General features: G+C 31.9%; 108 protein-coding genes (2 of these 108 running past the window's edge). 5 read left to right on the top strand and 103 right to left on the bottom strand.

Translation table 11 applies throughout. The features are described from left to right. The 35 genes from ribF to ylqF form a co-directional block, all read right to left on the bottom strand. Positions 1–164, bottom strand: the start of a protein-coding gene (gene ribF, locus LQ608_RS03360) for a riboflavin biosynthesis protein RibF (RefSeq protein ID WP_239749580.1). Its footprint begins 790 nt before the window's first position; only the first 164 of its 954 coding nucleotides appear in the window; its start codon is at positions 162–164; its stop codon lies off the left edge, out of view. Between the two features lie 12 nt (positions 165–176). Continuing rightward, positions 177–1,115, bottom strand: coding sequence for a tRNA pseudouridine(55) synthase TruB (gene truB / locus LQ608_RS03355; protein ID WP_239749577.1), 939 nt, complete (start codon positions 1,113–1,115; stop codon positions 177–179). Positions 1,116–1,253: 138 nt separating this feature from the next. Beyond that, positions 1,254–1,598 carry a 30S ribosome-binding factor RbfA gene (gene rbfA, locus LQ608_RS03350; protein ID WP_078356164.1) on the bottom strand — a complete coding sequence of 115 codons (345 nt, stop codon included), beginning with the start codon at positions 1,596–1,598 and terminating at the stop codon, positions 1,254–1,256. A gap of 138 nt (positions 1,599–1,736) precedes the next feature. Further along, positions 1,737–2,726 carry an alpha/beta hydrolase fold domain-containing protein gene (locus tag LQ608_RS03345; protein WP_239749575.1) on the bottom strand — a complete coding sequence of 330 codons (990 nt, stop codon included), beginning with the start codon at positions 2,724–2,726 and terminating at the stop codon, positions 1,737–1,739. Between the two features lie 77 nt (positions 2,727–2,803). After that, positions 2,804–3,370 carry a dihydrofolate reductase family protein gene (locus LQ608_RS03340; RefSeq protein ID WP_239749573.1) on the bottom strand — a complete coding sequence of 189 codons (567 nt, stop codon included), beginning with the start codon at positions 3,368–3,370 and terminating at the stop codon, positions 2,804–2,806. Positions 3,371–3,456: 86 nt separating this feature from the next. Continuing rightward, the gene (arsC, locus tag LQ608_RS03335; RefSeq protein ID WP_239749571.1) at positions 3,457–3,864 is read right to left on the bottom strand and encodes an arsenate reductase (thioredoxin); all 408 of its coding nucleotides are present in this window, start codon (positions 3,862–3,864) and stop codon (positions 3,457–3,459) included. 20 nt (positions 3,865–3,884) lie between these two features. After that, complete coding sequence (gene arsB / locus LQ608_RS03330) at positions 3,885–5,174, bottom strand: arsenite efflux transporter membrane subunit ArsB (protein WP_239749569.1); 1,290 nt, start codon at positions 5,172–5,174, stop codon at positions 3,885–3,887. Beyond that, positions 5,171–5,491 carry an ArsR/SmtB family transcription factor gene (locus LQ608_RS03325; protein WP_239719577.1) on the bottom strand — a complete coding sequence of 107 codons (321 nt, stop codon included), beginning with the start codon at positions 5,489–5,491 and terminating at the stop codon, positions 5,171–5,173. Before LQ608_RS03325 ends, arsB begins: the two co-directional genes overlap by 4 nt. A gap of 340 nt (positions 5,492–5,831) precedes the next feature. Next, positions 5,832–7,931: a translation initiation factor IF-2 gene (infB, locus tag LQ608_RS03320; RefSeq protein ID WP_078356158.1), complete on the bottom strand. Its 2,100-nt coding sequence runs from the start codon at positions 7,929–7,931 to the stop codon at positions 5,832–5,834. 4 nt (positions 7,932–7,935) lie between these two features. Continuing rightward, a complete protein-coding gene (locus LQ608_RS03315) occupies positions 7,936–8,262 on the bottom strand; it encodes a ribosomal L7Ae/L30e/S12e/Gadd45 family protein (RefSeq protein WP_078356157.1) in 327 nt (108 codons plus the stop codon). Continuing rightward, positions 8,259–8,543, bottom strand: coding sequence for an RNase P modulator RnpM (gene rnpM, locus LQ608_RS03310; RefSeq protein ID WP_078356156.1), 285 nt, complete (start codon positions 8,541–8,543; stop codon positions 8,259–8,261). Before rnpM ends, LQ608_RS03315 begins: the two co-directional genes overlap by 4 nt. A 16-nt stretch (positions 8,544–8,559) precedes the next feature. Beyond that, entirely contained in the window at positions 8,560–9,627 is a 1,068-nt protein-coding gene (gene nusA / locus LQ608_RS03305) for a transcription termination factor NusA (protein WP_078356155.1), read from the bottom strand. Positions 9,628–9,645: 18 nt separating this feature from the next. Beyond that, positions 9,646–10,113 (bottom strand): ribosome maturation factor RimP, encoded by a 468-nt coding sequence (rimP, locus tag LQ608_RS03300; protein WP_078356154.1) that lies wholly within the window; start codon positions 10,111–10,113, stop codon positions 9,646–9,648. Positions 10,114–10,234: 121 nt separating this feature from the next. Then, complete coding sequence (locus tag LQ608_RS03295) at positions 10,235–14,554, bottom strand: PolC-type DNA polymerase III (protein ID WP_481817124.1); 4,320 nt, start codon at positions 14,552–14,554, stop codon at positions 10,235–10,237. A 97-nt stretch (positions 14,555–14,651) separates the two neighbouring features. Continuing rightward, positions 14,652–16,355: a proline--tRNA ligase gene (locus tag LQ608_RS03290; protein WP_239749567.1), complete on the bottom strand. Its 1,704-nt coding sequence runs from the start codon at positions 16,353–16,355 to the stop codon at positions 14,652–14,654. A gap of 17 nt (positions 16,356–16,372) precedes the next feature. Continuing rightward, on the bottom strand, positions 16,373–17,659 hold the full coding sequence (gene rseP / locus LQ608_RS03285) for an RIP metalloprotease RseP (RefSeq protein WP_239749565.1): 1,287 nt from the start codon (positions 17,657–17,659) through the stop codon (positions 16,373–16,375). A gap of 2 nt (positions 17,660–17,661) precedes the next feature. Beyond that, positions 17,662–18,792, bottom strand: a complete 1,131-nt coding sequence (gene dxr, locus LQ608_RS03280) for a 1-deoxy-D-xylulose-5-phosphate reductoisomerase (protein WP_239749564.1) — start codon at positions 18,790–18,792, stop codon at positions 17,662–17,664. A 15-nt stretch (positions 18,793–18,807) separates the two neighbouring features. Continuing rightward, entirely contained in the window at positions 18,808–19,590 is a 783-nt protein-coding gene (locus LQ608_RS03275; RefSeq protein WP_078356149.1) for a phosphatidate cytidylyltransferase, read from the bottom strand. An 11-nt stretch (positions 19,591–19,601) separates the two neighbouring features. After that, a complete protein-coding gene (locus LQ608_RS03270; RefSeq protein ID WP_239749562.1) occupies positions 19,602–20,354 on the bottom strand; it encodes an isoprenyl transferase in 753 nt (250 codons plus the stop codon). Between the two features lie 140 nt (positions 20,355–20,494). Next, positions 20,495–21,049 (bottom strand): ribosome recycling factor, encoded by a 555-nt coding sequence (gene frr / locus LQ608_RS03265; protein WP_239749561.1) that lies wholly within the window; start codon positions 21,047–21,049, stop codon positions 20,495–20,497. 17 nt (positions 21,050–21,066) lie between these two features. Then, positions 21,067–21,789: a UMP kinase gene (gene pyrH / locus LQ608_RS03260; RefSeq protein ID WP_078356146.1), complete on the bottom strand. Its 723-nt coding sequence runs from the start codon at positions 21,787–21,789 to the stop codon at positions 21,067–21,069. A gap of 84 nt (positions 21,790–21,873) precedes the next feature. After that, positions 21,874–22,761, bottom strand: a complete 888-nt coding sequence (gene tsf / locus LQ608_RS03255; protein WP_174221880.1) for a translation elongation factor Ts — start codon at positions 22,759–22,761, stop codon at positions 21,874–21,876. 93 nt (positions 22,762–22,854) lie between these two features. After that, positions 22,855–23,631 carry a 30S ribosomal protein S2 gene (gene rpsB, locus LQ608_RS03250; RefSeq protein WP_078356144.1) on the bottom strand — a complete coding sequence of 259 codons (777 nt, stop codon included), beginning with the start codon at positions 23,629–23,631 and terminating at the stop codon, positions 22,855–22,857. A gap of 156 nt (positions 23,632–23,787) precedes the next feature. Continuing rightward, complete coding sequence (codY, locus tag LQ608_RS03245) at positions 23,788–24,561, bottom strand: GTP-sensing pleiotropic transcriptional regulator CodY (protein ID WP_078356143.1); 774 nt, start codon at positions 24,559–24,561, stop codon at positions 23,788–23,790. An 18-nt stretch (positions 24,562–24,579) separates the two neighbouring features. After that, the gene (gene hslU / locus LQ608_RS03240) at positions 24,580–25,998 is read right to left on the bottom strand and encodes an ATP-dependent protease ATPase subunit HslU (RefSeq protein WP_174221867.1); all 1,419 of its coding nucleotides are present in this window, start codon (positions 25,996–25,998) and stop codon (positions 24,580–24,582) included. Then, the gene (hslV, locus tag LQ608_RS03235) at positions 25,999–26,541 is read right to left on the bottom strand and encodes an ATP-dependent protease subunit HslV (RefSeq protein WP_037560086.1); all 543 of its coding nucleotides are present in this window, start codon (positions 26,539–26,541) and stop codon (positions 25,999–26,001) included. A gap of 13 nt (positions 26,542–26,554) precedes the next feature. Continuing rightward, the gene (gene xerC, locus LQ608_RS03230) at positions 26,555–27,433 is read right to left on the bottom strand and encodes a tyrosine recombinase XerC (RefSeq protein WP_107509531.1); all 879 of its coding nucleotides are present in this window, start codon (positions 27,431–27,433) and stop codon (positions 26,555–26,557) included. Positions 27,434–27,497: 64 nt separating this feature from the next. Next, positions 27,498–28,799, bottom strand: a complete 1,302-nt coding sequence (gene trmFO / locus LQ608_RS03225) for an FADH(2)-oxidizing methylenetetrahydrofolate--tRNA-(uracil(54)-C(5))-methyltransferase TrmFO (protein ID WP_239749558.1) — start codon at positions 28,797–28,799, stop codon at positions 27,498–27,500. A 184-nt stretch (positions 28,800–28,983) separates the two neighbouring features. Then, the gene (gene topA, locus LQ608_RS03220) at positions 28,984–31,056 is read right to left on the bottom strand and encodes a type I DNA topoisomerase (RefSeq protein ID WP_239749556.1); all 2,073 of its coding nucleotides are present in this window, start codon (positions 31,054–31,056) and stop codon (positions 28,984–28,986) included. Positions 31,057–31,135: 79 nt separating this feature from the next. Then, a complete protein-coding gene (gene dprA / locus LQ608_RS03215) occupies positions 31,136–32,035 on the bottom strand; it encodes a DNA-processing protein DprA (protein ID WP_239749553.1) in 900 nt (299 codons plus the stop codon). 695 nt (positions 32,036–32,730) lie between these two features. Beyond that, on the bottom strand, positions 32,731–32,949 hold the full coding sequence (locus LQ608_RS12535; protein ID WP_481817126.1) for a nuclease-related domain-containing protein: 219 nt from the start codon (positions 32,947–32,949) through the stop codon (positions 32,731–32,733). Between the two features lie 265 nt (positions 32,950–33,214). After that, the gene (gene sucD, locus LQ608_RS03210; protein ID WP_078356137.1) at positions 33,215–34,123 is read right to left on the bottom strand and encodes a succinate--CoA ligase subunit alpha; all 909 of its coding nucleotides are present in this window, start codon (positions 34,121–34,123) and stop codon (positions 33,215–33,217) included. A 17-nt stretch (positions 34,124–34,140) separates the two neighbouring features. Then, positions 34,141–35,307, bottom strand: coding sequence for an ADP-forming succinate--CoA ligase subunit beta (gene sucC / locus LQ608_RS03205; RefSeq protein WP_078356136.1), 1,167 nt, complete (start codon positions 35,305–35,307; stop codon positions 34,141–34,143). A 103-nt stretch (positions 35,308–35,410) separates the two neighbouring features. After that, positions 35,411–36,187 (bottom strand): ribonuclease HII, encoded by a 777-nt coding sequence (locus tag LQ608_RS03200; RefSeq protein ID WP_239749551.1) that lies wholly within the window; start codon positions 36,185–36,187, stop codon positions 35,411–35,413. Beyond that, the gene (gene ylqF / locus LQ608_RS03195) at positions 36,168–37,052 is read right to left on the bottom strand and encodes a ribosome biogenesis GTPase YlqF (RefSeq protein ID WP_078356134.1); all 885 of its coding nucleotides are present in this window, start codon (positions 37,050–37,052) and stop codon (positions 36,168–36,170) included. Before ylqF ends, LQ608_RS03200 begins: the two co-directional genes overlap by 20 nt. A gap of 72 nt (positions 37,053–37,124) precedes the next feature. Here ylqF and LQ608_RS03190 point away from each other — a divergent pair, with 72 nt between their 5' ends. The 3 genes from LQ608_RS03190 (at position 37,125) to LQ608_RS03180 (ending at position 43,396) form a co-directional block, all read left to right on the top strand. Continuing rightward, entirely contained in the window at positions 37,125–38,054 is a 930-nt protein-coding gene (locus LQ608_RS03190; RefSeq protein ID WP_239749548.1) for a glycosyltransferase family 2 protein, read from the top strand. A 25-nt stretch (positions 38,055–38,079) separates the two neighbouring features. Next, positions 38,080–40,674, top strand: a complete 2,595-nt coding sequence (locus tag LQ608_RS03185) for a YfhO family protein (RefSeq protein ID WP_239749544.1) — start codon at positions 38,080–38,082, stop codon at positions 40,672–40,674. A 154-nt stretch (positions 40,675–40,828) separates the two neighbouring features. Then, entirely contained in the window at positions 40,829–43,396 is a 2,568-nt protein-coding gene (locus LQ608_RS03180; RefSeq protein ID WP_239749542.1) for a YfhO family protein, read from the top strand. A gap of 660 nt (positions 43,397–44,056) precedes the next feature. Here the strand turns inward: LQ608_RS03180 and rplS are convergent. The 23 genes from rplS to LQ608_RS03065 form a co-directional block, all read right to left on the bottom strand. Next, entirely contained in the window at positions 44,057–44,407 is a 351-nt protein-coding gene (gene rplS, locus LQ608_RS03175) for a 50S ribosomal protein L19 (protein ID WP_078356130.1), read from the bottom strand. Between the two features lie 128 nt (positions 44,408–44,535). Then, positions 44,536–45,258, bottom strand: coding sequence for a tRNA (guanosine(37)-N1)-methyltransferase TrmD (gene trmD, locus LQ608_RS03170; protein WP_078356129.1), 723 nt, complete (start codon positions 45,256–45,258; stop codon positions 44,536–44,538). Beyond that, positions 45,258–45,758, bottom strand: coding sequence for a ribosome maturation factor RimM (gene rimM / locus LQ608_RS03165; protein ID WP_239749540.1), 501 nt, complete (start codon positions 45,756–45,758; stop codon positions 45,258–45,260). The genes trmD and rimM overlap by 1 nt, the downstream gene beginning before the upstream one ends. A gap of 62 nt (positions 45,759–45,820) precedes the next feature. Then, complete coding sequence (locus LQ608_RS03160) at positions 45,821–46,048, bottom strand: KH domain-containing protein (protein ID WP_016910740.1); 228 nt, start codon at positions 46,046–46,048, stop codon at positions 45,821–45,823. A 13-nt stretch (positions 46,049–46,061) separates the two neighbouring features. Then, positions 46,062–46,337, bottom strand: a complete 276-nt coding sequence (gene rpsP, locus LQ608_RS03155) for a 30S ribosomal protein S16 (RefSeq protein ID WP_078356127.1) — start codon at positions 46,335–46,337, stop codon at positions 46,062–46,064. A 170-nt stretch (positions 46,338–46,507) separates the two neighbouring features. Beyond that, positions 46,508–47,872 (bottom strand): signal recognition particle protein, encoded by a 1,365-nt coding sequence (gene ffh, locus LQ608_RS03150; protein WP_078356126.1) that lies wholly within the window; start codon positions 47,870–47,872, stop codon positions 46,508–46,510. 12 nt (positions 47,873–47,884) lie between these two features. Next, on the bottom strand, positions 47,885–48,220 hold the full coding sequence (locus LQ608_RS03145) for a putative DNA-binding protein (protein ID WP_078356125.1): 336 nt from the start codon (positions 48,218–48,220) through the stop codon (positions 47,885–47,887). Further along, positions 48,207–49,379 (bottom strand): signal recognition particle-docking protein FtsY, encoded by a 1,173-nt coding sequence (gene ftsY / locus LQ608_RS03140; RefSeq protein WP_115337543.1) that lies wholly within the window; start codon positions 49,377–49,379, stop codon positions 48,207–48,209. The genes LQ608_RS03145 and ftsY overlap by 14 nt, the downstream gene beginning before the upstream one ends. Beyond that, the gene (gene smc, locus LQ608_RS03135; protein ID WP_239749538.1) at positions 49,376–52,942 is read right to left on the bottom strand and encodes a chromosome segregation protein SMC; all 3,567 of its coding nucleotides are present in this window, start codon (positions 52,940–52,942) and stop codon (positions 49,376–49,378) included. The genes ftsY and smc overlap by 4 nt, the downstream gene beginning before the upstream one ends. Positions 52,943–52,955: 13 nt before the next feature. Next, positions 52,956–53,672: a ribonuclease III gene (rnc, locus tag LQ608_RS03130; RefSeq protein WP_238418524.1), complete on the bottom strand. Its 717-nt coding sequence runs from the start codon at positions 53,670–53,672 to the stop codon at positions 52,956–52,958. Between the two features lie 214 nt (positions 53,673–53,886). Further along, positions 53,887–54,510 carry a CHAP domain-containing protein gene (locus LQ608_RS03125; RefSeq protein ID WP_239749536.1) on the bottom strand — a complete coding sequence of 208 codons (624 nt, stop codon included), beginning with the start codon at positions 54,508–54,510 and terminating at the stop codon, positions 53,887–53,889. Between the two features lie 198 nt (positions 54,511–54,708). Further along, positions 54,709–54,906 (bottom strand): DUF6007 family protein, encoded by a 198-nt coding sequence (locus tag LQ608_RS03120; RefSeq protein ID WP_142242917.1) that lies wholly within the window; start codon positions 54,904–54,906, stop codon positions 54,709–54,711. Positions 54,907–55,263: 357 nt separating this feature from the next. Continuing rightward, on the bottom strand, positions 55,264–55,497 hold the full coding sequence (locus LQ608_RS03115; RefSeq protein WP_078356120.1) for an acyl carrier protein: 234 nt from the start codon (positions 55,495–55,497) through the stop codon (positions 55,264–55,266). An 87-nt stretch (positions 55,498–55,584) separates the two neighbouring features. Next, entirely contained in the window at positions 55,585–56,322 is a 738-nt protein-coding gene (fabG, locus tag LQ608_RS03110; RefSeq protein WP_239749534.1) for a 3-oxoacyl-[acyl-carrier-protein] reductase, read from the bottom strand. Then, the gene (gene fabD, locus LQ608_RS03105; protein ID WP_239749532.1) at positions 56,322–57,242 is read right to left on the bottom strand and encodes an ACP S-malonyltransferase; all 921 of its coding nucleotides are present in this window, start codon (positions 57,240–57,242) and stop codon (positions 56,322–56,324) included. The genes fabG and fabD overlap by 1 nt, the downstream gene beginning before the upstream one ends. After that, positions 57,235–58,221, bottom strand: a complete 987-nt coding sequence (plsX, locus tag LQ608_RS03100; RefSeq protein WP_107509151.1) for a phosphate acyltransferase PlsX — start codon at positions 58,219–58,221, stop codon at positions 57,235–57,237. Before plsX ends, fabD begins: the two co-directional genes overlap by 8 nt. Then, a complete protein-coding gene (gene fapR / locus LQ608_RS03095; RefSeq protein ID WP_078356372.1) occupies positions 58,214–58,783 on the bottom strand; it encodes a transcription factor FapR in 570 nt (189 codons plus the stop codon). Before fapR ends, plsX begins: the two co-directional genes overlap by 8 nt. A 154-nt stretch (positions 58,784–58,937) precedes the next feature. Further along, positions 58,938–59,558, bottom strand: coding sequence for a class A sortase (locus LQ608_RS03090; RefSeq protein WP_239749530.1), 621 nt, complete (start codon positions 59,556–59,558; stop codon positions 58,938–58,940). A gap of 58 nt (positions 59,559–59,616) precedes the next feature. Then, positions 59,617–61,656, bottom strand: coding sequence for an ATP-dependent DNA helicase RecG (recG, locus tag LQ608_RS03085; protein WP_239749528.1), 2,040 nt, complete (start codon positions 61,654–61,656; stop codon positions 59,617–59,619). A gap of 163 nt (positions 61,657–61,819) precedes the next feature. Then, positions 61,820–62,689 (bottom strand): L-serine ammonia-lyase, iron-sulfur-dependent, subunit alpha, encoded by an 870-nt coding sequence (gene sdaAA, locus LQ608_RS03080; protein ID WP_239749526.1) that lies wholly within the window; start codon positions 62,687–62,689, stop codon positions 61,820–61,822. Between the two features lie 16 nt (positions 62,690–62,705). Continuing rightward, entirely contained in the window at positions 62,706–63,368 is a 663-nt protein-coding gene (gene sdaAB / locus LQ608_RS03075) for an L-serine ammonia-lyase, iron-sulfur-dependent subunit beta (RefSeq protein WP_078356113.1), read from the bottom strand. Between the two features lie 130 nt (positions 63,369–63,498). Then, complete coding sequence (fakA, locus tag LQ608_RS03070) at positions 63,499–65,151, bottom strand: fatty acid kinase catalytic subunit FakA (protein ID WP_078356112.1); 1,653 nt, start codon at positions 65,149–65,151, stop codon at positions 63,499–63,501. 15 nt (positions 65,152–65,166) lie between these two features. Further along, positions 65,167–65,541 (bottom strand): Asp23/Gls24 family envelope stress response protein, encoded by a 375-nt coding sequence (locus tag LQ608_RS03065; RefSeq protein ID WP_016911554.1) that lies wholly within the window; start codon positions 65,539–65,541, stop codon positions 65,167–65,169. A 311-nt stretch (positions 65,542–65,852) separates the two neighbouring features. Here LQ608_RS03065 and rpmB point away from each other — a divergent pair, with 311 nt between their 5' ends. After that, a complete protein-coding gene (gene rpmB, locus LQ608_RS03060; protein WP_078356111.1) occupies positions 65,853–66,041 on the top strand; it encodes a 50S ribosomal protein L28 in 189 nt (62 codons plus the stop codon). A gap of 54 nt (positions 66,042–66,095) precedes the next feature. Here the strand turns inward: rpmB and LQ608_RS03055 are convergent, their stop codons facing one another. The 17 genes from LQ608_RS03055 to gmk all read right to left on the bottom strand — a co-directional run bounded on the left by LQ608_RS03055 (position 66,096) and on the right by gmk (position 84,596). Next, positions 66,096–66,731 (bottom strand): thiamine diphosphokinase, encoded by a 636-nt coding sequence (locus LQ608_RS03055; RefSeq protein WP_345773098.1) that lies wholly within the window; start codon positions 66,729–66,731, stop codon positions 66,096–66,098. 8 nt (positions 66,732–66,739) lie between these two features. Beyond that, the gene (gene rpe, locus LQ608_RS03050) at positions 66,740–67,387 is read right to left on the bottom strand and encodes a ribulose-phosphate 3-epimerase (protein ID WP_239749521.1); all 648 of its coding nucleotides are present in this window, start codon (positions 67,385–67,387) and stop codon (positions 66,740–66,742) included. After that, the gene (gene rsgA, locus LQ608_RS03045; RefSeq protein ID WP_239749519.1) at positions 67,387–68,262 is read right to left on the bottom strand and encodes a ribosome small subunit-dependent GTPase A; all 876 of its coding nucleotides are present in this window, start codon (positions 68,260–68,262) and stop codon (positions 67,387–67,389) included. Before rsgA ends, rpe begins: the two co-directional genes overlap by 1 nt. A 57-nt stretch (positions 68,263–68,319) precedes the next feature. Beyond that, on the bottom strand, positions 68,320–69,705 hold the full coding sequence (locus LQ608_RS03040) for a sensor histidine kinase (protein ID WP_239749517.1): 1,386 nt from the start codon (positions 69,703–69,705) through the stop codon (positions 68,320–68,322). Continuing rightward, positions 69,695–70,375, bottom strand: a complete 681-nt coding sequence (locus tag LQ608_RS03035) for a response regulator transcription factor (protein WP_239749515.1) — start codon at positions 70,373–70,375, stop codon at positions 69,695–69,697. Before LQ608_RS03035 ends, LQ608_RS03040 begins: the two co-directional genes overlap by 11 nt. Positions 70,376–70,530: 155 nt before the next feature. After that, a complete protein-coding gene (locus LQ608_RS03030) occupies positions 70,531–71,820 on the bottom strand; it encodes a cytochrome P450 (RefSeq protein WP_078356105.1) in 1,290 nt (429 codons plus the stop codon). A 76-nt stretch (positions 71,821–71,896) separates the two neighbouring features. Beyond that, the gene (locus LQ608_RS03025; RefSeq protein ID WP_239749514.1) at positions 71,897–73,093 is read right to left on the bottom strand and encodes a hypothetical protein; all 1,197 of its coding nucleotides are present in this window, start codon (positions 73,091–73,093) and stop codon (positions 71,897–71,899) included. A gap of 158 nt (positions 73,094–73,251) precedes the next feature. Next, complete coding sequence (gene pknB / locus LQ608_RS03020) at positions 73,252–75,237, bottom strand: Stk1 family PASTA domain-containing Ser/Thr kinase (RefSeq protein ID WP_239749513.1); 1,986 nt, start codon at positions 75,235–75,237, stop codon at positions 73,252–73,254. Beyond that, the gene (locus LQ608_RS03015) at positions 75,234–75,980 is read right to left on the bottom strand and encodes a Stp1/IreP family PP2C-type Ser/Thr phosphatase (RefSeq protein WP_239749924.1); all 747 of its coding nucleotides are present in this window, start codon (positions 75,978–75,980) and stop codon (positions 75,234–75,236) included. Before LQ608_RS03015 ends, pknB begins: the two co-directional genes overlap by 4 nt. Positions 75,981–75,983: 3 nt before the next feature. Further along, positions 75,984–77,075 (bottom strand): dual-specificity RNA methyltransferase RlmN, encoded by a 1,092-nt coding sequence (gene rlmN / locus LQ608_RS03010; protein ID WP_078356101.1) that lies wholly within the window; start codon positions 77,073–77,075, stop codon positions 75,984–75,986. A 1-nt stretch (position 77,076) separates the two neighbouring features. Next, positions 77,077–78,387 (bottom strand): 16S rRNA (cytosine(967)-C(5))-methyltransferase RsmB, encoded by a 1,311-nt coding sequence (rsmB, locus tag LQ608_RS03005; RefSeq protein WP_239749511.1) that lies wholly within the window; start codon positions 78,385–78,387, stop codon positions 77,077–77,079. Next, positions 78,384–79,316: a methionyl-tRNA formyltransferase gene (gene fmt, locus LQ608_RS03000; protein ID WP_208143949.1), complete on the bottom strand. Its 933-nt coding sequence runs from the start codon at positions 79,314–79,316 to the stop codon at positions 78,384–78,386. The genes rsmB and fmt overlap by 4 nt, the downstream gene beginning before the upstream one ends. Then, positions 79,309–79,797: a peptide deformylase gene (gene def / locus LQ608_RS02995; RefSeq protein WP_078356098.1), complete on the bottom strand. Its 489-nt coding sequence runs from the start codon at positions 79,795–79,797 to the stop codon at positions 79,309–79,311. Before def ends, fmt begins: the two co-directional genes overlap by 8 nt. 201 nt (positions 79,798–79,998) lie before the next feature. Then, complete coding sequence (gene priA, locus LQ608_RS02990) at positions 79,999–82,407, bottom strand: primosomal protein N' (protein WP_239749509.1); 2,409 nt, start codon at positions 82,405–82,407, stop codon at positions 79,999–80,001. Beyond that, on the bottom strand, positions 82,404–83,606 hold the full coding sequence (gene coaBC, locus LQ608_RS02985; protein ID WP_239749507.1) for a bifunctional phosphopantothenoylcysteine decarboxylase/phosphopantothenate--cysteine ligase CoaBC: 1,203 nt from the start codon (positions 83,604–83,606) through the stop codon (positions 82,404–82,406). Before coaBC ends, priA begins: the two co-directional genes overlap by 4 nt. Before the next feature lie 166 nt (positions 83,607–83,772). Beyond that, positions 83,773–83,973 carry a DNA-directed RNA polymerase subunit omega gene (gene rpoZ, locus LQ608_RS02980; RefSeq protein ID WP_016911048.1) on the bottom strand — a complete coding sequence of 67 codons (201 nt, stop codon included), beginning with the start codon at positions 83,971–83,973 and terminating at the stop codon, positions 83,773–83,775. Then, positions 83,973–84,596, bottom strand: coding sequence for a guanylate kinase (gene gmk, locus LQ608_RS02975; RefSeq protein WP_078356093.1), 624 nt, complete (start codon positions 84,594–84,596; stop codon positions 83,973–83,975). The genes rpoZ and gmk overlap by 1 nt, the downstream gene beginning before the upstream one ends. A 172-nt stretch (positions 84,597–84,768) precedes the next feature. On the opposite strand from gmk, the gene LQ608_RS02970 reads away from it, so the two are divergent. Next, a complete protein-coding gene (locus tag LQ608_RS02970; protein WP_239749504.1) occupies positions 84,769–86,460 on the top strand; it encodes an Rqc2 family fibronectin-binding protein in 1,692 nt (563 codons plus the stop codon). 60 nt (positions 86,461–86,520) lie between these two features. On the opposite strand, the gene LQ608_RS02965 is transcribed toward LQ608_RS02970, so the two are convergent. The 28 genes from LQ608_RS02965 to murD all read right to left on the bottom strand — a co-directional run. Further along, entirely contained in the window at positions 86,521–86,928 is a 408-nt protein-coding gene (locus tag LQ608_RS02965) for a VOC family protein (RefSeq protein WP_078356091.1), read from the bottom strand. Between the two features lie 677 nt (positions 86,929–87,605). Beyond that, positions 87,606–89,138, bottom strand: coding sequence for an SLC13 family permease (locus tag LQ608_RS02960; RefSeq protein ID WP_239749923.1), 1,533 nt, complete (start codon positions 89,136–89,138; stop codon positions 87,606–87,608). Positions 89,139–89,388: 250 nt separating this feature from the next. Further along, positions 89,389–89,667, bottom strand: a complete 279-nt coding sequence (locus LQ608_RS02955) for a hypothetical protein (protein ID WP_239749501.1) — start codon at positions 89,665–89,667, stop codon at positions 89,389–89,391. A 25-nt stretch (positions 89,668–89,692) separates the two neighbouring features. Continuing rightward, entirely contained in the window at positions 89,693–90,301 is a 609-nt protein-coding gene (gene pyrE, locus LQ608_RS02950; protein ID WP_078356089.1) for an orotate phosphoribosyltransferase, read from the bottom strand. Between the two features lie 5 nt (positions 90,302–90,306). Continuing rightward, positions 90,307–90,999 carry an orotidine-5'-phosphate decarboxylase gene (gene pyrF, locus LQ608_RS02945; RefSeq protein ID WP_239749498.1) on the bottom strand — a complete coding sequence of 231 codons (693 nt, stop codon included), beginning with the start codon at positions 90,997–90,999 and terminating at the stop codon, positions 90,307–90,309. Then, a complete protein-coding gene (locus LQ608_RS02940; protein WP_239749496.1) occupies positions 91,000–91,926 on the bottom strand; it encodes a dihydroorotate dehydrogenase in 927 nt (308 codons plus the stop codon). Next, complete coding sequence (locus LQ608_RS02935) at positions 91,923–92,681, bottom strand: dihydroorotate dehydrogenase electron transfer subunit (RefSeq protein ID WP_239749494.1); 759 nt, start codon at positions 92,679–92,681, stop codon at positions 91,923–91,925. Before LQ608_RS02935 ends, LQ608_RS02940 begins: the two co-directional genes overlap by 4 nt. A gap of 12 nt (positions 92,682–92,693) precedes the next feature. Then, entirely contained in the window at positions 92,694–95,867 is a 3,174-nt protein-coding gene (gene carB / locus LQ608_RS02930) for a carbamoyl-phosphate synthase large subunit (RefSeq protein WP_239749492.1), read from the bottom strand. Continuing rightward, positions 95,860–96,960: a carbamoyl phosphate synthase small subunit gene (locus LQ608_RS02925; RefSeq protein ID WP_239749489.1), complete on the bottom strand. Its 1,101-nt coding sequence runs from the start codon at positions 96,958–96,960 to the stop codon at positions 95,860–95,862. Before LQ608_RS02925 ends, carB begins: the two co-directional genes overlap by 8 nt. A gap of 1 nt (position 96,961) precedes the next feature. Beyond that, the gene (locus LQ608_RS02920) at positions 96,962–98,236 is read right to left on the bottom strand and encodes a dihydroorotase (RefSeq protein WP_239749488.1); all 1,275 of its coding nucleotides are present in this window, start codon (positions 98,234–98,236) and stop codon (positions 96,962–96,964) included. Then, positions 98,224–99,126, bottom strand: a complete 903-nt coding sequence (locus LQ608_RS02915) for an aspartate carbamoyltransferase catalytic subunit (RefSeq protein ID WP_078358600.1) — start codon at positions 99,124–99,126, stop codon at positions 98,224–98,226. Before LQ608_RS02915 ends, LQ608_RS02920 begins: the two co-directional genes overlap by 13 nt. 19 nt (positions 99,127–99,145) lie before the next feature. Next, positions 99,146–100,447 carry a solute carrier family 23 protein gene (locus tag LQ608_RS02910; RefSeq protein ID WP_107509135.1) on the bottom strand — a complete coding sequence of 434 codons (1,302 nt, stop codon included), beginning with the start codon at positions 100,445–100,447 and terminating at the stop codon, positions 99,146–99,148. Between the two features lie 142 nt (positions 100,448–100,589). Beyond that, the gene (gene pyrR, locus LQ608_RS02905; protein ID WP_078356883.1) at positions 100,590–101,117 is read right to left on the bottom strand and encodes a bifunctional pyr operon transcriptional regulator/uracil phosphoribosyltransferase PyrR; all 528 of its coding nucleotides are present in this window, start codon (positions 101,115–101,117) and stop codon (positions 100,590–100,592) included. A 213-nt stretch (positions 101,118–101,330) separates the two neighbouring features. Next, entirely contained in the window at positions 101,331–102,254 is a 924-nt protein-coding gene (locus LQ608_RS02900; protein ID WP_239749486.1) for an RluA family pseudouridine synthase, read from the bottom strand. Then, positions 102,251–102,730, bottom strand: coding sequence for a signal peptidase II (gene lspA / locus LQ608_RS02895; protein ID WP_115337568.1), 480 nt, complete (start codon positions 102,728–102,730; stop codon positions 102,251–102,253). The genes LQ608_RS02900 and lspA overlap by 4 nt, the downstream gene beginning before the upstream one ends. A 158-nt stretch (positions 102,731–102,888) precedes the next feature. Beyond that, positions 102,889–103,830 (bottom strand): LPXTG cell wall anchor domain-containing protein, encoded by a 942-nt coding sequence (locus LQ608_RS02890; RefSeq protein ID WP_078356880.1) that lies wholly within the window; start codon positions 103,828–103,830, stop codon positions 102,889–102,891. Between the two features lie 27 nt (positions 103,831–103,857). Then, positions 103,858–104,070: a hypothetical protein gene (locus LQ608_RS02885; RefSeq protein WP_239749484.1), complete on the bottom strand. Its 213-nt coding sequence runs from the start codon at positions 104,068–104,070 to the stop codon at positions 103,858–103,860. Positions 104,071–104,401: 331 nt separating this feature from the next. Continuing rightward, a complete protein-coding gene (ileS, locus tag LQ608_RS02880) occupies positions 104,402–107,152 on the bottom strand; it encodes an isoleucine--tRNA ligase (protein WP_078356876.1) in 2,751 nt (916 codons plus the stop codon). A gap of 199 nt (positions 107,153–107,351) precedes the next feature. Continuing rightward, positions 107,352–107,936 carry a DivIVA domain-containing protein gene (locus tag LQ608_RS02875; protein WP_239749482.1) on the bottom strand — a complete coding sequence of 195 codons (585 nt, stop codon included), beginning with the start codon at positions 107,934–107,936 and terminating at the stop codon, positions 107,352–107,354. 18 nt (positions 107,937–107,954) lie between these two features. After that, positions 107,955–108,728: a YlmH family RNA-binding protein gene (locus LQ608_RS02870; RefSeq protein WP_239749480.1), complete on the bottom strand. Its 774-nt coding sequence runs from the start codon at positions 108,726–108,728 to the stop codon at positions 107,955–107,957. 70 nt (positions 108,729–108,798) lie between these two features. Then, positions 108,799–109,095 carry a YggT family protein gene (locus LQ608_RS02865; RefSeq protein ID WP_239710914.1) on the bottom strand — a complete coding sequence of 99 codons (297 nt, stop codon included), beginning with the start codon at positions 109,093–109,095 and terminating at the stop codon, positions 108,799–108,801. 12 nt (positions 109,096–109,107) lie between these two features. Then, positions 109,108–109,686 (bottom strand): cell division protein SepF, encoded by a 579-nt coding sequence (locus LQ608_RS02860; RefSeq protein ID WP_078356872.1) that lies wholly within the window; start codon positions 109,684–109,686, stop codon positions 109,108–109,110. 11 nt (positions 109,687–109,697) lie between these two features. Then, positions 109,698–110,369 (bottom strand): YggS family pyridoxal phosphate-dependent enzyme, encoded by a 672-nt coding sequence (locus tag LQ608_RS02855; RefSeq protein WP_078356871.1) that lies wholly within the window; start codon positions 110,367–110,369, stop codon positions 109,698–109,700. Between the two features lie 8 nt (positions 110,370–110,377). Further along, the gene (gene pgeF / locus LQ608_RS02850; protein ID WP_239749478.1) at positions 110,378–111,169 is read right to left on the bottom strand and encodes a peptidoglycan editing factor PgeF; all 792 of its coding nucleotides are present in this window, start codon (positions 111,167–111,169) and stop codon (positions 110,378–110,380) included. 59 nt (positions 111,170–111,228) lie between these two features. Beyond that, positions 111,229–112,386 (bottom strand): cell division protein FtsZ, encoded by a 1,158-nt coding sequence (gene ftsZ, locus LQ608_RS02845; RefSeq protein ID WP_078356869.1) that lies wholly within the window; start codon positions 112,384–112,386, stop codon positions 111,229–111,231. 28 nt (positions 112,387–112,414) lie between these two features. Then, entirely contained in the window at positions 112,415–113,794 is a 1,380-nt protein-coding gene (gene ftsA, locus LQ608_RS02840) for a cell division protein FtsA (protein ID WP_078356868.1), read from the bottom strand. A gap of 109 nt (positions 113,795–113,903) precedes the next feature. Continuing rightward, positions 113,904–114,848 carry a cell division protein FtsQ/DivIB gene (locus LQ608_RS02835; RefSeq protein WP_239749475.1) on the bottom strand — a complete coding sequence of 315 codons (945 nt, stop codon included), beginning with the start codon at positions 114,846–114,848 and terminating at the stop codon, positions 113,904–113,906. Between the two features lie 26 nt (positions 114,849–114,874). Then, positions 114,875–115,343: the 3' portion of a UDP-N-acetylmuramoyl-L-alanine--D-glutamate ligase gene (gene murD / locus LQ608_RS02830; protein ID WP_239749473.1), read on the bottom strand. Its footprint extends 881 nt past the window's final position; 469 of the gene's 1,350 nt are visible here — the last part of the coding sequence; its start codon lies beyond the right edge, outside the window; the stop codon is at positions 114,875–114,877.

Here is a 115,343-nt window from a genome sequence, read left to right as displayed (position 1 = left end):
ATAACTGCTTTCTTTAAATGTTGATCTTTAGCTACTTTAATCATTTTTTGAAGTACTTTTTGATGCCCTAAATGTATGCCATCAAAAAATCCAATTGCTAAAGCAATATTTTCATTTACAAATTGTGTTGATTTTATTGGGTGTGTAATTTCTATAACTTCCATCAAAATACTCCTTTAAAGAAAAACTTTTTTCGGCTTATATAATGCACTGTTTTTTTCGTATGTATCCATTATTGCTATGGCTTTTTCTTCATACCAAACAACGAATATACCATCATGTTTATGTTCGTCTATTAAATGTTTTTCTATTTTTTGTCCGTTTTGAATTCTTTTAACGATGTCTTCATCATTTATCGTTATTTTTTCTAAACCATTCAATCCATATTCTAATGGAAGAAGCACATTTTGTAACTTATCTTGCTCAACTATTTCTCTTAAATCATCCAATTTAACAGCTTGATCGAGTGAAAATCCACCACTTTTTAATCTGATCAAATGAGACATATGTGCTGGAAAGCCTAATAACTCACCCACTTGGGTTGCTAAAGTTCTAATATAAGTCCCTTTACCACATTCTACTTCGATTTCAAATTTGCAGATTTGGTCAACATATGAAATTTCTGAAGTTAATTCTATGCTATTAATAACGACTTTACGAACAGGTCTTTCAACTTCAATATTTTGTCGTGCGTATTCATATAATTTTTTGCCGTTTACTTTTACAGCAGAGTACATAGGTGGTATTTGTTCAATCTCACCAACTAATTTATTCAATGTAAATCTTATATCTTCGGTACTCCATGTATGCTCATTTACAATTTTCTGTTCTACTAATTCACCTGTTTGATCTTCAGTAGTCGTACTAAAACCAATCGTAACTTCTGCTTTATATTTTTTGCCACTTTCCATAACATAGTCACTTACACGTGTTGCTTTACCAATACAGATAGGTAATACACCACTCACTTCCGGATCCAATGTTCCCGTATGACCAACTTTTTTTGTCTTTAATATTTTACGAAGTTTAAACACAACATCATGGCTTGTCATGCCTACTTCTTTATGAATTGCTAATATGCCATCCAACTTTACGACCTCCAAAACATGCTTCATTTCAATATAAGTTTACATGAAAATGCAATTAAAAAGAAGAAATAACTGATAAACTGTAAAAAACCTAATAAAGACACCTGATAAATTCACTTTTCCGTGAAAGTACCAGGTGCTTAAATTCAATCAATTATTCAAACTTTAGTCATTACGATTTAAATCTTGAATCATACGTTCAATCTTATTACCATAATCGATTGATTCATCATATTTAAAATGTAATTCAGGTAGAATACGTAATTTCATACGACTTCCAATCTCAGATTTAATGAAACCTTTACCTTTTTCTAAACCTTTAAATGTATCTTCTTTTTCTTTATCTGTTCCTAATACTGTTAAATAAACAGTAGCATGAGATAAATCACCAGGAAGTTCTACATCTGTAATCGTTAAAAATCCAACTCTTGGATCTTTAAGTTTATTGTTTATAATATCCATTAATTCTTTTTTCATTTGTTCGCCAACGCGTTCAGAACGAATACTCATTTCTTTCACCTCTTAATATTCAAATCTCTATTTATACATTATTAAATTATAACACATGCTTGTTGGCTTAAAAAGACAATCATATCGAAGTTTAGGTAGTTTAAATATTATGATAAATGTGACATTATTTAAACATCATTAATCTTTCTTATCTTTATAAGCATTGATCGTATTATAAATAATACTTCTTGCTTCTTTAGCTTCTGGTATAGGCTCTAATGTAAATACATGATTTTGATTTATATACTCATGATATGCCACGTTATTATTAAATGCTTGTAACTTGTCATTAAACAATTGAATATCCGGTAATAAAATTTCTCTAGAACCTACGAATAATGTAATTGGTGGTAAGTCATGCAAGTCTCCATAAGTTGGTGATAATAAATGATGCTTTTTATCAGTATGACCACTCCATAATTCACCGACAAATTTTAATGATTCAACTGTTAACATTGGATCACTTTCTTGAAGGAATTCAGTAATATTTTCATTATCCATATTAATATCAATCCATGGAGAAATTAAAAAGACATGAAGCGGTTGTTTAATCTCTTGTTCTTTCAATAACTGAACTAAACCTGTCGCTAATCCACCTCCAGCAGAATCACCAATTATCACTATGTAATCGTAAGTTTCAATCATTCTACGATACAAATCAATAATAAGTTCATAAGACCTTAAAAACATTTCATTTGGAGCTTTAGGATATATTGGCAACTCAACAGTAGCATCTACTTTCGTCGCTAATTCTTCTATAAAATAATGATGAAAAATAGACGGTTGATGAATATATGCACCACCATGTAGGTATAATATACCAATATTTGATTTTGCTTTCACATTATAATTAATTACTTTCATTTCATCAATAAAATAATCATCCATATCAGTCTTTGGCTTATACATTTTAGGAAGTTGATATTCTTCCTTATTAACTTTATACAACGCATTAACAAAATCACATTTAGAATCATAATCGTCATAACTAGGACGTTGCGTTTTTGAAGCAATAATCCATTCAGCAATTTGACTTCTCATACTTCTTTTAGAAAGTTTCTTGATTACAACTTGGCTAAGTGCTAAAGTACCTCCGACAGTAGCTACACCTTTAAATAATGTTTTCATATCTATCTACCCCATATTTCTTAATACAAATATATTCCCGTTTTTTGGTAGAAGTACACATAAGAAATTACATTTTGTTATTCATCATTTCTATAAATCAACTGTATTACACCTGATTGAAATGTTCTAGTATTGATGAGTTTTAGTTCTTGTCTATCTTCAATATCTATAAATAGCGGTTTTCCTTTTCCGAGAACGATGGGATGTACTGATAATCTAAATTCATCAACTAAGCCGTAGTTTACAAATGATGTAATTAAGCTTGATCCGCCGTACAACCAAATATCTTTTCCAGGTTCTTTTTTTATTTCATTTACCCTTTTAACAATATCATCTTTAATAATATTTACATGATAATCATCAAAATTAAACTTTTTGGAAAAGACATATTTTTCTTTAGAATGTACCTTACTCCACATCGCTTTATCATCTTCAGAATCCGTTAAACTTGGTTGAAAATCTCCCCACATTTCATAACTTTTTCTACCATAGAAAATAGTATCTATTTGATCTAGAAAATCATCGAAATTCATTTCAGGATCCATAATACACCAATCAATTTCACCATTTTCACCTTCTATAAATCCATCAAGCGTAACAGCTAAATCTAGAATAATTTTTCTACTATTGTCTTTTTCTATCATAGTCTAACCTCCCAAATGGTCTTTCTCTCATCATACAGGATAAAATAAAACCTTCATATATATCCACTTATATGAAGGTTTTATGTTTATTTATTTGTCGTTTCTTCTTTAAATATTTTGATTTTCAATCCTATTTCATCTCTAACTCGTTGAAATTCAGACCATTCTTTTCCTGCTGGATCGTCAAAACCCCAATGTTCTTTTTGTACATGTGCTGGAATTGTTGGGCAGTTTTGATCTGCATGACTGCATAAAGTCACAACTAAATCAGCTTGGTTAAGTATATTTGTATGAATTAAATCAGAAGTTTGGTCAGTAATATCAATGTTAACTTCTTTCATTGCATCTATTGCTTTTGGATTTACGCCATGTGTTTCTATACCAGCTGAATATACACTCCATTCGTCACCTAGTAATTGCTTACCCCATCCTTCAGCAATTTGACTTCTACATGAATTACCAGTGCATATAAAGTAAATTATTTTTTTATTCATATATAAATGCCTCTTTTTCTTTAAAATATTATCAACGTTATATATAAGCCTAATAATGTAATAAATAGTACTGGGATTGTAATGATTATACCTGTTTTAAAATATGTTCCCCATGGTATTTTTACGCCTTTTTGAGAAAGTACGTGTAACCATAGCAAAGTAGCTAATGAACCTATAGGTGTTATTTTAGGTCCTAAATCTGAACCTATAACATTTGCATATATCATGCCTTCTTTTAATGTCCCAATTACATTTGATTGGTTTATTGCTAATGCATCAATTAGAACGGTGGGCATGTTATTCATAATAGACGATAGAAATGCTGCGATAAATCCCATCCCCATAATACTTGCAAACAGGCCATGTTGAGAAATTGATGTAAGGATATCTCCTAGGATTGTTGTAATACCTACGTTTTTAAGTCCAAACACTACGAGGTACATTCCTATTGAGAATATTACAATATTCCATGGCGCACCTTTAATTACTGCTTTTGTATTTACAGCTTTTGATTTTCGTGCAAGTAATATAAATATTATTGCTATTATACCAGCAATAATCGATACAGGTATATGAACAAATTCGCTAATTAAATATCCTATTAATAATATCGCTAACACTACCCAAGATATATAAAAGAGTCTTTCATCTTTAATTGCAGTTCTAGGATTTTTAATATGACTTGCATCAAAAGTTCTTGGAATTGATGATTTGAAAAACAACCATAATACAAGAATACTTGCAGCTAAAGAAAATATGTTAGGAATAATCATACGCGTGAAGTATTCTACAAAGCCAATATTAAAATAATCGGCTGAAACGATATTAACTAAATTACTTACGATTAATGGTAGTGAAGTCGTATCTGCTATAAATCCACTCGCAATGATAAACGGGAATATAATCTTTTTATTAAACCCTAAATTACGGACCATTGCTAATACAATCGGTGTTAATATAAGTGCAGCCCCATCGTTAGCGAAAAATGCTGCAACAACAGAACCTAATAACATAATATATATAAACATTTTCAATCCATTACCATTAGATGCTTTTACCATATGTATAGCTGACCATTCAAAGAAGCCAATTTCATCTAGAATAAGAGATATTAGAATAACTGCCACAAATGTTAATGTTGCATTCCATACAATGCCAGTCACTTCTATTACATCAGAAAAACTAACCACTCCCGTTATAATGGAGATGATAGCTCCTATTAGTGCTGTAATACCAATATCCAAGCCTTTAGGTTGCCATATAACAAATATTAGAGTTATTACAAAAATCAATATCGCTAATATAGTCATGCTTTGCACACTCCTGGCTCCATTGAGTTACAAATACAAGATTCACTATTGTGATAAATGCTTTGAAGTTGATTGTTTAACTCATTAAATAATTCTGTATTTAAACGATACATTCTTTTATTACCTTCTTTTCTAGTAAAGATCAAATTACTATTAACAAGAGACTTCATATGATGGCTTAAAGTTGGTTGAGAAAACTGAAAATGTTCTAATAAGTCGCAAGCACAAAGTTCACCACATGATAGTAAATCTATAATTTCTAAACGATTTGAATCAGATATTGTCTTTAATAATGTTGATAGTGCTTTGTAATCCATAAATTCTCCCTCATTCCTCTTAATAGATTAGCATCTATATAGATGATTGTCTATATAGATTTTAGATTAAAATCAAGTAAAATCGCACGAAGACTTCAAAGATATCGTGCGATTCAGCTGATTTCCAGTCAAAACGCACGAAGACTTCAAGGATATCGTGCGATTCAGCTCAATTCCAGTCAAAAACGCACGAAGACTTCAGTGATATCGTGCGATTCAGCTCATATTCAGACAAAACGCACGAAGACTTCAAAGATATCGTGCGGTACAGCTCATATCCGATATAAAAAAATGAGGCTGGGACAAATTAATTGTCTCAGCCTCAACTTAATATTAAATATTATTTTCTTTCGATTTCAACCATTTTGAAAGCTTCAAATATGTCGCCTTCTTTAATATCGTTGAATTTCTCAATTGTGATACCACATTCGTATCCTGTTGCTACTTCTTTAGCGTCATCTTTGAAACGTTTTAATGTATCTAGTTCACCTTCAAAGATAACGATACCGTCACGTATTATACGGACACTTGAATCTCTCGTAATTTTACCTTCAGTTACGTAACTACCTGCAATTGTACCTACTTTAGATACTTTGAAAGTTTGACGCACTTCTGCTTGTCCAATTACTTGTTCTTCATATTCAGGATCTAACAATCCTTTCATTGCTGATTCAATTTCTTCGATTACTTTATATATAATACGGTGTAATCTCATATCTACGTTTTCTTCTTCAGCGGCACGTTTTGCACCTGCATCAGGTCTTACGTTAAATCCAATTATTATACCGTTTGATGCTGCTGCAAGGGTAACGTCTGATGCATTGATAGCACCAACTGCTGTATGAATAATACGTACGTTAACACCTTCTACATCAATTTTCATTAATGATGCTGCTAAAGCTTCTACTGAACCTTGTACATCACCTTTAATGATAATATTTAAGTCTTTCATTTCACCTTGTTTCATTTGTTCAAACAAGTTATCTAAAGAAACACTCTTACTATCTTGACGTTGTTTTAGGATGTTTTCTTGTTGACGTCTTTCACCGATTTGACGAGCTTCTTTTTCGTTTTTAAATACTACAAAACGATCTCCAGCTTGAGGTACATCATGTAAACCAGTAATTTCAACAGGCGTAGATGGGCCAGCTGTTTTAATACGTTTACCTAAATCACTTACCATAGCACGTACACGACCATATGTGTTACCTACTACTAATGAATCTCCAACTTCTAAAGTACCATTTTGTACTAATAGAGATGCTGCAGGTCCACGTGATTTATCTAACTCTGCTTCAATAACTGTACCAACTGCTGCACGGTCAGTTTTGGCTTTTAATTCTTCGACTTCAGAAACAAGTCCGATCATTTCTAGTAAATCGTCGATTCCATCACCTTGAATTGCAGATAGTTGAACAAAGATTGTATCGCCACCCCAATCTTCAGGGTATAAACCATACTCTCCTAATTCTTGCATAACACGATCAGGATTTGCTGTTGGTTTGTCAACTTTGTTTACAGCTACAATAATAGGTACTTCAGCAGCTTTTGCATGGTTAATCGCTTCAATTGTTTGAGGCATAACACCATCATCAGCAGCTACTACAAGTACTGTAATATCAGTTACTTGAGCTCCACGTGCTCTCATTGTTGTAAATGCAGCATGTCCTGGAGTATCTAAGAAAGTAATTTTTTTGTTATTATTTTCTATTTGATAAGCACCAATATGTTGAGTAATACCGCCAGCTTCTCCAGCTGTTACACGTGTATGACGAATTGAGTCTAATAGCGTTGTTTTACCGTGGTCAACGTGCCCCATGATTGTAACAACTGCTGGTCTTTCGATTAAACTTTCATCATTTTCGTCTTCAGTTTCAAAGTAATTTTCTAAGTCAGTTTCATCAACATGAATTTCTAACTCTGCTTCGATTTCATAATCAGCACAGATCAATTCAACAGTTTCAGTATCTAAACCTTGGTTAATATTAGCTACTACACCAAGTAAGAATAATTTTTTAATAATTTCAGAAGCATCTTTATTAATTTTATCAGCTAATTCACCAACAGTGATACCTTCTTCATAAGTAATTAAAGATGGTGATTCTTGAACTACTTCTTTAGGTTGTTGTTGCTGCTGTTGTTGATTATTTTGCTTTTTGTTATTTTGCTTCTTATTTTTATTATTCTTTTGTTGATTATTATTTGGTTTGTTGTTGTTTGGTTTGTTATTTGTTTTGCTAGTATTTGCGTGAGTAGTTGGTTGTTCTTTTTTAGCTGTTTCTTGCTTTTTGAATGCTTTATCTAAAATTTTAATGTCGTTCTCCTCTAATGCTTGCATGTGATTTGATACTTCTATATTATTTTTCTTTAACTCATCAATTATATCTTTACTCTTTAAATTGATTTCTTTTGCATACTCATATATTCTTTTTTTACTCATATACTCACTCCTCATGAAAATCATGAATCATCGTTTTTAGCTTTTTGCTAAATCCAATGTCAGTTATGCCCAACACCACTCTGCTTTCTTTTCCAATTGCGTAGCCTAATTCAAAGCGTGTAGCAAAAGTTAAAAGTGTTACATGATAAGTTGCACATTTATTTTTTATTGTTTTTGTAACATTTGCTGCAGCATCTTCTGATAGTATGACAAGTTTTACGTTGCCTCTTCTCATTTCACTTATAACAATTTCTTCCCCTGTTTTAATCTTTCTAGCTCTTGTTGCTAGACCGAGAAGGTTCAAAATTTGGTCTTTCTTATCTATACTCATTTAGGTATACGCTCACGATATATTAAACGAATAATTTCTTTATATACAGGTTCGAGTGTTTCTTTATCACTGCCGAAATATCGTTCTAATTTACCTTGTTGCTGTGCAGTTTCAACAACGTCTAGATCTTTAGAAACATATGCGCCACGTCCTGGTGCTTTACCAGTTGCGTCAGCTTTAATTTCGTCAGCTTTATTTTTAACTACTCGAATCATATCATTTTTTGGTTTCATTTCATTTGAAAGTATACATTTACGCATTGGTATCTTTTTCTGTTTCATGATAAAAGCACCTACCTTATGATTCTTCAGTTGAAATAATGCCTGCTTCTTTTGCATCAGTTTCTGATTTGATGTCAATCTTCCAACCAGTTAATTTTGCTGCAAGACGAGCATTTTGACCACGTTTACCAATCGCTAATGACAATTGATAATCTGGTACAACTACAGTAGTTGATTGATTAGCTTCATCAACAATAACTTCTACAACTTGAGAAGGGCTCAATGCATTTCTTACAAATACTTTTGGATCTTCATCCCATTCGACAATATCGATTTTTTCTCCGCCTAGTTCATTAACTACAGCTTCAACACGAACGCCTTTAGCACCAACACAAGCACCAACTGCATCGATATCTCCGTTTTCAGAAGTAACACTTATTTTAGAACGGTCACCCGCTTCACGTGCTACTGATTTAACAATAACTGTACCATCATAAATTTCAGGTACTTCTTGCTCAAACAAACGTTTTAATAAGCCAGGATGTGTACGTGAAACAAAGATTTGAGGTCCTTTAGTAGTTTGCTCAACTTTATTTACATAAACTTTAATACGTTCATTTGGTAAGTATTGTTCATTTGGACTTCTTTCAGCTTCTGAAAGAACTGCTTCAGTACGACCTAAATTAACATATACATAACGATGATCGACTCTATCAATAACACCTGTTACGATATCATCTTCTTTATCAATAAATTCATCATAAAGAATGCCTCGTTCTGCGTCTCTTAAACGTTGCATTACTGCTTGTTTAGCAGCTTGTGCACCAACACGGCCAAAATCTTTAGGTGTAACATCTTCTTCAAAGACATCACCAATTTCATATGCTGGGTTCGTTAAAAGAGCTGTATCTAAAGCTACTTGGTCTCTGTAATCTTCAACATCTTCGACAACGTCTTTTCTAGAAATAACTCTATAAGTTCCTTCGTCAAGATTTAATTCTATTCTAACATTTTTAGCACTGTCATAATTTTTTTTATAAGCAGTAATCAATGCTGCTTCAATTGCATCTATTAATACCTCACGTGGTATTCTTTTTTCCTTCTCAAGGTATTCAATTGCAAGTAATAATTCATTACCTTTCACAATGTATCCTCCTTTATATTATAAAATTACTGATCGACGTGCTTTTGCTATTTTTTTGCGAGGCAACGTGACATTTTTAGTTCTTGTTTTTATTTTCACTTCAAGCAAAATCGATTCTTCAGTAACTTCTTTTAAAACACCTAACCATTCTTTATCCCCTTCAATAGGTTCATATAATGAGATAAATACAGGTTGATCAATTGCATTCAGATAGTCTTTTTCTTTTTTTAATGGACGTTCCGCTCCTGGAGATGATACATCCATGAAATACGGTTCTTTAATTGGATCTTCTTTGTCCATAACTTCACTAATCTTTTCAGAGGCAATTGTGCAGTCGTTTAAATCAACGCCACCGTCTTTATCAATTGCAATACGTAGATAATAGTCTGGTCCTTCTTTAACATATTCGACATCTACAAGTTCATAATTTAATTCTTCAAGTATTGGTTGAATGATTTCCTCAACGTTTGCTGCAACTTTACTCATAATGACCTCCCTCTTAATACAAACAGAAAAGAGCGGGAAATGTCCCACTCTTTCAACGTCAGAGTATTATTTTAAGCAATAACAGTATATCACATAATGGCGCTATGCTCAAGGATATACGTTACAAATCAAAAATAGAAAGCTGAGCTTTATCTGGCATATTTGGAAGTGAACCAAGTTCATCCAAATAATCTATGATTTTTTGCGAAACTCCAGCCTTTTTATTAAGATCTTCTTTAGCTAAAAATGGCCCTTCTTGTCTCGTTTCAACGATACGTTTAGCTACATTCTCACCCAGTCCTGGAACTGCGATAAATGGAGGGATTAAAGTGTCACCTTCAATTTTGAATTCAAATGCATCACTTTTTTCTAAACTTACCGGTAATAATTTAAATCCACGATGAGCCATTTCATTCGCAATTTCTAATACTGTTAATACATCTTTTTCTTTTTTAGCTAATTCATGGAATCTACTGTAATACTCTTTAATTGCAGATTTAATAGATTCTTTATCTTTAGTCATGACTTTTAAATCAAAGTCTGTTGCACGTACTGTAAAGTAACTTGCGTAATAATACAATGGATAGTGAACTTTGAAGTAAGCGATTCTTAAAGCCATTAATACGTATGCTGCAGCATGTGCTTTAGGGAACATGTATTTAATTTTCTTACATGAATCTAAATACCAATCCGGCACTTCATTTTCTTTCATTGCTTCTTCAAATTCATCAGTTAAACCTTTACCTTTACGTACCGCTTCCATGATTTTAAAGGCAAGTGAAGGTTCTAAACCGTTATACATTAAATAAACCATAATATCATCACGGCAACCAATAACACTTGATAAGTCACACGTACCAGTTTTAATTAATTCTTGTGCGTTTCCTAACCATACGTCCGTACCATGTGATAATCCTGATATTTGAACGAGTTCTGAAAACGTCGTTGGTTTAGTATCTTCAAGCATTTGTCTTACGAAACCAGTACCAAATTCTGGTACACCGAATGTTCCAGTCTTACATAAAATATCTTCTTCTGTAACACCTAATGATTCTGGTGTACTAAATATTTTCATAGTTTCTTTATCATCTACTGGAATAGTCTTCGGATCAATTCCTGATAAATCTTGAAGCATTCTGATCATAGTAGGATCATCATGTCCTAAAATATCAAGCTTCAGAATATTATCGTGAATTGAATGGAAATCAAAGTGAGTCGTTTTCCATGCTGATTTCTGATCATCTGCTGGAAATTGTATCGGTGTAAAATCGTATATATCCATGTAATCAGGTACAACAATAATACCACCTGGATGTTGTCCGGTTGTTCGTTTAACACCGGTACAGCCTTTCACCAATCTATCAACTTCAGCTGCACGCTTATGAATACCTTGATCATTCAAATATCCTTTCACATAACCGAATGCTGTTTTTTCAGCTACAGTACCAATTGTTCCTGCTCTAAATACTTTATCTTCACCGAAAAGTTCTTTCGTATAATTATGTGCAATAGGTTGATACTCACCACTAAAGTTCAAGTCAATATCTGGTACTTTATCACCTTTAAAGCCTAAGAATGTTTCGAAAGGAATATCTTGTCCTTCTTTTATCATATCTACATGACATTTTTCACATTGTTTATCAGGCAAGTCAAATCCAGAACCGACAGAACCATCATTAAAGAAGTGACTTTCTTTACAAGATGGACAGATGTAGTGTGGTGGCAATGGATTAACCTCTGTAATTTCGGTCATTGTAGCAACAAAACTAGAACCGACAGAACCACGTGATCCTACTAAATATCCATCATTAAGAGATTTCTTAACCAATCTTTGTGAAATTAAATAAATAACTGCAAATCCATTTCCAATAATACTTTCAAGTTCTTTTTCTAGTCTATCAATAACAATTTGAGGCAGTTCTTCACCGTATAAATTTTTAGCATTAACATAACTCATTTCACGAATTTCTTCGTTTGCACCTTCCATGTTAGGCGTATATAATTCATCTCTAATTGGAACGACTGTTTCTAGTCGGTCAGCAAGTTCGTTTGTATTTTTTACTACGATTTCATATGCTTTTTCTTCACCTAAAAAGTGGAATTCATCTAACATTTCATCTGTCGTTCTAAAGTGTGCTTTTGGTAACGTTTGTCTATTAAGTGGATTACCAGGTTGAGCTGCAATCAGTATTTTTCTAGCTACAGCATCATGCTCATTTAAATAATGTGCATTTCCTGTTGCGATAACTGGGATATCCAGTTTTTCACCAACGCTCAATATACGAGAATAAATTTCTTCCATTGTTTCATTGTCTTTAATAAGTTCTCTATCAATTAAATCTTGATATAAGCTCTTAGGTTGAACTTCTATATAATCATAATATTTGGCAACTTTTTCAACTTCATCTTGGTCTTTTTGCATGACAGTTGTAAATACTTCACCTTCATCACATGCGCTTCCAACTAGAATACCTTCACGGTGCTTATTTAACAATGAACGTGGTATACGCGGCGTACGATAGTAGTAATCAACTAATGATGCACTTACAATTTTAAATAGATTTTTTAATCCTACTTGATTTTGAACAATCAATGTAACATGAGACGGTCTTGCTCGTTTATAAGCTTCATCGTTAGATAAATGTTCATTAATTTGATTGTGATTATGTACACCTAATTCTTCTAATTGTTTCAGCATTTTGATGAATATATGAGCTGTAGTTTCAGCATCATATATCGCTCTATGGTGTTGAGTAAGTTCTACTCCATATTTTTTCGCTAAGAAATTCAAGCCATGCTTACCATATTCAGTATTAACTGTTCGAGATAATTCTAATGTATCGATTACAGCATTTGTAGTAGCACCAATACCTATTCTTTCAAAGCCAGTGTCTATAAAGCCCATATCGAATGAAGCATTATGTGCAATATATATTGCATCTCCAACCCACTCATGAAATTCACTTAATACTGTTTTAATATCCGGCTGTCCTTGTAACATTTCATCCGTGATACCTGTTAAGTTTTTAATTATTTCTGATAAACGTTCACCCGGATCAGAGAAGCGTTCGAAAGTATCAATGACTTCTCCATTCCTTACTTTTACAGCTGCTAATTCTATGATTTGGTCATATTGACTTGATAGTCCTGTTGTCTCCACGTCAAATACGATATATGTAGCTGTTTTAAGAGGTATATCCTGTGGTTTATATGCAATTGGAACACCATCATCCACTAACATACCTTCCATTCCATAAATCATTTTAATATCATTTTTCATAGCAGCAGCATGAGCATCAGGATACCCTTGTACACCGTTATGATCAGTTATCGCAATAGCTTTATGTCCCCACTTTGCAGCTTGTTCAACATACTTTCCAATATGACTAATACCATCCATTTGACTCATTGATGTATGCAGATGAAATTCTACCCTTTTATCTGGGGCTTTATCTAGTTTCGGTGATTTCTTAATTTCGTGAATATCAGTCATCATCATTACTAAATCACGAATAAATTGGTCTTGTTCAATTCTTCCTTGTGCTCTAACCCAAGTCCCAACTTTTAAAGCTTTAAAATGTTCTAAATCATCTTTACCTTTTCTAGTGAACATTTTAAGAATCAGTGAATCCGTATAGTCAGTAATTTTAAGTGTAACAATATGTCTACCACTTTTTAATTCTTTCATTTCAATATCAAAAATAACACCTTCTAGTGCTACTTTGTATTCTTCTTCTATAATTTCTTCAATTTTACGGATTGAATCAACTGGAATATCTTTACCAATTTGACATCGTGACACAGCATTTTCACTATCACCAGATTCAGCTTTTTCTTTTTTCATTTTTTCCATTTTCTCAGATGCAATTCGAGCTGCTTCTTCATCTTCTTGTTGTATATGAGCTTCGAATGACTCTAGCTCTCTCTTCATTTGTTCTTCATTATCCATTGTTTCAAAAATGACACGATTTATTTGAAAACCACATTTTTGCAATGCTTTAACTAATGAACCGTTAACCCTTTTATCAAAATAGTCACGCTCAATATCATTATTAACTTGAACTTTCACTACTTCTTCAGCAAAAATAATTGGTTTTTGTTTTAATTGATGTTTAACTTTATCACTTAAATCTGTACCATCGATACAATGTGGCATATATTTTAGAATATGCTCATCTATTTGTTCTTTATTAGCCACTTCAATTGTCCAATCAACTTCTGCAATACTTTGAAAAGCAGATTTTAGTTGATTCGTAAAAACAAGATACATTTCGCTTGATAAGTATTGCGGTAATTTGATATAGAAATGCCACAATCTTTTAGCTTGAGATACATCAATTCTTGTTAATTCACCTTGTTCAACAATACTATTATCAAGTTCATCTGTAATGTTCATCTGTGTGAGAAGCGTTTGGAATTTCTCTTTCCCTGTCATTGACACTTATACGACCACCTTCATCAAAATGAAAAAGAGGCTAATCTAAAAATAGCCTCTTTAAATATCTTATATTATATCAGAATTAATTGTTTTTAACAGTCTATTTCACTGCATTGTAAAATGATGATAATACATCATTTAACTCATCAATATGCACTTCTTGACTTTCTGAATTATCGCGACGTTTTACCTCAACGATTCCTTCAGCTGCTTTTTTACCAACCATAACACGTACTGGCAAGCCAATTAAATCTGCATCGTTAAATTTAACCCCAGCACTTTCTTTACGATCATCATATAACACGTCATATTGATTTTTCAATTGACTATAAAGTTGTTCTGCAAGTTCTTTTTGATCATCTTTTTTAGGATTAATTGCAATTAAATGCACTTCATAAGGTGAGATAGCTTTTGGCCAAATAATCCCTTTGTCATCATGATGTTGCTCTATAACAGCTGCTAGTGTTCTTGAAATACCAACACCATAGCAACCCATAATTAAAGGTTTCGCTTTTCCTTGTTCATCTAAGAATGTAGCATTCATACTTTCAGAATATTTCGTTCCAAGTTTAAATACTTGTCCAACTTCAATACCTTCAGCAAATTTAGCTTTCCCTAAATTGTCAGGTAATGCTTCACCTTCTAAAATAAATCTAAAATCACCATATGCTTCAATTTTAAAATCTCTGTCCACATTAGCATTTAAATAATGGAAGCCATTATCATTTGCTCCAACTGCTAAATTATTGATATCTTGAACAAAATTATCAGCATATATCTTAATTTGATCTACATTTACAGGTCCTAAACTACCAGGCTTTGCATTTAAAATATTTTCAATCTCATTATCATTAGCCATCTCGATATTTTCAGTTTTGAAATAAGATTTTAATTTAACATCATTTACTTCATGATGTCCTCTAATTAGTATCATGACATATTCATCTTCAACTTTGATGATCATAGATTTAATAATTTTATCAACTGTTACATTTAAGAAATCAGCTAAAGCTTGAGCTGTTGTAACATTTGGCGTTTCAATCTTTTCTAAATCTTTCAAAGAAGTATGTTCATGATTTGGAGTATATGCCACTTCTGCTTTTTCAATATTTGCAGCAAAATCACTCGTTTCACTATAAACTATTGTATCTTCACCAATTTCTGCTAGCGCCATAAATTCATGTGTATGGTCTCCACCAATAGCGCCTGAGTCTGCTAATACAGGTCTAAAGTTCAAACCAACTCTTGTGAAAATTTTATGATAAGCGTTATACATATCATGATAAGTGTCATCTAATGAAGATTCATCAGCATGGAAAGAATACGCATCTTTCATAATAAATTCACGGCCACGTAATAGTCCGAATCTTGGACGCTGCTCGTCTCTAAATTTAGTTTGTATTTGGAATAATGTTATTGGTAATCGTTTGTATGATTTTAATTCATCTCGTACAAGTGAAGTCACAACTTCTTCATGAGTAGGACCAAGACTAAAATCACGTTTGTTACGATCTTGTAGTCTCATTAATTCAGGACCATAAGCATCCCATCTACCTGATTCTTTCCATAATTCTGCTTGTTGTAATACAGGCATTAATACTTCAACACCATCAATGACTTCCATTTCTTCACGAACGATTTGTTCAATTTTATTAAGTACACGCTTAGCTGTTGGTAAATAACTATAAATACCACGCGCATTTTGTTTAATCATACCTGACTTTAATAAAAGTTTATGACTAATAGATTCCGCTTCTGCAGGAACTTCTCTTAATGTTGGTATAAATATTTTAGACTGTTTCATAAGTTTCCTCCTATAAATTACATGAAGTAACGTTGAATATCATTCCATGTAACCATAATCATTACAAATATTAAAAATACAGCACCAATGGAAAGCATAACCATTTCTGCTTTTTTATTAATTGGTCTTCTAAATATCATTTCATAAATTACAAATAATAGTCTACCACCATCTAAAGCTGGAATTGGTAATAAATTCATAATACCTAAATTCACACTTAACAATGCAGTGAAGCCCATTAATGTTTCAAAACCTTGTTTCACCACTGTATCAACATTACTATATATACCAACTGGACCATTTAACATATCAAACGAGAAACCACCCGTAAAAATGCTTCCAATTAAACCTAGTACAGCTTGGAAGATTACTTGACCAGCTACGATAGTCTTTTCAATTCCAGCTAATAATGGTCCAAATACTGTATGTTCTGTCGGTTGTGCTACACCAATAATGTATCTTGTTTCATATTTACCTTTACTTACTTCTTGTGTATCTTTCTTAGCCGCAACTTTGAAAGTCTTTTCTTTTCCATCTCGATCCACTTTTATTTCGACGGGTTCTGTTTTCTTCTCTTTAAAAATAGTCTGTATATCAGTGAATTCATTTATTTTTTTACCATCAACTGTTTTAATTTCATCGCCTTTTTTAATACCTGCTGTTTGTGCTGGAGCACCATCTTGTAAATCTCCAAATACTGGATCATTTGTTGGTACGCCGTTCCAATAAGCTAGTCCTACGAATATTACAAGTGCAAGAATAAAGTTAAACAGAGGACCTGCAAATAAAGTAAGAAATCTTTGATAAGGCTTTTTAGACATTAATTGTCTATCCTTTGGTGCGATTTGAATTAAGTCTCCACCTTGAACAAAATAAGCCTCTCTCGCTAATTTGAAATGGTGTCTTTCATCATCACTGGCAGTAATACCTTCGATGTAGATTTCATCTTCAAAATCACTATCTTTAATTTCTAAATGCTCAATTTGTTGAAATTTATGTTGATCATCCATAATTACATGTGTTATTTCATTATGGTCATTCAATTTAATTGCAATATGCATACCAGGTGTTAAAGGGTTTTGTTCTAAACCATCGCCTGCCATTCTGACATATCCACCAACTGGCAGTAATCTAATTGTATAAAGTGTTTCATTTTTCTTATATGAGTAAATTTTCGGCCCCATACCTATAGCAAATTCCGGACACATAATACCAGCTCTTTTTGCAAAAAACATGTGTCCATACTCATGTACAGTAACTAAAAGACCAAAGACAAAGATAAATGCTAAAATTGTATAAATCACGCTTACACCCCGTAATCCTTAGATTTATAAGCTGCATCAATTTTTAGAATTGTTTCTAAATCTGGATGCTCTATAACTTCATGTTCTTTCATTGCTTCCTCAATCATATCTTCAATTTTTAAAAATGATATTTCATTATTCAAAAATTTGTGAACCGCCACTTCATTTACAGCATTTAATACAACAGGCATCGTGCCCCCTATTTTAATAGCTTCATAAGCAAAGTGTATACATTTAAATCGATTAAAATCCATTTCCTTAAAGTTCAATTGTCCTATTTGAGCTAAATTGAGTCTTTCAGCATCTCTAAATGCTCGTTTTGGGTATGTAAATGCATACTGTATTGGTGTTCTCATATCTGGAGTACCTAACTGTGCAATTACACTTGTATCGTTAAATTCAACCATAGAATGAATAATACTCTCTTTATGTAAAACCGTTTCAATTTGATCAATATTCAAATCAAATAACCATTTAGCTTCAATCACTTCTAATCCTTTATTCATCATAGTTGCAGAATCAATCGTAATTTTTTGACCCATTGACCAATTAGGGTGATTTAAAGCATCTTCAAGTGTTACATTTTTCAAATCTGCTCGTTTTAAGTCTCTAAATGAACCTCCACTAGCAGTGATAATTAACTTGTTTATATCTTTTTGGTGTTCACCATTTAAACATTGAAAAATTGCTGAGTGCTCAGAATCTACGGGCAATATCTTTACATTTTTTTCTTTAGCTTTTGCCATCACAAGCTCACCAGCGACTACTAATGTTTCTTTATTAGCTAAAGCAATATCTTTACCTGCATCAATTGCAGCCATAGTAGGTCGTAATCCAATACTTCCTAATATAGAATTCAATAGCAAATCAGAGTTAGAATATGTCGCAGCAGCTAATAATCCCTCTTCGCCATGTACGAGATCTACATCTAGATGTTTAAGTTTATCCATGTCTTCTTCATGTTGTACAGATACAAGCTCTGGATGAAATTCTTCTATTATATTTTGAGCATATGCAATATTTTTCCCTACTGATAATGCCACTAAATTAAACTGTGAGTTGTGTTCTCTTATAACATCTAATGCTTGTTGTCCCACTGACCCACTTGCTCCTAAAATAGCAATATTCTTCATAGATTTCACCCCAATTTACAATTGAAATAAGAAAAGATTTAACAATGGTAACACAAAGATAAAACTATCAAACCTGTCTAGTATACCACCGTGTCCTGGCATTATATTCCCTGAATCTTTAACACCAAAATGTCTTTTTAATCCTGATTCTACAAGGTCACCTAATTGACCAAACATACTTAATAGCATTGTTAAAGGAATTAATAACCATAATGATACATCCATATTAAATGATTGTCCAAAAATAACCGCCACTATTAAACTCGAGAAAATACCACCAATAAAACCTTCTATCGTCTTATTAGGACTAATTAATGGCCATAATTTATGCTTACCAAATAATCTACCAAATATATATGCACCAGTATCAGTCAACCACACTAATAGTAACGCAAATAAGATAAATTGTAAGCCATGTTCTCTCGTTTCATAAAAATACATAAAACCTATACCAATATATGTAACTGACATAACGCAAAAAGATGCATCCATGAAGTTAAATCTATTTTTAGACATGACTGTATAACTCAACATTAAGAAACTCATAATGATTAATAATTGTAACTGTATACGTATATCGTTATTAATCAGTTCTTGAGGTAATAAAATAATGCATAGTGAAATAACAGACAAAAAACCTGGTATAGAAACAATCGATAAATTATTCATATTTAAAATTTCTTTTAATGCAATTATCGCAAGTAGATACGCTAATGCGATGACCGGTAATCCCCCATATATTACGATTGGAAGAAATACAGCCATTGCAACGATTGCAGATATTGTTCTCGTCTTCATTTTTATCTCCTTTACAGCCCACCAAATCTACGTTGTCTCGACTGATAAATTTTCAAACAGTCTATTAAAGATTGTTCATCAAAATCTGGCCACAATGTTTTAGTAAAGATAAATTCACTATATGATGATTGCCAAATTAAGAAATTACTCAATCTTTCTTCTCCTGAAGTACGTATAAGCAATTCAGGATCTGGTATTTCAGAAGTAAATAAATGTTTTTTCAAATTATCTTCACATACTTCATCAATAGATAAATGACCCTGTTCGACTTCATGATAAAGTTCTTTAACTGCATTTAGAATTTCAGCTCTACCACCATAATTCAATGCAAATACAAGATTTAATCCTGTATTATCTTTAGTTTTTTCGATAGCTTCTTCAATAGCATTTTTAGTATGCTTCGGCAAAGCCTCTGTAAAACCAATTGTCGTAACTTTAACATTTTTCTCGATGAGTTCAGGCAAGAACGTTTTAAGGAAATCAACAGGTAGTTTCATTAAATATTTCACTTCATCTTTTGGTCTTGACCAATTTTCCGTAGAAAAAGCGTATAGAGTCAAATATTTCACACCTAAATCATTTGCTTTACGTGTGATTTTTTTTACTGTTTGCATACCCTCATAGTGCCCTTTAACTCGAGGCATTTTTCTATTCTTAGCCCATCTACCGTTACCATCCATAATTATTGCTATATGTTCAGGGACTGTTAATTCAATGTCTTGATTATTTATTTGTTGTTTTTGCTTTATAAACTTTTTTATCATAGCGTCCTCCATCAAACAAACGCGAATTTATATGTATAATTAATTAAACATATCGTAATACATTTTATCACAAAAAGAACGGTTCTGTGTACATAAAGAAAAAAACCGTACCAAAGTCTGATTTGGTACAGTTCTTATCTTTAAACTTCCAAAATGTCATTTTCTTTTTGTGCAGTTAAATCATCTATCTGTTTGATGAAATCGTTCGTAATATCTTGAACTTCATCTGTTTGACTTCTTAAGTCATCTTCAGTAATATCGCCATTCTTTTCTTGTTTCTTCAAATCTTCATTTGAGTCACGACGAACGTTACGAATTGCTACTTTAGCACTTTCTGCTTCTTTTTTAGCTTCTTTCACTAATTCTTTTCTACGTTCTTCTGTTAATGCTGGTACTGAAATTCTAATGATAGTACCATCACTTGTTGGATTAACACCAAGATTTGCTGCATTAATCGCTTTAAGAACATCTTCAACTGAAGATTTATCGTAAGGTTGCACGACAAGTAAACGCGCTTCTGGTACAGAAATACCAGCTAATTGTTGAATTGGTGTTGGTACACCATAATACTCAACATTAACTCTTTCTAAAAGATTCGCATTTGCATGACCAGTTCTTATTGAAGCTAAATCTCTACTAAAACTTTCAATTGTTTTTGTCATTTTTGACTTTATTTCTTGAATAACATCTGCCATGGAATTACACCTCATGTTTATTTTGTAATAATCGTACCGATTTCTTCACCTTGAACAGCACGTTTAATATTTCCTTCTTCCATAATTGAGAATACAACAAGTGGGATATCATTGTCCATACAGAACGATGAAGCTGTTGAATCCATTACTTGTAATCCTTCTTGTAACATTTGAATATATGTTAATCTTTCATATTTTTCTGCATTAGGATCTACTTTCGGGTCAGCAGAATAAACGCCATCTACGTTATTTTTACCCATTAAGATAACATCAGCTTCTACTTCAGCTGCTCTTAAAGCTGCAGTTGTATCTGTAGAGAAATATGGATTACCAATTCCTGCTGCAAATATAACCACTCTATTTTTCTCTAAGTGACGAATTGCGCGTCTTCTAATATATGGTTCTGCAACTTGTTTCATTTCAATTGAAGTTAATACACGAGTATCACATTCTAATTGTTCTAAACTATCTTGTAATGCTAAAGCATTCATTACTGTGGCTAACATGCCCATATAATCTGCAGTACCACGATCCATACCTAAATCGCTTCCTGTTTTACCTCTCCAAATGTTTCCGCCACCAACGATAACTGCAACTTCACAGTCCATTTGAGCAACTTCCGACACTTGTTGTGCTATACTTTTTATCACTACTGGGTTGATACCAAAGCCTGAATCACCGGCTAAAGCTTCTCCACTTAGTTTTAGAACGACGCGATTATATTTAGAATTCTTAGTCATCTTGATCCCTCTCTATGCTTATAATTAGGTCTTTATATATAACGAAAGAAGACACAAGACGTGTCTTCTTTCTAAAAAGCAAACTTAGTTGCCTTTCATTTGTCCTTTTACTTCATCAGCAAAGTTATCAGAACGTTTCTCGATACCTTCCCCAACTTCGTAACGAACGAAATCTACAAGCACGCCACCTTCTGTTTTTAAGAATTCAGCAACAGTTTGGTCTGGATTTTTAACGAATGCTTGGTCTACAGCACAGATTTCTTCTAAATATTTACGCATTCTACCTTCAACCATTTTTTCAACGATATTTTCAGGTTTACCTTCATTTAAAGCTTGTTGTTTAAGAATTTCTTTTTCGTGAGCTAATTCTTCTTCTGAAACTTGGTCACGAGAAACAAATTTAGGATTTAATGCAGCAATGTGCATAGCAACGTCTTTAGCTGCATCAGCATTAGTTGAACCTTCAACAACAGTTAACACACCGATACGTCCAGCCATGTGTAAGTACTCACCGAATGAATCGTTGTCAGTTTTAGTTTTTAAAGTGAATCTACGTAATGTTAATTTTTCACCAATTGTAGAAATTGCTTCGTTCATTCTTTCGTCAACAGTTTGTCCATTTGCTAATTTAGAAGCATTTAATTCTTCAACATCAGCTGGTTTAACTTCAAGAATATGATCTGCCATTTCTTTAACTAAGTTTTGGAAACCTTCGTTACGAGCAACGAAATCTGTTTCTGCGTTTAATTCAAGAATTACAGCATCGTTACCTTTAGAAGCAACATAAGTTGTACCTTCAGCAGCAATACGGTCTGCTTTTTTAGCAGCTTTAGCAATACCTTTTTCACGTAAGTAATCTACCGCTTTGTCGATGTCACCATCAGTTTCTGTTAAAGCTTTTTTACAGTCCATCATACCTGCGCCAGTTTTTTCACGTAGTTCTTTGACAAGTTTAGCTGAAATAGCCATAATCTAATTCCTCCATTTATATAAGTAATAAGTTGTTTATAGTAAATCTTTCTAAAAAAAGGTGATAAGTTATAGAACCTTATCACCTTTTTGAAATTATGCTTCAGTAGTTTCAGTTGATTCTTCTTTAGGTGCTTGTTCTGTTTCTTTTAAGTCGATGTTTTGCTCTTCAGCTACATCTTCATTTGAAACGCCTTGTTGACCTTCTAAAATAGCATCAGCCATTTTACCAGTTAACAATTTAACAGCACGAATAGCATCATCGTTTGCAGGGATAACATAATCGATTTCATCTGGATCACAGTTTGTATCAACAATACCAACGATTGGAATGTGTAATTTACGTGCTTCAGCAATCGCGTTACGCTCTTTACGAGGGTCAACTACGAATAATGCTTGAGGCATTGATTTCATATCACGAATACCGCCTAAGAATTTGATTAAACGGTTGTATTCTTTTTTAAGTTCTACAACTTCTTTTTTAGGTAGTACATCAAATGTACCGTCTTCTTCCATTTTTTCGATTTCAGAAATACGTTTTACACGTTTAGAAATTGTTTTGTAGTTAGTTAAGATACCACCTAACCATCTTTGGTTAATGTAGTAATGTCCAGCACGTTCAGCTTCTTCTTTAACTGACTCTTGTGCTTGTTTTTTAGTACCTACGAATAATACTTTACCGCCTTCTTCTGAAACAGATTTAATAAAGTTGTATGCTTCGTCAACTTTTTTAACTGTTTTTTGTAAGTCGATAATATAGATACCGTTTCTTTCTGTGAAAATATATTTTTTCATTTTTGGGTTCCAACGGCGTGTTTGGTGACCGAAGTGAACACCTGCTTCAAGCAATTGTTTCATTGAGATAACTGCCATGATAATTCCTCCTAATTGGTTTTATTCCGCCATATACACTTTTTATAGAAACAACATGATATGTTGCACCACTCTATAATTTACGTGAATATGTGTGAATTTGGCTTTTATAGCCGTTGTTAAATATATCACATCTTATACTGTTCATCAAGTATTTTATTTATTTAAACCTAATTCATCTAAGAAACGTTCTTTTTTGATTCGAATGAATGTACCTTTCATCCCTAAAGAACGTGATTCGATAACGCCAGCACTTTCTAATTTCCTTAATGCATTTACTATTACAGATCTTGTAATACCAACTCTATCAGCAACTTTTGAAGCTACTAATAAACCTTCAGGTGCTCCAAGTTCTTCGAAGATATGTTCAATTGCTTCTCTTTCTGAATAAGAAAGTGAATTAATTGCCATAGTAATAGCTGCTTTATCTCTTGCTTCTTGTTCAATTTCGTTATGTTTTTCTCTTAAAATTTCCATTCCGATTACAGTTGCTGCATATTCACCAAGAACAAGGTCATTGTCATTAAAGTCTTGAGAAACACGACCAACTACTAATGTTCCTAAACGTTCACCGCCACCTAAAATAGGGAAGATTGTTGTTTGGCTATCTACGAATAATTCTTTGTTTTCTGGTGGAAATACAGTTAGAACGTTCTCAATATCAATGTTAGACATTGTTTGTTCAACATGCATTAATTGATCAGTATATTCTTTAGGTATGTGTCTGTCTTCTAACATTTTAATAATACGCTCGTTACTTAATAATTCATTTAAGCTTGAACCTAGAATTTTACCTCTTCTTGACACAATAAATACATTTGTAACTGTTACATCACTAATAGTTTTTGCCATATCTTTAAAATCTACAGCAATACCTTTATGCTTTTGTAGTAATGTATTTAATTCTCTTGTTTTTGTTAATAAACTCATTTAATTTTTTCTCCTTTTTTATAGAATAAATGCACTTAAATCTTTATTTGTTGCAATCGATTCTAATTTTTGATTAACGTATTCTGGTGTAATATCTACTACTGCATTTGGCATATTTGAAGCTTCGAAAGAAAGATCTTCTAACATTTTTTCAAGTATTGTATGCAGTCTTCTTGCGCCAATATTATCTGTTTCTTGGTTCACTTGAAAAGCAATTTCAGCTAATCTATTGATAGCTTCATCAGTAAAGTTGATTGTTACTAATTCAGTTTGTAACATCGCTTTGTACTGTTCAAGTAATGATTGTTTTGGTTCTTTTAAAATTTTAACAAAATCTTCAGTAGTCAAACTGTCTAATTCAACACGAATTGGAAATCTACCTTGTAGTTCAGGTATTAAATCACTAGGTTTAGACATATGGAATGCCCCAGCCCCAATAAATAAAATATGTTCTGTATTGATAGAACCATATTTTGTTTGTACTACGCTACCTTCTACTATAGGAAGAATATCCCTTTGAACGCCTTGTCTTGAAACATCTTGCCCACCATTATTATTACTAACTGCAATTTTGTCTATTTCATCAATAAACACCATGCCCATTTGTTCAGTTAACTGGATGGCTTCTTCATTTACTGATTCTTGATCAATTAATTCGTTAGCAATTTCATCAGTTAAAATTTTTCTTGCAGTTTTAACTGGTAATTTACGTTCTATTTTTTTCTTAGGCATCATTTGACTTAACATATCTTGCATTTGTGGATTATTTTCCATGCCCATCATGCCTAAAGATTGTTGCTCTTGTTCTACTTTGATTTTAACAATTTCTTCTTCTAATTCACCGTTAGATAATTGATTTTTTATATCTTCACGTTTCGTTTTAATTTCTTCAGTTGGTGCTTCTTCAACTTCTTCTTGTTGGTTAAAGTTTGGAAATTGACCGCCAAATAAAGATTCAAGTGGGTTGTTACCATTACTTTGTGCTTTTTTCTTCATACTTGGTACAAGTAATTTAATTAATTTTTCATTCGCTTTCTTAGTAGCGTCATCATGTACTTCTTTTTTCTTTTCCTCTTTGACAATACGACGACCTACTTCAACTAAATCTCGAATCATACTTTCAACATCACGTCCTACGTAACCTACTTCAGTAAATTTCGTAGCTTCGACTTTTACAAATGGTGCTCCAACTAACTTAGCCATCCTTCTAGCTATTTCAGTCTTACCTACACCAGTAGGGCCAATCATAAGAATATTTTTAGGTATAATTTCACTTCTTAGTTGATCGTCTAACAAACTACGTCTATAACGGTTTCTTAGTGCAATAGCAACTTTACGTTTAGCATCTTGTTGACCAATGATATGATCATTTAATCGATCAACAATGTCGTGCGGTGTCATTTTCAATTGATTTTGTGACAACCTTAAACCCTCCATTTATATTTCTTCTACTTTTATTTCATGATTTGTAAATACACAAATATCTGCAGCAGTATTCAATGAAGCTTCCGCTATCTCTTTAGCTGATAAATGTGGTGCATATGACTTAAGCGCTCTTCCAGCACTTAATGCATAGTTACCGCCAGAACCAATAGCGATTATACCATCATCTGGTTCGATAACTTCGCCTGTACCACTTACAACTAATAAATCTGTCTCATTCATAACGATTAACATCGCTTCAAGTTGGCGTAGCATTTTATCTCCTCGCCATTCTTGAGCAAGCTCTACAGCAGCTCTCGTCAAATTCCCACTGTATTCTTGTAATTTGACTTCGAACTTTTCAAATAATGTAAAAGCATCTGCAACACTACCAGCAAAGCCAGCGACTACTTTATCATGATACAGTCTTCTAACTTTTCTTGCAGTTTGTTTCATGATGACTTGTTCACCTAATGTAACTTGGCCGTCACCTGCCATTGCAGAATGTCCATTATGTCTAATAGCAAAAATTGTTGTTGCATGTAATGATGAACTCATTATAAATTCTCCTTTACGCACGTGGATGTGCAGATAGATATACTTTTCTTAACTGATCTTTCGTTACGTGTGTATATTGACTAGTTGTCGATAAACTTTCATGTCCTAATAAACTTTGAACACTTCTCATATCAGCACCTTGATTTAATAAATGTGTAGCAAATGTATGTCTCAATTTATGAGGATGAATATGATATACCCCTTGAGTTCGCTTCACTATTTCATTTAGTGCATAGCGCACACCTCGTTCAGTAATCGCTTGACCTCTCATATTTACAATTAAATAGTCATGATCAATATTTAATTGATTTCTGAAGCTTTCAAGATAATCCGTAATAGCACTTTGACAATATTCACCAAAAGGAACAATACGTTCTTTATTTCCTTTTCCTAAAACTTTTACAAATGAATAATTTAAGTCTATATCATTTATCTTTATATGCACTAACTCCGACACACGTATGCCTGTTGCATATAGCAACTCTAAAATTACTCTATCTCTAATATTTGTTTTCTTACCATCATCTAACGTTTTAAATAACTTTTCCATTTCTTCTTCATAGAAAAAACTTGGTAAATGATGTTCTTTTTTAGGATGTACGAGCTGAACAAATGGATTTTGTATTTCACCATCTACGCTCATCCAATATTGGTATAAAGATCTTAGTGTCGAAATTTTTCGTGATACACTTGTTCGCTTATGTCCCTTATCATATAAAAAAGCAAGGTATCTCCTTGCATCTTTATACTCAAAAGAATCTAAAGATAAATGTTCGGATTGTAAAAATGCGTTAAACTCGTTTAAATCTAGCTGATATGCATTTAAAGTATGATTAGAAAATTGCTTTTCATACGTTAGCATATCAATAAACTGCTGTTCAATTGTATGCATCATTACTTATTCCTCCCAATTTATCTGAATTGTATCACAATTATAATAAATCTTAAAATATTTACTATAGCATTACTTTAAATGAGTTTAAGTGCTTAAGAGCGCGATTAGCTAATGTCTCGTAACGTACTTTTTTATCTTTAATTCGTTTTTCTAATGAAGGTAATAATCCAAAGTTCGCATTCATAGGCTGGAAATTTTTCTTATTAGCGTGTGTTATATAATACGCCATACTTCCAATAATAGTTTCTCTTGGGAATTTAATAGGCTCTAAATCAGAAACTAATTTACTCGCATTAATACCCGCAATTAATCCACTTGCTGCACTTTCTACATACCCTTCAACACCTGTCATCTGTCCTGCAAAGAATAAATCATTTCTAGAGTTTAATTGATATGTTTCTTTTAAAGCGTTTGGTGAATTAATGAATGTATTTCTGTGCATAACACCATAACGCACGATATCTACATTTTCTAATCCTGGAATTAATGAAATAACTTCTTTTTGAGCACCCCATTTTAAATGAGTTTGGAAACCTACAATATTATATAAAGTACCTGCAGCGTCATCTTGTCTCAATTGAACAACTGCATATGGTCTTTTACCAGTTTTCGGATCTTCTAAACCTACAGGCTTCATTGGACCAAATAATAAAGTTTTCTTTCCTCTTTCAGCCATCACTTCAAAAGGCATACATCCTTCAAAATAAATTTCTTTTTCAAATTCTTTTAAAGGAACAACATCTGCTTTAATTAAAGCATTATAAAATGTATCAAATTCTTCTTCTGTCATAGGACAATTTAAGTAAGCTGCATCACCTTTATCATAACGTGATTTTAGATACACTTTATCCATATTGATTGATTCTTTATCAATAATTGGTGCAGCGGCATCATAAAAATACAATTGCTCCTCACCAGTTATATCCATAATTTGCTTCGTTAAGCTTTCTGTTGTTAAAGGACCAGTCGCAATTATTGTTGGACCTGCTGGTATCTCAGTAATTTCTTCGTTTTTCACAGTTATATTAGAATGATTTTTTAATGTATCTGTAATGTATCCTGCAAAATCATGTCTATCTACTGCAAGTGCCCCTCCCGCAGGAACACGAGCATTATCTGCAGCTTTGATAATAAGTGAATCAAGCTGTCTCATTTCTTCTTTTAAAACACCTACTGCATTTGTTAACTGATTACCACGTAGAGAATTCGAACATACTAGTTCAGCGAATTGATCTGTATGATGTGCTGGTGTTTGCTTAACCGGTCTCATCTCATATAAATTAACATGTATTCCCCTCTTGGCTATTTGATAAGCCGCTTCGGAACCAGCCAACCCAGCTCCTATAACGTTAATTGAAGTCATTTTATATGCCTCCTTGATTTTCCAATTTTTGCTCCACATTGAATTGTATAACAAATCTGAATTTAATCAAATGATAAAGTAATAATAATTTTTAAAATTTAGTGACGTTTTACCTTTAAATCATTAAAACAAAAAACAAGTGCAAAAAGTTATCCTTAAAAATAACTTTTTGCACTTTGTATTTCTATTTTTGTTCTTGTTCTTTATAATCACAATTTGGACATACCACTTGAGCTGATTTTCCTTTTTTACGCTCAACTAATACAGTTTCACATTTAGGACATGAACGATCTAATGGTTTATCCCATGATGTGTAATCACATTCAGGATATCTAGAACAACCGAAGAATATTCTATTCTTTTTAGATTTACGTTCTACAACTTCGCCCTCTTTACATTTAGGGCACTTCACGCCGATTGTTTTAATGATTGCTTTTGTATTTCTACAATCTGGGAAGTTGGAACATGCCATAAACTTACCATATCGGCCCATTTTATAAACCATTGGAGAACCACATAATTCACAATCTTCACCAGCTGGTTCATCTTTAATTTCGATTTTTTCCATTTCTTCTTCTGCTCTAGCTACATCTATTTTGAAATTCTCATAAAACATATCTATTACTTTCTTCCACTCAATTTCACCATCAGCTACTTTATCTAGAAGTGTTTCCATATTAACAGTAAAGTCTACATCTATGATTTCAGGGAAGTACTCTTTAACAGATTCATGAACGATTTCTCCTAGTTCAGTTGGAACAAATCTTTTTTGATCGACTTTTACATAATTTCTCTTTTGTATTGTGTCGATTGTTGGTGCATAAGTCGACGGTCTACCAATTTTAAGTTCTTCTAAAGTCTTAACTAAACGTGCCTCAGTGTATCGAGGTGGTGGTTGAGTAAAGTGCTGTTTCGGATCAATTTTCTCAGCAGTTACAAGGTCACCTTTTTCTAACGGTGGTAACTTGCCTTCTTTTTCTTCATCCGTATCATCTTTAGTTTCAACATAAACTTTCATGAAACCTTTAAATTTGATAGTTTGTCCATTTGCTCTGAATTTCAAATCACCTTGCGTGATATCAGCTGCAACAGTATCTGCGATTGCTGGAGCCATTTGACTAGCCATGAAACGTTCCCAAATCAATTTATACAAACGATATTGATCTCTAGATAAGAATGCTTTCATTTGATCAGGTGTACGGTCAACACCAGTTGGTCTCACAGCTTCGTGGGCATCTTGCGCGCCTTGTTTACCTTTTGTTTCTTTTGATTTTGATAAATATTCTTTACCATATTGATTCTCAATAAATGTCGCAGCTTCTGCTTTTGCACTGTCAGCAATACGTGTAGAGTCTGTTCTCATATAAGTAATTAAACCAACTGTACCTTGGCGTTTCAAATCGATACCTTCGTATAATTGTTGTGCAAGCATCATTGTTTTTCTCGCTTTAAAATTCAATTTACGAGAAGCTTCTTGTTGTAAAGAAGAAGTTGTAAATGATTTAGCTGGATATCTCAGTTTTTCTTTTTTAGTTACTTGAGTGACTTCGAATTTATCTCCATCTAATTGAGTTGTTATTTTTTTAACATCATTTTCAGTTTTTAATTTAACTGGTTTACTTTTTTCATGTAAAAACTTCGCACTAAATGATTTTGTTTTATGTTTAAATAAACCTTCAATTGTCCAATACTCTTCAGGCTTGAAATTATTAATTTCATTTTCACGATCTATAACTAGTCTTAATGCTACAGATTGTACACGACCAGCTGATAAACCTTTTTTAACTTTTTTCCATAAAACAGGAGAAATATTATAACCAACTAATCTATCTAAAATTCTACGTGCTTGTTGAGCATCTACTAATTCATGCTCGATTTCTCTAGGATGCTTAAAACTATCTTTTACTGCATCTTTTGTAATTTCATTAAATACTACTCTTGATTTTTCATTTTTATCTATATCTAATATATGTGCTAAATGCCACGCAATCGCTTCGCCTTCACGGTCCGGGTCACTTGCAAGATAAACGTTTTTTGCTTTTTTAGCATAACGTTTTAAATCTTTGACGACTGGTCCTTTACCGCGAATTGTTATATATCTAGGTTCATAATTATTTTCAACATCAACGCCCATTTGACTACGAGGTAAATCTCTTACATGCCCCATAGATGCAACGACTTTATATTTTTTTCCTAAATATTTTTCAATGGTTTTTGCTTTTGCAGGCGATTCAACAATGACAAGATTTTCTGCCAAAGTAAGTCCCCCTTGCTTTTCTATTGATTACAAGTGTAAATGATAAACTGATAAATTCAGCTTTGTCAATTAAAACATTTTATAAAATTAGTTTTTGTTCACTAAATGTACAATAATCTTCTATAATATCTTGAGCATTTTGTACAAGCTTTGCACCTTCTTTAATTCTGTTATTACCACCCTTACTTAACGTCTGAAAAATCGTCCCTGGGCAACAATAAACATTTCGATTTTGTTCCAAAGCTAAATCGATTGTAATTAAAGATCCACTACGTTCATCAGCTTCTGTAACAAGTACACCTTGAGACAATCCACTTATAAGACGATTCCTTTCTGGAAAACGCCACTTTTGAACTTTTGTAGTCGGGTAATACTCAGATATAACAAGATGATATTTTCTCATTAATTCATTTATATATTTTGTAGCGTTTGGATAATGATAATCTAAACCAAAAGCAGCAACACCTATTGTTTGACCACCATGTTCAATTGTTTTTAAGTGCGCAAAATAATCTGCACCCATAGCCATACCAGAGACAATTGCTATTTTTGTATTTATTAGCTTTGGAATAATAGCATTACATATTTGTTCAGAATAAGTTGTAGCCTTCCTTGAACCGACTATAGCTAATTTCTTCTCATTATTCAATATTGACATATCACCGATACCAAATAAAACTAAAGGATAATCATAAATTTCTTTCAATAGCCTTGGATAATTTTCATCATCACTAAATAATAATTTAATGTTTCTTATATGCATTGCTTTGAGAATTTTATCAATATCGCTACTCACATATTTAGTATACATTTCTAACATATTGTTATAATTTAATCCACTTTTATAAATAAAATTTAAAAACTCACTTCGATAAGCTACAAAACTTAAGGTTGAATCATATCGAAGCATTTTATGAATATGATTTGTCGTGTAACCTGCATAAATTAGTTTCAAAATCGTTTGTTGATAATTATTCATAATAGTTATGCTCCTTATTATGTTAATTTAATAATTGTTAGAAGAAGAAAGTGTTAACGAGCTTGTTTACTATTTCTTCCTCGTTATCAACTCTCCCTCTAACTTCTTTCTATGTTTTTTAAATAATATCTCTTATATCTTTGTCCTTCACATTCTAAAAACTCATTACATATCCTCCTTACTGAATATACATTTTCTGCTTCACACCATTGAATTGCCTCTTATAAGGTAAACCCTTCTTCTCCTTTTATAACTGCTAATTCCATTATGTTGAAATAATAAACCGTCCTTCGTTTGAAAGTATTCTTGCATTGTATGCATATCGTATACTTCTTATTTTTTTCAATTGAAATAGTATAAAGCTTTTTGCAATTTGGACATTTAATACCTTTCTTTATAAGTGAAAAATCAAGTTTAATTCTCTGTTTAAATTTATGTGAAAAAAATTGTTGTTTTTACATGATTTGCTTAAGAATCAACTTGTCCCTAGTAATCTGTTTTGATTGAAATAATTTTGGAAATTTATGAAATTCTGATTTCAAAAGTACTTGTGAGCGTTTTGGAATTGAAGATTTTGCTGTAAATGTTGAATTTGAGAATATTAAATATTCATTTATTGGTAGGTTAATATCTATTTCGAGAAGAATTTGTTGGAGATTTATTTTTCCTTTTTTTAGTTGTATAAACGGTGAGGGTTAACGATTATGATGAGCACTTTGTATATATTGATCAAAAAATTCAAAGTCCTCGTAATAATGTTTTACTTCTAAAATACTAATTTGATTATTATGTACTATTAAAAAGTCAATTTGGAATGGATTCGTAGCTATAAATTCAAGATTATGTTTATAAACGATATCTCCATAAAGTTTTAAATGGTTATCAACAATACGTTCACCTTCATAACCATGTATCTTATTTATTATTTCATAGTTGCTATTATTAGCTTCACACCTTGATTGTAGTGCATTGTAATATAAAAAATCTGAGTTAAAGTTCTTCTTTCACTCCTTGTTTGTAAATATTTTACATATATTATATTATATGAATTTAATTTAGTCCATAAAAAATAAGAGGAGAGAAACAAATTAATTGTCCCTTTCCTCTCAAAATTAAAACACCAAATAAGCACAGTGTTTACTACTCGTAAAAACACTGCACTTATTCATATAAACTAAATTATTTGATTGTTAAACATTTTTCATATAAACCGTCTTCTTTTTTAATACGGTTGATTAATGTTTCAGCAATAACAGATGGTGTATCTGCAGTATCTACGCCACAGTCATTAAGTGTTTTGATTTTTTCAGATGCAGTACCTTTACCGCCTGAAATAATCGCACCAGCATGACCCATACGTTTTCCTGGAGGTGCTGTTTGACCACCGATGAAACCGACAACAGGTTTAGTCATATTAGCTTTGATCCATTCAGCAGCTTCTTCTTCTGCTGTACCGCCAATTTCACCAATCATAACAACAGCATATGTGTCGTCATCTTCATTGAATGCTTTTAATACATCAATAAAGTCTGTACCGTTTACAGGGTCGCCACCAATACCTACTGCTGTCGTTTGACCGATACCAGCTTGAGTTAATTGATGAACTGCTTCATAAGTTAAAGTACCAGAACGTGATACTACGCCTACATGACCTTTTTTGTGAATGTAGCCTGGCATAATACCAATTTTACATTCGTCAGCTGTAATAACACCTGGACAGTTTGGTCCTACTAAACGCGTTTTTTTGCCTTCTAAATATCTCTTAACTTTTATCATATCAATAACTGGAATATGTTCAGTTATACAAATCGCTAAATCTAATTCAGCGTCTGCACATTCAACAATTGCATCTGCTGCAAATGGAGCTGGAACATATATTACTGATACAGTAGCGCCAGTTTCTGCAACTGCTTCTTCTATTGTATTGAATACTGGTACGCCTTCAACTACTTGGCCACCTTTACCAGGTGTTACCCCAGCAACGATTTGAGTACCATAATCTAGCATTTGTTTCGTATGGAAAAGTGCTGTTGCACCAGTAATACCTTGAACTAATACTTTTGTATTTTTATCGATGTATACACTCACGTAACTCTCCGCCTTTCTTATCGTTCTTGAACTAATTTAACAATTTTTTGAGCACCATCAGCCATGATTGATGCAGGTTCGATTGCTAAACCAGATTCTTTTAAGATTTGTTTACCTTGTTCTACATTAGTACCTTCTAGTCTAACAACTAAAGGCATATCTAATGAAACTTCTTTGACAGCTGCTACAATACCTTCTGCAATAACATCACATTTCATAATTCCACCGAAGATATTTACAAAAATACCTTCTACTTGTGAATCACCTAAAATGATTTTGAATGCTTCAGTAACTTTTTCTTTAGTAGCGCCGCCCCCCACGTCAAGGAAGTTAGCCGGATTACCGCCGAAGTGATTAATTGTATCCATCGTAGCCATAGCTAAACCAGCTCCGTTTACCATACAACCAATATTTCCATCTAAAGCAATATATGATAAATCATATTTAGAAGCTTCGATTTCTTTCTCGTCTTCTTCTTCTAAGTCGCGCATTTCAACGATATCTTTATGTCTGAATAAAGCATTATCATCGAAGTTTACTTTTGCATCAAGTGCTAAAACTTCACCTTCACCAGTTGTAACTAATGGGTTAATTTCAACAATTGAACAGTCTTTTTCTACAAACACATTATATAAAGACATCATTAATTTAACAGCTTTATTCACTGATTCTTTAGGGATGTTAATATTAAATGCAATTCTTCTAGCTTGATAAGGCATTAATCCAGTTACAGGATCAATTACTTCTTTGAAGATTTTTTCAGGTGTTGCTGCTGCAACTTCTTCAATTTCAGTTCCGCCTTCTTCTGAAGCCATTAAAGTAATTCTATCTGTTGCTCTATCAATAACAAAACCAATGTAATATTCTTTTTGAATATCGCATCCTTCTTCAACTAAAAGACGTTTAACTTCTTTGCCTTCTGGACCTGTTTGGTGTGTAACAAGTACTTTACCTAATAATTCTTTAGCGTACTCACGAACTTCATCAATTGATTTAGCAATTTTAACTCCGCCAGCTTTACCACGGCCACCAGCATGGATTTGTGCTTTAACTACATAAACATTTGAATCTAATTCTTTTGCTTTTTCTACTGCTTCAGCAGGTGAAAAAGCCACTGAACCATTAGGTACAGCTACGCCCATAGAGCGAAAAATCTCTTTACCTTGATACTCATGGATATTCATTCTCCATCCTCCTATTACATACAATATGTTTGCTTACTTCTCAATTATAGAAAATGTAAGCGTTATTGTAAACAAGGAGAGTCTATTTTTAAGAATTGTTAGACTAATATTTCACTTTTGATTTAATTGGCTCAAAAGATTTCCTATGAATAGGCGTTATTCCGTAATTCTCAATTCCTTCTAAATGAGCTTTAGTACCATAACCTTTATTTTTATCAAAATCATATCCTGGATATTCTGAATTCAACTTTACCATCAATCTATCTCGGTACTCTTTTGCAATTACACTTGCTGCAGAGATAGAAACACTGTTCAGATCACCTTTAATAATTGATGTTTGGGGAATACCATTATCTAGCTTCATAGCATCTATCAATAAATGGTCTGGCTTGTAATCCAATTGGTCAATCGCTCTTTGCATAGCAACTTTAGTAGCTTCATATATGTTTAATTGATCGATTTCTTCAACTGTAGCAATTCCAATACCTACTGATAATGCTTTATTATAAATTTCTTGTTCAAAAAACACTCTTTTACTTTGTGATAATGCTTTAGAATCTGTAATACCTAAATAATGATGGTCTCGTTCTAAAATGACTGCACTTGCTACAACAGGACCAGCTAATGGACCTCGACCTACTTCGTCTATTCCACATATCAGTGCTTCTTCTTTATCAGCTAATATTTGATTCTCATATTGATTCATTTTAATATATTTCAGATTAAGATCTTCTATTTTTTCTAATTGTTTTAATCTTTTTTTAAAAGCGGTTTGAACCCCTTTTCTTTCATCTTCGTAACAAATAGAGCCTTTTATTTCATCAATTGATTCATAAAGATTAATCTCAGATGTAATATCTTTAATGCTCTTTTGTTTCATAAAGTCCATCCTTCATTTCTTCATAAATATCGAAGCAATAGTTGCCTATTTTAGCATTTCTTAAGTCTCTAATAATCAATTCTGTTACTGATTCATAATCTATCTCATTTCCTCGTTTCAACATACCTCTTCTTCTACCAATTTGATCGAATAAATCTACAACTTCATCTTCTTCATTTAATTCTATTTGATAAAATTGTTTTAGCTTTTCAGGATCATTATCAATTAAGAAGTTCAATCCATATATCGCAACTTCGTCTAAATGAACGATGCTATCTTTTATCGCACCAGTTAAACTAAGTTTTTTTCCTATCGTTTGGTCTTCAAACTTCGGCCATAAAATACCTGGTGTATCTAATAGTTCTAATTCTTTTCCAACTTTAATCCATTGTTGTTTTTTTGTTACACCTGGTGTATTTCCAGTTTTAGCAATAGATTTTTTGGCTAATTTATTAATAAGGGTTGATTTTCCAACATTAGGAATCCCTACAATCATGGCTCTAATCGCTCTTGGGCGAAGTCCTTTACTCTTTTCTCTATCAAATTTCTCTTTAGTTGCAGCTTGTGCAGCCTTCATAAGCTCACCTAAATGTTTACCATGTTTAGAATCAATTTGTACTGGATAAAATCCTTGATTCTTGAAATATTGCATCCATTTATCTGTTTCACTTTGTTTAGACATATCTTTTTTATTGAGTATTACAACTCTCGGTTTTTGTTTAACGATATCATCAATCATTGGATTTCTAGAAGATAACGGTATTCGAGCATCTACAAGCTCAAAAACTACATCTACCATCTTTAATTGTTCAGTTACTTCTCTACGTGCTTTAGCCATATGGCCAGGGAACCATTGAATTGTCATTTATATTTATCCTTTCTTATCTTAAACTTATGAAATATGATATATTTACCATATCTATATAGGAGGTTTGTTATGTTCTTATCAATTATAGTTCCTCTTTATAACGAGGAAACTAACATCTCTATTTTACATGAAAAAGTCTCGAACGTCTTTTTAAATTTGTCACATCAATTTGAATTAATATTTATTAATGATGGATCTACTGATCACTCTCTTCAAGTCTTGAAATCTTTAGCCGAAAAAGATGCGCGAGTTAAATATGTTTCTTTCTCTAATAACTTTGGGAAAGAGTCAGCTATGTATTGTGGATTGGAACATTCTAATGGAGATGCCATTATTATTATGGATTCTGATTTGCAGCATCCTCCAGAAATAATTCCAAAATTGATTCAATTACACGAAGAAGGCTTTAGCCAAGTCGTCGCTTTAAGAAATCGTAAAAATGAATCATTTATTAAAAAAATTCCTGCTAAAGTATTTTATAAACTATCTCAATATATGATTGATGTTAAATTAAAAAGTGGTGAAGGCGACTTTCGTTTAATATCGAAAGAAGTTGCAAATTCAATTTTAAAAATGACTGAATATAATAGGTTTTCAAAAGGAATATTTGAGTGGGTTGGTTTTAGTAAGACAACAATAACTTTTGACCATCAAGAAAGAAATGATGGTTATTCAAAATTTTCCATATTTAAATTAATTGATTATGCTATAGATGGCATAATTAGTTTTAATAATAAACCGCTTCGATTATGCTTTTATTTCGGTGGCTTTACAATGTTTATATGCCTGTTATATATTTTTATAACATTTATTAATATTCTCTTACATGGAATTGAAGAACCTGGTTATTTTACAATAATTTCAGCTATTTTATTCTTAGGAGGACTTCAATTATTTAGTTTAGGTGTAATCGGCGAATATATTGGCCGTATATATTACGAAACAAAAGATAGACCGAAATATATAATAGAACAATCAAATTTAAAAAAACATGAATAATTAAATAATGATATAGGTGAATGAGATGGTAAACAAATTCAAAAATTACATAAATAACAAGGTTAAAATTAAATATATTTTCCTATTCATTATTTTAGCAATATTAGGTCATAGTTATGTGCTTTTCAGATATTTTAAAGATGGTGTTATCTTCACAGGTCCTAATGATGGCATTGAACAAATGCTCCCTATTCAAATGTATTTATATGAACATTGGACGAGTGGTTCATTCTTCTATTCAACTGATTTAGGACTCGGTGGAGATATGTTTATGGATTTTGCATATTATTTTTCTACAAATATTTTATTTATAATAAACGTAATTTTGATTTGGTTAGGCTCATTCATTTTTAATTTTAATACTGAACATATGATTTTTTGGGCACAAAACGCAATATTTATATCTATCGTAAAATCATTTTTAATCATGACTTTTACATATCTACTATTTAAAAAACTTGGATTAAATCACATATCCTCTATTGTTGTGTCATTTTTATTTGCTGTATCTCCTATTTATTTTAGATTTACAGTTTACTGGCCATTTTTTAGCGATGTATTTATGCTTTTACCTCTTTTAATTCTTAGTATTGAAAGATTTTTAAAAGATAAAAAAATAGGTTTGGTTATTATTGTTGTTGCGATTACTTTTATTAATAATTTCTACTTTGCATACTACCAGTTATTAACAGGGCTAATTTACTTTTTATATCGATTTATATTCACTCATAAAGATGATCTTGTTCCTAGAATCCAGCAATTAACGTTATTAATTATTGCCAGTGTTCTTGGTTTAGGTAGTAGTTTGTTTGTATTTTTCCATTCTGCTCATAGTTTTATAGGTAATAATAGAGAAGTATATCAAGGTAGAATACCATTACTTTCAGATTTTACGAAGCACGACAATATTTTTTATGACAACTATTTATTCGTTGTACTATTTATTACGATACAAGCATTACTTACATTTAAATTATATAAACATTATTATTATCGTCTATTCAGTATATTTACGATAATGTTAATCGTCTTTAGCTTTATACCATACGTCGATAGTGTATTTAATGGTTTTTCTGCTCCACAAAAAAGATGGCATTACTTATTAACATTTTTCTCTAGTGGTTTAATTGGTTTTTATGTTTATTATTTTAAAACAATTCCACTTAAACATTATATTTTAACTACTTTACCAACTTTTGTTGTTATATTTGCAAGTTATTTCATAACTAAAGATTATGTCATATGGATATGGATGGTTCCGATTTTACTCATTAGTGGTTTGCTTGTTTTAACTTTAAATGTAACACGTAAGCTACCAATTATAATTTATTCATTGTTAATTTTGTTATTATCTTTTCTTGTATCAAAAGAGCATAGTAAAAATCAAATCTATCATGATGACCACGAAAGAAGAGCAAATGATTTTTATATACAAGCAAGCACATTTGATAGTGGCCTTCAACGTAAGCATATATCGAAATTAAAAAATCAAACTGGTGATGATGAAAGAATTGGATGGAGAGTATTAACTCAAGATAATACGCCGATGTACCAACATTTTAAAGGTATGAGTTTATATTCAAGTATTTTTGATGGTCAATTAAATCAATATTTATTTAGCGATGCAAAAGTAAATTTACAAGACGAATCTTTAAGTCGCTATAGCAATATGCAAGGGAGATCGAATCTATATAGTTTATGGTCTACTAAATACATTATGAAAAAGAGTTATCAAAAAGAAACACCTGCTAACTTTAAAATCAAAAGCGATGATGGCAAATATCAAATATTAGAAAATGAGGAAATGTTACCTGCTGTTAAAGTTACAGATCAATATTTTGATAAGAAAAAGATAAGTAATCCTTTAGATTTAGAACATGCCATGATTAAAGGTGTTGTTACTTCTGACTCTTCAAAAGAATATACACAATTAAACAAGACACAAAATTTATTAAATCAAACAAAAATTACAGAACGAGATGCTAACTATAATAATAATACTTTAACAGTTCCAAATAACGGTGATGGTATAACAATAAATTTACCTAAAAAAGTAGCAAGTAAGTACGAAGACATGTATTTAATGATGCATTTAGAACGGAAATTACCTCAATCCAATTTTACAATTCAAATTAATAATTATGAAAATAATCGTCTGTTTGAAGACTCTAAATATAGAATGAATCAAGATGATTTATTGTATCGTATTCCAGTACCGAAAGACGGTAAAATTTTTATAGGATTAACAAATGGCAAATATAACTTAAAATTACAAGGGTTGTATGGCGAGAATTACAATGCATTGAAACAAGCTGATAAGCGTAAACAATACACTTATCTAGAAGAAAATGGCAAAATAGATATACATTTAAAAGCACACCATAAAGGAACGGCGGTTATCAATATCCCTTATAGAAATGGTATGAGAGCTAAAGTTGATGGAGAGAAAACACCTGTTCAAAAGGTAAACCATATTATGACTGCTGTTGATGTCGATAAACAAGATAAACATATAGAATTATCATATACGCCACCCTATTTTAAAACAATGATCATCATTTCAATCCTATTCATAGGACTGAGCATAATATTCACAAGAAAAGTTAATCGAAAACCATAATTCAACTTATTATTTTCGGGGTTGAGACAATTTAAAAGTCTCAGCCTCTTTTCTTTATCAATAATTTATTACTGTTAAAGTTTAAGAATCCATATAATTGGGAATAATTAACTAATTATACAACAACATATTAAAAGGATAAAAGGTACCGACTATGTTAAAGAAATTTAAACACATCCTATACATATTACTTCTATCAGTTATTATTTCAATCCTATATTACATACCAACCATTTATAGATTTATACACTTTGGTGATTTATATACAAGTGTTGGCGACGGTTTAAAACAAATGATACCTTTTCAAATGTTTTTAATAGAGCATGCTAAACAATTTACAATGTTTTATGACATTGGATTTGGTCTTGGTGGAGATTATTTTTCTAATTTAAGTTATTATTATTCAACTTCTCCTTTTGCTTGGATCAGTATTTGTTTTGTTTTAATATATCAATTTTTTGCAAACTACGAACACTTAGTCTATATCGTTATTGCAAATCAAATAGTCATAGCAATCTTTAAATGTGCGTGTATCATAGTTGTAACTTATTTCTTATTTTTAAAGTACAACATACGCAAAATTTATGCCTTTATAGGTAGCATACTTTACGCTTGCTCAACAGTTTATTATTATTTTACATTCACTTGGTCGTTCTTTAGCGATGTTATGTTCTACCTACCACTCGCTTTATTAGGTATTGAACTACTCTTTAGACAAAAGAAAATTACGATACTTACACTTGCAGTAGCGGTAACGATTACGTCTAATTTTTACTTTACATATTATGAATTTATTATTTTAGCTTGTTATGCAATATATAGAATTATTTTTAAATATAAAGAAGACATTTTGACAGTTAAACAAAAATTATTGTATCTCATTTTATGTATTACGATAGGTTTTTTAATTGGCAATTTTGGTTTTGTACAAGGTGTTCTATCTTATATCAATAACGATAGAAGTTTGATCAACAATCATGTTGATGCAATTATTCCATTTAAAAAGCAATATAATATGCTATATGGTGGATTTTATATTACGATTTCATTCCTATCTATTACAGCTTTATTTTTAAAACCATTATATAAGAAATATTATTTTAAATTATTAGCGACATTCACCATTTTATCTTTAATTGGATCATTGTCACCTTATTTTGATTCGTTTTTCAACGGCTTTTCAATGCCTGAAAGAAGATGGGTTTATGCATTGGCTCTATCTACAGCTGGCCTTACTGCAATGCTTGTTCAACATATCCAAATGATCACAGTAAAACAATTTCTTTTAGCATCTGTACCACCTATTTTATTCATTACTATTTCAGCATTTTGGCAACAATCTTTTTATAGTTGGATCATTTTCATACCAATAATGCTCATTCTATTATTATTTAAAATAAAACATCCGTTTAAATATTTGAATATAGCTATTTGCTGTGTACTTATTGCATACCAATTTACGCTTATACAAAACTACCAAGATAAAGTTATTAAAAAGTATACACCAAATATTAAAACTGTCAGTAAATCAAATATATATTCACAACAAACATCCTCAAAAATTCAAAAACTAAAAGAAAATCAAATTGATGATTTAAGACGTATTGATATGTTAAGACCACTTTCTATCAATTCAGCAATGTATTATGATTTTAATGGAACTAAACTTTATAGCAGTATTTACGACGCAGAAATACTTAAATTTTATGAAAAAGATTTATTAGTCAGTATGCCAAGAAATAGTAATAGTTATTACGCTAGCTTTTCTGAAAGAGCTAACTTAAACAGTTTATTTAATGTTGATTATACTATTAAAGCAAAAGATGATTTACATTATCCAGCACTTTCAAAAAGAATTGACTCCTTTAAAGACCAAGATGAGTATTTCCACATATATGAAAATACAGAAAAGTTGCCTAGCGCAAGAGTTGTTAATAACATTTATAATGACACACATTTAGACAGCCCTTTAGAAAAAGAACATGCCATGTTAAACGGCATAATTACAAATGATAAAAAATCAAACAAACAAATTAAACCACCTAATGACTTACTTAAATCAGCAAACATTTCATACAATAACGCAAGTTATAATGGTAAACATTTAACTGTAAATAAAAATGGTGGTGGCTTAACGATTGATTTACCAAAAAATACTGCTGAAAAATATAAAACATTATATTTAATGATGGACGCTAAAATAATAAAACCTAGAGATATGAACTATTATATTTCAACAAATGAAAATAAAATATTTAGATATAGATTAAACTATCGTTATATTAGACCACATCACACTACAACAGCAAATATAAAATCAACAAATACCGTTCATATAAAATTAAAAAAAGGAACATATCATTTCAATTTAAAAAACATACAAGGTGAAGATTATTCAACATTAAAAAATGCTACTAAAGATGCTCAATCTCAAAATATTAAATTTCATAACAAACACACACATTATGAAATAGATTTGAATAAAAATCCTTCAGGCAATCTCGTTATGCCAATTATTTATAATAAAGGATTAAAAGCGTCAATTGATGGAAAACCAGTTAAAATAAATAAAGTGAACTATTTAATGTCTAGCATCAAAGTCGATAAAAATGATAAAAAAGTAAAAATAACATATGAAACACCATTTTTCAAAACGAGTATTTGCGGAATGTTGATAGGACTGATATTGCTAGTATGGTTAAGAAAAAAGTACAAATTATAAAAGAGTAGTTGAATAATCATTGAAAGAGGCTGAGACAAATTAATTGTCTCAGCCTTTCATTGTGCAGTGTTGATTTTGAGGATGTCTTAGATTAACTACTGACTTAATCTACAACTTGGTCGATCTCTTAAATTAACTGCCTTATAAATTACATCTTATCCAATTTTTCAAAAAAATTTATTTTTATCCCACTATCTTCATTGTATAAGGGACATTATTCTGAGAAATGTCCGTAAGAGGTGTTGTTAGGGACATAATTCTGAGTAATGTCCGTAAGAGGTGCTGTTAGGGACATAATTCCGAGTAATGTCCGTAAGAGGTGTTGTTAGGGACATAATTCCGAGTAATGTCCGTAAGAGGTGTTGTTAGGGACATTATTCCGTGAAATGTCCGTAAGAAATAGTGTCTAATGATCACAATCCAGAATTCTGCTACTAAGAACAATCTAACGTGCACTATTCGGAATTCTGCCACTAAGAACAATCTAACGAGCACTATTCGGAATCCTGCCACTTAGCACACGACCTATAATCAATGCCTTCAAGTTTCACAATCAATCCTATCCTCACAATCCCACTTTCTCCACACAAAAAAGAGCTTAGAATAATATATTCTAAGCTCTTTTCTTTAAGTACAAAGGTCAATGACCTAAGTCTTAATTTATCTAATTTCTTTAATACGAGCAGCTTTACCACGTAAGCTACGTAAGTAGTAAAGTTTCGCACGACGTACTTTACCGCGACGTTTAACTTCGATTTTCTCGATTTTTGGAGTGTGTACAGGGAATGTACGTTCAACACCAACACCGTAAGAAATTTTACGAACTGTAAACGTTTCAGAAATACCGCCACCACGACGTTTAATAACTACACCTTCGAAAAGTTGGATACGTTCGCGACTTCCTTCAACGATACGTACGTGTACAGTTAAAGTGTCACCAGCACGGAATGTAGGAATGTCCGTACGTAATTGGTCTTTAGTTACTGCTTCGATTAACTTATGATTACTCATTATTTTCTCTCCTTCTGACTATGTTCTTGCCCAATGTATATAATTCAATTAAATGCTAGCAGCGGATCATAGTGATATTGTGCTCACACACTTATATTAATATATCACATCGGGTAATTTGATTCAATCTATTTTTTATTGCTATTTAAGAATTTTTGATCTTTTTCAGTTAAAGGGTATTGCTCTAATAAATCTGGTCTTCTCTGTTGTGTTCTCAATAAGGATTGTTGATGTCTCCAATTTTCTATGTTTGCATGATTACCTGATAACAATACATCTGGAACCTTTAATCCTTCATAATCTGCCGGTCTTGTATACTGAGGATGCTCTAATAATCCAGATGAAAATGAATCATCTTCATGAGAAACTTGATTGCCAAGTACTCCTGGTATGAGTCTCACAATAGCATCTGTCATAGTCATACTTGCAAGCTCGCCGCCAGTTAATACATAATCGCCAATTGAGATTTCATCCGTTACACAATGCTCTCTTATACGTTCATCATAACCTTCGTAATGACCACATATAAAGATGATGTGCTCACTTTCTGATAATGACTCTGCTTTTTGTTGAGTAAATGGTTCACCTTGAGGACACATTAAAATAACACGTGTCTTTTCAGTTTTATCCAAAGCTTCTAGGGCATTAAATATAGGCTCTGGCTTAAGCACCATACCTTGGCCGCCTCCATATGGATAGTCATCAACTTGTGAATGTTTATTATTTGCATAGTCTCTAAAATTAACAGTGTTAAACTGAACAATTTCTTTGTCTTGTGCTCTTTTCATTATGGAATGATTAAGCACACCTTCATACATTTCTGGAAATAAAGTTAAATAATCTATTTTCATTAATCTAACAAACCTTCTAATGGTTCGATTTTAATTGTTTTGCGATCAACATCAACTAATTTAACAACATCTTCAATATAAGGTATTAAATATTCTTTATCACCTTTAACGACCCATACATCGTTTGCACCAGTTTCCATAATATCAACGACTCTACCTAAAGCGTCGTCTTGAACAAACACAGTACATCCTATAATTTGATAATAATAGTATTCATTTTCTTCTAGTTCAATCGATTCATTTTCTTGATCTTGAAAAATTTTGCAACCTTTTAAATGTTCAATATCATTAATATTATGAATACCTTCAAATGTTAATAAATGAAAGTTCTTGTGTATTCTATGTGATGCAATTGTAAAAGGAATTTCTTCGTTTTTATTTTTCACTTTTATAAGTTGCCCTTTTTTAAAACGTTCATCTGTAAAATCTGAATCGGTTAATATTTTAACTTCACCTTTAATGCCATGTGTATTTACAATTTTACCTATTTCAACATTCATTGAGCCAAGCCTCCTCAACTGTTTCTTAATTAACAATAAAAAAGAGCACCGAATAGGCACTCTTAATTAACTTCTACAAACACTTTCTTGCCATACTCGTTCATTGAACCAGACACAATTGTACGAATGGCTTTAATCATTCTGCCCTTCTTACCAATAATTCTGCCAATGTCTTCTTCATGAACGTCTATATTGAACGTAATGCTAGAATCTTGTTCATCTTTAGATATATTGATGTTCTCCGGATAATCTACGAGCGGTACTATAATTGTTTGTATTAATTTTTCCAATATAATCTACGCTTTACTTAGAAAGTTTAGAATTATGGAATTTCTCCATGATACCTTGAGTTGATAAGATATCACGAACTGTATCAGTAGGTTTTGCTCCATCAGCTAACCATTTTAAAGCTAATTCTTCATTAACTTTGATTTCTGCTTCAGGTTTAGCAACTGGATTGTAAGTACCGATTGGTTCGATAATACGACCATCACGTGGAGAACGTGCATCTGCTACTACTATACGATAAAATGGGTTTCTTTTTGAACCCTTACGTGTTAAACGAATTTTAACTGCCATGTTTAAAAAACTCCTTACTCATTTATAATTTATCTTCTACAAGTAAATACTATAACAGGATATAAATAGTTTGTAAAGTGTTTTCTCTTTACCAATTTAAATTTTACTAAAAAAGAAGAACGATGATGATTATTAAAGTCGTTAATCATACACCGTTCATCGTAATCACATTAAAACGGTAAGTTCATACCTTGGAATGGATTACTAGCTCTTTTGCCCTTTTTACCTTTTTTATTACTACCTGTAAATTGTTTCATCATTTTTTTCATATCGCCAAATTGTTTTATTAATCTATTAACTTCTTGTAAAGATCGTCCAGAACCTTTTGCTATACGACGCTTTCTAGAGACGTTTAAGATTTCTGGATTATTTCTTTCTTCTAAAGTCATAGAACGAATAATTGCTTGTACATTATCAATTTGTTTAGGGTCCATGTTAGCATTCTTCATGCCTTTCATTTTGTTTGCCCCAGGAATCATATTCATTAGATCATCTATTGAACCTAATCCTTTTACTTGTTCCAATTGTTCTAAGAAATCATCAAAAGTAAATGAAGAAGTTCTCATTTTCTTTTCTAATTCTTTAGCTTTCGTTTCATCTACACCCTCTTGGGCTTTTTCAATTAAACTTAAGACATCACCCATACCTAAAATTCTAGATGCCATACGTTCTGGATGGAATAACTCAAGTCCATCAAGTTTCTCACTCATACCGATAAACTTAATTGGTTTATTCGTTACGGAACGAATTGAAAGCGCAGCACCACCACGTGTATCACCATCTAATTTCGTTAACGTTACGCCGGAAACGTCTAATGTTTTATCAAACGATTCAGCAACATTTACTGCGTCTTGACCTGTCATGGAGTCTACTACAAGCATAATTTCATCAGGTGTAGATACTTCTTTAACATCTACAAGTTCATTCATTAACGCTTCATCAATGTGCAAACGACCTGCTGTATCAATGATTACGAAATCTAAATGCTCTTCTCTTGCATATTTCAAAGCATTTTCTGTAATTTCTTTTGGACTAACTTGATCACCTTCTGTATAGACAGGTATATCAATTTGTTTACCAACAGTTTGTAATTGTTGAATAGCAGCTGGTCTATAAACATCACACGCTACAAGCAATGGCTTTTTGTTATATTGCTTTCTCATTAACAATGCTAACTTACCTGCAGTTGTCGTTTTACCAGCACCTTGTAAACCAACCATCATAACAACAGTTGGTGGTTTACTGCTCATATTAATTTTACTATTTTCTCCACCCATCAACGAAGTTAATTCATCTTGTACAATTTTGATAACTTGTTGACCTGGTGTTAAAGATTGCATTACATCTGCACCTAATGCGCGTTCAGATACTGTGTTAACAAAAGATTTAACAACTTTAAAGTTAACATCCGCTTCTAACAATGCTAATCGTACTTCACGCATCATTGCTTTAATGTCTTGTTCTGTAACTTTACCTTTACCTTTGATGCGTTGCATCGTGGCTTGAAGTCTTTCTGATAACCCTTCAAATGCCATAAATTTCTCCTCCTATTCAAGAATTTCTAAGCGTTCTATTGCTTGCTTAAGTTCTTGATTATCTCCTGACAATCTTTTTAATTCGTCTATAATTGTTTGTCGTTCTTTAAATTTGTTAAAGAGTTGTAATTTAGTTTCATACTCTTCTAGTAATTCATCTGTTCGCTTTATATTATCATATACAGCTTGTCGACTCACATGAAAAGTCTCTGCTATTTCACTTAAAGCATAATCTTGTAAATAATATAATTCTAAATAATTACGTTGTTTTTCTGTTAATAAACCTTGATAAAAATCAAATAAGTAATTCATTCTCATCGTTTTAACGAGGTCATTACTTTCCTTCATTATGATCAACTTCTTCAGTAGTATTTTCAATATCTTCATTTGAATCAATCATGTCAGCGAATAGTCCATATACATAACTTTCCGCATCAAACGGTTGTAAATCGTCTAACTTTTCACCTAATCCAACATATTTAACAGGGATTTGTAATTCATTACGTATTGCTAATACAATACCACCTTTTGCAGTACCGTCAAGTTTAGTTAATACGATACCTGTAACTTGAGTGACTTCTTTGAATGATTTTGCTTGAGACAAAGCATTTTGTCCAGTTGTAGCATCTAAAGCTAGTAATACTTCATGCGGTGCACCAGGAATGTTACGATCAATAACTTTTCTAACTTTTTGTAACTCATTCATTAAGTTAGCTTTATTTTGTAATCTTCCTGCAGTATCACAAATAAGAATATCTGCACCTCTATTTTTTGCAGCATTTACAGCATCATACATAACAGCTGCAGGGTCAGAACCTTCTTTTTGACTTATTACCTCAACACCAACTCTTTCTCCCCATACTTTCAATTGTTCAATTGCTCCAGCACGGAATGTGTCACCAGCTGCTAAGACTACTTTTTTACCTTCTTGTTTATAACGGTGTGCTAATTTACCGATAGTTGTTGTTTTTCCAACACCATTAACACCAACCATTAATATAACATTTAATCGGTCATCTTCAATGTTCATACGATCAATTTCTTCATCATCTTGTACATATATATCCACAATCTTTTCAACGATAACTTCTCGTAATTCAGATGTTTCAGTTATGTTTTGACGTTTCGCTTCCATACGTAGTTCATCTACTAATTCCATAACCGTGTTGAAACCAACATCAGCTTGAATTAACATTTCTTCTAATGCTTCAAAGAAATCTTCGTCTACTTTTCTATAAACTGCTAATAAATCATTTAGTTTATTTTGGAAATTCTCTCTAGATTTTTCAAGTCCTTGTTTAAATTTCGCACCAAGTTGTTCAGATTCCCATTCCTCAAATTCATCCAATGACATAAGTCCGTCATCAAATTGTACCGCTTCAGGATTTTCTTTTTCATTGGATTCAGGTGGTAAGTCTTGAACTGGTTTTTCTTCTTGAGTTTCTAATTCTTTATTCGTTTCTTCTGAAGGAGAAAATTTACTTTTTAATCTTTTAAAAAAACTCATGATTGTAATGCCTCCAATTCTTCTTCTTTAATTGATTTTAAGTTAACACTCACAAGTTTAGAAATGCCTGCTTCTTGCATAGTCACACCATATAAACTATCAGCGTAAGACATTGTACCTTTTCTATGTGTTATCACGATAAATTGCGTTTCTGCTTTTAATTTATCCAAGTATTCAGCGTATCTGATTACATTTTGTTCATCAAGAGCTGCTTCTACTTCATCAAGTATAACAAATGGAGCTGTTCTCGACTTCAATATCGCAAATAGCAAACTGATAGCAGATAATGCTCGTTCTCCACCACTTAACAATGATAAATATTGTCTATTTTTACCAGGAGGTTGCACAACAATTTCAACACCCGCATTTAGAATGTCTTTATCAGTAAGCTGCAATTCTGCTCTCCCACCATTAAATAGTGATTTAAATACATTGCCAAAATGATGATTAACTTCATCAAACGTTTCTTTAAATCTTGTAGATACTTCACTATCCATTTCTAAAATAACTTGTTCTAAAGTTTCTTTAGCTTCTAATAAATCAGTTCTTTGATCGCTTAAGAAAGTATATCTTTCATTCACTTCTTTAAATTGATCAATAGCATTTATATTTACATGACCTAATTCATCTATAGACATCTTAGTTAATTTCACAGTTTTTCGAGCTTCTGAAATATCTTCTGGCATTTCATAAAGTGACTGTGCTTTTTCAAATGTAAGTTGATAAGTTTCATTCAGATGTGACAATTGATGTTCTATCATAATATCAATTTTAGAATGTTTACTTACCATATCTTGAAGTCCGGTTTCTATACCAGAAATATTTTGATGTAATGTTTGAGTATCTTGTTCTATTTTCCCAATTTCTTCTTGAATCAATTTATACTTATCTTGTTGATCCATCATTTTAGTTTCAATTTCTTGTTTTAAGACAGTAAAATGCTGAATTTGACCTTCTACTTTTTCAAACTGTCCACTGCCTGTATATTCATCAGAATTAATTAATTCTAATTGATCATTTATTTTACTTAGTGTATGTTCTTGTTCATTTAAATCTTCTTTTAATCTTTTCTTATCTCGTTCTTTCAAACGGTTACGTTCTTTTTCGACTGCAAGGTTTGAACGTTTTTCATTCAATTCATTTTGGATAGTCTTTTCACTGTCTTTATTATTAGATAAAGAGGCATTGAGTTGATTAATATTTAAATCAATTTTTTCTAACTCATTTTTTATAGTAACAAGTTTATTTTTCTTTTCTTGTAATGTTTCTTGCCCTTTTACAAAATTATATCCATCATTTTTTTCAAACTCAAAAGTCTCATTTTCATCTTTCAAACGTTTTTCTTTAGCTAAAACTGCATCTAGTTGTAATGTTACTTCGTGTTCACTTGCTCTAAGTTCTGTACCTCTTTCTTGAGTTGTTGAAAGAGATTCTTCTAATTGCTGAATGTCTGCTTTTAATGATTTTACTTTTGATTCAATTTGCGTAGTTTGTTGCATGAAGTTTTGATATTTATCTTCAGTCGTTTTCAGTTCATCTTTTTGAGATAGTAAACTTGCTTTCTTCTCTTTACCGCCGCCTGTCATAGCGCCACCAGGTGTAATAACATCACCTTCAAGGGTAACAATTCTATGCTTAAATTGAATTGTTCTAGCGATTTGATTAGCAGTTTCTAAGTCTTCGGCAATGATTGTGCTACCAAGTAAGTGTTCTACAATATTACGGTATTTCGGATCAAATTGAACACCTTCAGATGCTACTGTTATAAACCCATTATCTCCACTAATTTGATCGACAATATTTTGCGGTACAAAACGTTTTTTCACAACATTCATCGGTAAAAATGTTGCTCTGCCTAACTTTTTATCTTTTAAATATTTTATCGCAAGTCGAGCATCTTTTTCTTCTTGCACAATAATATGTTGAAGTGAAGCTCCTAATGCTATTTCGATTGCAGTAGTTAATTTTGATGGTGTATCGATTATTTCTGCTACTGCACCTTCTATACCTTTTAAAGATTTTTCTTTTAAAACATGTTTAACTCCAGAATAAAAACCAGAATACTCATCTTGCATACTTTTCAGAGTATTAATACGCGTCTTCATTTGTTCTGTATATCGATATGCTTGATACAGTTTAGACTCCGCATCTTTATATTCTTGTTCTTTATTTTTCAATAGTGCGTGGTCTAATTTATATTTTTCAGTCGTTTCTTTAAGTTCATTTTCTACTTCATTCAATTTCTGAGTAAAAGAATCTTTTTCTTCCCAAACTTTTTGAAGTGAATCATATACTTCTTTTTGACGACCATCTAATCTAGATTGTTTTTCTTGATGTGTTGTTAATTTATCCTCTAAAAATCGAATATCATTATTTATATCTGATTGTTCAGTCATAAGTTGATAGTAACGATCTTTAAGCTGTTCAATTCTTTCTTCAAATGTACCTTCTTGATTTGAGAGCTGTCCTTCTAGTTGATTTATTACTTGAACCATCTCTTGATATTTACTTTTAAAAGTGGATAATTCATCATCAATTTCTTTGATTTGTTCAGAAATTTTATTAATTCTCGTTTGTGAAGCATGCTTTTCTTCTTCTAGTCTTTCATTAGTTGCATCACTATTTTTTTGGCGCTCTTTTAATACTTCGAGTTGACCTGTAAATCGTTCTAATGACTCTGTAGCTTCTACTAATGACTTATTAGATTCTTGAATTTGATAAGAAATGTTGTCTCTTGCTTTTTTCTTTTCATTTAATTCAAACGTCATTGCATCTAGTTCATTTGTTTTTTGATCTTTTTGATTTTGAAAATGCTCAATATCTTGTTCTAATTGTTTAAAATCTTTATTAAAACTTTCAATATCGTATACAGTCACTGTAATATCGCTTTTTTTCATTTCTTCTTTCAAAGCAATATATTCTTCAGCAATTGCTGCTTCTTCTCTTAAAGGCTCAACTCGCGCTTCTAAGTCAAATACAATATCTTCGACTCGATTTAAATTTTGTTCAGTTTCATCTAATTTATGAGTAGCTTCTTTCTTACGTTTCTTATATTTTAAGACTCCAGCAGCTTCTTCTATTAAATATCTTCTATCAGTCGGTTTAGCATTTAACACTTCATCAACTTTACCTTGTGATATTATACTGAACGCTTCTTTTCCTAAACCTGAATCTAAAAATAAATCTATAACAGATTTCAAACGTGTACGTTCCTTATTTAAATAATATTCACTATCGCCATTTCTATATAGTCTACGTTCAACAGTGATTGTATCTTCATCTATATTTAATTTTCTAGAATGATTATCTAGCGTTAATTTAACTTCTGCATATTGACATTTCTTACGTTCCTTAGACCCATTGAATATAACATCTTCCATCTTAGAACCACGTAAACTTTTGGCAGATTGTTCGCCTAGAACCCATTTTATAGCGTCCGTAATGTTACTTTTCCCACTACCATTCGGTCCAACAATAGCTGTTACACCATTATCAAAATCTACATGTGTATGTTCAGCAAAAGATTTAAACCCATATGCATCTATTGATTTTAAATAAACCATAAACTACCCCTTATTAACCATTATTCAGCGCTTTTTTAGCTGCATTTTGCTCTGATTCTTTTTTCGTTCTACCTTGTCCAGTTTCTAAAGGATTACCATTTAACAATACTTCTGAAGTAAATAACTTATGATGAGCTGGACCACTTTCATCTAACAAATTATAAGTAATCGTACCTTTATTGCGACGATGCATAAACTCTTGTAATTCAGTTTTGTAGTCTCTATTAGCCGTATAACTGTCATCTATAACATGTGGATATACAACTTTATTTAAAAATACTTCTACAGTATCAAGACCTTTATCCAAATATAATGCACCAATAAACGATTCAAAAGCATCAGCTATAAGAGAAGGTCTTTCACGTCCACCCGTTTTCTCTTCACCTTTACCTAATAAAAGTAATTCATTCATATTCAAACTCATTGCAAATGTTACAAGTGATGGTTCACATACAATTGATGCGCGCAGTTTAGTGAGCTTACCCTCTGGAAGTAATGGGAATTTCTTATACAAAAACTGTGACACCGTCAATTCTAACACCGCATCTCCTAAAAATTCTAATCGCTCATTATGACTTAGCTTATCAAGTTTAAAATCATTAATAAAACTAGAATGAGAGAACGCTTGTACATATATATCATAATTTTCAAATTCGATATCGACTTCATTCATGAACTCATCGAATCTGGCTTTAAACTGGGTTATGATTTGTGATTTATTTTTAAACATGCCTTTCCTCCTTAACATTATGTTTCCTATCTATTTTACGTTATATTTCATAAAAAAAAAAGAATATTATCATAAAGAACAATAACAGTTCATAATCTATATACATATTACAAATAAAGGAAAGAATATAAACATATATCTAATAGAATGCGTAAAAAACTGCCGACAAAATATAAACTTTGTCGACAGTTTGAATTAATTAACTTACATTTAATTAGTTTGGTCTGATAAACCACATTTCACTTTCGTAATCGTGTGTAATTCGCTGAGCAACCTCAGTCTTATCAGTTCCACCACCATACCAATTTTGATCTAGACTTTGGAATTGCATTAAGTTTCCATCAGCATTACCATTTAATACAATTGCTGTATGACCTGCTCCAGAACCAAAATCTCCATTAAATACTACAATATCTCCAGGTTTTGCAACAAATGAAGGTGAATTCTTATAAACTGTAGCTTCACCACTAAAATTATTAGCAGTTGGAATATCTTTTGCATAATCACCGTGTAAACCATGACCATATAAATAATTCCAATAGTAGTTCACAAGATCAAAGCACTGCCACCCATAATAGCCATCAAAATCCCAACCCTTACCTTCTAATGAATAAATATAATTCATGGCAGCCGTTGAAGATTTCGCAACTTCTTTTTGGACCTTGCTCGATTTTTTATCATAATCTCTATGTTCAATTTCTACGTTCTGTATCTTAGGTGTTTTGTCTTTAGATGTATCACTACCGCCGCCTTCTTTAGCGTCAGCATCCATATTCAAATTCAGTGCAGTCAAACTCGTAAATGCGATCGCTAACAATAATTTAGACTTAATTTTCATACATCCCCTTTAACATTATGTATTAAATATTCCTATTTGGAATATTAAAACATTTTAACATATATAAAGTATACTGGATAGGTTATATAGATTAAGTATAGATTGCAATTTTTGTAAATTATTCAATTAAAAACATAAAAGTAACTGTAAAGAAATCTAGTGTCCTAGAGTTCTTTACAGTTACTTTTATGTTTGATTTTATTTATCTTGTCTTATACTTTTAAATAAATAAAATAAATATAAAACCCCAAAGCAGCAAAAAATAACTATAAATATATTAATAATTATGCTTAATATATTTGGTGTAGGTAAATAGGAAAATAAGAACAACATTGGTATAAAACATATAAATTCTAATAAAGTTATACTTTCATATATTTCTTTTAAATTGTTCACAATATACCTCCTGTCTAACTCAGCATTTTACATGCATCATTCCCTCTCTTGTAATAAGTTTTAAATTCTAGTATAGCTATATTATCCTTTTTTACATTATATACCAATTTGCCTTTTATTGTAAGAATTTGAATACCTCTTAAAAATACCCACATTACAGAAATCACGAAGGTAGAAATGTTTCTCTTTAAGAGCGATTCAGATGGTGTTTCGCTAGAAGTATGAATGAAAAACCTATCAAAGAAGAAAGTGAAGAAATACTAAATCATAATAGTGACTCTCAAGTTATACATGAAGTATATAATAAATAATTAAAGGCTGAGACAAAATTTGTCCCAGCCTTTCTAAAATATAGAATTATTTTTCTAATGATTCAATATATTTAACAGCGTCACCAACTGTGTTGATTTTTTCTGCTTCCTCATCAGGGATTTCCATATCAAATTCATCTTCTAATTCCATTACTAATTCAGCGATATCTAAAGAATCAGCACCTAAATCATCTTTAAATGAAGCTTCAGGTGTTACTTTTTCAGCGTCTACACCTAAACGATCTACAATAATTTCTTTAACTTTATCGAAACTTGCCATTCCATTCACCTCCTTTAAATAATTGTCTATTCTATATAATAAGAAATACAATTTCTCTTACTACCATGTATTACTATATAATAAATCCTATTGCATGTACATTCCGCCATTAACATGAATTGTTTGACCTGTTATATAACTTGCTTTATCGCTTGCAAGGAAAGCTACAGTATTCGCAATATCACTATCTTCACCAAATCTTGCTAATGGAATTTGTTGTTTCATTTGATTTTTTAAATCATCTGATAGTTGATCTGTCATATCTGAAACGATAAAACCTGGAGCTACAGCGTTACAAGTTATGCCTCTTGATGCTAATTCTCTTGCAAAAGTTCTTGTCATACCTTCTACACCTGATTTAGTAGCAACATAGTTTACTTGACCAGGATTACCTAAAGCACCAACGACACTTGAAAGGTTGATAATACGGCCTGACTTTTGTTTTAACATAGGTCTTGTAACTGCTTGAACACAGTTAAATACGCCTTTTAAATTTGTGTTTATTACGTCATCCCATTCATCTTGTTTCATTCTCATCAATAAATTATCTTTTGTAATACCTGCATTATTTACTAATACATCAATTGTTCCAAATTGATTCGTAGTTTCTTTAATCATAGCTTTTACTTCATCAATTTCACTAACGTTAGCTTGTATAGCAAATGCATCTACACCGAATTCTTTTATTTCAGAAACAACTTGTTCAGCTTTTTCTTTGTTTCCTGCATAGTTTACGACTACGTTATAGCCTTCTTTACCAAGTTCTAGTGCGATTTTTCTACCTATACCTCTAGAAGCACCCGTTACGATTGCTGTTTTTGTCATTATTCATTCCATCCTTTAATATCATCAATAGTTTGAATTGATGTTATTTTAACATCTCGGCTAATTTTTTTGACTAAACCAGATAAAACTTTATTCGGACCTACTTCAATAAAATGATCTACACCTTGATCAATCAAATATTCGATAGATTGACTGAATTCTACTGGTGAAAATAATTGTTTCACCATATTTTCTTTTATTACTTTATGGTCTGTTTCAGGTTTTGCATAAACATTTTGAACGATTGGATGATTCGCATCTTTCCATTCAAATTGGTTAATATAATTTTCAAAATCATCAGCAATTGTTTTCATCATTGAAGAGTGAAATGGCCCTGAAACTTTCAATGGCATAACACGCTTTGCTCCAAGTGATTTACCTTCTGAGACTAATTTATCTATTAATTCTGAATGTCCAGATACAACAATTTGTCCAGGACAATTAATATTTGCAGGTTCAATTAATTTATCTTCAGTAGATAATTGCTCACATATAGCTCTTACTTCATCTATATTTAGTCCTAAAACTGCAGCCATAGAACCTACGCCTTGTGGAAAAGCTTCAGACATTAATGTACCACGTTTATGTACAATTTGAACTGCATCTTCAAATTTTAATACACCTTCTGATACTAATGCTGAATATTCCCCTAAACTATGTCCTAAAGCAAAGTCATAATTTAAATTTTCCAACGCGTTCATTAGTGCTGAACTATGTGTTAATAAAGCTGGTTGAGTATATTCTGTTAAACCTAAAATTTCTTCTGGATCTTTAAACATTATTTCAAGCAAATCAAAAGATAATGATTCATTTGCTCTATCTAAAATGGATGTTGAATTAATTTCTTTTTGATATAAATCCTCGGCCATCCCTACTTTTTGAGAGCCTTGACCTGGAAACATAATGGCAACTTTACTCATTTATTTCACCTACTGCTTTCTTCATTTTATCTACTATTTTAGTATCTGCAGCTAGTTTAGCTTGTTTAATCGCATTATAAAAAGCTCGTTCGTTTGATGATCCATGTGCTTTTACGACGATACCATTCAGTCCTAATAGAACGGAACCACCATATTCGGCATAGTCCATTTTATCATTAATTTTTTTAAAATCTTTTTTCAAGGTAAGTGCAGCTAGTTTATTTTTAGTTGATGCAGTCATTGCCTCTTTTAACATTTTAAATATGCCAGTTGCTGTACCTTCTATTGTTTTTAATACCAAATTCCCGTTATATCCATCTGACACAACAACATCACATGCATCTAAAAGTAAAGATTTTGACTCAACATTACCAATAAAATTATCAAATTTTTCTTCTTTTAATAATTGATATGTTTTTTTAGTTACAGCATTACCTTTAGATTCTTCAGTACCTATATTTAGTAAGGCAAGTGAAGGATTATCGATTTTTCTAACTTGTTTTGCATATATCTCACCCATTTTTGCATATTGAACTAGGTGTTCAGGTTTAGCATCTGAGTTTGCACCGATATCTAAAAATACAAATCCTTTTCCCGTTACTGTAGGAAATGTAGCTACTAATGCTGGTCTTTCTATACCTTTAATTCTACCTACAATAAATAATCCACTACTCATCAACGCACCTGTATTACCAGCTGATACACACGCTTCTGCTTTTCCCTCTTTAACAGCATTAGCCATCAAAACCATAGATGAATTTTTCTTTTTCTTTATAGACCTTACTGGTTCATCATCCATTGTTATCACTTCATCTGTATGTTGAAAAGTTATACGTTCATGCTGATAGTTATATTGTTTTTCATCTCCATACAATAAAATTTCTAAGTCTGGAAAGTCATGAATTGCTGTTTTTACCGATTCTATTACGATACCTGGTGCTTCGTCTCCGCCCATCATATCTATCGCAATTTTAACCATTATTTTCACCCTCGTTCGAATAATACATTTCAAATTGTCCTTGGAAAACGAGTTCCCCATGAACAGTACTTGTTACTTCAACTTTAGCTATATGTTTAGATTTACTAATAACAGTAGCTTTAGCGATTACTCTATCTTTTAAATTTACTGATTTTTTGAATTGAACATTACTCTTAGTAGTTAATGCTAATTCGTCATTGATTAAAGCTACACATAACGAATTTGCTTGAGCAAATAAATAGTGACCTCTCGCAATTTTATTACGTGTAAACACATGTTCTTCTTTAATATCTAAAATTGATATAGCGGATTTATCCAGCTCAATATCAATAATTTCCCCTATTACATCTTCAATGGGCAATGATTTAATTTCATCATGATTTTGTGTTGCTACGTCTTTAATACGTCGTCTTAATTCAGGAATTCCTAGCTCCATTCTATCCAGTCTAATAGTTTGGATGCTTACTTTAAAATATTCACTTAAAGTTTCGTCAGTTATGAAAGGTTCTGCTTTCAAACGATTTGTTAATTCCTTCTGGCGATCTGCTTTCGATAATTTCATTTCATCCATATCCATTCTATTATGTACTTATAGCTAAAATTAGCACCTGCTATCATGACCTACCTTATTTATACTAACATGGGTATAACAATATACTCAACAAATAATACAATAAAAAAGAGTGAAATTTAATTTTTCACTCTTTTAATGTAAATTATGATGATTTTACCTCTACAGCAGTATATATCATACGCTCTTCAAATAATAAAGTTTCAGGATTATAAGTATCACAAGTAATTAATGTTAATTGGTTAGGTTTACCTTTGTGTTCATCCAAAACTTCAACTTGACTAGGTTTAACATTTTTTATGTTATTGATTTTGTATTTTTTTGTACCTTTAACTGTAATGAGCTCAACGTTATCTCCGACTTTAGCTCTATCTAAATTATTAAATCTAATGCCTGCCCCTTCGACACGATGACCAGCTATTGCAACATTTTGCTCATTAAGTTGTTCATTTTCATCAACTAATGACAGACCATTTTTCAAATTCTGTTCCGTTGCTGGACCTTTAAATATAGGCTCAGATATATCTGCAGATGGCACTTTTAAATAGCCAACCATATTATCATTAACTTTGAGTTTATTCGTTTCAGTCTTCGTAATCCACGATTCAATCGGATTCACTTTAACTTTATCATTTTGATTTTCATATGATTCAATCACTTTATCATTAACGCGTTCCGTAAAGTAAGTTCTAATATCATTCCAGAAAAATATTGAAATAGCTGTAATGATTAATAAAATTCCTATAATTTTTAAAACCCACCTCATGTATCTTACCTACTCTCAAATTATGGTAATTCAAATTTATACAATCCATCTATTGATGTCAATCAAAATTTTGTTCTTCCATCGATTCTTGAACAAGCATTCTTAACTTATCATATTGTGGTTTAAAAAATTCACCCGACTGAACTAATTCACTCGCTTCATCTCTAGCGACTTCCAACATTCTATAATCTTCAACAATATTTGCAACTCTAAAGTCTGGCAATCCACTTTGTTTTACACCAAAGAAATCACCCGGACCTCTCATTTCTAAGTCTCTTTCCGATAAGTAAAATCCATCAGTTGATTCAGTCATAATATGCATACGTTCTACTCCACTTTCAGTTTTTGGAGATGCAACTAAAGTACAATAACTTTGGTGATGACTACGACCTACTCTTCCTCGTAATTGATGTAGTGTAGATAAACCAAATCGATCTGCATCATAAATGACCATATATGTTGCATTAGGGACGTTTACACCTACTTCAACAACCGTTGTAGATACTAAAATTGCTATTTCATTATTGCTAAATTTATTCATAATTTCATCTTTATCGTCAGCATGCATTTTCCCATGAACAAGTCCTACTTTTTCAGAACCAAATCTTAACTGCAACTGTTCATATATTGCTACAACATTTTGAACATCAAGTGCTTCACTCTCTTCAATCAATGGACATATAACATACGCTTGACGTCCCTTTACGATTTCACTATTGAGTTTATTTAACACATTATCTATCTCATCGTGTTTAGCCCATGATGTCATAATTTCTTTACGACCTTTAGGCATTTGTTTGATTGAAGTAACGTCCATTTCTCCAAATGCTGATATTGATAAAGTTCTAGGTATTGGTGTTGCAGTCATAAACAACACGTTTGTATCAGCACCTTTTTCTCTTAATTTTTTCCTTTGATTCACACCAAAGCGATGTTGTTCGTCTATAATAACTAAACCTATTTCATTAAATGATACATCATCTTGTATTAATGCATGTGTACCCACTAAAATATCAATTTCTCCAGCTTCTAACTGCTCTAAAAGTATTTTTCTTTTTTTACCTTTAACTGAACTTGTTAATAAGGCTACATTTAACTTTCCACCAAACAATTCATCTAAGCTAATTGCATGTTGTTCAGCAAGTATAGCTGTTGGAACCATTAAAGCACTTTGTTTACCAGCATTATACATAGCATATATTGCTATAGCTGCAACAACCGTCTTACCTGATCCTACATCACCTTGTAATAATCGATGCATTTTAATAGGGGCTTTTAAATCTCTAAAAATTTCATTCACGCTATTTTTTTGAGCATCTGTTAGTTCGAAAGGCAATGTTTCAATAAATGATTTCACTTCATTCACGTCATAATTGAGTCCTTCAATTTTATTAGATTCTTTCTCCAATTTACTTAACCACTTCATTTTGAGCTGAAATAAAAATAACTCATTAAATGAAAATGTACGACGAGCTAATTTTAAATGCTCAAACTGTACAGGTTTATGTAATATAGGTATGACATCTTTTAATGACATTAATTTATATTTTGTCATTAATTCTGGAGATAACCATTCGTCTATATCAACTAGACTTAATGCTTGCTCTATATATTTATTAAGTTGCTTTTGTTTAAGCCCCTCTTTCGATCTATATATAGGGGTTAATGCATTGCCACCATCTTCTTTTTCCGCCATAACTTTTTGACCTGTTATAACTTGTTTCTTTTGTTCCCATTTGCCCTTCACCGTTACCGTTTCACCCATTATGAGTCTCTTTTTCAAATATGGTTGATTAAAGAATGTTACTTTTACAGCTATATTATCTATCATCATATGGCATGTTAATTTTGATTTATTTCTACCAAAAAATGCAACAGTTGGACTAGAATATACTTCTCCTATAACTGTTACAACATCACCATCATTTGCTTCATTTAAATTGATGACTGATTCATCTTCATAACGAGTTGGTAAATACAGTACAAGGTCTTCTAAAGTATAAATATTTAATTCATTTAACAGCTGAAGACTTTTCGGTCCAACACCTTTAAGTTCTTGCAGTGTATGGTCTGTATATATCAGATGTTGCTTTCTCATTTTTATCACCTATATTAATTAATACTCTAATTATAGAACAAATATTTATGATTAACCAATCGAATTCATTTTACAAACAATTGTGTAGAACAATTAACCTTATATATAAACAAAAAAAGAGACTGTGACAATAAAGTTTTGTCATAGCCTCTAAATATCCATTCTAGTTACCAAATATTTCTTGTTTTAATCTTTCACCTGTAGGCGTACCTGCTAAACCACCACGTCCTGTTTCACGTAGAGCTGATGGCATTGTTTGCCCAATTTTATACATAGCTTCTATTACTTCATCAGTAGGTATTCTTGATTTCACACCTGCTAATGCCATATCAGCTGAAATTACTGCATTTGATGCACCTGCTGCATTTCTTTTAACACAAGGAACTTCTACTAATCCTGCAACTGGGTCACAAACAAGTCCGAGCATATTTTTTAAACTAATTGCAAATGCTTCTGCAGATTGTTGAGGTGTACCTCCAGCCATTTCCACTGTTGCGGCTGCACTCATTGCAGCTGCAGAACCAACTTCTGCTTGACATCCACCTGCTGCGCCAGAAATAGATGCATTATTTGCAACGACAAAACCAAAAGCACCTGTTGTAAATAAGAAATGAATCATATCTTCTCTAGATGGATTCAATCTTTTTTTAAGTGCAAACAATACACCAGGAGCGACGCCTGCCGAACCTGCTGTAGGTGTTGCACAAATTTTACCCATTGCTGCATTAACTTCATTTGTTGCTACTGCTTTGCTAACAGCATCAATCATTAAATCACCTGAAAGTGACTGACCACTTTCTAAATATTTTTGTAATAATACAGCATCCATGCCTGTTAATCCAGTTGTAGATGATACACCATTAATCCCACGTTCTATCGCTTTTTCCATTGTATCTAAATTGCGTTCCATATTTTGATATATTTCTTCTTTGGAGAGCTTCGAAACACGCATTTCCTGTTCAATCATGACTTCGTATATTTTTTTATTTTCTCGTTCACAAATTTCTATAAGTTCTTTCACACTTTGGAACATGATAACCCTCCTTTTATTATTCCCCCATTAATGACACTGTTTGTACACCATCGATATCTTTTATTTTCCCTAATACATCTTCTGGGATATCATCGTCTAGTTCACAAGTCATTAAAGCAAGTTCACCTTTTTCTTTACGGGCAACTTGCATACTTCCAACATTAATTTGATGATCACCAAATACATTTGTAACTTTTCCAATCGTACCAAACGTATCATTATGGAATACTAATAATGCTGGATAATTCCCACTGATGGCTATTTGGAAACCATTTATTGCAACGATTTCCACTTTGCCGCCACCAATAGAAATACCTTCAACCGAAATTTCCATTTCTTTATTTCTCATACTTATTATTGCAGTATTAGGATGCGATCTTTCCTCGAACATTTCGATAAAGTTAACATCTATTCCTTGTTGTTCAGCTTCTTCTAAGCTCGTTTTAATTCTGTCGTCATCAGTATCATAACCTAAAATACCTCCAACAAGTGCAACATCTGTTCCATGACCTTTATATGTTTCCATAAAAGAGCCGTACAAATATATATCTATATGATCTGGTTTCCCATCAAATAACCCTCTAGCTATCAAACCAATTCTAACTGCTCCTGCAGTATGTGATGAAGATGGTCCAACCATGACAGGACCTATAATGTCAAAGACACTTCTATATTTCATCAATAATCACTCGCTTCTCTTTTAATTTCACCTTTTCATTATAACAATTTTAATACATTTTGTAAGCGTTTTAGAATATAAAAAACAACAATGTTTTTGTTTAACATTGTTGTTTTTTTATTTAACAAGATTATTCTACTGAGAATAAGAATGAATAAATCGGTTGATCACCTTGATGTACTTCTACTTCAACGTCTTCATAGTTTTCTTCAATATATGATTCTAATTGAGCAACTTCGTCATCAGAAGCATCTTCACCTTTTATAATTGTAAGGATTTCACTATCTTCATCAATCATTTCATCGATTAATTTCTTACTAACTGAAAGATGATCAGCATCACTTACTTTAATACTACTTTCATGTATTCCCATGTATTCGCCTTTTTTAATAGTAATACCATCAATATTTGTATCTCTAACAGCATAAGTTACAGATCCAGATTTAACAAAACTCATCGCTTCTTCCATTTGAGCTTTGTTTTCTTCAATTGATTGTTCTAAATTAAGGTTTAACATCGCTGAAAGTCCTTGAGAAACTGTTTTTGAAGTCACAACAGCTACTGGAATATCAACTAAATGTCCTACTTGCTCAGCTGCCATTATAATATTTTTATTATTTGGTAATATGATTGCATTTTTACAACCAGATTGTTTAACAACTTTTACGATATCTTCTGTTGAAGGATTCATTGTTTGGCCACCACTTATTACATGTGTAGCACCAAGTGATTTGAATAACTTAGTTATACCTTCGCCCATAGAAATCGTAATAATAGCAGTGTCTACAGCTTCTTGTTGCTGTTCTTGCTTAATTTTCTTATCTGCACTTTTTCTAAGTACTTCTCTATGTTGTTCACGCATATTTTCGATTTTAATTTTGATAAGTTCTCCGTACTGGCTGCCATATGTCAGCACTTCTCCCGGAGTTTCTGAATGCACATGAATTTTAACGATTTCATCATCTGAAATCACTAATAAAGAATCACCAAATTGACTCATGTCTTCTCTAAATTGGTCTTCATTGAAAGGTTTTTTATCTTTTCCAAAGCGAACCATAATTTCAGTACAATAACCAAATACGATGTCTTCTGTATTCATAACACCACCAAAATCGTGGTCATCATTTATAAATTCATCAGTATTAACTTTTTCTTTATTAGGTTCAATTTTTTCGCCTTTTAAAGTTGCTAAGAAGCCTTCGTATACAAACATCAAGCCTTGTCCACCACTATCAACTACACCGACTTCTTTAAGTACAGGCAATTGATTGGGTGTATTTTCTAACGCTTTTTGTCCTTGTTCAATTACAGCTTCCATAATTGTAATGATATCATCTGTAGTTTCTGAAGAATTCATAGCTGCTTCACCTGCAACTCTCGCTACAGTTAAAATAGTTCCTTCTACTGGCTTCATAACAGCCTTATAAGCAGTGTTAACACCAGACTGGAAAGCTTTAGCAAATTGTTTAGCATCAATTTCACTTTCATTCTCAATTGATTTTGAGAATCCTCTAAATAATTGAGATAAGATAACACCTGAGTTACCTCTTGCTCCCATTAATAAACCTTTTGAAAATACTTTACCCACTTCACCGATATGTGCACTATCTTGAGATTTCACCTCAGCAGCACCAGATGACATAGATAAATTCATATTTGTACCTGTATCTCCATCTGGAACTGGAAATACGTTTAAAGAATCTACAAAGTCTGCATTGTTTGATAAACTGTCTGATCCTTGAACGATCATGTCAGCAAACAATTTGCCGTCAATCTTTTTCATACTCTAATTGCCTCCCTATGCTTCCTCATCATCATTAATAACTCTAACACCTTGGATATATATGTTTACTGCGTTGACTTTTAAATTTAATGATTGTTCTAAAGTATATTTAACAGCAGATTGGACATTGTTTGCTATTTCTGAGATTTTCGTACCATAACTCACAATTATATACATATCTACATCAAGTACACCTTCATTTTGAGATACAATAACACCTTTGGCATAATTGTCACGTCCTAGAATTTCAGCAATTCCATCTCTTACTTGGTGTTTACTTGCCATTCCTACGATACCATAACATTCTACTGCAGCTCCGCCAGCAAGTGTTGCGATAACATCATTTGAAATATCGATACTTCCATACTCATTTGTAATTTCTAAAGTCATGATTACGTCCCTCCTACACATCTAAGTTATAAATAACTATCTTTACTTTTATATGTTCTGTTTAATTATACTTAATAACATACTCAAATCGCAAGAATTCATAATTTTATTAACGTTATTTTATACAACGTTTTCACAAGATATCATTATAACAAATAAATCGAACTTTAAAACACTTTTTCCGAAATTTGTTATTATTTTTTCTGTTTTTTGCAAAAAATCCGTTGAATAAATTATACCTGCGTGTTATATTATTAAAGTGTGTAAACGTAAATAAATGTGTATTTATATTTCATTAAAGGAGGATATTTATGGCTAAAGAATGTTTCGTAACAGGTCGTAAAGCTAGAACGGGTAATAATCGTTCTCACGCATTAAATGCTAACAAACGTCGTTGGAACGCTAACTTACAAAAAGTTAGAATTTTAGTTGACGGTAAACCTAAACGTGTATGGGTTTCTGCTCGTGCTCTAAAATCAGGTAAAGTTACACGCGTTTAATGAATATAAGTCACATATAGTAAAGAGAACCTTTGTGTGGAAGGTTCTCTTTTTTTATTTATCTTTACTTTGAATCACTAAAATATTTCCAAGTTCAACTGTTACTTTAGGCTGTTCAAAACCCTCTTTAAACTCATTACTAATAGTTAAAGTCGAACCTTGCTCTAAAGTTGTATATGGTAATTCATATTTAAATTGTTCTAATTTCACACGAATATTTGATGTTAAAGGTACAAAAGAGATATACTTCATACCCTCAACTTGTGAAATTCTATGATTCCCCGGTTTCAAAACATTAATTATATTTTGATGATCAATTAGAGATATTTTAATATCATCTGCTAAAAATTCTGGTTTAGTTAAAATTTGAATTGCACCCATAAAGTGATCTAACCGACCACCAGTTGCTCCATATATCTTTATTTCAGAGTAACCTAATTCGACTGCAAGATTAACTGCTAATGCTAAATCTGTATCATCTTTTTCCTTTTTTACTGGTTCAATTTCAATTTGCTCTTTTATTTGATTTAACTCTTTCTCTGTGACTGAGTCAAAATCACCCACTGCTGCTATAGGTATTATTTGATGATTTAATAATTCTAAAGTACCTCTATCTACACCTATCCAGTCAGATTGTTGTTCTAGAAAAATACTTTCATCTACATTACGTAAACTACATAATAAATTCACTTTCAAAATTATTCACCCTTTAATTTACGAACTGGTTCTTTATAGTCTTCATGTTTGAAATAATAAGATCCAGCAACTAAAATATCTGCTCCTTGATCTTTACATAATTCTCCTGTTTGATCGTTTATGCCACCATCTACTTCTATTTCATAGTTTAAATTATTATCTTTTCTATATTGATTTAACCAAGTTATTTTATCTAATGTACTTTCAATAAATCCTTGTCCACCAAAACCAGGGTTTACTGTCATGATAAGTACGAAGTCTACATCAACTAGTATTTGAGATAATAGTTCTACAGGTGTACCAGGGTTAATAACAACACCTGCTAATTTATTATGTGACTTAATTTGTTGAATTGCTCTATGAATATGGTTTGTTGCTTCATAATGTACGGATACCATATCACTTCCCGCTTCACAAAATAAATCGATCATTTGTTCTGGATTTTCAATCATTAAATGTGTATCAATTGTCATATCTGTTACTTTTCTCAATGATTCTAAGATTGGTAATCCAATAGAAATATTTGGTACGAATTGACCGTCCATTACATCAAAATGAAGTATCTCTGCTCCAGATTCTTTAACGCTCGTTACTTCTTCTTTCAATATTGCAAAATCACATGCTAAAAGTGAAGGTGCTATTTTAACCATTAATATCTTACCTTTCTATTTTGAATTTCTTCAAACAATGTTAAATAGTGCTTATATCTTAATTTATAAAATTCTTTTTCTTCGATAAGTTCTTTTACTGCACACTTTGGTTCGTTAATATGTGTACAATTTCTAAATTTACACTCTGACTTGATCGCTTCAAATTCTGGAAACAGGTCAGCCAACTCTTCTTTTTCTATATGAGAGAAATCTAAAGCACTAAAGCCAGGTGTATCCGCTAAGTAGCCATCTTCCATTTCATACAATTCTACATGTCTTGTCGTATGTTTACCTCTATTAAGTGCTTTTGATATTTTATTTGTTTCCAAGTTTAAATCTTTAAATAGACGATTCATAATTGTTGACTTACCGACCCCTGATTGTCCACTTAATACAATTATACCTTTGATTAGCGGTTTAATAGATTGTGTTAAATCATCGCCTTCACCAACAAATAGTGTTTCATAGCCGACTTCTTCATAATTTTTTAATATTTCTTCTATTTTACTAATTTCAACTTTATTAGCTAAATCTTTTTTAGTCACACATATTATAGGGGTAATATGATATGAATGTACCACTACTAAAAATCTATCTAACAATTGTTGACTAAACTCAGGTTCAATCGCACTGATCACTACAATGACTCTGTCTATATTAGAAACAGGTGGTCTTAATAAAATATTTTCTCTTGCATGTATATGATGAATATAACCACCAGTCTTATTTTCAACTTGAAAATCTACTATATCTCCTACTACTGGAGACATTTTCTTCTTTCGAAATAAACCTCTAGCTTTTGTAATATATACGCCATCACTAGTTTGAACTGAATAATCGCCACTAATTGATTTTATAATACGACCAGTTTTCAATATAACACCTGCCTCACTTTATTTTTATTATACCAAATGAGGATAACTTTATAGTCCTCACACATTATTTTTGAACAAAATTGTAACTTTAGTACCTTTATCAACTTCACTATTAAAGAAAATTTGAGCATCATGATGTTCAACAATAGAATCAACAATCGATAAACCTAGACCATTACTATCAACATGCACATTATGTGATTGATCCCCTTTATAAAATCTATCTTTAATCTGACTTAATTGATCTTGTGACATACCATAACCTTCATCAATGATTGCTACAGTTATAATGTCATCTTGTTGAAATACTTTAATTTGAATCATGCTATATTCTGGAGAATATTTAATCGCATTATTTAAAATATTATAAAATGCTTGGTATAACAATTTATTATTACCTTGAATTACTATTTCTTCCATATCAAAAATTATAGATACTTCTTTCTCGTCTAATAAATAATTTAAATTTCTGACGACTTCTTTCATTACTTTATTTAATTCAACAGTCTCATTAAATGAAAGGTGTTCGCTATTATCTAATTCAGATAATAATAATAGTTGTTTCGTCAAATTACTTAAGCGATAGGCTCTACCGTATATATCCTCTATAATTTGTACTCTTTTACTTTCAACTTCTTCGTATTCTAGTTCTCTTAACAAACTTAGAATAGATTGTAATGGGGATTTTATTTCGTGAGATACGTTTTGTACAAAAGATTGTCGCATTGTTTCAAGTTGTTTTAACTCGTCTCTCATTTTAATAAATCTATGTTGTAGAATTCCGATTTCATCGTCTCTTGTCACTTTAATTTGCACATCAAAATCACCTTTACCTAATGACTCTGTCGTCTTCATTAATCTTCTGATTGGCGTAGCAAGTGAGTGACTTGAAAACATCACTAACACTAATGAAATAGTGACCAATAGCACAAGTAAAATCGCTAAAAATATTCTAAATTCACCTAGCATTAATCCGACACTTGGTCTTAAAAACAGAGCATATTCCGCTCCTTGATGCTCTAATTTCACACCAACAGTATTTCGTGTTTCATTGTCAAAGAACCCTGTTATAAAAATATTAAATGGGCGTTCTTTTATTCCATGATAAGTGTTACTACTCAATACTTGTTTAACAGCTTTCTCATTTAAATTATATTTTCTAAAATGATCACCATAATATGTTGCTTCCATCTTATCATCGTATAAAATAGCTTGATAATGCAGTTCACTTAAATGTTGTAAATATGCATTCAAATCCAATTCATTATCTTTATCAATATACTTTTGAACTTGTTTTAAAGTTTTTGTAACTTTATAGTCATTCTTTTCTTTTAAATCTATGTGATAGTATATGTTTGTCAGAATAAACCCTAAGATTGAACTGACTGCCATAACTACGATTGTATAAATTGTAATTCGCTGTGCTAATGATTTAAACTTCATCTTCAAGCACCGCCTTGTAACCAACGCCTCTCACTGTTTTTATCAAGACATCGCTCTCCAACTTTTCTAGTCTTTTTCTTAATCGCTTTATATGGACATCAAGTGTTCGTTCATCGCCTTCAAAATCTATGCCCCATACGACCTCAATAATTTTATCTCTTTGCAATACTTTATCTTTATTTCTCATTAAATAATCCAAAAGTGCAAATTCTTTTTTAGGTAGCAGCATTGATTTGTGGTTAATTGTTATTTCCATATCAACAGAATTCACAAGCGTGTTTCCTATTTTTAATTCACTTGAAGAATTAATTTTAAACCTTCTTAAAACAGCCTTAATTCTAAAGAGAAGCTCTTTCATTTCAAATGGCTTAGTGACATAATCATCTGTTCCGGCTAAGAAAGCATTTTCTTTATCACTCAGTTCATCTCTAGCAGTTAACATGATAACTGGAATATCAAAACTTTCTTTAAGCGTTTGGCATAATTCAAAACCATTCATACCTGGCATCATAATATCTACAACAGCTAAGTCTATATATTTATGTTCAACAACTTCCAAAGCTTCTTCTCCACTGAGGCTAGTTACAACATTTATATTTTCACGTTCTATTTCTCTTTTCAAATCATTTAATATAAATCGATCGTCATCGACTACTAAACAAGTTACCATGTTATCACCTCTTTCCTATAATGATACCAAATATGTTGTATATTTATTACAAAAAACACAAATATTTAACGCTTCACTTAAAAAAAGACTACCAACAAATTATATTTTTTGTTGGTAGCCAATTACATTTAACTATTTGAAATAACGTAAAGTTATTATACAGATTCTACGTTACGGTTAACTAACGCATTTACATTTTCAATAATTGTTCCACTTACAACACGACCAGGTAATTTATTTAATTTTACAGATAAATCTTGGTCTTGTTTCATATCATATGAAATATTTCTTGCGAAGTATTTCATTGATTCTTCCATAATGATGATTGTCATCCATTCACCAGCACAACGGTGATTTGTATTATAATCTCCGCCACCTTGTGGAATTAAATCAAACGGACTACCATCCCAATCGCTGAAACGGTTAGGATAGAATCTTTCAGGATTTTCCCATAAACCTTCTTTATGCAATGTTCCGTAAATATCCATTATTAAGAAAGTATCTTTTTCAATAGTATATCCATCAAATTCAATATCAACTGCCGCTTTACCAGGTAAGAATGGCACGAAAGGATAGAATCTTCTTACTTCTTGCACAAATTTATAAGCATAGTCATCTTCGTTATTGAAGACTTTTTCAGCTTCTCCTGGATAGTCATGTAACGCTTTAACACCAAAGCTAACGAAACGGTTAATCGCTACTAGAGGACGTACTACGTTCATTAAGTCAATAGCACATAATCTAGAATCCATTAAGTTACCTTCGAAATCTTCCCAATGACTAAATTCATGTAAAGCTGTACCTTGTGGAGGCGTTAATTTGCCTTCACGTACCGCAATAATTTGATTTTCAAGGAAAGTTTCAACTCTAGCTCTAGCTTGTTTAGCTTCTTTATAACCTTTAAATGCTGTACCGATATTTTTAAATGAATCTATCATTGTATCCATATCTTTCGCGCAGCTTTCAATTTCTTCTGGAGAAGCAATGATGCCAGCCCATCTAAATCCTACTTTAGTTAATAAGACTATAGATTCTTTATAAACATTTACTTCATCCATTCTTTCCATACGTTCAGTATTCATAAACCAAGTACTACGTGTAAGTTCTCTTAAGTAGTCTAAGTTCTCTTCAGTCATTAAAGACATAAATAGAGCTTTACGGTCTATATGTTTTTTACCACCAGTAGTATGTATAGCACCTTTACCGAATAAAGTATTTACAACACGTTTAGGTAATGTTCCTTGTCTTTCAATTAACTCATTGTTATAAAAAAGCTCTGCAGCTTCTTTACCGCTAATTACTACTGTTCTTCTTCCGCCTAAAGCTCTTAATTCGAAAATATTAGAATCAAATTTTTCAAGTCTACTAGGCACATAATTATATCCTTCTTTTAAAACTTTAAATGTACTATCAAGCCCTCGATCTTTTGGTATTTGCTTACCCATAAAATCATTGCCCCCTAAAAATTATTGTAAATTTCATATACTTATATATTATTTCATTTTCTTGGAAAATAATCAATCAACTACTATTATCAATTGAAAATTTTATATCTTTATCTACAATTGCGTGTCTTTTTGACCATTCGATTAATATTTCCGGGTATATAACTTCATCTTTTATTTCATTGTTCACATTCTCGACAGGAAACGTTAATACAAATCTTTGGTCTATAACTTCATCTACTAAATTAAAAAATTTCAAATTACCTTTAGTTGGTCGTCCTACAAGATTAACAATTCCCGAATTTGATACTTTATAAACTAACCATTCAGCTGCATTTTCAGTATCTTTATCAATTAAAATCGTTATTTTTTCAAAACGACTTAAACCAATAAAGTCGATTTTATTGTCATCAAAATATTCCCAGTTACCTGAAGGTTGGTCCATTAAATTTTGATAAAATGCTTGTTCATTCATTTCTTCGCATTGTTTAAAAATTCGTTCTATTTTTTGTTTATATAATGATTTATGTCGTTCACGGTCAATCACTATATGTGTGTCACTAGTTAATATTGTTTCTTGATTGCCAATTTCATAAAAATATGGAATAAGAAATTCTGCAATACTTAATTTATCAAAAGTTGCTTTCCTAAAATCAAATATTATATCCTTTGATGAATGTTTAATTTTTGATAATTGATATAAAGCTTCCACAGTTTGTTCAAACGTAATATTACCAACAAACTCTGCAATAGGTGTATTTTCTTTAATATATACATTGATTGAAGCCTCATCATTTAATTGATACTTTTTCAATTCAAAATGATAATCCTGATTGCTTCTCTTTACATCCACTTCACTTTGAAACGTCAAAATATGTTCCCATTCTTCACGATGATAAGGTTCATCGCCTAATAAACGTTTATATCGCTTCCTACAAAATTCTATAGGATCTCCAGATAATGTTACAATTTCATCGCCTAATACGAAGCGAATATCATTTATAACTTCTGTTACTACTAGCGAATCTTTAGTTGCTCTAACTTTAATGCCAACTTGTTTTTCAGGTTCTTTTAAAGATTTTATTTTCGTATTAAATAGACCAATATCAAAGAAATAATTATTCATTACTTCTATAAATACTTGGTCAGTTAATTGTGGTGAAGTAACGATATTTTTATATTCGTCATAGATATTATACTTCTCATCAATATTTTGAATAGCATGTTCAACCTGTTTGTGCATATATTCATACAATGATACATATGGAAGCATATTTTCACCTCGGATTCATTTTCTAAATTTTACTAATAACCGCTTATTAAATCAATTAAAAATATAAAAAAATATAAAAAAAGCTACTTTCACAACTAACATGTCTAAAAGGATGATATCAAGACATTGGCAAGTTATGAAAATAGCTATATTATTAATTAAAAATCATCGTAATCGATTGTATTGCTTTCTATTTCTTTACCGTCTACTTCTACACGGTATTCAGCTGATTCACCTTTAGGAATCGTGAAATCAATACTTTTCGGTGTATCTTTCTTAATAGTAAATGAATCAGATACTTCTTTAATATCATTAGTTTTATCTTTTACAAAAATTTCTACTTTTTGTCCTTTATTCTTATCTGATCCTGTAAAAGGTATATAAACAGATTGAGTATAAGTCTTGTCTCTTAGACTGTCTTTATCATCAGATTTGTCGTCTTGCTTATCTTCTGATTTATCTTTGTTAGAGTCTTTGCCTTTTGACACATCAAGATATATTGTGGATTCAACAGGTAGTTGGCCATTTTTAAATGACTGCTTAACTACAGTATCTTTTGATTCTTCACTGTCAACTTCATTAGTTTCAACTTTAAATCCTAATGATTCAAGTTCAGAAGTTGCTGTCGCAACCTCTTCACCAGTATAGTCTTTAACATATTCTTGTTGTACACCTATTGATTTTGTTAATATAATCATCGTGTCTTTAGGCACTACTTTACTACCTGGTTCAACATTTTGGTTAATAATTGTACCATTTTCAGCTTTGTCATATTCTTCTTTTATTCGAACAGATTCAAAGCCTTGCTTCTCTAATTGCTTTTTAGTATTATCAGCTGATTTACCGACGTAATCCTCTATTGTGAATGTCTTAACACCTTTTGAAATAACTAAATCAACTTTAGACATTTCTTTTACTTTCGTACCAACTTTAGGTGTAACTTTCATAACTTCGCCTTCTTTGAAGTTATTACTATAGTCTTCAGTGATTTTTCCTTTGCGCAATCCTTTTTCATTTAATAAAGCAGTTGCCTCACCTCTAGATTTGCCTAGTAAGTTTGGTACATCTTCATATTTAGGTGCCGTTAAAGCAAATCCTATCGCTCCAACTAGCATACATAATAAAAGAATTGGTACAAAGACAATTAACCATTTGTTTCTTTTACGTTTAGGTTTTTCATTTTCTTGATTTACACTGTTTGAAGTACTGTGACCTGTAGCTGCAACCGGAACTGTCTTGGTTTGGTCTCCATTGTCATCAGTTTTTACGACAGGTATCGTCTTAGTTTCAGAACTCGATTCGTATCTTGGTGTTTCATCTTTACGCTCTTCATCTAAAGCCGTTAATAAATCATTATACATTTCATTAGTATCACGATACCTTAAAGCTTTTTCTTTTTGTGTTGCTTTCATTATGACGTTTTCTAAACTTTGAGGTACTGATGGTCGTTCATTTCGAACAAAAGGCAGTTCTTCTTGAATATGTTTAATTGCAACACTTACAGGTGTTTCTCCATTAAATGGCGGATGTCCTGTTAACAATTCAAATAATACGATACCAATTGAATATATATCAGATGATTCATCAGTAGATTGACCTTTAGCTTGTTCAGGAGATAAATATTGAACTGATCCCATTACATGATTCGTTTCAGTCAATGCAGTTTCACTTAAAGCTCTAGCTATACCGAAATCTAATATTTTTAAAGTACCCTTTTTAGTCATTAAAATATTTTGTGGTTTTATATCTCTATGAATAATTCGATGATGATGTGCATGTGCAATGCCTTTTAATATTTGAAGTGTCATTTCTACCGCTTCTTCTGCAGATAACTTACCTTCTTTACATAAATACTCCTTTAATGTAGGACCATCTATATATTCCATAACTAAGTAATAACAATTGTCATCTTCTTCAACGTCCAACACATTCACAATATTATTATGACTCAAAATAGTTGTGTTCTGAACTTCTCTTTCAAAACGTTCAACTGCTTTTTCTTTTTCATATGGCGGTATGTTGATGACTTTAACCGCTACATCACGGTTTAAGATGTTATCTTTTGCTAAATAAACATTACTCATACCACCGCCACCTAGATATTTCACAAATTCATAGCGACCGGCGATTATGCGACCTATCATATTTTCCCACCTTCAAATGGGTATAATACTAATGAAATATTATCTTTACCTTCAGCTTCAATGGTTTCTTCTATAAGTGTTTCGCCTATATCTTCCGTTGAACCTTTATGAGTCATAATAATTTGTTGTACATCATCTTCACGTAAATAATCAGTTAAACCATCAGAATTTAATAAAAGATAGTCATAATATTTAGTGTTATAGTAAAAAACATCTGGCTTAACTCGTTTATCTGTACCCATTACTTTCGTTATTATATTTCTTTGAGGATGTGTAAAAGCCTCTTCTTTAGATATCTCTCCAATCGTAACAAGATGATTAACAAATGTATGATCATTTGTTAATTGCATCATTTCACGACTGTTAATCAGGTAAGCACGTGAATCACCTATATTAGCAACAACGATATCTTTTTCATATACAATTATACAAACACAAGTTGTACCCATGCCTCTATATTCTTCGTTGTTCATAGACTCGTTATATAATTGTCTATTAATATCAGCAAGATTGGATTTCAACCAATCTTCAGCATGATCATATTCAATATAATTTTCTTCTTCGAATCTATCCTTAAGTGAATTATTCACAAATTGACTTGCAACTTCACCTGCAGCATGTCCACCCATTCCATCACAAATCACTAATAGGACTTGCCCAGTTTGGTTCGTGTAGATACCACCTGCATCTTCATTTTGTTCTCGAAATTGACCGACATCTGTAAAAAAACGTGCTTCCATGATTTCTTACCTCGTTTCTTCTTTTCGCTCTTTTGCTCTTAGTTGACCACATGCAGCATCGATATCTGCACCTTGATTACGTCTAATTGTAGCATTTATGCCATTTCTTTTTAATTCTTTTTCAAATTTAAAGATATCTTCTTTTGAAGTCTTAACATAATCACGTTCAGGTACATGATTTACTGGAATTAAGTTAACATGGCAATTTAAATTTTTGATTAATTTTGCTAAAGCTTTTGCATGATGTACTTGGTCATTTACGCCACCAAATAAGCCATATTCAAAAGTGATTCTTCTGTTTGTTTTACTAACATAATATTCTATAGCTTCCATTAATTTATCTAAATCATAAGCTCTGTTTATTGGCATTAATCTTGAACGTGTTTCATTATCTGCAGCGTGTAAACTTACCGCAAAATTAATTTGAAGAGATTCATCTGCGAAATCATAAATTTTAGGAATGATACCTGATGTAGATACTGTAATATGACGTGCACCGATATTCAAGCCTTTATCATGATTAATAATTTTTAAGAAGCCCATCATTTCATCATAATTTTCAAATGGTTCACCAATTCCCATAATTACAACTTGGCTTACACGTTCATCTGATTCATCTAAAGCTTTTTGAACTGTTAATACTTGAGCCACAATTTCTCCTGCTTCAAGATTACGTTTTAACCCACCTATAGAAGATGCACAGAATGTACAACCTATTCTACAGCCTACTTGTGTTGTTACACATACTGAGTTTCCGTATTCATGTCTCATTAAAACTGTTTCAATCGTATATCCATCTTGTAATTCAAATAGGAATTTAATTGTACCGTCTTTACTTTCTTGTTTAACAGCTACTTCTAACGTTGTAATTTCAAATGATTGAACTAATTTTTCTCTTAATTCTATTGATAAATTAGTCATTTCACTAAAAGCATCTACTCTTTTAACGTATAACCAATCAAAGATTTGTTTAGCTCTAAACTTCGGTTCTGATTGGTCAATCAACCAATCTTCTAATTCTCCTAACTGTAAAGAGTATATTGAAGGTCTTTCGAAGTTTGGCATAAATTTATTGCGCTTTTTCTGTATCGCTGGCATATTATCTTTCCTTTCTCTTAATTTTAGTAATAAAGAATCCGTCTGAATTATAATCTTGCGGTAATAACTGTAATGTTTTTGTTTCTTGATTGGTTCTTGGATCATTAAATAGAGCAAACTCAAACTCTGGATTTGCTTTTAAAAATGAATAAACAACATTTTCATTTTCCATTTGTTCAATCGTACAAGTTGAGTATACAAGCTCTCCACCAGGTGCTAGAGATTTACTTGCATTTTCCAATATTTCTAATTGTAAATGCCATAATGATTCTACATCTTTAGCAGTTTTATCATATTTAATTTCTGGCTTTCTTCTCATAACACCGAATCCGCTGCAAGGAGCATCAACTAGTACATAATCATATGTCTTATCAAATGGTTTAGTTGCATCATGAACATCTGTTGTAACATTTTCTAATCTTAATTTTTTGATATTAAAATCAATTAAATCTATTTTATGGGGATGAATATCATATGCATCAACTTGGCCAGTTTGGTTCATCATTTCTGCAATATGACAAGTCTTTCCGCCAGGTGCACTACATGTATCTAATACAGTACTGTTTTCTTTTGGATTTAAAATTTCTGCTACGAACATTGAACTCTTATCTTGAACAGATAACAATCCATCTTTAAATAATCGATCATTGACGATAGGTTCACCTTTAATGTGTAAACATCTTTCGATATCTTTATCTATTTCGACAGTATAACCATTACTTTGTAATCTTTCAACTGCATCTTCAACCGATATTCTTGTCGTATTGACTCTGACAGTAGTGTTTGGAGGCGTTAAACTTAATAAACACATTTCTCTTGTCTTCTCATAACCAAAATGTGTAATCCAATGTTTAGTTAACCAAAGTGGTACGCTTCCTTCTATTGATAATCGTTTATCATCATGTTTAATTTCATCTAAAGTTCTTAGTGGAGATGATATAAAGTTTCTAAGAATCGCATTAATAGCTTTACTATTATGCAAATCACCTCGTACTTTTGCAATATTAACTGCCTCGTTAATTATTGCATGGTCAGGTACTTTATCCAAATACACAAACTGATATGCGCTCATTGTTAATAAACGTTTCATCCAACCTTTTAACTTGGTTTGAATAAATGGCTCTATTAAGTATTCTAAAGTAAGCTTTCTTTGTAGTGTGCCGTAAACTAGTTCAGTTAGTAGTCCTACATCTTTTTTAGAAATTGCTTCATTTTTTATTGCTTCATTAAGTTGTAGATTACTGTATGCTTCTCCAGTTAATACATCGTCTAGAATCGTTAATGCAACATATCTTACATTGTTTTTCATCATATTAGTTTAGTCCCATCAATTTTTGATTGTAATCCGCTCAAGTAATCACGTGTTTTAACGCGTTTTTTACCCGCTAATTGTATTTCTGTTAAAGCCACACCATTGTCAGATCCAGTTGCAACAATTATAGAGTCTTTTGTCGTTTCTGCAATTTCACCAGGTTCACCTTTAACATTTTCAACAATTTCACTTCTCCAAAGTTTTAAATTCTTATCGTTCATCGTCGTGTAAGCAACTGGCCATGGAGATAGTCCTCTTATATGATTGTGAATGGATTGAGCATCTTGTGACCAATCAATTCTTTCATCTTCTCTTGAAATATTAGAAGCAAAGCTTACTAAAGATTCATCTTGAGGTGTACTTTCGTTCGTTCCATTAAAAATAGTAGGTAAAGTTCGTTTCAATAACTCTGTACCAAGTACTGCTAGTTGATCATGAACATCCCCTACTGTATCGTTTTCTTTAATGATTATCTCATCTTGACTAATGATATTACCTGCATCTAGCTTTTCAGCCATATACATAATTGTGACACCCGTTTTCTTTTCACCATTCATCACTGCATAATGTATTGGTGCTCCACCTCTATATTTAGGCAATAAAGAAGCATGTACATTAACTGCTTTATATTTCGGTGCATCAAGTAATGATTTTGGTAACAATTGCCCGAAAGCAGCAGTCACAATTAAATCAGGCTTTAAATTTATAATTTCTTCTAATTCAGAAGAATGATTTAATTTTTCAGGTTGATAAACAGGAATATTATGTTTGATTGCTACTTCTTTTACTGGAGGTGGCGTTAGTACTTTCTTACGACCTACAGGACGATCTGGCTGAGTAACAACAGCAATGACTTCATGATCTTCAATAAGCATTTCTAAAATACCTGTAGAAAAATCTGGCGTACCCATGAATACGATTTTACTCATCCTTATACATCTCCTCTAGTTCTTCTTCACTAACTTCTCTCGTCATTTTATCAGTAAACAACTCACCATATAAATGATCGACCTCATGTAAAATAATTCTAGCAACATCATCGTATGCCGTTAATTCAACACTATTCCCATTCAAGTCATTACTATTAACAACAATCATTTTACTTCTATTAACTTCCCCAAAAACACCCGGAACACTCAAGCAACCTTCTACATCTGCTTCAGTTTCTTCAGATTGAGAAACAATTGTTGGATTGATAAGCTGCAAAATACCCTCTTGCTCCATATCAACAATCGCAACTTTAAGATCAACACCAATTTGAGGAGCAGCAATACCTACCCCATCATTTTCATACATTGTGTCCTCTAAGTTAGAAATCAATTCTTTTAGAGATTCATCGAAAGTAACAACATCTTTAACTTCTCTATTTAATATTGGATTTGGTACCGTAACAAGTGGTTTTACAGCCATCTCTATCGCTCCTTTTTAAAAACTCATCGTATAATTATAACGTAAATCAACATAAAAAGCGACAGAGAATATTTATCCTCCATCGCTAATCACATTTGTTTAATTTTGAGTTCTCTTTAAAAAGTTGTCACACAAACTAAAGATAAAATCACAAGTGAGAATAATGCAAATTGGATTAGACCATTTTCACGGATTTTATACTTACATCATCATTTGCGGATTAATATCTATTTCTAATGAGAGTTTGTCTTTCATATATTGTTCATGGTAATAATCATCTAGATATTTCAAAGCTGTTAACAAGTCTGGTTCATTCTTGAACTTTATAAGTATTTGGAATCTATGTTGGTTGTTTATTCGTGACAACGGACTTGGTGATGGTCCTAATATGAAGGACTGTGTTGTTACGTGTTGTACAAGTATGCCATGAATATGTTTGGATGCTTGCAACACTTTCCTCTTATCGACATGACTGATTGTTAAATTCACTAGATAGTAATAAGGTGGATATTTACCGACTTGTCTAAATTTCATTTCTTTTTGATAAAATGACAAGTAGTCATTCTTTGTTACATCTAATATAGCGTAATGATCAGGATTATATGTTTGAATCATTACTTCTCCTTGTTTCTTATGCCTACCTGCTCTACCTGCTACTTGTGTGAGTAATTGGAATGTCTTCTCACTTGATCTAAAGTCTGGTAAATTGAGCATTGTATCAGCGTTTAATACGCCTACTAATGTAATATTTTCAAAATCTAATCCTTTAGCAATCATTTGAGTTCCTAATAAAATATTTGCTTCTTGATTACCAAAAGCTGTTAATAATCTTTCATGTGCACCTTTTTTAGACGTTGTATCTACGTCCATTCTAATCACTTTAGCGCGATCAAATGTTTCATATATAATTTCTTCTACTTTTTGAGTTCCGACACCCATTTGTCTAATATGTTCGCTTTCACAACTTGGGCATTTTTGTGGCATAGGTTCACTATAACCACAGTAGTGACATTTTAAGTCATCATGTGTTTTATGATATGTAAGTGAAATATCACAGTTGGGACATTGTGGTACGTGTCCACAATCTCTACATAACACGAAAGATGAATGTCCTCTTCTATTTAAAAAAAGTACAATTTGTTCACCTTTATCTATTCTTTCTTGAATGGCTTCTGTTAAATGATGAGAGAACATAGATCTATTTCCTTCTTGTAATTCTTCTCTCATATCGATTAATTCAATTTCTGGCATCTTCTGTTGATTAACTCGATCAGGTAATCCTAAATATTGATATACATTTTTTTCTGCTCGAGCAAATGTTTCTAAACTTGGTGTTGCTGATCCTAATACTACTGGACAATGGTGATATTCACTTCTCCATATAGCAATTTCTCTTGCATGGTATCTCGGATAGTCTTCTTGTTTGTACGTTGATTCGTGTTCTTCATCAATAATAATGAGACCTAGCTTTTCAAAAGGTGCAAACACACTAGATCTTGCTCCTACTGAAACACTCGCTTTACCATCTCTGATTTTTTGCCATTCATCATACTTTTCACCTTTTGATAGTCCTGAATGCAGTACTGCAACTTCATCACCAAATCGTGCTTTAAAACGATTGACCATCTGTGGTGTTAAAGCAATTTCAGGCACGAGCATGATAGCTTGCTCACCTTTTTTTAAGACATTCTCAATTGTTTGTAAATAAACTTCTGTTTTACCTGAGCCTGTTACACCATGTAATAAAAATGTCTTAGATTCATTTGCTTTAACCGCTTCATCAATTTGAGTAAAAGCTTCTTGTTGCGCTTCTGTTAAAGCTTTATTGTGTTCTTTTTCAAAAATTCTATGCTCATAAGGGTCTCTATTTACAATGGCTTCGTATTTTTCTAGAACTTGATTTTTAACTAAAGTATTAATACTAGAATTAGAAAATCCTTCTTCTTTTAATGTTTTTAACAATACATCTTCATGTCTATGTTCTATTAAATAATTAATTATATCTAATTGTTTTTCTCTCGTACGTAATGATTCGATAATTTCATCCAGTCTATCTGTCGGTATAATTCTTACACACGTTGCATACTTTCTCGTTAATTGTTGCCCTACAATCGTATCTTTAGTTAATTCTTCTGTTTTTGCATAGCTTTCTAATTCTGCTACGATTTGTAGTGTTTGAGCTTGATCAAAAGTTAACATACCTTCTTTATTAAAATGATTTAAATATTGTGCAGGAATAGCATCCGGATCATTTATGATATATACTTTTTGATATTTAGCTTTAATAGCACTAGGCAACATGATTTCTAATGCTGAAATTCGTTTAACTAAATGAAAATTAGACATCCACTCACTTAGTTTGATTAATTCAGAAGTTAATTCTGGTTTAAAGTCTTTAACTCTAATTAAAGACTTTAATTTAGACTCGTCTATATCACTTGATAATTTTTCACTAATACCAATAACAAAGCCTTGAATTTTCCTTGAACCAAAAGGCACTTCAACTCTAACACCGACTTTAACAATATCCTCTATATCTTGAGGTATAATATAATCAAAAATTTTGTCGACGTTTTTAGCTGGAATATCCACTACAACATTTGCGATCAATCTTCCCACCTACTAGTGATTTCATTTAATATTTTAAAAGCTATTTTCTGTTTTGATTCTTTAGCTAAAGGTACTCTATCTCCATTTGCAAAAAACATTTCGACTTCATTGTCTGATGATCTAAATCCAATTTCTTGGTTTGCTACATGATTAGCAACTATAACATCAGCATTTTTCTTTTTCAGTTTGCCCATAGCATAAGATTCCACATTATCTGTTTCAGCTGCAAAGCCAACCAAATATTGTTTATCCTTATGTTCCCCTAAATATTTCAAAATATCTGTCGTTCTTTTAAAAGTAAGCTCTAAATTACCATCTTGTTTTTTCATTTTATTATTTACTGTTTTAACTGGAGTATAATCAGCTACAGCTGCTGCTTTAATAATCATATCCATATCATCCATTCGTTCTTTAACTGCCTGAAACATTTCTTCAGCGCTAGATATTTGAATGAATTCTACTCCACTTGGTTGTGATAAACTCGTTTCACCACTAACTAATATGACATTTGCCCCTAAATTTCTAGCAGCTTCTGCTAATGCATATCCCATCTTACCACTTGATCGATTTGTAAAATATCTTACTGCATCGACTTTTTCTACAGTTGGTCCAGCAGTTACGAGTACATTTTTGCCTTGGAGAGCAAAGGTTTGTGGATTTGATTGTTCTTTAAAATAATCATCTATAATAGTTAGTATCGTTATAGGTTCTTCCATTCTACCTTTTGCAACATAACCACATGCTAAATAGCCTTCTCCTGGTGCAATAAATTTATATCCATAATTTCTAAGTTGTGACATATTCTTAACTATTGATGGATGCTCTAGCATATGTACATTCATAGCTGGCGCAATAAATACTGGAGCAGTTGTTGCAAGCAATGTAGATGTCACTATATTATCAGCTAATCCATTTGCTAATTTGCTAATCGTATTTGCTGTTGCAGGTGCAACAATAACCGCATCTGCCCAATCTGCTAACGTTATATGTTGTATTTCACTTACATCTTTTTCATCAAAAGTGTCCGTATAAACATGGTTACGACTAATTGCTTGAAAAGCTAATGGTGTAACAAACTGTTGTGCATTCTCTGTTAACATGACACGCACAGTATAACCACTTTGAGTTAATTTGCTCGTTAAATCTATTGCTTTATAGGCAGCTATTCCACCAGTTACAGCTAGAAGTATATTCTTCATTTGTGTAATCCTCCGATAAATTCGATTCTAAATCTTTATATTTATTATACATTCTTTAAAATAGACTGTCATGAATATAAACTACTTACCTCCATTTAAATAAAAAGACCTTTTATGAAGGGATTCTTTTTCCCATACATAAAAGATCTTTTTTAGAAAATGATAATTAGTCTTCTAGTTTAGCATATACTTTATGTGCTGCTATTTCTTCAAGTGCTTGACCTACATTTTTTAATGAACGATATTCATCTAATAATAAACTATCAGGGTGTTCTTGTAGTTCTCGGGCTCTTTTAGCTGCAGTCGTAACGACTAAATATTTAGAATTAATACTGTCTTTTAATTCATTTTGTGGTGGGTATAACATTATTTTTTTGCCTCCAATATCATTTTTCTATAGCGCGCTTCAACACGTTCTCTTTTTAAATGTTCTGCTTCTACGATTGATTGAATACGTTCTTTAGCTAATTCAACTTCATCGTTTACAACAACATAATCGTAAAGGTTCATCATTTCTACTTCTTTACGTGCTTCTAAAATACGGTTTTGGATGATTTCGTCTGATTCAGTACCGCGTCCAACTAACCTTTCTTTCAAGTGTTCTAAACTCGGCGGTGCTAAGAAAATAAATAAAGCTTCAGGAAATTTCTTCCTAACTTGTTTAGCACCTTCAACTTCGATTTCTAAAAATACATCATAACCGTTATCCATTGTATCTCTAACGTATTGTACAGGCGTACCATAATAATTACCTACATACTCAGCATACTCTATAAATTGGTCATCAGCAATTAAAGCTTCGAATTCTTCTCTTGATTTAAAGAAATAATCTACACCATCTGTTTCACCTTGACGCATTTTCCTAGTAGTCATAGAGATAGAATATTTAAAATCCGTACTAGGATCATCAAATATTGATTTACGTACCGTTCCTTTACCAACTCCAGATGGGCCAGAGAGCACTATCAGTAACCCTTTTTCAATGTTCATGTCAAACGACCTTTCCTAATGAATACTAACAATTTATTATCATTTTGTTTTTTATATCTTACCATATTTCAATTATATATGGCTAGAGAGGTTGTAAGATTAAACAGAATTATACTCATTTAATCCCTTACATGTTACAATAAATTGACTTTTGATAAAGGTGTGAGTGCAAATGGCTTTTGATGGCTTATTTACAAGAAAGATTGTTGAAGATATTCAATCGCTCGTTTCTGGGCGAATTCATAAAATTGCTGAACCAAGTTCAGATACGATTATCTTAACAATTCGTAGTGAAAGAAAAAACAAACAACTATTATTATCAACACATGCAAATTTTAGCCGTTTTCATTTAACAACGGAAAAGTATGACAATCCTTTTGATCCTCCAATGTTTTTAAGAGTATTACGAAAACATTTAGATGGAGGAATTATACAAAGTATTACTCAAATAGGAAATGATAGATTAGTAGAGATTGATATACATTCAAGAGATGAAATTGGAGATTTAAGAAAACGAACAATTGTATTAGAAATTATGGGAAGACATAGTAACATTATTTTAATAGATGGAGAACGTAAAATTATCGATGGCTTTAAACATCATACTCCAAATACAAATACTGCTCGTACAATTATGCCTGGTTTCAAATATGAATATCCTCCTACTGTTAAAAAATTAAATCCATTTGAAGTAGACGATGTAAATAAATATATCAATTATAATGCAGGTAAAATAGACCGACAATTATTACAACAATTTGAAGGTTTTAGTCCACTGATTACAAAAGAAATTGTTTCTCGAAGACCATTTATGAATCAAGAAACGTTAGTAGAATCTTTTGATGAAGTAATGAATGAGGTAGATCAAACACCTAAACCTGTAATTTATAGTGATGATTCAACAAATAAAGAAATCTTCTATTTCATGCCTTTACATACTTATGGAAATAATTATATGGCATTTGATACAATTCATGAATGTTTAGATAGATTTTATGAATCACGTGGAGAGAGAGAACGCGTTAAACAACGCGCGCTAGATTTAGTGAAAATTATAGATCAACATTTACAAAAAAATAGAAATAAATTAGAAAAATTGATTAACGAAAAAGAGGCAGCTCGTACTAAAGATGAGCAACAATTATATGGTGAACTGATTACCGCTAATATGTATCAAATCAACCAAGGTGATAAAATGTTAGAAACAATCAATTACTATAATAATGAACCTATTTCTATACCATTAAATCCAACTAAATCACCTTCAATGAATGCACAATATTATTACAAACAATATAACAGACTCAAGACAAGAGAAATAGAATTAGAAAAGCAAATTAAACTTACTCATTCTAACATTCTATATTTCGAGTCATTAGAACAACAACTTGCTCATATATCAGTAGAAGATATAGACGATATAAGAGAAGAATTAGAAGACCAAGGTTTTGTAAAAAAACGTAAAAGTAAGAAAAAGAAAAAATCAAATAAAATAACAATCACGACATTTGTTTCTTCAGATGGGCAAACAATATTACTTGGTAAAAACAACAAACAAAACGATTATCTTACTCATAAAGTAGCAAGAAAAAATCAATTGTGGTTCCATACGAAAGATATTCCAGGTTCACATGTTGTTATACAAGAAGACGAACCAACAGATACAACAATTGAAGAAGCGGCAATGATTGCAGCTTATTATTCTAAAGCAAGTCAGTCAGCACAAATACCAGTAGATTATACTGCAATAAGAAATGTCCACAAACCAAGTGGCGCAAAACCAGGATTTGTAACTTATGATAGTCAATCAACTCTGTACGTTACAACAGACTATGATGATATTAAAAAATTATTAAAACAATAAATAAAACGAAGTGCTATGTTGATTCAATAGCACTTCGTTTTTATTTTGAAAGAAAGTTTATTATTGTTGTTCTGGTAAAGCTAATTGGAAATTAACACCGTATTTATCTTGTACCCATGCAAATTCTCTGAATGTTGGTGGTAATTCAGTTTTAGGCATTAATATTGCACCACCAGATTTTAATTTAGAATATAGAGTCTCCATCTCCATAGCAGATTCACATGTTACATACAATGACATAGCTGGATTCATTTCTATTTCCACACCATTTCCTTGATCAATAGCCATAAATATTTGTCCGTTTATTTTAAAAATAGAATGTTGTACAGTACCAGGTTCCCCTGGCCCTTCTTCTCCATATTTAACCATAGTTAAAATTTCACTATCTTGAAAAATTGATGTATAAAATTTAATAGCTTCTTCAGCTTCACCATTAAACATTAAAAATGTTGTAATTTTTGGTATCATTTAATAAACACTCCAATATCATATTTTAAAAATTTCTTATATCTTATATAATTTAGTATAATATTTATAAGAGACAAAGACAAAGGAGAGATTTTATGTCAATTTCATTATTGTTACCTATTGTTATTATGTTAGCCGTTATTATCATTGGGTACGTCTTTATCAAACTATTTATGGACTAATTCTTATGAAATTCTTTAATTTATAAAATGGGTATCGTGCGTTTTGATCAGATTTGAGCCGAATCGCACGATATCTCATAAGTCTTCGTGCGTTTTACCTGATTTTGAACGGAATCGCACGATATCTCGAAAGTCTTCGTGCGTTTTGCCTGATTTCAAACGGAATCGCACGATATCTCGAAAGTCTTCGTGCATTTTGACCAGATTTTGAACGGAATCGCACGATATCTCATAAGTCTTCGTGCGTTTTGCCTGATTTCAAACGGAATCGCACGATATCTCATAAGTCTTCGTGCGTTTTGCCTGATTTTGAACGGAATCGCACGATATCTCATAAGTCTTCGTGCGTTTTACCTGATTTTGAGCCGAATCGCACGATATCTTATAAGTCTTCGTGCGTATTAACCCGATTTAATCCTAATTACTCAAAATAAAGACTCTCCATACCGTTATATTTAGTGCAACGGTATGGGAGAGTCTTTTTATTAATTATTTTTATTTAGTAGCTACAAATTCAATTCCAAATAACCATGGTACCATAAACCAAACGAATCCTACTATGATGACACAACTGATTAAGTTTAACCAAAATCCTGCTGTTGCCATTTCTCTGATTGTTACTTTATCTGTACCAAACACAATCGCATTTGGAGGTGTACCTACTGGCAACATAAATGCACAGTTTGCTGCCATTGCTGCTGGAATCATTAAAGCTAACGGATGTAAATTAATACCTACAGCTATTGTTGCAAGTATCGGTAAAATCATTGTTGCTGTTGCAGTATTCGATGTAATTTCTGTTAAGAATAGTACAAAGAGCGCTACAATAGCAATAATTAGAATAATGTTTACACCTTCTAATCCAGAAATTTGTTTACCCATCCATTTATCTAAACCACTTTCTGTAATAGCTGAAGCTACTGCTAAACCACCACCAAAGAGTAATAAAATACCCCACGGTAAATCTTTAGCAATCGACCAATCTAAAATTCTAGCAAACTTTCTTTTAGCTGGTATTAAGAATAGTATAACAGCAATAAACATTGATATCGTTCCATCTTTAACTAACTCTGTAAAAGGTAACTGTGATAACAAGAATTCTCTAGATACCCATAAAAATGCTGCTAAACAGAACAATGTAAATACGACTTTCTCTTCATAAGATGTCTTTCCTAATGCTTTTAATTCTTTAGTAATAATCCTTTTACCACCAGGTAATTCTTTCATGTCATGTTTAAACATGACAAAATTCAAATATGCCCAAGTAATTGCTAATAATATAATTACTGTCGGGACACCCATTACCATCCATTGTCCAAATCCAATTTCTTCACCAAATATTTTTTCATATTGACCTTTTAAAATAATTAAAGGTGGCGTACCAATTAATGTTCCAAGTCCACCAATTGTACCCGCATAACCAATACCTAATACAAGTGATTTTTCAAATTGAGTTAAACTCTCGGAATCATTCCCGTCAGCTGTAAGTTCATTAGCTTCTTTAATAATCGCCATACCGATTGGAATCATAATCATAACAGCCGCTGTGTTTGACACAAACATTGACAATGCACCAGTTGCAATCATAAATCCTAATAAAATTCTACCAGTACTTGTTCCTATACTATTAATAATGACTAGTGCAATTCTCGTATGTAAATTCCATCTTTCCATTGCAATTGCAATAATAAATCCACCTAGGAATAAGAATACAATATCATTACCATAGGCGCTGGATACTGTTTCACTATCCATAACTCCACCTAATGGAAATAAGAATAAAGGCATTAAACTAGTGGCCGGAATCGGAATAGCTTCTGTAATCCACCATACTGCAATCCATAAAGTAGCTGCCATTACGTATACTCCAGTTTGGCTTAACCCATCCGCTTTGAAAAATAGCAATATTACTAAAAATAATAGTGGCCCTAAAATTAATCCGATTAATTGAGCTGTATTATAAGCTTTTAATTCAGGATCTGGTTTGTTTTGAGATTTTAATGCATCTGAAGAAAAGAATTTTAACATTTCTTTAGTTCTACTACTTTCTTTCCAAAGCTTTTCTGTAAATTTTTTATCTTGTTTACCCATATTATTACGCCCCCTTTTAATGTGTATTCGTTTACATTTTAACAAAGTTTATACAAAAGCAGTACTATTTTCTGAATATTCTATAATATTTATACATATATTTATTTATTTTTATTTTTTTATCTAACTAACACAAAAAAAAGAAGCTAAGACAAATTAATTGTCTTAACTTCTTTTTCGCATCCCATTATTTATCAGAGTCTTTTGTATTAAAAAATCCATTTTCTTCAAGCTCTTTTTTTATGCTTTTAAATATATTTTTATCGTCTAAATCATAACTTCTCTGTCTATTTACATTAGTGTTATTCGTGTATCCAGTACGTTCATTTAAATTATGATCTCTTACTTTATAATGATTAAAGTCAGGTTTTTTATTAGAATCTTTTTTTAGAAAATCATTTATATGTTCCCATTTTTTTATCTGTTCTTTTTGTTCTTCAACAGATAGTTTATGCTGGCTACTCATAAAGACCCCCCTTATCTAGACTTTATTATAAAGTATCTTTCCATTCTTTTAAAGTTTTTATATCTTTATTTTGGATATATCCTTCTTTTTCTGCAACAGAAATAAGTTCGTCATAATTTGATAAAGTATAGTAAGGAATATCTTTTGATTCGAAAGCTTCTTCTGCCTTCTTGATTCCGTAAGTAAAGATTGCAAATACACCTATTACTTCTGCTCCGTCTTCAATTAATGCATCAACTGCATTAATTGAAGATCCACCTGTTGAAATTAAATCTTCTATAACAACTACTTTTCTCCCTTTGCTTAATGCACCTTCGATTTGATTCCCTTTACCATGCCCTTTACTTTTAGACCTTACATAACTCATTGGCAATCCTAATTGATCAGCAATGAAAGCAGCGTGTGGAATACCTGCCGTAGCAGTTCCAGAAATGATTTCAACATCATGAGCATGTTCTTTAATTAATGATATAAGTCCTTTGTAAATCGTTTCTCTAATTTCTGGATAAGCTAATGTGACTCGGTTATCACAATATATTGGAGATTTAATACCTGAACTCCATGTATACGGATCTTCTGGTGATAATGTTACAGCTTTAATTTCTAGTAATGATTGTGCGATATTTTGAGTCATATGAATTATCCTTCCCATCTATGTAATATTTCATGATATCTTGAAACTGGATTTTCATGCTGCGTTATAGAACGACCAACTACTATATGCGTTGATCCCAACTTTTTAGCTTCTTCTGGTGTTGTTACTCTTTGTTGGTCATGCGTTTTGTCGGATTCTAATCGTATACCTGGTGTTACTTTCAAAAAATTTTCTCCAATATTTTCTCTAATGAGTGTTGATTCTAACGGTGAACAAACAACACCATCAAGTCCTGCTTGTTGAGTGATTTTGGCATAATGAACTACAGCATTTTCTATTGATGTTTGAATGTTTTGTTCATCTCTCATTTGTGTTTCAGTCGTTGATGTTAACTGTGTTACAGCAATTAATTTAGCTCCAGGATTTGTAGCACGAAGTCCTTCAAGTCCTGCAGCCATCATTTTCTTACCACCAGCTGCATGTACATTAATTAAATCGATATTAAATTTACCTAATCCTTTTAATGCGCCTTTAACAGTATTAGGAATGTCATGTAATTTTAAATCAAGAAATATATCATGTCCTCTATCTTTGATGGCTTTTAGTGTTTCAGGACCATTTTGTAAATATAATTCCATACCCACTTTTACAAAAAGAGGTTCGTTAAATAAATCAAGAAACTGTTCAACTTCACTAAGCGTTGCAAAGTCTAAAGCTATTATTGGTGTATTTTTCATTTATTTAACAACTCCTTGTTGATTATAAGTTCGACCTTTAAGTTCTGAAATATGTTGAACACCTAGGTTATCGAGTAATGTAGGTAATTCATCTATAATATCTTTACATACAGTAGGATTCTCAAAATTGGCTGTTCCTACTGCAACTGCATCTGCCCCAACAGAGATATAATCAATTACATCTTGAGCAGTTCTAACGCCACCCATAGCAATAATCGGTATATCAACATTTTGGCTAACTTCATAAACCATTCTTAAGGCTACTGGTTTAATTGCAGGACCACTTAAACCTCCAATAACATTACTAATGATAGGTTTGCCGGTTTTAGAATCTATTCTTAAGCCAACGAGCGTGTTAATCATCGTAATACCATCAGCATATTCTGAGATAGCTTTTGCCATTTCAACGATATTCGTAACATTCGGTGATAATTTCACATATACTGGGACTTCAGAAACTGCTTTTACTTTTCTTGTTAACTCACGTGCAACTTCTGGTACCGTTCCAAATTGAATACCACCTTCTTTAACATTTGGACATGAAATATTTAACTCTAGCGCATGAACATTTGGTGCGTTAGAAATATGTTTTGCTACATATACATATTCTTCTTCAGTAGAACCTGCCACATTTGCAATAATCGGTACATCGAATTGCTCTAAATATTTAAGTTCATGTTCTAAAATATGATGAACTCCCGGGTTCTGTAGACCAATTGCATTAATCATACCGCTAGCAGTTTCAGCAACACGAGGTGCCTCATTACCAAATCTAGCATGCTGAGTTGCAGCTTTAATCATAATAGAACCCAACTCAGATAAATCATAGAATTGACTAAATTCCTTGCCAAAAGCAAAACATCCACTTGCTGGCATAACTGGGTTTTTTAAATTTAGACCTGGTAAAGTTACATTTAATCTACTCATATGATCACAGCTCCTTTTTCAAATACTGGTCCGTCTGTGCATACTTTTACATAGCCCGCTTCATCATTCGTATGACAAACACATGCATAACAAGCTCCAATTCCACAACCCATACGTTCTTCTAATGATATATAACCTTTAGTATCACTTAATTGTTCTGTTAATGCTTTAAGCATTAGTTTTGGTCCACAGCTATAAAAAATGTCGAAGGGTGTTTCAATATTATCAATAACAGTTGTAACAAATCCTTTTGTACCTAAACTTCCATCAACAGTTGCGATATACGTGTCACCAAGTGCTTTAAATTCTTCAATATAGAAAGCATCTTTAGCACTTTGGAATCCTAACACATGGATTGTCTTTATACCTCTTTTATATAATTGTTTAGATAACTCATAAAGTGGTGGCACACCAATACCACCTCCAACTAACAAGGCAGTATTTTGTGCTTCTTCTACAGGGAAGCCATTCCCTAAAGGTGCAATCACATCAATCGGATCTCCAGATTTCAAATTAGAAATCATTTCAGTTCCATGACCTTCTTTTCTAAAAAGCATCGTAAATGTCTCTTCTTCATGGTTTACTTCACAAATAGATATAGGTCTTCTCAACATATGTTCAGTACCTGTACCAGCTTTAATATGAACGAATTGTCCTGGGTTTTTCATATTTTTCGTGAGATTTCCATGTACTTTTAATTCAAAGATAGCATCTGCTATTTGATTGTTTGATACAACTGTCATTATTTTAGACATAATACTCCCCCTCTACATTTGTTCGGTTTTGAAAGTCATACTTTCAATTACATCTGCAAGTGCATTTGCAGTATCAAGTGAAGTCAAACATGGTATGCCATTTTCAACTGATTCTCTTCTAATTTGGAAACCATCTCTATCATATAATTTCCCTTTCGTCATCGTATTCACAACAAGTTGAACTTCACCTTTTTGAATAACTGAAAGTAAGTCATGTTCTCCACCAATTTTTCCTACTGTGTATACTGGAATGTTTTGTTCGTTAAAGTATTTTGCAGTACCAGCTGTGGCAAAAATACGATACCCAATTTCATGGAATCTTTTCGCTATTGTTAAAGCTTCTGCTTTATCTTTATCACTAACCGTAAATAATGCTGTGCCTTGATCTTGTACCTTTAACCCGCTAGCTGTTAAGCCTTTGTATAATGCTTTTTCTAAAGTACTATCTTTGCCCATTACTTCTCCTGTTGATTTCATTTCAGGTCCTAACGTTATGTCTACATTTTTAAGTTTGCTAAAGCTGAATACTGGTGCTTTTACGTATACACCTTCTTTATAAGGTGCTAATCCACTTTCATATCCTTGTTCTTTTAATGAAATGTTAGCAATTGCTTTTGTAGCAATTTTAGCCATTGGTATATCTGTGATTTTACTTAAGAAAGGTACAGTTCTACTTGCTCTAGGGTTTACTTCTAGAACAAATACCTCACCTTTAGACAATACAAACTGAATATTGATAAGACCAATTATGTTTAAGCCTTTAGCTAATCTCGTTGTGTAATCTACCAATAAATCAATTTCTTTATCAGTTAAAGTTTGAGGTGGATAAACTGCGATTGAATCACCTGAATGTACTCCAGCTCTTTCAATATGTTCCATAATACCTGGGATAACAACTGTTTCACCATCTGATATTGCGTCTACTTCTATTTCTTTACCTGTTAAGTAACGGTCGATTAATACAGGATGTTCTGGACTTGCTTTAACAGCTTGTTCCATGTAATTTTTCAATTCTGGTTCTGCATAAACAATCTCCATAGCTCTTCCACCTAATACATAAGAAGGTCTTACTACAACTGGATAGCCGATTTCATTTGCATTGTCTATTGCTTCTTGAACTGAAGTAGCTGTTTTACCATGAGGTTGCGGAACATCAATTTTTTGTAATAATGCTTCGAATTCTTTTCTATCTTCTGCTCTATTAAGATCTTCTAATGATGTTCCTAGAATTTCAACACCTTTTTTAGAGATTTTGTCAGCTAAATTGATAGCGGTTTGACCACCAAATTGAACAACTACGCCTTTAGGTTGTTCGTGATTAATAATACTCATTACATCTTCTTCAGTAAGTGGTTCAAAGTATAATTTATCTGATATAGAGAAATCAGTAGAAACTGTTTCTGGGTTGTTATTAATAATAATTGCTTCGTATCCAGCTTCTTGTATTGCCCAAACTGCATGAACAGTAGCGTAATCAAATTCAACGCCTTGTCCAATTCTTATTGGTCCGGATCCAAGCACAATAATTTTTTCTTTATCAGTAACTACAGATTCATTTTCTGTTTCGTAAGTGCCATAAAAGTATGGTGTTTCAGATTCAAATTCAGCTGCACATGTATCAACTGTTTTATAAACTGGATTAATTTCATTTTGTTGTCTTAACTCGTATATCTCTAGCTCTGATTGTTCCCATCTATGTGCAATTACTTTATCACTAAAGCCATATTGTTTTGCCCATTGTAATGCTTCTAAGTCACCTTTATTATTTTTTAAGTCATGTTCTATTTCGATGATGTGTTTAAATTTATTTAAGAAGAAATAATCAATTTGAGTTAATTCATGAATTCTTTCTAAAGAAGTTCCTCGTCTTATTGCTTCACCAATAAAGAATAATCTTTCATCATCTTGTGCTTTAATTCTTTCTTCAATAAAATCAAGTTCAAATTCATCACCATTTGGTAATCCTAAATGATGTACACCATATTCTAATGAACGAATGGCTTTTAATAGTGACTCTTCATAGGTTCTACCTATTGCCATTACTTCTCCAGTAGCTTTCATTTGTGTACCTAAATGACGTTCCCCTTTTTCAAATTTATCGAATGGGAATCTCGGAATTTTAGATACGACATAATCAAGAGCAGGCTCAAATGCTGCATAAGATGTTCCTGTAACTGGATTTAACATTTCGTCTAAAGTCATTCCGATTGCAATCTTAGCTGCAAGTTTAGCAATTGGATAGCCTGTTGCTTTTGAAGCTAAAGCTGATGATCTTGAGACACGTGGATTTACTTCTATAATATAATAATCTAATGAGTCTGGATCTAGTGCAAGTTGTACGTTACATCCACCTTCAATTTTCAATGCACGAATAATTTTTAATGAAACATCTCTTAACATTTGATACTCAACATCAGATAATGTTTGACTCGGCGCTACAACAATTGAATCCCCTGTGTGAATACCAACAGGGTCGATATTCTCCATGTTACAAACAACAATAGCATTATCATTTTTGTCTCTCATCACTTCGTATTCTATTTCTTTAAAACCTGCTATAGATTTTTCTAATAAACATTGTGTAACAGGGCTGTATTTCAAACCATTCTGAACGATTTCACTTAGTTCTTTTTCATCGTGACAGATTCCGCCACCAGTACCACCCATTGTGAATGCTGGTCTAACTATTAGTGGGTATCCTATTTCATTAGCAAATTTTAATGCGCCTTCTAAATCATTCACTATATCACTTTCTGGTACCGGTTCGTTTAGTTCATTCATTAACGTACGGAATAAGTCTCTATCTTCAGCTTGTTCGATTGAAGTAAGTTGTGTACCTAGTAAACGGACATTATTTTCTTCTAGTACACCATTTTCGTGTAATTCAATTGCCATGTTCAAACCAGTTTGTCCACCTAATGTTGGTAATAATGCATCTGGCTGTTCTTTACGAATAATGCGACTTACGAAGTCTAAAGTTAGTGGTTCAATATATACAGTGTCAGCTATTTCAGTATCAGTCATAATTGTAGCTGGGTTTGAATTCACTAAAATAACTCTATAACCTTCTTCTTTTAATGCTAAGCATGCTTGTGTACCTGCATAGTCAAATTCTGCTGCTTGTCCAATGATGATTGGACCTGAACCAATTACTAAGATGGATTTGATATCTGTTTGTTTAGGCATTGATTGTACGCTCCTTCGCTTTATGTAATTTAATCATTTCAATAAATTCATCGAATAAATAGTTAGAGTCATGTGGACCTGGTGAAGCTTCTGGATGATATTGTACTGAAAATGCTGGGTATTTTTTATGTCTTAATCCTTCGATAGATTTATCATTTAATGCTAGATGTGTAACTTCTAAATCTGTATTTGCAATTGAATCTTCGTCTATTGCATAACCATGGTTTTGACTTGTTAAATCAACTTTACCTGTTTGTAAATTTTGAACTGGATGATTAGCACCTCTATGTCCAAATTTCATTTTATAAGAAGTTGCACCTTGAGATAGTGCAAAAAGTTGATGACCTAAACATATTCCGAAAAATGGTATCTTGCCAATTAATTGTCCAATTGTTTGTATTGTTTCTTGAACACTTTCTGGATTACCTGGACCATTAGAAACCATGATACCATCAGGTGAAATATTCATAATTTCTTCAATTGATGTTTGATAAGGTACTACCGTTACATCACAGCCTCTTCTATTTAATTCTCTGACGATATTTTCTTTTTTTCCGTAATCAATTAATACAATTTTATAGCCATCTCCTGTAGAAATATAAGGTCTAACTGAAGATACTTGTTCAACTTCATCCGTTCTCAATGTTTCATTATTCAAACGTTGTACTAATGCATCAATTTCGTCAGCATTATCTGTGAAGCCTGCTTTTAGTACACCATATTTTCTTATTTTACGTGTTAAACTTCTTGTATCAACACCTGAAATACCAGGTATTTGATAAAATTTCAACGTTTCATCTAATGACTTGCTTGATCTGAAGTTGCTTGGATAGTCACATGCCTCTCTTACGACAACGCCATTTAAAGTAGGACTTAATGATTCGAAGTCATCCCTATTGATCCCATAATTACCGATAAGAGGATAAGTAAACGTAATAATTTGTCCAGTATATGACGGGTCTGAAATCGTTTCTTGATAACCTGTCATAGCTGTATTAAATACAATTTCACCTAAAGTTAATTCATCAGAGCCTAAAGCATATCCTTTATATGTAGTACCATCTTCTAATACTAAGTATCTTTTATTTTTCATCTTATACTTCCTCCTTATAGACGATCTCACCATCACAAATTGTTAAAATAGGATAACCTGACACGACTTCTCCAATAAATGGTGTATTACTACTTTTAGAAGCAAATTCTTCAGCAAGTATCGGTCTTTCTGTATCTAAATCAATTATCGTTATATCTGCATAACTTCCTTCTTCTAAACGTCCATAAGGTAAATTAAATGTTTCGCATGGTTTAGTTGTTAAGAATGATACAAGTTGTTCTAAAGTAAATTTACCGGTTTTTACGAAGTTTGTATAAAGTAATTGGAAAGCTGTTTCACTTCCTACGATACCAAAAGGTGCATCTACCATTGAAACTTCTTTTTCTTCTTTAGCATGTGGTGCATGGTCTGTAGCAATACAATCAATTGTTCCATCAAGTAATGCTTCTATTAATGCATCTCTATCTTCTTTAGCTCTTAATGGTGGGTTCATTTTATAAATAGCATCATCACCTGGTACATCTTCTTCTGTAAGTAATAAGTGGTGCGGTGTAACTTCAGCTGTAACTTTTATACCCGCTTTTTTAGCATCTCTTATAACTCTTACACTTTCTTTAGTAGAAACATGACATACATGATAATGACAATTAGCTGCTTCTGCTAATAGAACATCTCTCGCTATTTGAACCGCTTCACAAATGGCCGGTATACCAGGGATATTTAATTCTTCACTACGTTTACCTTCGTGCATAGCGCCACCATATATTAATGAATTATCTTCACAGTGTGCGACGATTGCTTTATCTATTTTTGCTGCTTCTTGCATTGCTTCATACATCATAGATGCTGTTTGAACACCTACTCCATCGTCAGTAAATTGGAACATGCCTCTATCTTTTAAAGCTTTAAAATCAACATGTTCTTTACCTGCTTGTCTTACTGTTATTGAAGCGTAAGGCAATACTCTAACAACTGCATGTTCGTCTATTATTTTATGCAGTCGATCTAAATGTTCAACTGAGTCAGGTACAGGTTTAGTATTTGGCATCGGACAAACTGTCGTAAACCCACCTCTTGCAGCAGCCTTAGTGCCTGTCTCAATCGTTTCTTTATGTTCTCCACCAGGTTCTCTTAAATGCACATGTACATCTACAAACCCCGCAGATATAAAATGTCCTTTCGCATCAATTATTTCATGATTTTCAGCATCAATATGATCATTTATTCGTTTAATTTTACCGTCTTCGATTTCAACTTCTTTATGAACTAATTGACCTTCTAATAAGATTTTTCCATTTTTGATTATAAGTGACATTTTACTTTTTCCTCCTTGTGATTAAGTACATCATAAATACATGCCATTCTAATAAATACACCATTCTCCATTTGCTTAAATATCCTTGACTTTGGACTTTCAACTAATGAAGAATCGATCTCTACACCTCTATTTACTGGTGCTGGATGCATAACGATTGCTTTATCAGATAATTTATTATATCTATCAATTGTTAATCCGTATGCCTCATGATATTTCTCAGTATTAAAAGTCATACCTGATTCGTGCCTTTCATTTTGCACTCTTAATAACATACATACATCAACTTCATCTATAACATCATCAATTTCAGCGTAAGGTACATTTGAAAAATCAGACTTCCATTGTTCTGGTGCACTGAACATAACTTCTGATCCTAATTTCGTTAAGGCTTCAGCATTACTTCTTGCTACTCTTGAGTTCTTTATATCTCCTGAAATAAGTATTTTTAATCCTTCAAAATAACCATATTCCTCATAAATTGTCATTAGGTCTAAAAGACTCTGTGTTGGATGTTGTCCACTACCATCTCCACCATTTAATACAGGAATGCTAAGTCCTTTTAAGTTATCATAATAGGCATTTTCACTATGTCTAATGACGAGTGCATCAACACCAATTGATTCTAGTGTTTTGCATGTATCATATAAAGATTCACCCTTTTGTACAGAAGATGTACTTGTTTCAAAAGGGATTACCTCTAACCCTAACTTTCTTTCAGCCATTTCAAAGCTACATTTCGTTCTAGTAGAATTTTCAAAGAATAAATTCGCTACTGTCATACCTTGCTCAAAAGGTTCTATACCATTTTGTTTAATTTTCTGTGCTTTTTTAATGATTTTCATTATGTCTTCTTTAGTTAGATCAGTCATAGTTAATAAATTTTTCAAGTGACACGCCTCCTTGAGATTATTTTATTTTCTTAGGCAAAATAAGATTGAGCAAGATACCAACTGTTGCAGCTAAAGCCATACCTTCAATATTCAAATGAATACCGATACCTGTGAAATCTAAATGTGCTTTACCAATTCCTAATACAAGAATGACTGAAGCAATAATCAAGTTTCTGTTATCTCCGAAATCAATATTGTTCTCAACTAACATTCTTAAACCACTTGAAGCAATGATTCCGAATAATAGTATAGATACACCGCCCATTACAGGTGTAGGAATTGTAGAAATCATTGCTGTAAACTTACCAACAAATCCTAAAATTAATGCGAGTGTAGCTGCACCACCTATCACCCATATACTATAAATTCTAGTAATGGCTAATACGCCGATGTTCTCACCATAAGTTGTGCTTGGTGGCCCACCGATGATTGAAGACATCATAGTTGATACCCCATCACCAATTAATGATCTGTGTAAACCTGGGTCTTTAAAAAAGTTTTTTCCTACTATTTTATTAATTACAATTTGATGCCCAATATGCTCACTAACTGTTACAAATACAATTGGAAGCATGATGAGTATAAGTCCCCATTGTATAGATGGTGTGTAATCATGAAATGGCATGTATATGTCTGGCATTTGTAACCATTTTGCTTTTGAAATTGGACTTAAGTCAACAATTCCAAATAATAATGATGATATATATCCAACAATTATGCCGATTAGTACTGGAATAATTGATAAGAATCCTTTAAAGAATACTGAGACAATAATTGTCGTTATTAATGTTATAAGCGCCACTGTAATGTAAACTCCGCTATACCCTTGCATGGCATTTGAATCCGTGTACATTGCCATATTAACAGCTACAGGTGCTAGACCTAATCCAATCACCATAATTACTGGGCCTACTACAACTGGTGGTAATAAGTTTAACAACCAATTCGTTCCTGTGATTTTTATTATTATTCCGATGATGACGTAAAGTATACCACTCATGAATAAAGCAACTAACATTTCACCTAAGTCATGTGTTTTGAGTCCTACTATAATCGGTGTTATAAATGCAAAGCTTGATCCGAGATAAGCAGGAATTTTGCCTTTCGTAATCATTATATAAAGCAAAGTTCCAAGTCCCGATGCTATAAGTGCTGCCGAAACAGGTAAACCTGTTAAAAATGGTACAAGTACTGTTGCACCAAACATTGCAAATAAATGTTGTGAGCTTAAGAAAAACCATTGTGAAGCTTTAGGTTTTTCATTTACATCTAGTATTGGCTCGACTGTTCGTTCAAACATTTCTTCGTTGTGTGTCATTTTCCTTCTCCTATTCAAAAAAAGATCCCTTTACACAATTTGCAAAGGGATCTATGGGTGCAGTTATACCTATACTGATATAGATATACTGTCTCATATATACTCCTTTGCCAGTCTCTCGTACTGATTTAAAAGGATTTATTTAATTTAATGTTACTGCTGTTTGTTTATCAAACTCTTCTAATTCTACGACTATAGATTCATTAGAAGATGTTGGTATATTTTTACCAACATAATCTGCTCTTATTGGAAGCTCTCTATGTCCTCTGTCAACTAATGTAGCTAAACTAATTTTTCGTGGTCTTGCATGATCTAATATAGCATCTAATGAAGCTCTTACAGTTCTTCCTGTATATAATACGTCGTCAACAATAATGACATGCTTATCATTAATATCAACATCGATATTAAATGATTTCACTTTAATTGCATCTTGTTGATTTTGAACATCATCACGATAATGCGTCACATCAATTTCGCCAGTTGGTACTTGAACTTGTTCAATAGCTTCGATTTTTTGTTCGATTCTATTCGCAAGAAAAACGCCTCTTGTCTTAACACCTAACAAAACGATATCTTTCGTGCCTTTATTCTTTTCCAATATTTCATGTGACATTCTTGTTAATGCTCTATTAACAGCAGCATCATCCATGATTAATCTTTCAGCCATATCCAATCTCCTTCCACAAAAAAATACTCACGCCTGTAGAAGACATGAGTATATACTAGTACCATTAAAATGGTCTACACGTACATATTATGTCTTCTCAGCCTCTCTGGACTGTCCGTTAAAGACGCTTTAATTGTTAAATCCATACTATCGTTTTTTTCTGTTGATGTCAAAGTTTATATAAAATTAATTAAGTATTATTACACGTCTGAATTATTTTTTATCTTCGTGATTTCTTAATTTTTCTAACAACGTTTCAAAATACTCAGGTAACGGTGCTTCTTTTTCAATGTATTCACCCGTTACTGGATGTTCGAAACCTAATAAACCTGCATGAAGTGCTTGTCCATCTAAATTCAAAGTTTTCTTAGGTCCGTATTTAGGGTCTCCTACTAAAGGAAATCCAATATGCTTCATATGAACTCTGATTTGATGAGTACGTCCAGTTTCTAACTGACAATTTACTAATGTATATTTTTCGAATTTATCAACAACATTAAAATGTGTCACTGCTTCTTTACCATCATCAACAATTGCCATTTCTTGTCGCTCTTTAGGATTTCTTCCTATTGGTGCTTCAATCGTACCAAATTCATGTGGTATATTACCATGAACAAGTGCAGTATATTCTCTCGTTACAGTTTTATTTACTAATTGTTCAACAAGCCCTCTATGAGCAATGTCATTTTTAGCGATCATCAATAAACCTGAAGTATCTTTATCAATACGATGAACGATACCTGGTCTAATTTCACCATTAATTCCAGACAAATCTTTAATAACATGCATTAATCCATTTACTAATGTACCTGTATAATGCCCTGGTGCCGGATGAACAACCATACCTTTAGGTTTATATACTACCGCTACATCTTTATCTTCATAATATACTTCAATACCTAAATCTTCTGCCACGATGTCTACTTCTTCTACAACTTTTTCAGTAACAACAATAACGTCATTTAATTTCGTCTTGTAATTTGCTTTAATAACATTACCATTTACTTCAACTAAACCTAATCTAATCCAATCTTGGATTTGGTTTCTAGACCAATCCGGGTTTAACTCAGGTAATAACTTATCTATTCTAACGCCTTTTTCACTTTCTGTTTCAATCTTAAATTCAAATGTATTCAAGCTTTCTCCTCCTTACCTTCAAATAAAATCACAATAATTAATACGATTACACCTATTGTTAAAGCAGCGTCTGCTACATTAAATATCGGAAAATTATAGCCAAAGATATATGTGTCAATAAAATCAACAACTTCGCCTCTAAACAATCTGTCTATAAAATTACCAATTGAACCAGCAATTAACAAACTTAAACCAAGTTGCATAACAGGTTGACCATATCCCTCATTTTTAAAAAACATAAATAAAATAACAAGTACAACAACAGTTACAATATAAAACAACCACATTTTTCCTTGTAAAATACCCCAAGCAGCACCTTGGTTTCTGTGAGATGTAATATATATAACTTTACTGATTACTTTTACAGATTCACCAACTTCTAATGATTTAACAATCATAAACTTAGTCAGTTGATCAAATACTATCAATAATACAATAAAAGTACTCCATATCGGTATATTGTAACCTTTACGCATCTATTGTTCACTCCAATCTTGATTATTTTACCACATAAACAGACATGTTTGTTAATATGAATTTTTAAAATTATGTCCAATTTAAAAAGAGATTAAGCAACATTAAGTTACTTAACCTCTAAAAAATAATTCATAAGCCTAATTATTGATACTTTTAATTATGATTTAACTTTTCTAGATAAACTAAATATACCAACTGCAGATAATACCGCAAAAGTAAATAATACATAACGTAATATCACGTTATCATTTTCACCTGTTTTCGGTAATTCTTTTTGCGATTTATTAGATTTGTTTTCTTTTGCTTTAACCTTAGTTACAGATTCTTCCTTAGACTTTACATCTTTATTATTATCTTGTTTAGATGCTTCAGAAGATTTAGGTTCAGATTTATTTGTATTCATATCTGTTTTATTTTGCTCATTAGCTGATTGTTTAACTTTCTTATCATTTACAGCTACTTTGTTATCTTTATTTACGACTGTATTTTTAGGAATTTCTGCTTTTTTATCATCTTTTTTTTCTGTATTTGGATTTACTTCTTTGTCATCTTTTTTATCTTTATTTGGATCTTTTTTAGTCGGTTTACCTTTGTTATCAGAAGCTAGTTGATCTGGACTAGGTGGCTTTTCTTGATTGCCATTAGGAATTTTTGTATTACTTTGTTGTCCAGGTTGTTGCATATTTGTTTGATTATATGAATTAGGATTGTCAACACTAGGGTCAAAATTAATACCATCTAAAGGTCTAGGATGTTCACCTACAAACAAGTCATTTACTCTGCCTTTAGAAGCATAAAATTCAAAGTATCTCCATTGATCAGATATATGTTTATATTTTGGATTTACTTCATTAGTTTTGACACCATTCTTAATAATATAAAAATCCTCTGGATCTGGAGTCTTAACTTCTAATATTTCTTTTTCTGGAATACTCATTGAACCATCAGAATTAATGTATATAGGAGCAGCCTTACCACTTGATTTAAATACATATTTAACAGGTTTATTCTCCTTCAATTCCTCAGCATTCACTTTCCCTACAATAGGAGCACTTACAATCGTACATAACAAAGTTGATAAAAATACTTTCTTTAACATAAACATCTCTCCTTACATGAATAACATTTATAATATTTTTACTGCTTTGTTCTCAATATAACCAATCCAATTATCTTTATTATCGTATAATGAATAATAAGTTTTCCCATTACTTAATTTATATTGAGCTTTTGCAAATAACTTTTTATTTATATATTTGTCAGAAGATTCTCTTTTAGTATCAAATAAATATCCATAAAAGTTATAATTTTTACTTATTTTTCTAATAAAAATGTTCAACGATACTTACATTAATTTAGAAATAAAATGATGTTTATTCTCTAGTTAATGACATTCACTTCTTGGTGTAGATGTATATATCACTCCTTTGCATATTTTAACCTTTCATATAACTTTCTCATATTTAGGTTTGGTCTTTATATATCCTATATTTTGTCTCTCTTGAAGAAGCTTATATCGCAGATTAATTACTTTCATTATATTATGTAAATATTTTACTAACAATACTTTTTTTAATGAATTTTATATTAAATATAACAAAAATATAAATATACAAAAAACGCCCAATCCGAAATAAGTACTACGGATTGGGCGTTTATAAAACTTCATTCTATATTAATGTTTTAACTACTTCTTGGCAACGTGGACATAAATGATCAAGTTCACCTACTGAACCTAATTCGTCTGAGTAATTCCAACAACGTTGACACTTTTCTCCATCTGCATGTTTAACTGTTACTTTAACATACTCATATTCTTCTCCATCTGTTAATTCATCAACTACATCAACTTTTGATACGATAAATAGTTGCTGTAAGTCTTGGAATTGACTTAAGAATTCTACTGTATTAAAGTCTTCTGAATTTGAAAGTGTGATATGTGCTTCTAATGATTTACCAATAACTTTTTCGTTACGTGCAACTTCTAAAGCTCTATTCACATCGTCTCTTAATTTCATAAGTTTAGACCATTTTTCAACTAATTCAGTATCTACTTCATGTGGATTAGGCATATTTGTTAAATGAACACTTTCTTCTTCTACGTGTGGAATGTGTCCCCAAATTTCATCTGCAGTATGTGGGATAATTGGTGCTAATAATTTAGTTAATTTAACTAATGTTTCGTATAACACTGTTTGCATACTACGACGTTTCAACGAATCATATTGTTCGATATAAAGAATATCTTTACCATAATCTAAATAGAAGTTACTTAATTCTACATTGATAAAGTTTTGAATATCTTGATAAATATCTAAATAATCAAATGCTTCATAATGAGATAAAGTTCTACCAATGAATTGGTTTAATCTATTATGCATGTATTGATCAATTTCAAGCATATCTTCATATTTAACGTTGTCAGTTGCTGGGTTGAAATCATTAACATTTCCTAATAAGAAACGGAATGTATTTCTAATTTTACGATATACGTCAGAAGTTTGTTTTAAGATGTCATTTGAAATTCTTACATCTGCTAAGTAATCTACACTACTAACCCATAATCTCGCGATATCAGCACCCATTTGTTTAACAATTTTATCTGGAACGATTACATTTCCTAAAGATTTACTCATTTTCTTACCTTCTCCATCCATAACGAAACCGTGAGAAAGTAACATTTTGTATGGTGAGATACCTTTAGTTGCTACAGATGTTGTAATTGAAGAGTTGAACCAACCTCTATATTGGTCACTACCTTCTAGATAAATATCAGCTGGATAAGATAATTCAGGACGTGTTTCTAATACACCTCTATGAGTTGAACCAGAATCAAACCATACATCCATAATATCAGTTTCTTTTGTAAATTCACCATTTGGACTACCTTCATGAGTAAATCCTTCAGGTAACAAGTCTTTCGCTTCTCTTTCAAACCAAATATTTGAACCATGTTCTTCAAATAGATTTGCAACATGATTAATTGTTTCATCTGTCATGATGATATCGCCATTTTCAGCATAGAATACAGGTAAAGGAACACCCCATACTCTTTGACGAGAAATAACCCATTCTCCTCTATCTCTAATCATGTTATATAGTCGCGTTTTACCCCAATCAATTTTGAACTTCGTATTATCAATTGCATCTAAAATATCTTCTCTTACTTTACTGATAGACGCAAACCATTGTTCAGTTGCTCTAAAGATAACTGGTTTTTTAGTACGCCAGTCATGAGGATATGAATGTTTGAAGAAAGAAAGTTTTAATAACGCGCCGACTTCTTCTAATTTTTCAGTAATTGTTTTGTTCGCTTTATCGTAAAATTGTCCTTCGAATTCACCAGCTTCTTCAGTGAATACACCTTTATCATTGATAGGACTAATAACATCTAGACCATATTTTTGACCAACTACATAGTCATCTTCACCATGCCCAGGTGCTGTATGTACACAGCCAGTACCTGCATCTGTTGTAACATGATCACCTAAAATTAATAATGATGTTCTATCGATAAATGGATGTTGAGCAGTTATATATTCTAATTCAGAACCACTAAACTCTTTCTCTCTTACGATTGTTTCTTTATTCCAGTCTAATTCTTCACAAACTGTATCTAATAAAGCATCTGCAACTACATACTTTTTACCTTCAACATTAACTTGAACATAATTTAATGTAGGATTTACAGCTATTGCTACATTAGATGGAATAGTCCAAGGAGTTGTAGTCCAAATAACAAATGCAGCATCTTCGTCAACAATACCTTTACCATCAAGAACATTAAATGCTACATAAATTGAAGGAGATTTTTTATCTTGATATTCGATTTCAGCTTCTGCTAAAGATGATTCACTTGAAGGAGACCAATATACTGGTTTTTTTCCTTTATAGATTAAACCTTTTGCAGCCATTTCACCAAACACTCTGATTTGCGCCGCTTCAAATTCAGGTTTCAAAGTAATATATGGGTTATCCCAATCACCATTTACACCTAAACGTCTAAAGTCTGCTTTTTGTAATTCAATTTGCTCTAATGCAAACTCTTTACATTTTTCGCGGAATTCCGCGATTGTCATTTCTTTTCTTTTAACACCTTTATTTGTTAAGGCTTGCTCGATTGGTAAACCATGCGTATCCCAACCTGGAACGTATGGTGCATAATAACCAGACATTGATTTTTGTCTCACAATTATATCTTTCAAAATTTTATTCAATGCGTGTCCCATATGCAAATTACCATTAGCGTATGGCGGTCCATCATGAAGAATAAATGGTGTATTTCCTTTATTTTTTTCTAAAATTTTATTGAATAAGTCTTTCTCTTTCCACTCTTCTTGGATTTGTGGCTCTTTGTTTGGTAAACCACCTCTCATTGGAAAACTTGTTTTAGGCATTAGTAACGTATCTTTGTAATCCATAAGTCTTAATCTCCTTCTTCATTTAAATTAAAATAAAAAACTCTAAGTTGAAATAATAGGGACGACTTTAATCGCGGTACCACCCTCATTAACTCAACTTAGAGTTCACTCATCAAAAATATATAATTTTGTAAAGAGGTGATACCTAAAGAATTGAAATCGTCAGGCTCACACTATCCCTAACTCGCTTAGCAAATCATTATTCTTTAGACTTGTCCTCTTCACTATTAACTGTTTGATTATTTATCTGTTCTTGATTATTTTCTTCTTCTTTTTTCAAAATGTCAATATTTTCTTCAGTAACTTGTTGTTGATCAATATCATAATTTAATAAATAATCCCAATCATCATTCTTCAGTAAATCTAATTGAGCTTCAACTAACATACGGAAACGAGAGCGAAACACTTTAGATTGACGTTTCATATCTTCAGTTTGGAAACTGATATGACGCGCTTTTTGGAGTGCATCATTAATAATTTGATCCGAACGACCTTCAGCTTCTTTAACAATAGCATCTGCTTTTAATACAGCAGTATGTTTTGTTTCTTCGCCTGTTTTTTGTGCTTGTAACAATGCTTCAGATATTGTATTTTCAACCGCTTTAAAACGATTAATATTTTCATCTTTGTCATTAATTAAAGTTTGTAACTGATCTTTATCGGATTTTAATTTTTCAATTTCATCACTTAAAGTCTGTAAATATTGACGTACTTCTGATTCATCTAATCCTTTATGGACTCTACTAAACTCTTTTTGTTTGATTTCTTCTGGGGTAAATGCCATAAGTTTTCCTCCTTAGCACTATTTAAACAAAGTTTTATAAGTTATTCTTAACTTCCCTTTTTTTGACTCTCCATTGTTTGCTATGATCAATGCTCGACCATATCCTTTAATAGATAATAAGTCATTCTCTTCGACTATAAAGTCTACTGCTTCAATTTCTCTATGATTGACTTTAACACGTTTACTTTCAATTAGCTTTTTACTTATCGTTCTACTTGTATTTGTTATATGTTTTACTATAACATCAAGTCTCATTGCACTAACTGTTGCATCGTGACTATTCCAATTCTCATTCGATTGTATCATATTTTGGAAAGGAATAGAACTCAATTTGATTCCTGCGCCTTTAATCTTTGTTAATTCCATCATAATATATGATTCAAATCTTTTTGTCAAAACAAACTGTATTCGGTCATTTACGATTATATCGCCAAGTTGATTTCTATCTATTCCAAGAGACATAATCGTGCCTAATACGTTGCGATGCGTTAGATTAACAAATTTAGAAGGATACGTAAGTTCAATTAGTACAATTTCATAATCTTCATCAGTTGGAACAAAGTAATCTGGTGCAACAATTGCACGTTTTCTTTCAGATTCATTATTACCTCCAAAAAAATGAACTTCTAATTCATCAAATCCTCCAACTATAGTTTGTAAAATAAACTGTTCTCTAGGATCTAAAAAATCAGTTAATACATGTTGATAATTTCTTTCTGCTATTTCACATTTATTTAAAAATAAATCAATTTCTTCTTTTTCTTCTTTTCTAAAGTGCTGATATATATCCATTTTACACCTCTAATTATATAAAAAATAGGATGTGACATTTCGTCCCACCCTACTGTCATTCATTGTTCATTTATAATATTGGTACAACAGGTACAATCATATTAAATATATTGATTAAACCAACGTAGAATAAACTTAGTGTAATAAATGCCACAATTGATGATATGTCTAGCATACCTAACGGTGGAATAATTTTTCTAAATGGTTCTAAAAATGGTTCATATATTTTTCCTAAAAATTGTCCAAATGCGCCTTCCCTAACGCTTGGTAACCAAGATGTAAGGAAATAAACAATCATACCATATTGATAAATCTTAACTAGGAATAATATAAATCCTAAAATTGTACTTAATAATCCACTATCCATATCTTATTTCCTCTATTCTTGATAAGGTTCAACTTGTTCTAACTGTTCAGTAATTGATCCTGCTACTTCAACATTATCAGGTGTACATAAGAAAATATCTGTACCTACTCTTCTTATATCTCCACCTATTGCATAAACAGTACCACTTAAAAAATCTATAATTCTTTTAGCTGATACTTTATCAATGCGTTGTAAATTCACTAAAGTAGTTCTTCTGTTTTTCAACTCATCAGCGATATCTTGAGTATCTGAAAATACTCTTGGTTCAAATAAGCACATTTTTGAACTTTGCGCAAAATCCATATTACCACTCATGCTTACAACATTCGTTTGAGATGAATTTGTACGTTTTTCAGTCATGGCCTCTTTCCTTTCAGGTTTTTTAAAATCACGTGAACGTTGTGATTGATATCTTGTAGTATTTGCTTTTTGTGTTGGTACACTTTTAATAGATTGTTGATTCATTTTTTTCTCTTGTGTAGAAGGTTCTTGCTGTGGTGTTTGTTGTTTTTGTTCTCTTTGTGGTTCTTCGTATACCTCTTCTTCTTCATCAACTACGAAAAAACCTTTAAATACATCTTTAATTGCCATAATTTACACTCCTATTCACCAACTAATTTAGTACCAATTCGTACATATGAAGCACCCTCTAAAATTGCTTCGTTAAAATCATTACTCATACCCATGGATAATTCAGTACATGGTGCATAAGATAAATTCAATGATTGTACTTTATCTTTTAAATTTCTTAGCTGATTAAAATATTGTCTTAATTTCGTTTTATCTTCAGTCAAAGGTGCCATAGTCATTAATCCAACTACTTCAATATGTTTAAAAGTTTTAAACTCTTCTATAAATGGAATTAATTCTTCCGGTGAAATACCATGTTTAGATTCTTCACCTGAAACATTTACCTGAATAAAACATTTTATAACATGATCAGCACGTTTATCAATTTCTTTAGCTAATTTCAATCTATCTAATGCGTGTAAGTAGTCAATTTCATTGATTACTTCTTTAACTTTTCTCGTTTGTAATGAACCTATAAAGTGCATTACAGCATCATCAGGTAGATGTTTTTTCTTTTCTAAGAAACCTTCTATTCTATTTTCGCCAAAATTTTTCAATCCAGCTTCATAAGCTTCTATAGCTCGGTCTATTGTAACATATTTTGTCACAACAATCACTTGAGGTGTTGTGTCAAACTGTGATTTATTACAGCTGTCACAAATTTGTGAATTTATTTCTTTTAAATTTTCTTCTACTGACTTCAAAACTTTACCTACTTTCTGCCTATAAATGCAAGCATTCTACCAGTATTACCTTTTTCAACTCTGTATGAAAAGAATAAATCTGTTTCACTCGCTGTACAGTGGCTCGTTTTAACAATATGCTCTGGACTTATTCCATAATGTATTGCCAACAATTCGTTAGCACGTTTCAAATCAATACCATATCGATCTTGTTCTCTTTTTTCTATATATAAACTAGCATCTATTGGTAAAGAATTAAATTTATTGTATATATCTTCATTGATTTCATAAGTATTAGAAGTAGACGGACCTATCACAATTCTGAGATTTGCTAATTCACCATTGTATTGATCTATCATTTCTTTCAATATTTGAGTGTATGTGCCTCTCCATCCAGCATGACAAAGACCGATATATTTATTTTTAACATCGTATAAATATATTGGAACACAATCTGCAAAACACATTGTTAAAAGTAGATTAGATTCGTAAGTAAATAGCCCATCAATTCCATGTAATTCATTTGTTAAAGCTTTTATGTTCTTACCTTTATCATCTGAAAATACCTCTTGAATTTTGTTTTCATGTGTTTGTATTGGAAACACCCAATTTTCACAATTGAAACCAATTTCATCAGCCAATATTTTTTGATGAGCAGTAATATTTTCTTGATTGTCATCAATATAACGTGCCATGTTAAAGGCATTTTCTGGATATGAACTGTAACCATCTTTACGTGTTGTAATACCTAGCGTTATATCTTCTCTACTATCGATGTCATACTCTAAATAATGATTTCGCTGACTAAATATCTCTTTCATTTCATCTCTCCTAACAAAAAAAGTCATCAGGACTTAGCCTGATGACTTTTTAAGTTCATTTATCGTCTAGAGCGTCTAGAACGTCTATCTTCTCTATTTCGAATGAAACTTGGAATATCACTATCATCAGTTGATTCATTTGCTGATTTATTTTCAAATGAAGCTTTTCTACCTAGTGATTCCCCTTCTTCTCTATTAGAAGTAGGTTCTTCTGTAGTTCCACCAAATGCTCCACCACTTTGAGGTTTACGAGCATTAGAAGGTTTGTCATTGAAACCTGTTGCAATTACAGTAACGACTAATTCGTCTTGTAATTCTGGGTTAATAACAGTACCAAATATCATATTAACATCTTCATCAGCTGCATCTTGAACAATATCTGCTGCTTCTTGAGCTTCAAATAGAGATAATGACTCTCCACCTGTAATATTCATTAAGACACCTTGAGCGCCAACTATAGACGTTTCTAATAATGGTGAAGAAATTGCTTTTTTAGCAGCTTCGATTGCTCTGTTTTCACCTGAAGATACACCAATACCCATTAATGCTGAACCTTGGTTAGACATGATAGTCTTAACGTCAGCAAAGTCTAGATTAACTTCACCTGATACAGCGATTAAATCTGAAATACCTTGTACACCTTGGCGTAAAACATTATCTGCTTCTTTAAATGCTTCCATCATAGGCGTTGATTTATCAACGATATCTAATAAACGGTCATTAGGGATAACGATTAACGTATCTACTGCAGCTTTCATTGATTCTACACCAGCAGCAGCTTGTGTTTGACGTTTACGACCTTCAAAGCTAAATGGACGTGTTACAACACCAACTGTTAAAGCACCCATTTCTTTAGCGATTTTAGCAACTACAGGTGCAGCACCTGTACCTGTTCCACCACCCATACCTGCAGTTACGAATACCATATCTGCACCTTGGATAGCATCTTCTATTTGTTCACGTGATTCTTCTGCAGCTTTTTTCCCTATTTCTGGGTTAGCACCAGCACCTAATCCACGAGTTAATTTTTCACCAATTTGAATCTTAGATGAAGCTTTTGATAAGTTTAACGCTTGACCATCTGTATTAATAGAAATAAATTCTACATTATTCATTCCATGATCTATCATACGGTTTACGGCGTTATTACCTCCGCCACCAACACCAATTACTTTTAAAGTAGCTAAATGATTAAACCCTTGTTCAAATTCTAACATTTATTATCCTCCTAATCTTTATGACCCATCAATCAAATAACGATTTCATTAATTTTTTGAATACACTAGGCTTCTCTTCTTGACTTTCCGAATCATAATCTGTTTCGGCGTAATTGTCGTTATCAGAATTTGAAGCTTTTACGTCATTGTTTTTGTCTTTGTTTGTTTTTTTCTTAAACCATTGTTCATATGGTTTAGCTTTAGTTTCTTGATTTACATCTTCATATGTTTCTTCTTCAACATTATCCACATCATAATTATTCATTGTAACATAATCTAGTAGCTCATCAAAGTTAATTCCACTAGATATTGTAGATATACTAGATGTAAACTCGGGTTTACGTATACCCATTTGTGATGGAGTATGTACGCGTACTTTTTCATTTACCATATCTTGTAGAAGTTCTTTTATACCTAGTAAATTCGAAGTTCCACCAGTTACAATAAATCCACCGTTAACATTTGTTATACCCATGTCTTGTAGTAAATCGAAAATTTCAAAGAATATTTCTTCTGCTCTAGATTCGATAATCTCACTTAACTCTTTCTGAGTGAATTGTGCATGTCCATCTTCGTTGATTTGTTCTACACTAAAAACATCTTGATCTGATGCTGAATCGTAAAAAGCATGACCATATTGTTGTTTAATCTTCTCAGCGTTGTCATATGTAGTATTTAATGATTTAGCTATATCTGTTGTAATACTTCTACCTGCCATTTCAATCGTATCAGCATCAACAAGATTGCCTCTCTCATAGAAACCGACTTGAGTTAAATCTTCACCTATATCAATGACACAAGCTCCTAACTCAACTTCTGTTGGAGATAGGATAGATTGATAATTGTACGCATCTGAAAATACGTCTAATACATCTACTCCACAAGATTCAACACATTTAATTATATTGATTAATAGCGATTTTGATGTTGCGATAACGCCTGCCTCTACTTTTAATGATTGAGTAGCAACCATTTCTTTAGGGTCTGACACTTCATGCAAATCATCCACAATGAATTTCATTGGAAATACACCAATTACTTCAGTTTCAGGTACATCATTTAAATCTCTGATGCCTTCTAATACCGATTCAATGTGACTTCCATTAATTTCAGTTTCTGTTCCTTCAAAAGGTATTTCAAATTTCTCGTCATATATTTCTGTATTCACGATAGGCATTTTTAAAAATACTTCTTTAATATCTACCCCAGAAGCAATCGCCGCTTTTTTGATTGTATCTTTAATCGCTTGTTTTGCGATATCAAAGTCATCAATACAGCCATTTCTTATACCATTTGTATACGTTTGCCCTGTACCTATCACGTTAATGCCATTATGAAATTTTTCTCCTACTATTACTTTTACACTCGATGAACCTATATCTAAACTAATATAATAATGTTCCTCCATCGATAGGCACCTCCTCTAACACATGATAATCAAATTTACACTATTATTAGTTTACATGATAGATGATTTAATGTGAACTAATTATAGGTTTATTTATTGATTTTTTTACTTATTCTTGCGATTTTTCAGATGATTTTGGTTCTTCACCTGATTTATCCAATTCTTTAGATAAATCTTGAAGCGCTTGGTCTAATTTTTTTTGTTCTGTTTTAGCACTTTCATCTTGTTTTGCCTCTTTTTCAGAACGTTCACTTTGTTGTTCTTTTGTTTCATATGGTAAAAATGTCACACCAACTTGCAAATCTACAAACCCAGGTGTTTTTAATGCTCCTGAATTATCTCTCTCTAATTTATCAGAAATACTTGGATAATAGTTGATTTTATTTGCAAAAGTTTGAATATCACCAACAACTTCAACATTATCTGTCATAAACAATTGTATCCTATTTTGATTATTTTCACCTGGTTTATAATTGACTTCAGAAATCATTGCTTTTACTTTCGGTTTAACTTTCTTCAATTCAGGAATAAGTTTATCTAATTTTTTCGAACTAAAATCATTCAAAATAGGAACATCAATTGGAAGATCTGTTGATAAGTTTTTTATAGTTGATCCATTTTCCAACAAAGGTACATACCCTTTTTTATTTTTAATCAAACCAATTGGTTCATACTCATTGACCTCGACTGTCATATCATTAGGAAAATGTCTCTTGATTGTGACACTTTTAACACCTTCAAGTTTTTCAATCTTCGTTTTCATATCACTAATTGGTAAATTATAAATTCTCGAGTCAGATTTAATATTCAAGGCTTTATTTATATCTTTTTTTGCTACAATTTCTTCACCTTTTATGTCTACTTGATCAACTTTACTTATATCTGTAAACATATACAGAACAATCAAAATGACAAGGAGTATAACACCTATGAATACACCTAATTGAATTTGACGTCTACGCTTTCTTTTATTTCGCATCATTTTCAAACGTTCGTCTTCAGTAGTCGTTTCAAATTGCAATATATCCTCTTTATTTTCAGAACTTTTATTCACGGTTGTCACTCCTTTTTATACAATTTCTAAAAAGTTGGTAAATGTTTTTGGAAGCTTTTAATGAATTCGTCTCCACGTGCTTCAAAAGTATCATATTGGTCCCAACTCGCACATGCTGGTGATAATAATACAACATCATTAGATTGAATATAATCTTGTATTATATTGACAGCATCTTTCACATCATGTGTTTGTATAACTTCTTTACCTTGACTCGCACCTAACGTTTTGAGTTTATCTTTTGTTTCACCAAAAGTAACCATCAATCTAACATTGTCCATATATGGAATCAAATCATCAAAATCATTACCTCTATCTAATCCTCCACATAGCCATATTATTGGCGTGTTAAATGAGCTTAATGCAAATCGAGTAGCTAAAGTATTTGTTGCTTTTGAATCGTTGTAATATTTATTTCCACGATTATTGCCTACGTATTGAAGTCTATGCTTAATACCTGAGAAAGTTGTAAGTGTATGTACAATAGATTTAACA

It is taken from the genome of Mammaliicoccus sp. H-M34 (assembly GCF_022386495.1).
Classification (GTDB): domain Bacteria; phylum Bacillota; class Bacilli; order Staphylococcales; family Staphylococcaceae; genus Mammaliicoccus; species Mammaliicoccus fleurettii.
The sequence above is the reverse complement of the archived record's forward strand: the minus strand, read 5'-3'. Positions and strand labels throughout refer to the sequence as shown.

Excerpts from the sequence above, each read along its gene's own strand:
- truB (WP_239749577.1), bottom strand. The coding sequence starts at position 1,115 with ATGAAGCATGTTTTGGAGGTCGTAAAGTTGGATGGCATATTAGCAATT.
- rbfA (WP_078356164.1), bottom strand. The coding sequence starts at position 1,598 with ATGAGTATTCGTTCTGAACGCGTTGGCGAACAAATGAAAAAAGAATTA.
- LQ608_RS03345 (WP_239749575.1), bottom strand. The coding sequence starts at position 2,726 with ATGAAAACATTATTTAAAGGTGTAGCTACTGTCGGAGGTACTTTAGCA.
- LQ608_RS03340 (WP_239749573.1), bottom strand. The coding sequence starts at position 3,370 with ATGATAGAAAAAGACAATAGTAGAAAAATTATTCTAGATTTAGCTGTT.
- arsC (WP_239749571.1), bottom strand. The coding sequence starts at position 3,864 with ATGAATAAAAAAATAATTTACTTTATATGCACTGGTAATTCATGTAGA.
- arsB (WP_239749569.1), bottom strand. The coding sequence starts at position 5,174 with ATGACTATATTAGCGATATTGATTTTTGTAATAACTCTAATATTTGTT.
- LQ608_RS03325 (WP_239719577.1), bottom strand. The coding sequence starts at position 5,491 with ATGGATTACAAAGCACTATCAACATTATTAAAGACAATATCTGATTCA.
- infB (WP_078356158.1), bottom strand. The coding sequence starts at position 7,931 with ATGAGTAAAAAAAGAATATATGAGTATGCAAAAGAAATCAATTTAAAG.
- LQ608_RS03315 (WP_078356157.1), bottom strand. The coding sequence starts at position 8,262 with ATGAGTATAGATAAGAAAGACCAAATTTTGAACCTTCTCGGTCTAGCA.
- rnpM (WP_078356156.1), bottom strand. The coding sequence starts at position 8,543 with ATGAAACAGAAAAAGATACCAATGCGTAAATGTATACTTTCAAATGAA.
- rimP (WP_078356154.1), bottom strand. The coding sequence starts at position 10,113 with ATGAGTAAAGTTGCAGCAAACGTTGAGGAAATCATTCAACCAATACTT.
- LQ608_RS03290 (WP_239749567.1), bottom strand. The coding sequence starts at position 16,355 with ATGAAACAGTCTAAAATATTTATACCAACATTAAGAGAAGTTCCTGCA.
- dxr (WP_239749564.1), bottom strand. The coding sequence starts at position 18,792 with ATGAAGAATATTGCTATTTTAGGAGCAAGTGGGTCAGTGGGACAACAA.
- LQ608_RS03275 (WP_078356149.1), bottom strand. The coding sequence starts at position 19,590 with ATGAAGACGAGAACAATATCTGCAATCGTTGCAATGGCTGTATTTCTT.
- LQ608_RS03270 (WP_239749562.1), bottom strand. The coding sequence starts at position 20,354 with ATGATAAAAAAGTTTATAAAGCAAAAACAACAAATAAATAATCAAGAC.
- frr (WP_239749561.1), bottom strand. The coding sequence starts at position 21,049 with ATGGCAGATGTTATTCAAGAAATAAAGTCAAAAATGACAAAAACAATT.
- pyrH (WP_078356146.1), bottom strand. The coding sequence starts at position 21,789 with ATGACTAAGAATTCTAAATATAATCGCGTCGTTCTAAAACTAAGTGGA.
- rpsB (WP_078356144.1), bottom strand. The coding sequence starts at position 23,631 with ATGGCAGTTATCTCAATGAAACAATTGCTTGAAGCAGGTGTTCACTTC.
- codY (WP_078356143.1), bottom strand. The coding sequence starts at position 24,561 with ATGAGTTTATTAACAAAAACAAGAGAATTAAATACATTACTACAAAAG.
- hslU (WP_174221867.1), bottom strand. The coding sequence starts at position 25,998 with ATGGAGGGTTTAAGGTTGTCACAAAATCAATTGAAAATGACACCGCAC.
- hslV (WP_037560086.1), bottom strand. The coding sequence starts at position 26,541 with ATGAGTTCATCATTACATGCAACAACAATTTTTGCTATTAGACATAAT.
- xerC (WP_107509531.1), bottom strand. The coding sequence starts at position 27,433 with ATGCATACAATTGAACAGCAGTTTATTGATATGCTAACGTATGAAAAG.
- trmFO (WP_239749558.1), bottom strand. The coding sequence starts at position 28,799 with ATGACTTCAATTAACGTTATAGGAGCTGGGTTGGCTGGTTCCGAAGCG.
- dprA (WP_239749553.1), bottom strand. The coding sequence starts at position 32,035 with ATGAATAATTATCAACAAACGATTTTGAAACTAATTTATGCAGGTTAC.
- sucC (WP_078356136.1), bottom strand. The coding sequence starts at position 35,307 with ATGAATATCCATGAGTATCAAGGTAAAGAGATTTTTCGCTCTATGGGC.
- LQ608_RS03200 (WP_239749551.1), bottom strand. The coding sequence starts at position 36,187 with ATGAAACAAAAGAGCATTAAAGATATTACATCTGAGATTAATCTTTAT.
- ylqF (WP_078356134.1), bottom strand. The coding sequence starts at position 37,052 with ATGACAATTCAATGGTTCCCTGGCCATATGGCTAAAGCACGTAGAGAA.
- LQ608_RS03190 (WP_239749548.1), top strand. The coding sequence starts at position 37,125 with ATGTTCTTATCAATTATAGTTCCTCTTTATAACGAGGAAACTAACATC.
- LQ608_RS03185 (WP_239749544.1), top strand. The coding sequence starts at position 38,080 with ATGGTAAACAAATTCAAAAATTACATAAATAACAAGGTTAAAATTAAA.
- LQ608_RS03180 (WP_239749542.1), top strand. The coding sequence starts at position 40,829 with ATGTTAAAGAAATTTAAACACATCCTATACATATTACTTCTATCAGTT.
- rplS (WP_078356130.1), bottom strand. The coding sequence starts at position 44,407 with ATGAGTAATCATAAGTTAATCGAAGCAGTAACTAAAGACCAATTACGT.
- trmD (WP_078356129.1), bottom strand. The coding sequence starts at position 45,258 with ATGAAAATAGATTATTTAACTTTATTTCCAGAAATGTATGAAGGTGTG.
- rimM (WP_239749540.1), bottom strand. The coding sequence starts at position 45,758 with ATGAATGTTGAAATAGGTAAAATTGTAAATACACATGGCATTAAAGGT.
- rpsP (WP_078356127.1), bottom strand. The coding sequence starts at position 46,337 with ATGGCAGTTAAAATTCGTTTAACACGTAAGGGTTCAAAAAGAAACCCA.
- ffh (WP_078356126.1), bottom strand. The coding sequence starts at position 47,872 with ATGGCATTTGAAGGGTTATCAGAAAGACTTCAAGCCACGATGCAACGC.
- LQ608_RS03145 (WP_078356125.1), bottom strand. The coding sequence starts at position 48,220 with ATGAAGGAAAGTAATGACCTCGTTAAAACGATGAGAATGAATTACTTA.
- ftsY (WP_115337543.1), bottom strand. The coding sequence starts at position 49,379 with ATGAGTTTTTTTAAAAGATTAAAAAGTAAATTTTCTCCTTCAGAAGAA.
- smc (WP_239749538.1), bottom strand. The coding sequence starts at position 52,942 with ATGGTTTATTTAAAATCAATAGATGCATATGGGTTTAAATCTTTTGCT.
- rnc (WP_238418524.1), bottom strand. The coding sequence starts at position 53,672 with ATGTTTAAAAATAAATCACAAATCATAACCCAGTTTAAAGCCAGATTC.
- LQ608_RS03125 (WP_239749536.1), bottom strand. The coding sequence starts at position 54,510 with ATGAAAATTAAGTCTAAATTATTGTTAGCGATCGCATTTACGAGTTTG.
- LQ608_RS03115 (WP_078356120.1), bottom strand. The coding sequence starts at position 55,497 with ATGGCAAGTTTCGATAAAGTTAAAGAAATTATTGTAGATCGTTTAGGT.
- fabG (WP_239749534.1), bottom strand. The coding sequence starts at position 56,322 with ATGACAAAAACAGCAATCGTAACGGGTGCTTCTAGAGGTATAGGTAGA.
- fabD (WP_239749532.1), bottom strand. The coding sequence starts at position 57,242 with ATGAGTAAAGTTGCCATTATGTTTCCAGGTCAAGGCTCTCAAAAAGTA.
- plsX (WP_107509151.1), bottom strand. The coding sequence starts at position 58,221 with ATGGTTAAAATTGCGATAGATATGATGGGCGGAGACGAAGCACCAGGT.
- fapR (WP_078356372.1), bottom strand. The coding sequence starts at position 58,783 with ATGAAATTATCGAAAGCAGATCGCCAGAAGGAATTAACAAATCGTTTG.
- LQ608_RS03090 (WP_239749530.1), bottom strand. The coding sequence starts at position 59,558 with ATGAGGTGGGTTTTAAAAATTATAGGAATTTTATTAATCATTACAGCT.
- recG (WP_239749528.1), bottom strand. The coding sequence starts at position 61,656 with ATGAGAAAGCAACATCTGATATATACAGACCATACACTGCAAGAACTT.
- sdaAA (WP_239749526.1), bottom strand. The coding sequence starts at position 62,689 with ATGTTCCAAAGTGTGAAAGAACTTATAGAAATTTGTGAACGAGAAAAT.
- sdaAB (WP_078356113.1), bottom strand. The coding sequence starts at position 63,368 with ATGAAATATAGAAGTGTCTTTGACATTATAGGTCCTGTCATGGTTGGA.
- fakA (WP_078356112.1), bottom strand. The coding sequence starts at position 65,151 with ATGAAAAAGATTGACGGCAAATTGTTTGCTGACATGATCGTTCAAGGA.
- LQ608_RS03065 (WP_016911554.1), bottom strand. The coding sequence starts at position 65,541 with ATGACTTTAGAAATTACAAATGAGTATGGAAGTATCGATATTTCAAAT.
- rpmB (WP_078356111.1), top strand. The coding sequence starts at position 65,853 with ATGGCTAAAGAATGTTTCGTAACAGGTCGTAAAGCTAGAACGGGTAAT.
- rpe (WP_239749521.1), bottom strand. The coding sequence starts at position 67,387 with ATGGTTAAAATAGCACCTTCACTTTTAGCATGTGATTTTGCAATATTG.
- LQ608_RS03040 (WP_239749517.1), bottom strand. The coding sequence starts at position 69,705 with ATGAAGTTTAAATCATTAGCACAGCGAATTACAATTTATACAATCGTA.
- LQ608_RS03035 (WP_239749515.1), bottom strand. The coding sequence starts at position 70,375 with ATGGTAACTTGTTTAGTAGTCGATGACGATCGATTTATATTAAATGAT.
- LQ608_RS03030 (WP_078356105.1), bottom strand. The coding sequence starts at position 71,820 with ATGGGTAAGCAAATACCAAAAGATCGAGGGCTTGATAGTACATTTAAA.
- LQ608_RS03025 (WP_239749514.1), bottom strand. The coding sequence starts at position 73,093 with ATGCTTCCATATGTATCATTGTATGAATATATGCACAAACAGGTTGAA.
- pknB (WP_239749513.1), bottom strand. The coding sequence starts at position 75,237 with ATGATAGGTCGCATAATCGCCGGTCGCTATGAATTTGTGAAATATCTA.
- rlmN (WP_078356101.1), bottom strand. The coding sequence starts at position 77,075 with ATGCCAGCGATACAGAAAAAGCGCAATAAATTTATGCCAAACTTCGAA.
- rsmB (WP_239749511.1), bottom strand. The coding sequence starts at position 78,387 with ATGATGAAAAACAATGTAAGATATGTTGCATTAACGATTCTAGACGAT.
- fmt (WP_208143949.1), bottom strand. The coding sequence starts at position 79,316 with ATGAGTAAAATCGTATTCATGGGTACGCCAGATTTTTCTACAGGTATT.
- def (WP_078356098.1), bottom strand. The coding sequence starts at position 79,797 with ATGGCTGTAAAACCACTTGTTACGGTACCAAATCCAATATTAAATAGA.
- coaBC (WP_239749507.1), bottom strand. The coding sequence starts at position 83,606 with ATGAAGAATATACTTCTAGCTGTAACTGGTGGAATAGCTGCCTATAAA.
- rpoZ (WP_016911048.1), bottom strand. The coding sequence starts at position 83,973 with ATGTTATACCCACCACAAAATGAATTAAAAGACAGTATTAATTCTAAA.
- gmk (WP_078356093.1), bottom strand. The coding sequence starts at position 84,596 with ATGAACATTGAAAAAGGGTTACTGATAGTGCTCTCTGGCCCATCTGGA.
- LQ608_RS02970 (WP_239749504.1), top strand. The coding sequence starts at position 84,769 with ATGGCTTTTGATGGCTTATTTACAAGAAAGATTGTTGAAGATATTCAA.
- LQ608_RS02965 (WP_078356091.1), bottom strand. The coding sequence starts at position 86,928 with ATGATACCAAAAATTACAACATTTTTAATGTTTAATGGTGAAGCTGAA.
- LQ608_RS02960 (WP_239749923.1), bottom strand. The coding sequence starts at position 89,138 with ATGTTAAAATTCTTTTCTTCAGATGCATTAAAATCTCAAAACAAACCA.
- LQ608_RS02955 (WP_239749501.1), bottom strand. The coding sequence starts at position 89,667 with ATGAGTAGCCAGCATAAACTATCTGTTGAAGAACAAAAAGAACAGATA.
- pyrE (WP_078356089.1), bottom strand. The coding sequence starts at position 90,301 with ATGACTCAAAATATCGCACAATCATTACTAGAAATTAAAGCTGTAACA.
- pyrF (WP_239749498.1), bottom strand. The coding sequence starts at position 90,999 with ATGAAAAATACACCAATAATAGCTTTAGACTTTGCAACGCTTAGTGAA.
- LQ608_RS02940 (WP_239749496.1), bottom strand. The coding sequence starts at position 91,926 with ATGAGTAGATTAAATGTAACTTTACCAGGTCTAAATTTAAAAAACCCA.
- LQ608_RS02935 (WP_239749494.1), bottom strand. The coding sequence starts at position 92,681 with ATGTCTAAAATAATGACAGTTGTATCAAACAATCAAATAGCAGATGCT.
- carB (WP_239749492.1), bottom strand. The coding sequence starts at position 95,867 with ATGCCTAAACAAACAGATATCAAATCCATCTTAGTAATTGGTTCAGGT.
- LQ608_RS02925 (WP_239749489.1), bottom strand. The coding sequence starts at position 96,960 with ATGAAAAATAAAAGATACTTAGTATTAGAAGATGGTACTACATATAAA.
- LQ608_RS02920 (WP_239749488.1), bottom strand. The coding sequence starts at position 98,236 with ATGTCACTTATAATCAAAAATGGAAAAATCTTATTAGAAGGTCAATTA.
- LQ608_RS02910 (WP_107509135.1), bottom strand. The coding sequence starts at position 100,447 with ATGACACACAACGAAGAAATGTTTGAACGAACAGTCGAGCCAATACTA.
- pyrR (WP_078356883.1), bottom strand. The coding sequence starts at position 101,117 with ATGGCTGAAAGATTAATCATGGATGATGCTGCTGTTAATAGAGCATTA.
- lspA (WP_115337568.1), bottom strand. The coding sequence starts at position 102,730 with ATGCGTAAAGGTTACAATATACCGATATGGAGTACTTTTATTGTATTA.
- LQ608_RS02890 (WP_078356880.1), bottom strand. The coding sequence starts at position 103,830 with ATGTTAAAGAAAGTATTTTTATCAACTTTGTTATGTACGATTGTAAGT.
- ileS (WP_078356876.1), bottom strand. The coding sequence starts at position 107,152 with ATGGATTACAAAGATACGTTACTAATGCCTAAAACAAGTTTTCCAATG.
- LQ608_RS02875 (WP_239749482.1), bottom strand. The coding sequence starts at position 107,936 with ATGGCATTTACCCCAGAAGAAATCAAACAAAAAGAGTTTAGTAGAGTC.
- LQ608_RS02870 (WP_239749480.1), bottom strand. The coding sequence starts at position 108,728 with ATGGATATATATCAGCACTTTAGAAAAGAAGAAAAAGAAGAAATTGAT.
- LQ608_RS02865 (WP_239710914.1), bottom strand. The coding sequence starts at position 109,095 with ATGGATAGTGGATTATTAAGTACAATTTTAGGATTTATATTATTCCTA.
- LQ608_RS02860 (WP_078356872.1), bottom strand. The coding sequence starts at position 109,686 with ATGGCAATTAAAGATGTATTTAAAGGTTTTTTCGTAGTTGATGAAGAA.
- pgeF (WP_239749478.1), bottom strand. The coding sequence starts at position 111,169 with ATGAAAGAGATATTTAGTCAGCGAAATCATTATTTAGAGTATGACATC.
- ftsZ (WP_078356869.1), bottom strand. The coding sequence starts at position 112,386 with ATGTTAGAATTTGAACAAGGGTTTAATCATTTAGCTACTTTAAAAGTA.
- ftsA (WP_078356868.1), bottom strand. The coding sequence starts at position 113,794 with ATGGAGGAACATTATTATATTAGTTTAGATATAGGTTCATCGAGTGTA.